An 88,085-nucleotide genomic window follows, 5' to 3' on the forward strand; every position below is an offset into this window, starting at 1 on the left:
TACAAAGTATTTTAAGGTGGCATAAATACCTGACGATAAAGAGCGAATACCCAGCGCTAAAATAAACATGCCAAATAGCATTAAAATCCAGCCTGCGGTGGTACTTTCTTTCACCGAGCTTGCAGCTATAACAAGTAAACTTACGCCTGCTACCGACTCAATAATACCTCTTAGCGCGGTTACTTTACCTTCCAACTTAAAGGGGTTTTTTAACCCAAGATCAATAGAACCATAATCAAATGCCATTGTATGCTCCTTGTAAACAGCACATTATTTAAGGGGGGTTACCAGTTTTGCAATAATACTTAATCATTTGCGGGCCCAAACCTAGTGTTAGCTATGTTTTTCCGGGCTCAAATAGACTAATTAATTAAGCGAGTTGGTATTATTATCCGTGTATATTTTGGCCAAAATGAGCATAGCTAAACGGTACCAAAAGGTGCAGTTTATATACTTAAGCAGGTAATTAAACTAAACGGATTTTTATATTATTGTTCAATTTTTGATTATATATCAATAACGTTGTTCAGTTTAAGGTTATTTTACAGTGATACATTTATTGATGGTGGTTTAAGTTGCTAGGAGCATAAATGAAATTAATCTACGTCGATGATAATTTACCCGGTATAACCCGTAAGCGTAAAAACAAAACGTGGCTGTACTTTGACCCAATAGGAAAGCAAATTACCGATCAAAAAGTGATTGATCGTTTAAATGCGTTAGCGTTTCCGCCCGCCTACAAAAATGCTTGGTTTTGCCCTGAAGAAAATGGCCATATTTTAGCAACCGGGATAGATAGTAAAGGCCGTAAACAATACCGTTACCATGAAGATTTTAGAGCTCAGCAAGAGGCGAAAAAATACCAAGCCTGTGGGGTGTTTGGCAATAAGCTGCCATTACTGCGCGCCCGTTTAGAAAACGATTTACAAGGGGATGAGCTCAGCGTAGAGCGCACATTAGCTGCGGTAGTTAGGCTTATGGACTTAGGTGCATTGCGGGTAGGTAACGAGCGAAATGTAAAGCAAAACAAAAGTTTTGGCGCCACAACCCTGCGCAATCGCCATGCTAAGCTTACGGGTAAAAATATACAGCTACGGTATCGGGCTAAATCGGGCAAAGAGCGCGAGGTAAACATAACCGACAGAGTGCTTAGCCATGTAATTAAAGACCTACAAGATTTACCCGGTCAGCATTTGTTTCAATATATAAGCGATGGAGAGCGCACAAACGTAGCCTCTAGTGAAATTAACCAGTATATTCAACAAATAATGGGTGAGGACTTTAGCGCTAAGCACTTTAGAACCTGGCGAGCCAGTGTTATTGCCTTTAAGCAGCTTGTAAAAGCAAAAGGCGCACTTAGTTTAAAAAGTATGCTCGAGAGCGTGTCTGAGCAGCTAGGTAACACGCCCGCTATTGCCCGTAAATCGTATGTTCACCCAGATTTAATTGCCTTGTGTAAAGAGGATGAACAAACCCAAACAGCGTGGCGAGAGTCGCTTTCTTTACCGCGAAAAACAAAATACTTGAGTCGTTATGAACGTGGCTTTTTAGCCTTTTTAAAAGACTAATTGCTATAGCAACTTTACACACTACAGCAACCAAATTACATAATTGCGTAGTTGAAGTATTTTTTAACCATCATGTGAAATCTTAAAAAGTTATTATTTTTCATGGTGTTGTGATTTTATTTTATTTTGGCACCTGCATTGCACCTTCAAATTACTGTTAAACAGTAAGTACAAAAGCATTTATCAATGATATTTAGCGAGGAGGTACAAAGTGAAGGGGTTATTTTCAAAGGCATTGTCTACAAAGGTAAAACACATTACGTTACAGGCTACGCTTGCAGGCTGCGTTAGCACCATGCTAACAGGGCAAGCGCTAGGCAGTGCAGATCTTGAAAGTGTGGCACTTGCCAACTCTTCATTAACCACTTACAACTCGCAACAACAATTGCAAAATGGCGATTATTATTTTGATCAAAATGCAGCACAGTTAATAGCGCGCACCGAAAAAGCAATTAACTGGTACACAGAAATAGTTAACAGTGGCGGGTTTACCCCTTTATACATTAATGAGTTGCTTGAACTTGGCAGCACCAGCAAGGCGGTGAGTCAGCTAGCACTGCGTTTATATCAAGAGCGTGACTTAACCAGCAATGTATGTGACAGCGCAATGTGCACATTTGATAAAAACATTGAGCAGGCTGTGCAACAGTTTCAGCGTCGCCACGGTTTAAAGGTTGATGGGCGAGTAGGCAAGCGCACCTTAGCTAAGCTTAATGTACCCGCTAAGAAAAAATTGGCTAAATTAAAGCTTAACTTTTACCGCATAACTAACTTCGCAGGCTCAAGTGATTCGCAGTATGTGTACGTAAACATACCTGAGTACACATTGCGTTATGTAAAAGCAGGCGAAGTAAAACTACAAAATAACGTTATTGTGGGTAAGCCGAGTTGGGAAACACCTGCCTTTAGTGACGAAATCGAAAGATTTGTAGTAAACCCTGAGTGGCGCATACCAACCTCTATTGCAACCAAAGAAATAGCACCAAAGGTGGCAAAAGATCCTCAGTACCTTGCTAAAAATAATATCGAAGTTAGAAAAAGCAGCTACCTAGATTCTAAAACAGTTAATCCCAGTAATATTGATTGGCAGTCTATTAAGCCCTATCAGTTTGATCACTTTTTAGTTAAGCGTGCAGGGGATGAAAACCCACTTGGCGAAGTGAAATATCTGTTTCCAAATCCTGAAGCCATTTATGTTCACGATACGCCAGCAAAGCAGCGTTTTAACCAAGCGCAGCGTGCGCTATCACATGGCTGTATAAGGGTTGAAGAGCCATTTTCATTGGCGCGTGAAATAATTAAGCACCAAGGTGAAGAGCGCACCCTTAAGCAAGTGGATAAAGCCAGAGATACCGATACCACTCAAACTTTTTATTTAAATGAGCCCTTACCTATTCATTTAGTGTATTGGACGGCGTGGGTTGATGAAGACATGCTCGTTAATTTTAGAGACGATATTTATCAACACGACGCAAAAGCATTAATTAAAAACGAAGATCAGTCAGTCATTGCTGCATTGATTAAATAGACTATGAGAGGATTTATGCCGTTTATACCGAGTATTTTAGGCTGCATATTAGCGCTTTGCGTAAGCGTAGGTAGTTATGCCGCCGAGCCCGTGAAAAAAGCACACCCAAGCGTTGATATTCAAAATAAAGCAAATTTTGAAGATGCAGAGTTTAGCCTAAAAATTAACGACATAGTAATGCCGTATTCGGTGTTTTCTGTATTTGTGATGCCTAATGAGGCAGTTGAATTTGAAGTGCTTTACGCACAATCAAAACGACCCGATTCATTTATTAATAACCATAGTAACGCCACCTTAACGGATACAAACCGCTGGCAGTGGCAGGCGCCTAAAAAGCCTGGCTTAACACGGGTAATTATTGAATCCCCCGACAAAAAGCAACGTATGACAATTAATGTGTTTGTTAAAGTACCTGCAGATGAAGTACAAGGTGGAAAGCTTAAATATTACCACATTGGCCATTACCCAACGCCCTCACAAATTAAAGATAGTAAGCATTACATAGTGCCCGATGGTTTTGTAAAGGTGACCCCAGAGAACGAAAATATAAAAATATCACCGCATTTTTCTCTTAAAGAATTTGTGAGTAAGCAACGAAGTAAGCACCCTAAATACTTATTTTTACAAAACAAGTTGTTACTTAAACTTGAAAAAATACGCAAAGAGCTGATTTTAGAAAACATACCGATTAAAAATATGGTGGTAATGAGCGGCTACCGCACCCCTTATTACAACAAAGCCATTGGTAACGTAAAGCTTAGCCGCCATGTGTTTGGCGATGCTGCCGATATATTTATAGATAACAACGGCGACTACCGTATGGATGATATAAACAACGACGGCAAGCACTCTATTGGCGATGCACAAGCTATGGCTGGTATAGTGGAGTCGCTCGCTAAGCGAGAGTCATTTAAAGGCTTACTTGGCGGTTTAGGTGTTTACGGGCCAAAATCGCATCGCGGTGCATTTATACATGTTGATACGCGTGGTTTTAAAGCGCGCTGGGTGAGTAAATAACCACATAGCTTTTTTGTGTTGGTAAAAAATGATGCGAGTAAAAAGCCAAACTCTTTTCCACGTTAAATTTGGCTAGTGTTGCTCTTAACTTAAAATATTGATCACTTACATGTGATCAATATTTTCTCGCTCTGCTATAAGTTTAATAACTCGCTTCTCTTTCATCATAGCACTACTTTCTTCAAGTAATACATCGCTAAAGGCTGGGTCAAATATTTTAGGCTTGTTGAAGTTGCGTAGCATAGAGACAACCCAAGTAGATGATGTATCACAATAATTTTCTTCTGAAGCTTTTATCTCCAAATTTTTTAAAAGTTTATAAACTTCAATTGCACGCTCCGGATACGTGTAATCATCAACTGCTATCCAAGCTTCACGCAACTCTTGAAGTGAATAATTTAAATAATTAATTTCCATAATATATTCCATTAAATATAGAGAAACTCAGTACGTTTTCAGTCACGTAAAAGAAGACGACTTTTATACCGCTTTTATAATATATTATTGCAGCATAAAAGTTTCGTACTCAAGCTCTTCAAATTGTTTTGATAGCCAATACAGACCAATTACAGATGTAATTATGGTCGAGAGCGCAAAACCGTAACCATAAAACTGTGGCCCTAATGCAATTGAGGTAATCGTAAATACGATATTGATAAACAAAAACAGCCCAGATAAAAATAATACGGTGGCACGCTTATCTAAGTAAAATAAAATATTTAAAATAGACAAAAATATAACCTGTACACCTACACCCACCACATCAATAAACAGTAATGTTTTATAGTTAGGGTCTATGCCTATAAAGGTCAGTATTTGCTCGCCCCACAGTAATAAGCACGCAACGGTTATACCTTGGATTTTAAATATATCGTAAAGGCCGCCTTGCGCTGTTTGCACCATTTTATCTTTTAGGTAAAAAATTTCTTCAAGCGATGAGCCACCTCTAATAGCGGTATAAAAACGGTCGTATTGTTCTACAAAGTCGGTTTCCATTCTGACTAAAAATACCGCCATTCCTGGAATAATGGTTAAATAGGCTAAAAATATAGGCAAGTCGTAAATAGGGCTTGCTCTTAATGTGCCTATAATTTGAATAGAGGTAGAGGGGGAGTACCAAAAAATAATTTTATCGGCCCACACGCCTATGTTGTAAAAAAGCCCACAAAAAAATAGGCTGTAATACACTTTTTTGTTGTTTAAAAAATCAAAACTAATGAGTTTACCGCCAGGGTAGCGACGAATAATCATAAACAAAAAGCTAAAAAAGAGCAGCGCTTCACCGGCAAAAAAAGCAAAAAACAACCCGTCTATTTGCCAGTCGCGCAGTAAAAATGCCAGTAACACCATAAAGCTGTAACCGCTTAACATGGTCACTAAAATAAGCCGGTACTCCTTCATTCCCGACAAAAATATAGCGCCAAGCCATTGGTTACATAAGCTTACAAACGCCCCTAATATTATTATTTTAGTCACAACAGGTAGCGGTAGTATTGGCCATACAGCTAAGCCAATCAGTAATGCGGCAAGGGTGGTAACTAGCTGCGCGCCAAGTAAATTAGGCAGCACCTGCTCGTCCTTTTTTTGAAAAAACAGATCGGCAACAAAACGCGTTAATAATAGCTGCAGACCGCCGGTCAATATAAGGGACGCTGCCATCATATACGTAATAAGCGTTAAAAACTGAATAATTAATACTTTTGGCAGCACGACACCTAGGCTTAAAATACCAATTAGCATGAGCGCAATGATAGAAAGCAGCCAAGGGCCTGAGCCTATTAATCCCGCATAACCGTATGCTTCAAAAACAGAGAGTAGGGTGTTTTTTTTGAGAATTTTACGTATCTCAAAACCTATTCCGGCCATGCGATTGTATCCTTGTAAAGTTTATCGTAGCGGGCAAACATATGGCTCTCGTCGTAGTATGTTTTAACACGGTTGAGGCCGTTTTGTTGGTACTGATACCATGTTTGCTCATTTTCCAATAGGGTGATTATTTGCTGTGCGGTTTCGCTGGGTGAGGCAATAGAAACTACTTCGCCAGCTTTACCAAGGGCCCTATCTTCCTCGCTTGCCCCTTCTATTATTTCTCGGCACGAGCCCACGTCACTTGCAAGTACAGGTACGCCTGCTGCCATTGCTTCAAGCAGCACTAATGGTTGAGCTTCAGAAATTGAAGTCAACGCAACAATACCTAGCTTTGGGAGTATTTCGACGATGTTTTTCATGCCGGTAAACGTAATGTTTTTGTCTAAATCTAGGCTGCTTACTAGTAGCTGGCACTCTTTGTAATACTGTGGGTCTTCCTCAAAAGGGCCTATGATCCAGCCTTCTATCTCTGGCAGCTCGGCTTGGACCTCTTTAATGGCACGAATAAAGGTTTTAATATCTTTAATTGGCACTACACGGCCAATTAACCCAACCACCATAGGGACCGATTTAGGTCTTGCGTTAAGGGCATCAACAAAGCGTTTTGTTTTTATACCATTAGGCACTACCGAGGCTTTACTTTCGCTGGCACCATCTTTAATTTGCCTTTGTCTATTCCCCTCATAAAGTGAGATGATTTTGTCGGCTTGGTTATAAGTAGTGCGGCCAATTTGCTCAAAAAAGCTGATCCACATTCGGCGAATAAAGCCCATTTCAGTATTTAGGTTTTTACCTAGGCTTTGTTCAGACTCTTTTATCCAGCTGGCCTGTATTAAATCTATTTTACGCTCTTTAGTATAAATACCGTGCTCGGTAAGCAAAAATGGCGTGTTGTGTATAACGCTTGCACCTGCGCCCAATATGCCAGCATAGCCTGTCGAAATAGAATGAATAAGTTTAACATCGGGGAGTGAACGGGCTATTTCGGCTATTTTAAACAGTGGTTTATACAAATTTCTGTACGACCAAAAAAAGTCGATAAATGACGATTCATCGCAATAGGTTAAATAATAGTTTGCCAGCACCTGCCACGACGACTCGCTGTATAAAAAATCGGCTTCGTTGATGCCGTCTTTTTTAGCTAAATTTTCAAAGGCAAACTTTACCAACTCCGTCGGTATTGGGTCTTTACAGTCACGGAAATACCCTTGCAATTGCTGCCAAAAATCAAACAGTTCTTTTTTATATTTAACGCCATGTTTCGCTTTTATTTTTGTACTGTGTTGCGTAACTAAATAATGCACATGCAGCTTAGTCACATTACTCGGTAGCGTGTACTGAATGTCGCCGTAGTGTTCGGGTGCGCCACCGACAAACACTAATTCAAAGTTATAGTGAGGCAGGCCTTCTATAATTTGGTGTACCCAACTCGATACGCCGCCCCGTACATAGGGGTAAGTGCCTTCAAGTAAGAGTAAAATATCGGCTTTTTTTTCACTCATGCCAATACTCCTGTAAATGGCGTAACTCAGAGCCTTTAGGCTGTAGTGCTAGCTCTTCAAGATAGCGCTGACAGTCTGTGTAATTGTGTAATCCAAAGGCGACTTCGGCTTTATAAGGTAGTACGTGGCGTCTGGCCATGCCTAATTGCGTGGCTAAATTTAAGCTTTGCTGCGCCTCATTTAATTTACCGAGCGCAAGTTGAATCCGCCCTAAAAACACATAGCTAGCTGGCTGCGGGTTAAACTTTATACTTGTTAAGGTTAGTGCTTCTGCTTTTTCTAGTACGTACTTTTTTAGTGCGCCTTGTGCTAAGCCTAAGTAACTCAGCTCCCAATAAAGCTCGGCTTGTTGGCGTTGCAGATTGCTTAATTTAGGTTGTTGCGTGGTATTGGCTATAGCGTGCTGGCATTGGCTTATTTTTTCGTTCAGTTTAGTTTCTTTGCTATCAAGAGTTGAATAGGCAAGTAAGCGAATATCATCTTCTAAGTCTTTTAATGCCAGTTTGAGTATAGGAATAGCTTGGGCATCGCTCATGTGCCGTGCAGCCATTACTGCACTTAGGCGTTTATTTGGCTCACTGGCGTGTTTTAAAATAGCTTTTAGTCCACCCATAGAGTAAATAGGCGTTGCTGAAACACTTCTTGCTTCAAAGGGCAGGGCAGGAACCTTGTGCTCTACAATATCAATGTCGTTGTTTTTAAGCGGTTTACTAAGGGCAAAAGTAATGGCAAATACCACCCCTAAAATACCAAATACAGGCAAGGTAAATAGCAGCAAAAATAACAGTGCCGAACCACTTTTTAAGGTGGTTTTGTATTTGTTAGGAATAAATGCAAGGCTTACAAAGGTAAAGCACAGGCTAGCAATGCCATGTAATAAAACAATCAACAGCCAGTTTGGCGCATCTAAAATATGCGCAAAAGCAAAGTATTCACATAAACAGCCAATAAAAGCGGCAACGATAATTTTAATCATGGGATGCAACTAACTTAGCGATGTGTTCGCTGCTTATAGGCAATGCCATTTGTTCTTCTATTTTAATTTGCAGTTGCTCAACGGTTTTACCAAAGTGCTCGATACACCAAGTATTAATACGCGATATAAAGCCACTTTTGTCCAGTTCACTTGCCATTGGCATAAGTAGTAATAGTGTGTGGTTTTGACTATCGTAAAGATAAATATCTAAACCTCTGCGAGCTTCACTTAAATACTCTAATAATTGGCGCGACTCTTCACTTGTTTGCATTGCTTTGAGTTTAAGCAGCTGCGAGGGAATATTATAGCGTTTAGCTTCTTTGTTCGCCCTGCGTAGCTGCCTTACAAAATAAGGGGTTTCTTGTGGGGTCATTACCGGGTTGGTAATTTCATGACGCAGCAAATCGCCAATGTTACCGGCCATAACAGCTAGCAAAGTAAGTGTGGTATTTTTAAGGGCAAAAAATTGAATGCTTTGTACTAAAATTACCCCGTAAATAGTGTTATTAATATCAACCAGTGGGATAGCAATGTGGTATTGGCTAAATTTATTTTTAACCTCTTTAACAGAGACCAGCTCGCGCTCTTCAAACATGGCTTTAATAAGGGGGTCTTCCCTATTTAGCTCGCCCATAGCACCTATGCTTGCTAATGGCTGCTCTATTATGGTGTGGTTTTCTACTTTATAAAGCGCTGCTTTTTCAAGTGAGCCATATTCAACAAATAAGTTTAAAATGCTATTTGCCGCACTGTCTAAGCGTCTTTGTGTTAGTTGCCCTATAACGGCCCGTACCGCTTGGAGCGATTCGCGCAGGCTAAGAGTATGACCTGCTAACATTTGCTCAATCCGGTCGTGGGATGAGTTTATTAAATGGTATTGGCGGGTAAAGGTTTCTAATCGGTTAGTTACATATTCAAGCTCAATACTTTGCTGTTGATTAGTGCGCTCCCATACATCTCTGAATTCGCCAGCAATCATAATTACAATTAAATAACCAATCATGGCGTTAATATTAAATTCGTTAGGTTGCGCTAATACTTCGCTTTTGCTTAACAGCAATTGCCCGGCTAATAAACATAATATGCTTATAAAGCCTTTTGAAAAACCATAGCGCAAAGCCACTAACAGCGGCCCAAGTACCGGCCACGAAAACCCATTTTCCGTCCAAAAGGGGTCTTCGGCGTTAAATATAACCGGCAGCACAATTGCAAGCGCGGTAAATACAATTACCTCAGCCCAAATTTGTAGCTCAGGGACCTCTCTTGGTCGAAAAAAATGTGTTTTCACTCACTAACCTCAATGTACGAAATTAAATCGGCGATGACATCTTGTGCTGTCGCGGCAATACTGTCGCGCCCCCAGCCACTTTTTGCGATAGTGCCCGTCCAAAGTGGGGTTGTTTGACCTTTGGCCGTTAAGCTAAGTGTAAGTGCGACTACCGGCTCGCCATCTAGGCCCGCTTTATAACGCCATTCTTCTATGCTACCTGATAACACATAGTCTGTTTGCTGTGTGCTTAACCACTGCATGGCGTTATCAAGACGGTATTGATCGTCAAGTGGCGGAAGGTCTTTAGTGTTACTGCGCGGTGCACGTAATAACGTAGGAAGCTTATTTTGCTGCCAAATACTTGCAAGTATATCTTCTGCACGTTCACCGGCTAAGGGGGTTTGCGCATGATTTACCAAAGGCATTAAAGCCACGGTAGTTGATGGACCTAGCTCTACATCATCAGCCACACGGCTGGTGGTACATGCACTGAGCACTAATACCAAACACGGTATGATTAAACGAAACATATTCTCTCCTAACATTAAAAATGTACGTAATAGCCTAATTGTAATTGTGTATCTGAGTTACCCACTTTATTACTACTTTGATAACCCAGCTGTAATTTAAATAAATCATCCCCTAGCACTGACCAGCCCGCACCACTTGATACTGAAATGTCGAGGGTGTCGTTTAACGTTTGATAACCCGTACTGATGTCGAATAACCACGAGGGGCTTTCGCCTAAATAAGGGGGAGCTAAGTTTGAGTTTGACGAAAGCGAAGTGCCCAGAGCAAAGCGCCTAAAAGGTTGTATATCAATAAGCAGCGGTCGCGCTCTTTGATCTATGCCTAAAGGGGCTAATGTGCGTTCAAAGTCTTGCCATTGAGCACTAAAATAAGTACTCCAAATAGGGCGGTCTTTTAAAATAGTGTATTGATAACGGGCGTTATATTCTTGCCCGCTGATAAGCGTTGAGCTATCACTGCGGCGCTTAAATGCCATGGCGGCTGCCGAGAACTGCACGTTTTGACGCCCATCAATAGCGTAATTTATATAAGCCGTGGTTTTATTTAATTTAGCAAAGCTAAGTAAGGTTTCTGATTGGCGGTTTTCAACGTTGTGCTCAAGTTTTACACCTACCTGCGTGCGCGAGTCCCACTGGTAACGCGCATCTAGGCTCAAGCTTTGGCGGCTCATTAAATTGCCCTGATGAGAGTCTACTTTTGCATTAAAGTACCAACGACCCCACGTCATTTTATCTTCTATGGCAAACAGTAAGCCGTTGTTATTTAAGTTTTGTTGATTGCTAATGCTAAGTTTCCATTGCCCTTTAGCATACGGAAAATAAACATTTACATCGTACTGGCTGGTATTTAAACCGGCCTCAGGGGATAGGTTAATCTCTAATGCTCTAAAGTAGCTGGTGCGGGCGTTACGTAATAAAGACGTTTCGGCTTGTGTTGGCTCTTGTGTTAACTCCTCATACCAACGCTGCATAGTTGCATAAGGCTGCCTTAAATAGAGTAAAGCACTTAGCTCATCTATTTTGCCTAACGTTTGCGTATTTACCAGTGCCTTTACTTTATTAAACTCGCCGTTGCTCATAGCCAAATGTAGCTTTTGCCATGGCTCAAGCTTTTGTGCTGCGCGTCTGGCTAACCACCAGTTGGCGGTTGCGTTGTTTATAGCCTCAGGCGCTATGTCATCTAAGCTGCTAAATTGGCGTAAGTGGGGTACGGCCATTGCGCCGGCCCATTGGATCATTAAACCTCGGTATGCGTATTTGTCTTTTGGTAAATGGTTTAATAAATAATGTTTAAGTTCGCTGGCATTAGCGTAGTAGCCTAACTGGTTCATAACATCGGCTAAATTTACTAAAGTGGTTAAATCTCGAGGGTTACTAATGGCTAATTGGCGCAGATAAAAATAAGCACTATTAAAGGCTTTTTGATGAATAGATAAACTCGCCAGTAATTGTGCCCACTCTCGGCTAGGTTCATTGCTTGAGTAGTTAGCTAAAATACGCTTAATCATAATGGTGTCGTGCATTTGCAATGCAAGCCAGCCTTGCGCTAGTACCACATCGGGATTGTATTCACTTAGTTTTGCTGCGCGGTTAAGTGTTGTGTATGCGTAATTTAAGTCACTTTGATTTTGGTACCAGTTTGATAATATTAGCCATGCAGGGTAAAGCGCTTTATTATAGCGTTGTTTTTCAAGAGCTTGATGAGCACGAGTGACGTGTTCTTCATCGCCAATTTGCGTGCTTAATAAAGTAATTTGGATTAACTGTCTATCAGTGAGTGCGGTTTGTTGCCATAGGTAATTTAATAACCCTTGTGGGTTGTCGGCAAATTTTAGCTGCTGATAATGCAGCATATCACCTACACTCAGTGGGCTAATGTTTTTTAATTGCTCTAAAGCGTACAGCTCTTCTTTTTTATCATTTACACGCAAAGCCATATCAACGCGGGCACCCCAAAACTCATCATCGTTACTACGTGCTTTTTGCTTTAAAATGGCCAAAGCGGTCGTAAAGTCATCGTTTAACCAATGCGCTCTTGCAAGCCAGAGTAAGTCTTCTTCGTTTTTTGGCCCTGCGTAGTGAGGCCACAAGGCTCTCAGCCCAGCTAAATTACCGGTATCGTGTAACACCTTGGCTTTCCAATATTGTGAAAGAGGTGTTTTTCCGTTTATTTGCTCATAGCGCTCAATATGATTAAGCTCTTGTTTTGCATTACCAATAAATTCGTTGGTTTGCATCCAATTTGCAAATCCGTTGCCTTTAAGCTGTCGGTTTTGCGCTTTATATTCGTAAATGTCGTTGGCATCTTGATATAAGTACAAGGCATTCGCATCATTAATGCTGTCGGTCAGCATAGCTACATCAACGGCTTTATGGGCCATTAACCATTTAAATTCTTTAAGCGCCTGTTTAGGCTTATTTTGCCAGCGCATAATTTTCCAATTTAAAAGCCTCAGGGCTTTATCATTGGGTGTTTTAAGTAATAACTTTGCGATTAATTGTTCAGCTGCGTTTGCATTGCCATTGGCTAAGTTTAAATGCATGGCTTTGGTTAAATATTCGCTGTTATTAGGCTGAGTTTTTAATAATTTTTCTACTGCTTTTAAGGCTTCTTTATTATCACCCGCTAAGCTTGCAAAATATAATGTACGCTCGGTATTAGCGGTATCACCGTATTTTTTCCACCATGTGTAAGCTTGTTTTGGATTGTTAGCACCCAGTGCGGTTTCAATGGCTTTTTGGGCTACATCGGCATTAATGTGGGTTTTATAAATAGCGAGCGCTTTGCCAGGCTCACCTGCGCCTAACCAAAAATCAGCGGCTAATAATGGCTGCGCGTGTTGCTCATAATATTGTGCTACGTTTGCATTGAGCCCCGTGGCTTTAGCTATATTTAATAACTGGCTATCCCAGTGTTTAAATGCCGCAAGTTTAAGTGTTAGTTCTTCAAAACGGTCATCTTTATTTGCGCCGCTATCAACCCACAATGCGTATAAAAGTTTTATTTCTAATTCAGTTTTTGTATCGCTTTTAGGGAGCTTTTCAAGCTCGTTAGTCGCTTGCGAATACTCATTTAAGCTCAGGTGAATGGCTATTTTTTTGGCGCGTAGTTTTTCATTATTAGGGTCGCTACTTAATGCTGCATTTAAGTAGGTTTTTTCAAAGGTATAATCTTGCGATAGCGAGTCATCTTCAAAAAATAAGGTGTGCGGAAACAGCGCGTAAAGTGAAAAGCAACTTACCGCTAATATAATTAAAATGGTTTTAACTGATACTAAGTGAGGGCGCTTTTTGTTATTCATTATTGAGCCCTTTTTGCGCAGTTTAAATAGCCATAAAATTCGCCAGCAGGTAATGAAAACTGCGTTGTATTGCCAAAAGTTTTTCCGCTAAAGCGCTTTCCCATATGCGAAATAAAATGACAACTGCGAGCATTTTTAAGCTCAATTTTAGCCTCAATCCACGCTTTAAAGCTCACAGGGCCGTTTACCTGCCAATTACTAAACGCGACATTAGCGGAGAGCAAATAAGGTTGGTTATCTGGCGTTGTATGATCAAAGTTAATTGTGGCTATTTCATCGCCCACGTGAATATAGTTTCCTTGCGCGGTTACCCCTAAAATACCGTGGCTGTTAGTCATATTGGGCACATCAAAAATAACAGGCAAGCGCAGCGTTTTTATATATTTAGAACTAAATAGCCATTCGCCGCGCGTATTTTTAGCAAGCGCAGAAAAATAAAAGTCTTTGGCAATGCGTGCATATTGACTTAAATGCACCGGGGTATTTTCTCTGGCTAATACGTAATCAATATTGTAATGCAGCGCATCAAGCCCTGCTGGCACTTCGCCAGAGTAAAAATGAAAGTAAATTGTGTAAGGCTTTAATCTGTATGGTTTCTCGGTTATTTCAAATGTTTCTACTAAGCGCTTAAAACCATAGTAAGGGCCGTGCCATAAATTGGTGTAAACATTTTCGTTTAAAATGGGGGCGTATATTTGATACAGCAAATCTCGCTCAGGACGGCCAATAGGTGATATATGCGACAAGCTTGGATTGTCGGCATTTACGTCGGTATTTCCTCCATTAACGTTAATTACACCGGCATCGCGCGCAAGTTCTAGGGCTTTTGGGCCTGGGGTTGCATCACCCGACCATAGCATCATCACGGTTTTTTTATTTTTTGGTGCGAGCCGCTCATTAATGTAATTTATTGAGCCGGTTATTTCTTTATTTAAATCGATGGCGTCATATCCCGGTACATCTAAATGAAACCCGTAGTCGGTGTCGTCTTTATTTATTTCTTTTCTACCTGATAAGGCTGTCCAAAAATAGGGATGGCTGTAAGTGTGTGATGCCACTTCGACATAAGGAAGCGCAAAAATTTCTTTGGCTATTTTTTCAAGCTTTGGGCTGTCAGCGCCATGCAATCCGTTAGGCTCAATATCGGCTTGGATAATTGAGGAAGTAAGTGGTAGCTTGTATTTTTTTATAACTTCATCGCGCACAACTTCTGCTGCGTAAGGTTTACCTGCAAAGTGCGCAATGCTCGTAAAGCCGTCGCCATCAATATGAAGGGTTAGCATACGCCGGCCGCTTAATGTAGTTGTATCTGGGGCTAGTATAGGCGCAAGCCCCATTGCCTTAGTTAACACAGCTTTGGGGTCTACAACCCAGTTACTGCCCTCCATAGGCAACGTATCTATAAGCCAAGGTGCAGCGATAAGTGCGCCGTACTTAGTTTTACTTCCTTGGGTTAGGGTGGTGCCATCTTCAGCGTGTATTGATATTAATGATTGCGCATTCTCTGCAAGTGTTAATAAATAGGGCTTTACAATAGCGGGCGCAGTGGTTAACTCACCTTTGAGCCAAGATGCCATAGCCGCGAGTTTATAAGGCCCATTTGAAGACAAATTAAAAGGCTCGACTCCTAAGCTTTCAAGTAACTTATTAGAAGGAGGGAGCTCGCCAAGTACCAATTGCGGTACCACGCCTAAGTTACTTTCGAGCCACTCAATAACCTGTGCATTATAAAATTGATCGCTCGTCGTCCAAGAGATAATGCCAGCATGGAGGCTGGTATCTACTTTAGGTAAAGGCGTGTTAGCCATGTCTATGTAATCAGGTATGTAGCCTAAATACTCAATCATTGTGGCAAGCTTTAGGTGAACCGTGGTGTATATAAGTGGCTTTACATTACTGTTGTATGGAATAAGTATGCGCCTAGGCACTGGCTGTATATTTGATGTCCCCCAAGTTTGAAGGTGCCCATCAGTAACCCAAGGAGCATAACCTTGGGCAATAATTTGCTTAGCCATTGCAAGGCGCTGCTGTGGTTTAGCGTAATCAATTACCTGTACGTTAAAGCCCAGTGATTGTGCTTTATGAAGCTTTTCATTTAACCAAGCTTGATCGTTCTCAGTGGTAAGTTTGTAGCTGTTATCTACTGGATTAAAGTGGCTAAATAGCCCCTCGGCAACTAAATCAGAGGCGTAATCGTTAAGCTGTGGCAGTAGCTCAAACCCTCTGTTTAAAATTAAATGTTTATTAAATGTACTCGACAAACCTTTAATTATATTCACAAGCCCCACTTGTTGAGCCGCTTTATCGTAATCGGGTTTTAATAATTGGTAGCTGTCGAGCGTATCTAAAAATAAACCGTTAAAGCCTCGTTGTTGTAATTCATGTGCTTGTTTTTGCAGGTGTTGTTGCCAATGCTCAGCGGTTAAATCAGCAATATGGCTATTCCAGTGTGGATTTTTTGCTACTGAGGATTCATTTTCAGTAAACGATTCTCCCACACTTAAATAAGCGAATACGCTAATGTTGCGCTCTTTAAGCCAATTAAGTTCGTGTTGAGTAATGCTTTGCGGCTGCACAACAACCCGTGAATAAAAGGTCATTTCGGCCAATGGCATGGGGGATGAGTAATAAAAGGCAATGCTCTTGTTAGCAGGTTGAGCGCACACGTTTAAACAAATCAACAACGTTAGATATAAGAAGTACTTCATTATTATTTTTAAAAACCACAGCCTAAGTTAACGTTGAACATTGTCCCGCTTTTTGTATAGGTATTTATTATTAGAATTGTGATGATTATATGTTAAATAAAAATGCCTGGCTACCTTAATGTGAGATGAATCGTGGTGGGATTGCTTGAGGGTTAACTAAGTAAAAGGTAATGAAAACGCCTTACTGCACAGTGTTTTCGATAAAAAATTGCGACTAATGTCGAGTGATAATGTATATCTAAAGCGCTGTAATCTAATTATAATGCGCCCACCTTGCCAGCCCTTGGCAACCCCCTGCGCTATTTATAAATTGATATAAATAGTGACATATTAAATGCTTACTTTATTGCGTTAATTACTGCAAAGCAGACAGTGATAACGTGCATACCCTATTTGTGGAGATTTAATGAGTAACTTAAGCTTGAGAAATAAACTTTTATTACTGGCTATTTTACCGTTGAGCTTGTTATTAATTAGCTTAATGGCCAGCTCGTACTATTTAGAATCGCAAAACCAGCAACAAAATTTTGAAACAATTAAATCTAAACTCATTAAAGACAAACACACGCTACTTGCCACTGAAGTGGAAATAGCAAGTAAGTTGGTACGCCATCAGTTGGATAACGGATCAACACAAAGTGTTAAAAATGTCCTTAGGGAGCTTACTTTTGGTGACGACGGTTACTTTTTTATTTACGACACACGTGGCGTTAGCGTGTTTCATGCCCTGTTAGGAAGTGCTATTGAAGGGCAAAATAAAATTGGGATGACAGACCCAAATGGTAAAAAAATAATTGTTGGATTATTAGAGCAAGCACGTAAAGGTGGCGGGGCATTTAATTACCATTTTCAAAAGCCAAATACCAACGGGTTAGTAGAGAAAATAGGGTATGCCGTAATGATACCAGGTACCGATTGGATGATTGGTACGGGTGCCTATATGGATGATATACAAACAGAGCTTGCAAATTATAAACAGACTATGCAATCACATACTCGCGAAAAAATAACCACCTTGTTATTAATTGCCTTATTTTGGGTTGTGGTTAGCGTAGTGGGCGCACTTTTAGCGTCTAACGCTATGGTTAAACCTATCCAAATAATGGGCCAAAGCTTAGATGATATTGCTAAAGGTGAAGGCGACTTAACAAAACGCCTAGCTATACATACACACGATGAAATAGGGCAGTTGGGCGAATCGTTTAATGTGTTTGTTAGCAAGCTGCAAAGCATTATAAGTAATGTGGCTGATGTTACTAATGATGTAAAAAATGCCTCAAGCGATATTAATTCGCAAACAAAACTGTTTGAAAATAAACTGCTCAATCATAACCACGAAACAGACCTAGTTGCCACAGCGATTACCGAAATGTCGGCCACCTCTCACGAAGTGGCTAAAAATACCACGCAAGTTGCTGAGTCTACTCATACGGCAACGCTAGAAGTGGCAAAAGCGCAAGAGTGCGTAGATATATCACTAAGTGAAGTTTCCAACCTTATGGGCGAGATTAACCTAGCTGCTGATCAGGTAAATTCTTTAAGTGAGCAATCTAAAAAAATAGACAGTGTACTTAGTGTAATAGGTGGCATTGCCGAGCAAACTAATTTGCTTGCACTTAACGCCGCTATAGAAGCCGCACGTGCGGGCGAGCAGGGTAGGGGTTTTGCCGTGGTGGCTGATGAAGTAAGAAGCTTAGCGAGTCGTACGCAACTTAGTACCCATGAAATTAGTGAAATGCTAAGTGAATTGCATAACTTAGTGGGCGCCGCGGTAAATGCCATGCAGGCGAGCCAAGCAAGTTGTAATCGCTCAGTTGAGTCATCGCGCGATATATCGCAAAGTTTAGGTGCTGTGACTACGTCGGTTACCACCATTAACGACATGAGTACGCAAATTGCAACCGCTGCAACAGAGCAAAGTTCAGTGACAGAAGAGATAAACCGTAATGTGTTTGCCATTCAAGAAATTGTTAATGAACTAACCCAAGCAAGTAAGGCCACCTCTGAGGTTAGCCAGCATTTAGCAGGGCGCGGTGAAAACCTAGGACAATTAATAGGGCAGTTTAAGGTTTAAAACGTCATTGCATAAACCACTACTAGCCGCAACTTATGTTGCGGCTTTTTATTTTAAATACAAAATGGTTTAGAGGCTGTTTACTTTTTGAGGTGAATTTTTAGCAAGGTACTTTTATTTGGTAAAGCTGTGCTTATATTTTAAGGTTGCTGCAAAGGCATAGGCGTATTAACGCCCAACATGTCAGACCCTAGGTAGAACAAATTTTTATTTTTGAAAGTTCGCTAACCCTAGGGAATTTTATTAATTATGTGTAGTCTATTACACGCATTTTGAATAAACAGAGTAACCCTTATATGCAACAAAGTATGCCTTCAGTACAAAACGCCGACCCCGAAACGCTCGTAGCAGAGCAAGACCTAGGCCGGTTGATATCGTTTTTACGTTCAAAAATTGCTACACACATTGATGCCCAACTCGATTGTATGGACTTAACCTCTGCGCAATATATTGTGGTAGTGCTATTAGCGCGTGGCTCAGTAAACACATTAGCCGGACTGAGCGAACATATGGTGTACGATAAAGGCGCGATGAGCCGTTTGTTAAAGCGTTTAGAAGAAAAAGACTTAATTGAAAAAACACAATGTGAGTTTGATAAGCGCTCTACACTTTTAAGTTTAAGTGATAAAGGCAAAGCGCTTTATCCGCAAATAATGCCCTTAGTAAATCAAGTGTACGAAAAAGCACTTAGCGGCTTTTCTGAAAATGAAAAACACAGCGTTATGGACTTACTAAACCGAGCAATAAACAACCTAGATACACCTTCATAAATCTCTAAAAAAGATTATCAACATTTTAGCGATACTGTTTCAATAAAAACTTAGCCTGCTAAGTACTAGATCTAATTGTGCGGCAAATCTAACTTTGCTAATATAGTTGCCTAGGCAATTAAAGTTATCATCTTGTTAGGTTTGTTATGATTGAAAATAAGTTGTTATCACAATTACAGCAGCAGTTTCCTGAACATGTATTTATGCAACAGTATTTAAGTGTTGTTCATAAAGGGCGTTTTGCGAACGCAATTGTATACAGGTACAAAGATGATACGTTTGACTTAATAGTAAAAGACTTTAGCCAAAGCCCGTGGTTTATTCGTAAAACCTTTGCCAAGCTTTCTGTAAATCAAGAATTTAAAGGATTGAGCCGCTTAGCACAGCTTGATGCAGTTGCTAATCGGTTTAGCCGTTTATCGCCGATAGCGGTGGCGTATGACTACATAGAAGGCACGCCGCTTAGAAGCTTAATACACCAGGGGGAGACGTTGCCTGTTGAATTTTTTATTGAGCTTGAACGCCAAGTTGCAAAAATGCACCGCCTAGGCATTGTGCATTTAGATTTACGTAATATGGGCAATATATTATGTGGTAGCGATGGCAAGCCTTATATCATTGATTTTCAGTCAACCATTAGCTTTTCACGCTTTTCGCGTTGGTTGCAACGTTTTATGCGCGGTTCTGACATGTCGGGCGTATATAAAGCGTGGGATAAGCTAAGTAGTACACCTTTGCCGCGTGCTAAGCAGCAGTATTTGCAGCGTTTTAACCATGTTCGTAAACGCTGGATATTTAAAGGCTACCCAATACAACGTGCATATGCATGGGGTGCTGCAATGGTCACGCAGTTTGTGGACTCTGACCTAATACGAAACTTAACCGATAGATTTTAATTCCCCTTTTTCATTGTGTGACTTTGCCCATAACAGCTTAGCGTTATGGGCTTTTTTTTGGTTAAAAATAAGGCCAATAATTTCTTTTTTAATTTTTAAAATAAACAGTAGTATCGCTGGTGTTTTTACCCCTACAATGCGCAAAAATAATGAGCGCAGTTTCAACCATCAAAGCTTAAAACGTCTTAATAAGTTTAGGTTTTTTCTGCAATTTTTTATTGTTCAAGTAAACTATAAGCAATGTGCATTTTTAAATTTAAGGTTTCAAGATGATTGAGTATCCAGGCGACCAACTACCGCAGCTAATAAACGATTTATTACAATGCGAAACACACACGCAAAAAAGTCAGCTTTTAGCCGATGCACAGCTTAATTTATCTACTGAGCACCTATCGCTACTTTTTGAAGCCATCCCAAAAGAACAGCGTCTAGAAATTTGGCAGCTATTAGATAAAGACACGCAGCATGAAATATTTGTCACCCTGAGCGATGACAGCTGCTTATGGTTACTACAAACCTTAGATGATAGCGAGGCATACGCGCTATTAGATGAAGTGAATGTTGAAGAATTACTTGAGCTTGAAGAGGTTATTCCTGAGCGCTTTGTTGATTATGCTAAAAAGCAACTCGATGAAGCACAAACGAAACAATACGATCTTGCTCAGCAGTATCCGCCTGAGCAATTAGGTCACTGGGTTGGTTTCGATTTTCTAAAAATAACTGAAAAAGCAACAATTGCAGGCGTTAAAAAATTACTGCACAAAGGTTTGCCGCAATACAGCGAAGTTGTGTATTTAGTTAGCCGCCAAGGCAGCCTAATAGGTGAACTTGCAGTAAATGATTTAATAAAAGCCGATGAAGGCGATAACCTATTGGCGCTGGCGAACTATGATTTTTCATCATTACATGCAGATGATGATTTATACGAAGCAGCAGAAGTGGTTATTCACAGTGAAAAAATGGCCATGCCGGTGGTTAATACTGACAACAAATTAGTCGGGCGTTTAACCATTAGCTCGGCATACGAACTACGCCAAGAAATTGCCGACGAAGCTGCGGCCAAAGCTGGTGGTTTACGCGAAGACGAAGACCTGTTTGCCAGTGTAAGAAAAAGTGCTAAAAACCGGGGAATTTGGCTGGGTATAAATTTAGCCACTGCGTTTTTAGCATCTTGGTTTATTGGCTTATTTGGCGCAACAATAGAGCAGGTTGTGGCACTGGCGGTACTTATGCCTGTGGTGGCCTCTATGGGCGGAATCGCCGGGAGTCAAACTTTAACGGTAATAGTGCGCGGTTTAGCGCTTGGCCAGGTAACCGACTCTAACCGCAATGCACTGTTAAAAAAGGAGCTACGGGTAGGGGCGGTGAACGGCTTAGTGTGGGCATTAGTGATTGGCGCGCTCACCTTTGTTTGGTTTAGCGACATAATGCTAAGCATTACAATTACCGTCGCTATATTGCTTAACTTAGTGGCTGCGTCGTTAGCTGGGGTTGTTATACCGTCTATTTTAGACAAAATGAAAATAGACCCTGCGCTTTCTGGCTCGGTAATATTAACCACGGTTACCGATATAGTTGGGTTTGTGACCTTTTTAGGGTTAGGCAGTTTATTACTGCTTTAAGCTAAAAAACAACAAAGCCGCATTAAGCGGCTTTGTTTTTTATTAAGAAAGGTCGCGTTCTTTAATAGTAACCACCCGCTGCGGAAAGGGTATTTCTATCTCAGCGCTATTAATGGCTTTATAAACGCCTGCGTTAATAGCAAGTTTGGTTTCTATTATTTTGGTTGTAGGCACCCAATAGCGATAACTAATGGTTACGCCGCTATCGGCAAAGCGCTCTATGCCTACTTGAAAAATAGGGTTTTGAGCCACCTGGTCATGAGCCTTTAATACTTCTTCAATAAGGCTAACAGCGGTATCAGCGCAGGCAGTATAGGCTATGTCTATTTCTCCTTTAACTAACGAGTAGCTAAACGAGTTGTGAATAATTTCACCCACTATGTGCTTGTTAGGAATAGTGATTTCTACTTTTTCTTCATCAATTAAAATGGTGTAACCCAGCTCAATTGTTTTTACTTGGCCGCTGACCCCTTTTACTTCAATGGTATCGCCTACCACAAAAGGGCGCGTGGCAATAATAGCAAGGCCAGCGCCATAGTTTGAAAGCATTCCTTGTAAGGCCAAACCCGCACCTAGAGAGGCAGCACCTATAGCCGCTACAAAGGGGGTAACACTAATGCCTATTTTGCCAAGCGCTATCACTACAACCATCACAATAAGCAATACTTTTACCACGTTACTGACAAAGCTGGTAAGCGTGATATCGATATTGTGACGAGCCATCAATTTAGCGACTAAATTTGAGAGTTTTTTAGCAACCCACAAGCCTAGTATAAGAATAAAAACGGCACCCACAATTTGCATGCTGTAGGTAACTAAATACTCAGTGAGCATGGTGTAGTATTTTTCAAATTGTTCTATTTCAGAACTGATCATAGTGGGCTCTTTATATTGCGTAATTATTTTTTGCTAACTATAGCAAAGTGTTGACTAAAAAAGGATATAGCACGGGGACTATTATGGCGGTTAATAATGCGCTTAAAGCCATCGCAACCGAGGAAAACGCGCCTATTTTTGGGTGCTCGTCCAGTGCTGCTGCGGTGCCTATAGCATGGCACGCAGTTCCCATTGCTATTCCTTGAGCTTGCTGGTTATTAACACCTATCCACTTAATGAGCATTAACCCAAAGAGTGCACCTAGTAAGCCAATAAATATAACTAATGCTGCGGCAAGAGAGCTAATCCCCCCTAAGGACTCAGTAACTATTAACGAAATAGGCGTAGTTACACTTAATGCAGCTACGGAGGCGCTTAAATTGGCGGGTACATCAAATAAAATACTTAAAATAAAAGCCACCACAGTGGCGTTAATAATGCCTAAGCTACACGTGCTTACTATTAACAGTAGATTTTTTCTGACATGTATAAACTGCTGATACAAAGGTAAGGCCAGTGCCACTATAGCAGGCTCTAATAGCCAACTAAGTAGTTGGCTATGCGTGGAAAAATCAGCATAAGGTAATTTTAAATTAACAAGTACTAAGGCAATAATCGCAATACTTAAAAACACCGGGTTGGTGAGCGACTTTACTATGCTGTGCTGCCAGTGTTTATTAAACGCTCTTAATAGTAAAAACAGCAAAATAATAGCGGGAGTTGTTAAGTACCATAGCGTAAGGTGCAGCTCAGTCATTGTTATTTTTACCTTTAACATAGCCAACAACACTGCTTACCAGTAAAAGCGTACTGGCAGGGACGAGCAAAATAACCAAAACCAAATAGGGCCAATGCAGCTTAATAAGTGCAATGTGCTCGATAAATCCTACCCCCGCGGGTATAAAAAATATTGGCATAATATTTAAAATAGGGGAGGCCGAGGGTTTAATACGGTGCTCTTTCACTACACCTAACAGTAATAAACTCAGTAAAATAACCATGCCAAGGAGCGGTGCAGGGAAGCTGCCACCAATTAAGTGCATTATTAATTTAGCACACCCTAAGCACAGTAAAATAATTGCACTGCTAAGCAAGTACTTCATGATAATGGCTCATTAATATAGAAAGAAATTAACGTTAGCAAATACACACTATTATTAAATGCTAATTTAGTCTTACCAGCGCTTTGAATTTGCATAGCTTATATCTGTTTTCCCTTTTGCTTTGGCAATTGCTTTTTTAGTATTAGGATTGAGTAACAAGCGAATTTGGCTAAACGTTTCTTTAGCTAAAATTTGTCGTTGGTTTGTTGTGTAGCTTTGCTGAGTAACGCGCTTTATCGCTGCCAGTGTATCGGGGGAGCGTTCACGTAATATATTTAACATGCGCTGCGTGGCCTGTTCGGTATTGTCTGTAAGCTCTGTGACTAACCCCAGCTCGTAGGCCGTGTGTGCACTAATAGGGTTGGCGTGGCTTGCCAGCCAAAGCGCTTGGTCGCGCTTTAATAAACCAGCAAGCACTACATTAGCGCCCATATCGGGGCATAGCCCCCAACGCGCTTCCATAATGGCCAGTTTTGCTTGGGTATCAACAATTCTGTAGTCGGCGCCCAATGCTATTTGTAGCCCACCCCCTAAACAATTTCCGTTTATTTGCGCAATCACAGGTACGCTTAACGATTGCCAGCCCAGTACCACTTTTTGCGCTAGGTTTTGATTGCCAGGTAGCCATTTTAGCAACAGCCGAACAATGTTTAATGGTGAGGCCATCACTGCAGCCACATCAAGCCCAGAGCAAAAATGCTCACCATCACCTTTTATCACTACGGCGCGAACACTTTTATCTTTTTTTATACGTTTAATAGTGCTGTTTAATTGCATGAACATATCAAAGCTAAGTGCATTTTGTTTTTCTGCGCGGCTTAAAATAACGTTAGCAATGCCTTGTTGTATTTCTAGTTTTATCATTGCGCTCTCCTATTATTATGTGTTTGAGCTTATGATGTACGCCTTACTAAGTAAAGTAACGGTTTGTTTTATAATAAAAAATAAATTGAATTATTTTTAACTTTTTTAGTCAAAGCACTTTGAATCTTATTTAAGCTTAACTGCGCATGAGCTGGTAACAAAAAAGTCATTATTTTTAGCTGTTTTTTCTCAAAACACAGATGAGTTTTGATATTATGTGCGCACTTAAAATGCATTGAGGTTTTACCCATGTCAGGCCCACGGTTATATAGCGAAGAAGAAGTTACCCATCAAGCGTACGATATTTTTTTAGAGCTGGCGCCAAATAATCTTAGCGAACAAGATGTTGAAGACTTTAACGAATACCGAGAAGAGCTTGGGTTTATTGAAGAGGGCGAGCCTGATGAGCAATGGCAAAACTTTGTAGCACTTGAAATAGAGCCGGAGTTATTTGTGCAAGTGCTAGTGGGGTTAGAGTTTGAAAACGAAGATGTGTTATTTGCAAAAATTTTAATTAGCCGTGATAAAGACGCGCCGTTTTGTCATATTTTGTGGAAAGAAACAGAGCACGCTGAGTAAGCAGTTTTGTTTGTATGTGCAAGAGAGTTTACCGTGCATAAGTATTTACTATTCGTGTTTTTAATAATGAGCAGCCGATGTTGGGCTGTTGATCCATTTGAAGACTTTCATGAATATGGACAACTCTCTGATGAAGAAATTCACGAGTTACATAAAGGCGAAATGCTTTATGGCGATACTGAATTTGGCTTGATTTTAAGTAAGGGTAATACTAACTCTACCAGCTTTAAGTTTAGAGGAAATTTATACCAAGACTTCGAAAATTGGCGTAACCAATTTAAATTAGACACCTTGTATAAACGAGATCAAAACGAAGATACAGGGCAAACCGATGTAACGGCAGACCGTATTTTTGTCTCTGCACAAGGTAACTACAAAGTGGGCGTTAAAAACTCTTCATTTTTTATTTACGGTGACTACGAAGAAGATAAATTTAGTGGCCTAGATTACAAAAGTACAGTGGCTACAGGCTATGGAGCCAGAGTTTATCAAGGTGTAAAAAATAAAGTAGATATTGATATTGGCCCAGGTTTATATCGCTCCGTCGCTGATGATGAGTCAGAGGTAAGCGAAGAAGATGAAAACAAAACCGGTTATTTAGTTCGTATTGCAATGCAGTGGGAGCGTTTGGTATCAAAGCGCACGCGCTTTAATCAAGATGTGAGTATTGAGCAGTCTTTGTCGGGGTTAAATTCGCGTTTGAAGTCAGAAACCGCTTTGATTAGCCAAGTCATAGGTGCGGTATCGTTAAAGTTTGCCTACATGTATCGTTATAATTCAAAACCTGAAGACGATAACCTTAAATACGACTCAGAATTAAGCGCCACGTTGGTGTATAGTTTTTAATAATAAAGAGAGCGTTATGTATCAGCATAAACAATATGCGGTGTTTATATTTTTTGTTTTAGCATGGATAGGCGGCTTTGTAGCCTTAGCCTGGAACTTAATGGGCGCCGATGTGCCATTAATGGTATTTGCCGGTGTATTGGTTTTAGTCGGCTTTTTGTTTCATGGTTTAACCGTAAAAGTTGACGAGCAAACAATTAGTTGGGCTTTTGGCCCTGGCGTTGCGGGGCAACGATTAGCACTAGCTGACATAGTAGAGGCTAAAGCGGTGCAAAACTCTTACCGCCATGGTATTGGTATTCGTATTACGCATGATGGGTGGGTGTATTCTGTATCAGGGTTTAGTGCGCTACAGTTAACCTTAAAAGACGGTACTAAGTACCGAGTGGGAACAAATGATCAGCAAGGCTTATTACGTGCGCTTGAGGGTAAAATAACACCCAGTGAAACTCCTTTAGAGGAACCGGCGCCAATAAAAACCGCGACCTACAACAATATGTTATAAAAAAAGCGCCTTAGGCGCTTTTTTTATAAACGGCGGTATGATTAGTGATCGTGACCACAACCGCCTTCACCGTGCACGTGGCCGTGCGCAAGCTCTTCTTCGGTTGCTTCGCGCACCTCTAAAATTTCTACATCAAAATTAAGGGTAATACCCGAAAGCGGGTGGTTGCCATCAACTATAACGTCTTCATCTTGAATCTCGATAATCATCACAGATTGATCACCATCATCAGTTGACGCTCTAAATTGCATACCCACTTCAATCTCCATGCCATCAAACATCGACTTAGGCACCGCTTGCATTAGGTTATCGTGACGTTCGCCGTAGCCTTCTTCAGGTTCTACTTTTACATTTAATGTATCACCGGCTTGCTTGCCTTGGAGTGCATTTTCAAGCCCTGGGATTAAGTAGCCTGTGCCAATAATAAAAACCAGTGGCTCGCCATCAAAAGAGTTATCAATGGTATTGCCATCGTTATCCAGTACTGAATAATGCATTTTTACTACTGTGTTTGGTGCAACGATCATAGTCATTCCTATTTATTCATCTTCAAGAGAGTAAGGTAGAGGCAGAATGCTTAGCTCTACCTGAGGGGTGTGCTTTGCACGAAGTACGTGTGTACTTGGTGTATCGTTTGGCAGCACAACAAGGCCAAATATGGTTTGGCTATTTTCGTTATAGCTTTGGGCAATTAGTTTACCAGCGCGGCGCCAGTTTTCGCCCACTTGGGTTTCAAGCTCAGGCTCTTCAAGTAGGCCATCGCTTTTACCTGTAACAATATACATAGCGCGTTTGTTTTTACCTAGGTACTTCATACGGGCAACCGTTTCTTGGCCGGTGTAACAGCCTTTTTTAAAACTAATGCCGTTAATCGCTTGAAGGTTTACCATTTGTGGTACGTATTCGCCAATGGCGTCACTATTTAATTGTGGCTCGCCCGCTTTTATAGCGGCTTCTTGCCATAGTGCGCAGTTATCTAATGTAGACACATCATCTGGCATACTAAATTGGCTATCAACCATTAGTAAAACGCGATTTGGCGCTAACTTAAGGGCTTTACCACTTGGGAAGTCACAGGCCGTTTGGTCATCAGAAAAACGAATATCAAGTTTTTCTAGTACTGGGGTTAAATCGTCACTGATCAACCCGATTAATCTGTTCGTAGAAACATCAATATCTACTTTGGCAAACACAGCGTATTTTTTTAGCTCACTGAGCGACTTCTCTACCTCAGGCTGTGAACCTGCTAAGTAGTAGCTATCTTGGTGAGAAAATAATTTAAATACACCCCACAACTTGCCTTTGGCGCTGCAGTGACCAGCCCATAAATAATTGCTGTTAGATAGTTTATTGAGATCTTGAGTGATTTGTCCGTGAAGATAAGACAATTTATCCGCACCGGTTAGGCTAATAAGTTGGTGAGATAACGGACATGCATAAACGCTCGACATAAAAACCTTCTGTGCAATACAAATGAGTAGACATAATAACGCAGTTATAACCTAGGGTACAGCAACGAAGGCGGGCAGTTTTTTATTATTTGAACACAGATTAATAGCTGCTAATTAGGCGGGTATTTGTTAAACTCGGGGCAATTAAGTATGAGGTTTAAAATGACTGAAATTCATAGTAAAGCACGTATACGCTGGGCTTGTCGCCGCGGCATGTTAGAGTTAGATGTTTTGTTTATGCCATTTGTAGAGCAGGCGTATGATTCGTTAAATGCACAGCAACAGGCTGTATTTCAGCGTTTGCTAACCCAAGAAGACCCTGATTTATTTGCATGGTTTATGGGCCATGAAGAGTGTAAAGATGCTGAGCTTAATACCATGGTATCGCTAATTTTAGACCGAGTTCGTGTATAGGTTTACGGTAGTAAATAATAAAGCAGAACAGCGGCCTGTGGTGCTGTTTTTCTGCTTATTAAGTGTGGTATTAGGGCTTTATTTAAGCTCTTTTTTTAGCATTGTTGTTTGTATAACTGTAAATGCAATTGCGCTTTGCTGGGTATGGCAAAAAATAGTGGCTATTCACCCTGAAAGTGGCGTTATTATTTTAGAGCCTAAGCAAATACGCTTTGAAAATGAAAATTTAAAAGTTCAGGGGCAAATAACCCCTAAAACAAAAATATTAAATACCAGTGTGTGGTTACACATTAAAGGTTTTAATAAACGCCAATGGCTTATTATTTCAGCTAATGGCGTAAATAAGCAAAGCTACGCACGTTTAAAGCGCGCAGCATTGATTGCCATTAATGGCGAGGTGGAATCAAAATAGTAGGTGTTGGGTTTTCATTTTGCTCAGGGTAGTCAATCGTATAGTGAAGGCCGCGGCTTTCTTTACGCTGCATTGCACTTCTAATTATCAGTTCGGCTACTTGCACTAAATTACGAAGCTCCAATAAGTTATTACTTACTCTAAAGTTTGCGTAATAATCATGTATTTCTTGTTGTAATAACTCAACACGGTGCAGTGCTCGCTCTAGGCGTTTAGTTGAGCGCACAATGCCTACATAATCCCACATAAATAACCGCAGTTCGTGCCAGTTATGGGTAATAACAATTTCTTCATCAGAATTACTTACTCGGCTTTCATCCCAGCTTGGCAGCGCAAGTGGTGCTGGCGCATGCTCAAGTTTACTTAAAATATCTTTAGCGGCAGCGTGAGCAAATACAATGCACTCTAATAATGAATTGCTCGCCATACGGTTAGCGCCGTGCAAACCTGTGTAGGCGACTTCGCCTACAGCGTATAAGTTATCTAAATCGGTTTTACCGTTAAAGTCGCTCATTACACCGCCACACGTATAATGCGCGGCAGGAACAACCGGGATGGCTTCTTTGGTTATATCAAGCCCTACACTTAAACACTTTGCGTAAATAGTAGGGAAGTGCTCAATGATAAAGTCTTTATCTTTGTGGCTAATATCTAGGTATACACAATTTGCACCTAAACGCTTCATTTCAAAGTCGATAGCACGGGCTACTATGTCGCGCGGTGCCAGCTCTTCTCTATCGTCAAAGTCTTTCATAAAGCGAGTGCCGTCGGGGCGCTTTAAATACGCTCCTTCACCGCGCATAGCTTCGGTAATTAAGAAGTTTTGTAGCTCTGGATGATAAAGGCTTGTGGGGTGAAACTGGTTAAATTCCATATTGGCTACCCTACAGCCTGCACGCCACGCCATGGCAATACCGTCACCGCTAGATACATCAGGGTTTGAAGTGTACAAATACACCTTGCTTGCCCCCCCTGTTGCGAGCGCTACAAATTTAGCGGAAATAGTTTCTACTTTTTTTGCTTTTTTATTCCACACGTACATGCCATGAATATGCGAGCCCGGCTTACCTAAGCTTTTATCGCTAATCAAATCGATGGCGTTGTATTGCTCGAGCAGGGTAATGTTTTTATGCGCTTTAACTTGGCTAATTAACGTGGTTTGTACGGCTTTACCAGTGGCATCGGCTGCATGTAAAATACGGCGATGGCTGTGTCCGCCTTCGCGGGTTAAATGAAAGCGCTCTTTTCCTTTGCTATCAAATTCCATATCAAAAGGAACGCCTTGCTCAATGAGCCATTGTAAACACTGATGCGCATTACTTGCAGTATAATGCACAGCTTCTCGGTCACATAAACCACCGCCGGCATCAAGGGTATCTTCAACATGTGATTCTATGCTGTCGTTTTTTTTATCAAATACTGCGGCAATCCCGCCTTGTGCATACAGTGTAGAGCCTTCGGTGAGGGCACCTTTACTGATCACAGTAACATTACAATAGTTAGCTAAAGACAATGCAAGAGATAAGCCCGCCGCGCCGCTACCGATAATAGCGACATCAGCAATATGATGTTTATTTTGGTTCATGTCAGAGGTACTTTGCGGTTACAATGCTCAAATTAGAGCAATATTTGTTTTTAATAATGTAGTTGTATCATATTTGTCATATTACTACGTAGTGATTTTAATGGCTTAGCGCCGTTATTTACGACTATTTTATAAAAAAATAATATTAAGCAGAACTTTTTATTCATAAAGAGGTCAGAGTATTTGTGAACAATGGCGACACTATGAATAACCAGCAAGAATCAAACAGAGGAGTACCGGCTCGAATGAGCGAGCAGGAATTAGATTTAGCGCTTGTAAAAAGGGTCCAGCAAGGAGATAAAAACGCCTTCAACCTATTAGTAAAGAAGTATCAGAACAAAATTGCAGGGTTAATTTCACGTTATGTGTCTAACCAAGGCGATATTGCAGATGTAGCACAAGAGGCATTTATTAAGGCCTACCGTGCACTTCCAAACTTTAGAGGTGATAGTGCCTTTTATACGTGGTTATACCGTATTGCCGTTAATTGTGCTAAAAATTATTTAGTAGCTCAGGGCCGTAAACCGCCAGCAAACGATATAGACGCTGAAGATGCCGAGTTTTATGACGGTGCGGATTCGATGCGTTCAAACGCATCGCCTGAAAACTTACTGTTAAGCGACGAAGTACGCGCTGTTATTTTTAATACGATTGATAGTTTGCCTGAAGACCTTAAAACCGCGATTACCCTAAGAGAAATCGAAGGGATGAGCTATGAAGAAATAGCCGTGGTAATGGATTGCCCTGTTGGGACAGTACGTTCGCGTATTTTTAGAGCCCGAGAAGCAATAGATAATAAATTAAACCCATTAATAGGCGAGTCTTAGTATGACAAAAGCACACGTTAACAAGTTGGATAGCGAAACGTTATCAGCATTACTTGACGGCGAACAACACCTTGCAGAGGGTAAAATTTCTGATCAGGATGTTGCTACGTTTGGTCGATATGCGCTAATTGGTGATGCGATGCGTGCTCAAAAAAATAACAACGACATACACATAGATATAAGCGATAACATCGCCTTAGCACTTGAAAGTGAGCCTGTGTATGCCGATTTCACCCAATCGACAGCAAACAAAACACCTGATACCGAGCACAGTGAAGCGCAGCAAGATAACAAAGTAGTGGCGTTTAATTGGCGCAAGCCGGTTGCACAACTTGCTATTGCTGCAAGCGTAGCTATGTTTGCCATTGTTGGCGTAAATACCTTGCCACAAGGTGCGGGTGAGCAAGAAAGCGAAATTCCGCTTTTACAAACTACCCCGTTAACAGGTATGGCGTCGCCGGTGAGTTACTCATCAGAACCTGCTCTTGAAAACGCTGAGCAGGGTTTACGCGAATTACAGCAACAACGCATTGGTGCGTTAGTTTTAGAGCATCAACGTCAAGCACGTGTTGCACACTCTTTGCAAACAGCGCAAAATAGTGACAAAGCGCAAGAGGAAAAAAACTAATTAAATGAAAGTAATCACTTTTGTTCTGTCGTTAGTATTAAGCTTTAATGTTTTTGCTAACGACACAAATCCCGCCAAAGATTTATTACTAAACATGGCGAACGCAGTGCATACCCGTAATTTTGACGCCTCTTTTGTGGTGGTAAAGGGTAAAGCCATGGAACCTTACCGTTGGGTGCATGCAAAGCAAGGTGAAACAGAGCTTGAGCATTTAAGTTTACTTAATGGCGCGGGCTTAGAAATGGTGAGAATTAACGACCAAGTAACCTACTTTGAACCGCAATCGCAGCCATATTCTATAAATACAGACTCCATTGCTGGGCCAATACCTGAAGTATTATTTAAAGATATTGAAGCGCTAAGCAGCCAATATGATTTTGTGCTAGGTGGTAAAGGCCGTATTGCAGGGCGAGCGGCGCAACTGGTGAGAATAGAATCAAAAGATGAATACAAATATAACTACTGGATTTGGCTTGATACAGAGTCATCGCTGTTATTAAAAGCCGCGTATGTTAACCACCAAGGTGAAGCATTAGAGCAGCTACAGTTAACCCATATTAGCGTAACAGAGCAACCAGCACCGATGATTTTAGAAGTGCTCAACCGTAATTTTCCAACGCCGTTACCAGGTAACGCACTGGAAGGTGAAAAAAGTAATGCCACAAACTGGCGCATTGGTTGGTTACCTAATGGCTTTAAATTACTAAAATCAGACCGCCATAAACTTGATTTAAACAACGAACTTACTGACTATTATTTATATTCTGACGGGTTTGTTGAAATTTCTGTTTTTGTACAGCGCCCCTTACCAGGTCGCCGCTTAAGCGGATCATTAACTTCTGGCGCAACGACAATTTATGTGCATAATGGCGGAAACTTTGATGTATCTGTTGTTGGTAATGTGCCAAGCCAAACCGCAAAGGCAATTGCTGAGTCAGTGACTCGCGCATTATAAACAATTCGTAAGGGTTGTTATGATTGAACAAACACTTACAGTGGTTGCCCTAGATGGCGCCACTGCCCACTTAGAAGCCCAGCAAAAAAAAGCCTGCGAAGGGTGTAATGGTCGCTGTGGCTCGCAAGTCTTTGCCAAACTCTTTGGTAGCGATAAAAAAACCTTTCCATATCAATTTGATACTCCTGTAGAAGTGGGCCAAAAAGTAACGCTCTCATTAGATGATTCGCATTTAGTCAAACATGCTTTTGCTGTATACATGCTGCCTTTATTTTTAGGATTAACGCTTGCATTTATTAGTGCCGAATTACTACTTTTAGCGCAGGGATGGCAAATATTATTCGCCGCTTTGGGCGGTGTAGGTGGTTACTTTTTAGCTAAAAGCAAAGTAAAAACACTCAGGCATGATGTAAAAGTGATAAAAATTCATCCAATTAGCCTTCCTTTAACGCAAATAGATGGTGATTAAGGCCAATTAAATGTAAAATTGCCGTTTTATACCAGAGTAACTTGGAAATACAGGGTAAAAAGGCAATCAAAAATTTGATTATCTAAAGCGCATTTAGCCATTTATATAGCACTTATACCCAATAAGTATTTTCAAGTCACTCAGGTGTTCGTACTTAGCCTATTAAAATAGAAGTTTAGAATCCAGTTTATGAAGCATATCCGTAATTTTTCGATCATCGCCCATATTGACCATGGTAAATCGACCCTTTCAGATCGTTTGATCCAGGTTTGTGGTGGCTTAACAGACCGCGAAATGCAAAAGCAAGTGTTAGATTCAATGGACATCGAGCGTGAGCGCGGTATTACCATTAAAGCTCAAAGTGTAACGCTTAACTACACTGCTAACGATGGCGAAACCTACCAACTTAACTTTATCGATACACCTGGGCACGTTGACTTTACTTATGAAGTTTCTCGCTCTTTAGCGGCATGTGAAGGTGCGCTTTTAGTTGTTGATGCCGGACAAGGTGTTGAAGCACAAACGCTGGCAAACTGTTATACCGCCATTGAAATGGATTTAGAAGTAATCCCTGTTTTAAATAAAATAGATTTACCGCAAGCCGATCCGCTTCGTGTAGCAGAAGAAATTGAAGACATTATTGGTATTGATGCCCTAGACGCTGTGCAATGTAGTGCTAAAACAGGTGTTGGTATTGCTGAAGTACTTGAAATGATTGTAAAGGATATCCCACCACCGGTAGGTGAAAAAGATCAACCTTTACAGGCGCTTATTATTGACTCGTGGTTTGACCCATACCAAGGTGTTGTATCACTAGTACGTATTAAGCACGGTGAACTACGTGCCGGCGACAAAATAAAAATAATGTCGAACGAGCAAGTACATACAGCTGATCACGTGGGTATTTTTACCCCTAAACAAACCAACACGGGTATTTTACGTACCGGCGAAGTAGGGTTTGTTATTGCCGGTATTAAAGAAATACACGGCGCCCCAGTGGGCGATACGATTACGCATCAAAAAAATGCGGCACCAGCGCGTTTACCAGGCTTTCAAAAAATTAAGCCGCAAGTATATGCAGGTATGTTCCCAATTGCCTCTGATGATTATGAATCGTTCCGCGATGCACTTAATAAACTAAGCTTAAATGATGCGTCGTTATTTTTTGAACCTGAAAATTCAACAGCACTGGGTTTTGGTTTCCGCTGTGGCTTTTTAGGTATGCTACACATGGAAATTATTCAAGAACGTTTAGAGCGTGAATACGATATTGATTTAATTACCACGGCACCTACTGTAATCTACGAAGTAGTAACCAAAGAAGGTACGAGTCAAATTGATAACCCGTCTGACTTACCGGCGGTTAATGATATTGTTGAAATACGCGAACCAGTAGTAGAGGCAAACATACTTGTACCGCAAGAGTTTTTAGGTAGCGTTATTACTCTGTGTGTAGAAAAGCGTGGTATGCAAACTAAAATGAGTTATCACGGCAAGCAAGTCGCTGTAACTTATGAGCTACCTATGGCTGAAGTGGTTATGGACTTTTTTGATAAATTAAAGTCAACCAGTCGTGGTTTTGCATCGCTTGATTACAACTTTAAGCACTTTCAAACATCAGACATGGTACGTGTTGATATACTTATCAATGGCGAACGTGTTGATGCGCTCGCTATAATTGTTCACCGCGACAGTGCACAATCACGCGGCCGCCAACTTGCTGATGCGTTAAAAGAGCTTATTCCGCGTCAAATGTTTGATATTGCGATTCAAGCTGCAATAGGACAACATGTTATTGCCCGTACTACGGTTAAGCAATTACGTAAAAATGTAATCGCTAAGTGTTACGGTGGTGACGTGAGCCGTAAGAAAAAGCTACTGCAAAAGCAAAAAGATGGTAAAAAACGAATGAAGCAATTGGGTAACGTAGAAGTACCGCAAGAAGCGTTTCTAGCTATTTTGAAAGTTGGTAAATAAAAACAAAGGATTATAGATGGCTGGTTATTTCTCAGTTTTATTGGTGTTATTAACGTTAGGCTCAGGTTTAATATGGTTAATTGACCACCTAATGTATGCGCCAAAAAGGCAAGAGCGTTTGGCGCTTGCCCAAACATCTGCCGGTGGCCAGCTTGATGAAGAAACAGCGGCGTTAATTGCACCTGAGCCGGCAATTACAGAAACTGCAAAATCGATTTTTCCGATGATTGCAGCTATTACTATTTTTAGGTCGTTTATTTTTGAGCCTTTTCAAATACCGTCAGGTTCAATGATGCCAACCCTGTTGGTAGGCGACTTTATTTTAGTACAAAAGTACTCGTACGGGATTAAAGACCCAGTATGGCGTAGCCAGCTTGTAGATGTAGGCGAGCCTGAACGCGGCGATATTGTTGTTTTTAAATACCCGTTAGATGAGCGAGTAGATTATATAAAACGTGCTATTGGTTTACCGGGCGATAAAATTGTTTATCGTGATAAGCGTTTATATATTCAACCTAATTGTAAAGAAGACGAGACCCAGCAGGGTGACCTACTTTGTAATGAGTTTAATAAAATTGATTTTAAATTAATTAACGATAATGAGTTTAAACAAGGCCAAATGTCGCTTGCCCGAGTAAATGAAGATTTAACGACACTCAAGCACGACATTTTAATCAACCCACGCGCACCTGAACGTAAAGGGCGTTACTATCAGCAACCAGGGACTCCTTCGGATGAATGGACTGTACCAGCTGATCATTATTTTATGATGGGTGATAACCGCGACAACAGCCAAGATAGTCGCTTTTGGGGCTTTGTACCAAAAGAAAACTTGGTGGGTAAAGCTGTCTTTATATGGATGAGTTTTGAATTTGAGAATGGCCCAGATGATGTTTTACCAGGATGGGTTCCAACTGGTGTTCGTTTTGAACGCCTAGGTAATATTCAGTAACAATGAAAAAAAATGTAACAGAATTATATAAACGAATTGGCTACGAATTTGCTGATCAAGGTTTACTTGAACAGGCAATGACGCACCGCAGTCATAAAGGTCAACACAACGAACGCTTAGAGTTTTTAGGCGATTCAATTTTGAGCTTTGTTATTGCCAATGCTTTGTACGACAAATTTCCAAAAGCGCGTGAAGGCGATTTAAGCCGTATGCGCTCTACGCTTGTGCGTGGCCAAACACTTGCTGAATTTGGGCTAGAGTTTGGTTTAGGTGACTACTTGCGCCTTGGGCCGGGTGAGTTAAAAAGCGGTGGTTTTCGTCGTGAATCAACATTAGCTGATGCTGTAGAAGCCATTATAGGGGCTGTGTTTTTAGACTCAAACATAGACCGCTGTGGCGAGCTGATTTTAGCGTGGTACGAATCTCGACTTGATGCTATTTCACCAGGGCTTAATCAAAAAGATCCTAAGACCTTGCTGCAAGAGTATCTACAAGCGCGTAAGTTATCTTTACCGGGCTACACCGTTGTTGATACCAAAGGTCAAGCGCACAATCAAACGTTCACGGTTGAATGTATAGTTGAAGGTATGGATAGCATTATTTCTGTTGGTAGCTCGCGCCGTAAAGCCGAACAAAAAGCTGCCGAAAAAGCATTGAAGATACTAAAAAATGAATCTTGATACCTTAATACAGCCTCATGAAGGTGATATTGATACGTTTTGTGGCATGGTTGCCATTGTTGGCCGCCCTAATGTAGGTAAATCAACATTGCTTAATGAAATCATAGAGCAAAAAGTAAGTATTACCTCGCGCAAGCCACAAACAACTCGCCACCGTATTATGGGTATTCATACAGAAGGGCAACACCAAGCTGTTTATATTGATACTCCGGGCTTACACGTTGAAGAAAAGCGGGCTATTAACCGCTTAATGAACCGTGCTGCATCGAGTTCAATTGGTGATGTAGAGCTTATTATTTTTGTTGTTGAGGGCACTCACTGGAATGCCGATGACGAAATGGTACTTAATAAAGTATCGCAAAGTGGTAAGCCTGTTTTACTTGTTATTAATAAAATAGACCAAGTAAAAGACCGCGATTTAGTATTACCGCATATGAAGATGCTTGGCGACAAATTTGATTTTGTGGGCATAATGCCGGTATCGGCAACGCAAGGTAAAAACGTTGATTTAATTAAAGCCGAAGTAACTAAACGCTTACCACCGTGCGAATTTTACTTTCCTGATGACTATGTAACCGACCGCTCAATGCGTTTTATGGCGGCAGAAGTTATTCGTGAAAAGCTAATGCGCTTTATGGGCGAAGAGCTGCCGTATTCTGTCACTGTAGAAATTGAGCAGTTTAAATGGCAAGAAAACGGTGTTTGGCATATCAACGGGTTAATTCTTGTTGAGCGTGAAACCCAAAAACGCATGGTAATAGGTAACAAAGGCGAAAAGCTTAAAGTGATTGGCCGTGAAGCCCGTAAAGACCTTGAAGAAATGCTCGATAACAAAGTGTTTTTAGAGCTTTGGGTTAAAGTTAAATCGGGTTGGGCAGATGATGAACGTGCCTTAAGAAGTTTAGGCTATGGCGAAGATTAACCAGCATTTAGCCAACTAATATGGATAGCGACTTCTACACAGCGTACCTATTACACCGGCGTCCTTATAGCGACTCCCAAGTAATGCTCGATATGCTGGTAGAAGGCGTAGGCCAGCTTAGAATGCTAGCCAGAGTGAGTGGTCGCCAGGCCACTAAACACAAAGCACAATTACAGCCTTTTCAGGCACTGCTTGTTCATTACAGTGGCAAGTACGATTTAAAATACATTAATAAATTTGAGCTACATGGTAATCCTTTATATTTAACAAAGGATAAGCTTTACTGTGGCTTTTATTTAAATGAGCTGACTAACCGCATTGTGCCGGTAAACGAGCCACTTGAACAAGTGTTTGAGCTCTACAAAACTCACCTAGAGAACTTAAATAGCGATGTCAATTTACAGTCGGTGCTGCGCTCATACGAATTTCAATTATTAGAGTTGTTGGGTTATGGCGTTGACTTTAGCTTTGATGCCAGTGGTGAGCCAATTGATGAAAGACAAACGTATAGTTACTTTCCTGAGTTGGGTTTTTTGATGCAACAAGATACGCGTTCAGGGTTTAGCGGCGCGCAGCTCAAAGCGATTGCTAATCATGATTTTAGCCAAAGCGATGTACTCTATATGGCAAAACAATTAAGCCGTTATTTACTAAAACCTTTACTGGGTAATAAACCATTAAAAAGCCGTGAATTATTTATGGCCTCTCAATAAACATATTTTACAGGTAACAAAATGAAAGACATTCTTTTAGGCGTAAACGTTGATCATATTGCAACGCTTCGCCAAGCGCGTGGTACATCATACCCAGACCCAGCACATGCGGCCAGTGTGGCAGAGCACGCCGGTGCAGATGGTATTACTATTCATTTGCGTGAAGACCGCCGCCATATTCAAGACCGCGATGTATACGTAATGGCTAAAACGATTCAAACGCGTATGAATCTTGAAACAGCGGTTACAGATGAAATGATTAACATTGCCCTAGAAGTAAAGCCTGAGTACGTATGTTTAGTACCTGAAAAACGTGAAGAGCTTACGACCGAAGGCGGCCTAGATGTGGCTGGTAATGTAGATAAAATTAAAGCGGCCACTAAAACACTAACTGATGCGGGTATTAAAGTGTCATTATTTATTGACGCCGATAAAGCACAGTTAGATGCAGCTAAAGCGTGTGGTGCACCGTATGTAGAAATTCATACCGGCGCGTATGCAGATGCTACTAATGATGAAGATTTACACAAAGAGCTTGAGCACATACGAGAGGGTGTAAAATACGCGGCGAGCTTAGGCTTAATTGTAAATGCAGGACATGGCCTTCATTATCATAACGTAAAACCAATTGCTGCAATGCCTGAAATTTATGAGCTTAACATTGGCCACGCTATTATTGCGCGCGCAGCTATTGATGGCCTTGAAAAAGCAGTACGCGACATGAAACGCCTCATGATTGAGGCAAGGTTATAATTTAACCCTATGGTGGCACCAGTTCATAGAAATACTTAATTAAGTAAAATGGTATCAAAACCTGTAAAAAGCGCATTGTCTGCGCTTTTTTATTACGTATTTTTTAGCGTTGATGCTCGGTAACACTTGCATCTGCCATGAGGTTTTCCAGCTCATCCTGTAGCTCAAATAGTTCAGGCTCAACGTTATCTAGCACGCAGTCACTTTTAAGTGAGGTTTCTATGGTTTCTGCCAGTGATTTAAGCTTAGGCACACCGGTATAACAGCACGCGCCATGGAATTTGTGAATAATACTTAATACCGTTTGGCAATCGTTTTGCTCAATAGCCTCGTTGAGCTGCGAGAGTGTCTCTGGCACACTTTGTAACAGCATATTGAGCATTTCCAGCGCCAGCTCACCTTTGCCCCCTGCACGTTGTAGCGCAAGCGACCAATCTAAGCAGTTACTTTCAAATGGAGCAGGGCTTTGTGACGTTACACTTTTAATTTTGTCGCGGCTTACGGGCGATTGCGGACTATGATCGCATATAATTTGGCTCAGCATGTCCTCATCAATAGGCTTAGTTAAATAGCCTTTAAAGCCATCTTTTAATAGCTGCTCTTTTTCACTGTGCAGTGCATGCGCGGTTACCGCAATAATAGGTGTGTCTTCGTTTAAAGAAGACTCCTTAATAAGTTTACACGCGGTAATGCCATCCATAATCGGCATTTGTATGTCCATAAAAATAACATCGTACTTATGGCTTTTACTTAAGCTGTAGGCTTGCGAGCCATTATAAGCGGTGTCTATAAATTCAACTTGCTCTTTTAACAAGGTGCAAATAAGTTTTAAGTTTGCATCGTTGTCATCTACCACCAGTACTTTTAATGGCAATAATGTTTGGTCGCTTGGCTCAATATTTAAGGTTGGATGATCAAGGCGATAAGGCGCAGCCAGTACTTCACATAATTTACGATGATTAAGCGGCTTACTTAAGCACGCATCGGCGCCGCTGCCAATAAACGCTTCGCGCATATTATGCGATACCGTATTGAGCATAAGGTATAAATAATCGCACGACTCGCGAACCATATTCACATAGCTCTTAAGTCGCTGCATATCATCTACCGATGCCATATCACCAATAATACAAATATCGTACTTAAGAACTTTATGTTTGATGGCGTCTAAAAACGCTGCTTCATTAAAACAGGCGGTTACAACCGCTTCCCACTCGTTTAATACAGAAAGCACTGAGTGGTGCGTATGCTCGTGTGGCTCTAGGTATAATATGCGTTTACCAATAAGTGATTTAGAAGGTAAGTCGTTACTAAAGGTATGATCAGGCAACCTAAACACACCATTAAAGGTAAAACAGGTGCCGCTTCCCGGGGCTGAATTTAGCGTTATTCGGCCATTCATAGCCTCTACAATATGTTTAGTAATAATGAGACCTAAACCAGTGCCGCCAAATTTTCGGGTGATGGATGAATCTGCTTGGCCAAATGCAGTAAATAACGCATCTTGCTTATCCATTGGAATACCCACACCGGTATCGGTTACTGATACTAAAATAGAGGCGCGGTCTTCATCTAATAAGCGGTAGCTTATATCAACTTTTATAGAGCCTTTTTCAGTAAACTTAATGGCATTACTTAACAAGTTAATGAGTACTTGTTTAAGGCGAGTGGGGTCACCGGTTAAATCATCAGGCACTTGTGGGTTGATATAAATAGATAGCTCAAGTTGTTTTTCATGCGCCGAGGGAGCTAATAATGTCATAACCTCGTTTACGCTATCGCGCAGTTGAAACTGGATTGATTCAAGCTCCATTGCGCCTGCTTCAAGTTTAGAAAAATCTAAAATGTCGCTAATAATTGTCAATAAACTATTGGCAGAAAGCTCTATGGTATCGAGGTAATCTTTTTGATGTTTATTTAAAGGTGTTTTATACAATTGGCGCGTAAAGCCAATAACCCCATTAAGTGGGGTGCGTAACTCGTGACTCATTTTAGCTAAAAAGTCAGACTTAACGCGGTTAGCATCTTGAGCCTCTTTTTTGGCCATGGTTAGCTGAATATTTGAGGTTTCGTATTGCTCTAGGGTTTCGCGGTAATCACTCGTGGCTTGATCAATATTTTTCTGCATTTCGTCTTTTTGCATAACCATAGTGTGGGCAATGGTATTAAGCCCTTCACGCAAAAGTTCAAATTCGCCCATCATGGTGTCGTTTAAACCCGTGTCTCTTTTACCTTCAACTAGTTTGTCGGTGGCAAGTACTAACTTATTAAGCGGGTTCATAAACATACGGCTAAGCTTAAGCGCTAAAATAGATGCCAATATTATTGAAAATAAAATAACAATGCCGCTAATTAAAACCGCTCGCTGCTGGCCTATAATCGCTTGGTCTTTATTAAGTTGTAAAATAACGGTGCCAAGCGGGGTTTGAAAATCATTAATATCCCATTTTGATACCGGCGCAGAGTGATTAAAAATAGGGGTGTAGAACGTGATTAACTCTTCTGATTTATTAATTTTTGTTGTGTGAAGATTTTCAATTTGTTCTTTTTGAGTTAGTTCATCAAACGAGCGATGATAGTTACTGGTCATAATAAGCTGATTGCTGGTATCAAAAATAGCAATCGATTTAATGGTTGGGGAGTGCTTATTGTGTGTGTAACTAATCAGACGGTTGAGCAGCTTTTTATTTTTTTCAAGTAAAGGCTGCTCTAAAGCAATTGCTAAAGGTTCAGATATTGAGCTGCCTTGTTGATATAAAATTTCATCAAGCTCAATGTAACGATTTATTGTAAAATAGCCGCCAAGTAACAAGCCAATGATCACTGTGGGGATCAAGGTTAAGGTTAAAACAGAATCACGTAAGCCTAATTTGGTCATAATGGAAGCGTTATTATCATTATTAGTATGGATCGAGTATATACGGTTCATCGGCTATTCTCAAAGCATCTGATTTGCTTATACGTAATACAAAATTTAAGGTAATGCCGCATGGCGCAAATTTTTAAAGCAAAGAAAAAACCACTTAAACAGCAAACACTCACACTTAATATTACGGCCATGGATCATCAAGGGCGGGGCGTTGCCAAACACAATAACAAAGTGTGCTTTGTAAGCGGCGCTTTAATGAATGAAAAAGTAACGGCAAGCCTAATTGAAGATAAAGCCAAGTACAGTAGTGCAAAGCTGGTTAAGGTTATTAATCCAAGCGATGCGCGCACGCAGCCTTTTTGTCAGCATTATAATCACTGTGGTGGTTGCCAGTTGCAGCACCTAGAAATAAATCAGCAAGTGGTTGAAAAGCAAAATGCAGTGACGCAACTGTTTCAAAAATTTGCCGAATTAAGCGACTTAAATTGGCAAGCGCCTCTTTTAAGTAAGCCCACTCATTACAGACGCAGTGCGCGTATTGCCGTAATGTATGATAAAGCCGCTAAAAAAATGCGAGTTGGGTATCGTGCGCCTAGCTCTAAAAATGTGATTAGTATTGAGCAATGTGATGTGCTTAGTAAGGCATTTACTAACGTATTTAGTATTTTTGAAACGCTTATTAATCAATATAAAGCGCTACACAGTATAAGTCATTTACAGTTGTGCCAAAGTGAGGCTGGGAACTTTATTGTTATTCGCCATACTAAAGCGATACCAGATGAAGCCAAAAGCTATATACAAGAAGCAGCAAACGCACAGCAGTGGTTAATTACTTGGCAAGACAACAGTGATGTTATAGAGCAGGCTCATTTGCCTACGCCGTATTATTTTTTAGAAAAGTTTAATTTAAAGTTTGAATTTGGCCTTGGTAATTTTATTCAAGTAAATGATGATGTTAACCAAGCTATGTTAGCTCAGTCAGTAAATTGGCTTAACTTGCAAGGAAACGAGCAAGTATTGGATTTATTTTGTGGTATTGGTAACTTTTCATTAGTGCTAGCCCAGCATGCTAAATCGGTTATTGGAGTAGAAGGGGTTGCATCGGCGGTTGCAATGGCGACGCAAAATGCGCAAACTAACTCTATCACTAATGCGCACTTTCATTGTTTTGATTTAACGCAAAAAATTGAAACAGCACAATGGTTTAATAAGGCGCTAGACGTATTAGTATTAGACCCTTCTCGCACAGGTGCTATGGCTGTTTTAGAGCAACTACCTTTAAAGCAGTTTAAAACCATTTTATACGTCTCTTGCGATCCTGTTACTTTAGCCCGTGACAGTGCAATTATTTCGCAAGCAGGCTTTGAAGTTACTAAAATTGGGCTAATGAATATGTTTCCACATACAGGACACATAGAAACAATGGCGTTATTTCAACGGAGGTAAAGCGTTTTATGGTCGCTACACGTCAATCACATCAGCAGGACGACACAGGTGACTTTGCTACTAGCCTAAAACAGTTAGCGTTATCGCAAGAGAAAATAACGCTACTAAACAAAGCGCAAGCATTGTGTGTTACATGTGATAACCAAGCACGGCAAAACACGGCCATAGAAATGGTCGAGATTTTAGCCGAGTTAAATTTAGATGCAGAATCTCTCGCAACCGCGTATCTCACGCATTACTACTTAAACGACTTAGTAGACCTTGAAACCGTAGAAGCACAACTTGGCAAAAATGTAGCCATGCTTTTAACTGGGGTTGCACAAATGGCTGCTATTAGTACTTTATCGCACCAAGGTAAAGGCACTATGCAGGTAGATAACATTCGTAAAATGTTACTTACCATGGTTGAAGATGTGCGCGCTGTGGTGATTAAACTTGCTGAGCAAGTGTGCCATTTACGCAATGTAAAAAATGGCGATGAAGAAGAGCGTGTTATTGCCGCTAAAGAAACCGCAGATATTTTTGCCCCGTTAGCAAACAGGTTAGGTATAGGCCAGCTTAAGTGGGAACTAGAAGATTTATCGTTTAGGTATTTACACCCCGACACCTATAAAAGCATTGCTAAACAACTTGATGACAAGCGCCTTGCCCGTGAAGCCTATATGGAAGACATGGTTGCGCAAGTAAAAGCTCGCTTAAGCGAAGCCGGTATTGAGGCGCAAGTGTATGGCCGCCCTAAGCACATTTACAGCATTTATAAAAAAATGCAGCAAAAAAACTACGAGTTTGATCAGCTGTTTGATATTAGAGCAATGCGGATTGTTGTAGAGCGCCTGCAAGATTGTTACGGCGCGCTAGGTATTGTGCACACTAATTGGCGCCACCTAAATAAAGAGTTTGACGACTACGTTGCTACACCCAAACAAAATGGCTATCAATCAATTCATACCGTGGTATTTGGCCCTGAAGGGAAAACCGTTGAAATACAAATACGCACCAGCGAAATGCACCAAGATGCAGAGCTAGGCGTAGCCGCGCACTGGATGTATAAAGAAGGCGCTTTACCTGGGCGTGGCTCAGGCTATGAGCAAAAAATTAGCTGGTTGCGCAAATTACTGCAATGGCAAGAAGAAGTGGTTGATGGGGGCGATTTAGCCGAAGAGCTTAAAAACCAAGTTGTAGAAGACCGCGTTTATATATTTACCCCAAGTGGCGATATTATCGATTTACCTGTTGGCGCTACACCGCTTGATTTTGCTTACTACATTCACTCAAATGTAGGGCACCGCTGTATAGGGGCTAAAGTATTTGGCAAAATAGTGCCGTTTACACATCAGCTATCAACGGGCGATCAGGTAGAAATTCTCACGCAAAAGCAGCCTAATCCAAGCCGCGATTGGCTAAATCCATCGCTTGGTTACATTAAATCGTCGCGTGCTAGGGCTAAAATCCATCATTGGTTTAAACAGCTCGACCGCGATAAAAACTTAAGCGCCGGTAAAGAGATTCTAGATAACGAACTGCAAAAGCTAGATTTAACCTACAAAGATTTAGACCCAGCTATTAAGCGCTTTAATTTTAAAGAACTAGATGACTTAATGGTTGCCATAGGTGCCGGCGATGTTCGCTTAAACCAAATGCTTAACTTTGTCAGTGATCGTACTGAAGAAGAACCCGTAATTCGTTTTAAAGCGCCAAGTAAAGTAACTGGCGATAAAAACGGCATTGTGGTGGATGGCGTGGGCAGCTTAATGAGCCACGTTGCTAAGTGTTGTCGCCCAGTACCTGGCGATAAAATAATTGGCTATATTACACAAGGCCGTGGCATTGGGGTACACCGCGAAGATTGCGATTCATTTAACAACTTAAAAGAGCAGCACCCAGAGCGTGTTATATCGGTTAGTTGGTCAGATGAAATAAACGGCTCTTATGCGCTAAGTATAAAAATAGAAGCAAGCGATCGCTCAGGTTTAATTCGCGATATTAGCTCTGTACTGGCTAACGAAAAAGTAAATGTGATCAACATGAACGTTAATACTGTTGGGGCTGATCAGTTAGCGGTATTTACTATGCAAATAGAAGTGCATGACCTATCGGGCACAAACCGGGTTTTGTCTAAACTGCATCAAATTGAAGGTGTTCACAGTGCCAAGCGAAACCAATAAAATGGCAAACAGTAACGCCCTTGAGCAACTACTCGATATTATGGCGTTGCTTCGCGATCCTAGCGACGGTTGCCCGTGGGATCGCAAGCAAAACTTTAAATCGATTGTTCCGCACACGCTAGAAGAAGCCTTTGAAGTGGCCGACTGCATAGAGTCGGGAAATTTAAACGAGCTTAAAAATGAGCTGGGTGATTTACTGTTTCAAATCGTTTTTTACGCACAACTTGCCAAAGAGCAGGACATGTTTGATTTTAACGACGTGGTTAGTGAGCTAAATAGTAAACTTACCCGCCGTCACCCTCATGTTTTTAACACCAAGCAAGCATTAACCGACGAGCAATTAGCAAAGCAATGGCAAGCAATTAAAGCACAAGAGCGTGCAGCAAAAGTACAGCCAAGCAAAGCCTCACTTTGGCAAGATATACCCACCAATATGCCAAGCCTAACTAAAGCTAAAAAAATTCAGCAGCGTGTTGCCGCACTTGGTTTTGATTGGCCAAGCTACCACGGGGCACTTGATAAAGTAAGTGAAGAAGTACTTGAAGTAAAAGAAGCGCTTGAGCACGACCCTTCATCCGATCATACAGCAGAAGAAATAGGCGACTTATTATTTGCCACAGTTAATGTGGCTCGCCATGTTAAACGCGACCCAGAGCAACTACTTAGACAAGCCAACGATAAGTTCTCGGCGCGCTTTGAAAAAGTGCAAGGTTATTTAATTGCAAAAGGTAAAAGTTTAGAGCGCGCAACGCTTGACGAAATGGAAGAAGCATGGGAAGCCATTAAAAAAGCGAAATAAGATTAGCTCAGTACAACCTAATGTTAATCAACGAACATTTTTTGTGCGCGTAAACGCTATTTTTAGCTGGATTGCTCAACGCTGTTTTGGTACAATTTCGCCCCGTCTTGATGATATACCCAGAGTCTCTTTCTCGGGTGTTATATTCCTTTTAATTCCTGATATTCTAGGGTTCGCATGAGTACAAAATTTATCTTCGTTACTGGCGGGGTTGTTTCTTCGTTGGGTAAAGGTATTGCAGCAGCGTCATTGGCAGCTATTTTAGAGGCCCGCGGTTTAGATGTTACCATTTTAAAGCTGGATCCTTACATAAACGTTGACCCAGGCACAATGAGCCCAATTCAACACGGTGAAGTATACGTTACAGAAGACGGCGCCGAAACGGATCTTGATTTAGGTCACTACGAGCGTTTTATTCGCACCAAAATGACCAGCCGCAACAACTTCACACAAGGGCGAGTGTACGAAGATGTACTACGTCGTGAGCGCCGTGGTGAATACTTAGGTGCAACCATTCAGGTTATTCCACACATCACAAATGACATTAAGCAACGTGTATACGACGGTGCTGAAGGTCATGATATTGCGATTGTAGAAATTGGTGGCACAGTAGGTGATATTGAATCACAACCATTTATTGAAGCAATTCGTCAGTTAGGTACAGAAATTGGCCGCGAACGTGCGCTATTTATTCACCTAACGCTAGTGCCATTCTTAGGCCCTGCAGGCGAAGTAAAAACTAAACCAACACAGCACTCGGTTAAAGAGTTACGCTCTGTAGGTATTCAGCCAGATATTCTTATTTGTCGCTCAGACCGTAAATTGCCTAACAACGAACGTGCAAAAATTGCATTGTTTACAAACGTTGAAGAAAAAGCGGTTATTTCGCTTCCTGACGTAGACAGCATTTACAAAATTCCTGCGCTATTAAAATCACAAGAGCTAGATAACTTTGTGTGTCGTCGTTTCCACCTTGACGCACCAGAAGCTGATTTAGTTGAATGGGAACAAGTACTTTATCAAGAGTCTAACCCGACTGGCGAAGTAACGATTGGTATGGTTGGTAAGTACATTGAACTACCAGATGCATATAAATCTGTTAACGAAGCACTAAAGCATGCAGGTCTTAAAAACCGTTTAACCATTAATATTGAATACGTTGACTCGCAAGACTTAGAAAGCAAAGGGGTAGAACTGCTTTCTCATCTAGACGCTATTTTAGTACCAGGTGGTTTTGGCGGCCGTGGTGTTGAAGGTAAAATTTTAGCGGCTAAGTATGCCCGTGAAAACAAAGTACCTTACCTAGGCATTTGTTTAGGTATGCAAGTAGCGCTTATTGAATACGCACGTAATGTTGCAGGTTTAACCGACGCTAACTCAACTGAGTTTAATATTCACTCAAAAGCGCCAGTAGTGGGCTTAATTACCGAGTGGTTAGATGCTGAAGGTAACATTGAAATACGTGATGAAAAATCTGATTTAGGTGGCACGATGCGTTTAGGCGCACAAAAATGTCACTTAACGCCGGGTTCTAAGGTGCACGAAGTGTACGGCAATACAGAAATTATTGAACGTCACCGTCACCGCTACGAAGTAAACAACAACTTTGTAGAGCAATTAGAGCAAGCAGGCTTAAGCTTTACCGGTTTATCAGAAGATAAAAAACTAGTAGAGATCATCGAAAACAAAGATCACCCATGGTTTATTGCCGCGCAATTCCACCCGGAATTTACGTCAACACCACGTGATGGTCACCCGTTATTTGAAGGGTTTGTAGCAGCCGCTCATACTCATCAAAAAACGTCTTCGTAATTAAAAAAAGCCGTGCATATTGCACGGCTTTTTTGTCTAAAGGGCTGACTAAAAGATATAAAACGTAGTAAAGTTAGCTGAACTCACCATTTTGGGAATATAGAGGAATCAAGATGTCAGAAATCGTAAAAGTAATTGGTCGCGAAATTATGGACTCGCGTGGTAACCCTACTGTTGAAGCTGATGTATATTTAGCTGATGGTTCTTGGGGCCGCGCTGCCGCTCCTTCAGGTGCATCAACAGGTACTCGCGAAGCACTAGAGCTACGTGATGGTGACAAAGCCCGTTACTTAGGTAAAGGCGTATTAAACGCAGTTGGTTTTATTAACAACGAAATTGCGGATGCGCTAAAAGGCCAAAATGCATTAGAGCAAAGTGCTGTAGATAAAGTAATGCTAGATTTAGATGGCACCGAAAATAAAGAAAAACTAGGTGCAAATGCTATCTTAGCGGTATCACTAGCGACTGCAAAAGCCGCTGCACAATTTAAAAAAGTTGAGCTTTACGAGCACATCGCAGACTTAAACGGTACACCAGGTGTTTACTCAATGCCGTTACCTATGATGAACATCATCAACGGTGGTGAGCACGCCGATAACTCTGTAGATATTCAAGAATTTATGATCCAACCTGTTGGCGCTGAAAACTTCCGCGAAGGCCTACGTATGGGCGCTGAAGTATTCCACAGCCTTGCTAAAGTATTAAAAGCAGATGGCCACTCTACAGCGGTAGGTGATGAAGGTGGTTTTGCACCAAACCTTGCATCAAACGAAGCGGCACTTGCTGCTATTAAAACAGCTGTAGCAAACGCAGGTTACGAGCTAGGTAAAGATATTACACTGGCTATGGACTGTGCAGCCTCTGAGTTTTACGACAAAGAAGCAAACATTTACGATCTGAAAGGTGAAGGCAAAAAGTTCACTTCAGAAGAGTTTAACTACTTCTTAAAAGATTTAACTGAGCAATACCCAATTGTATCTATTGAAGATGGCTTAGATGAGTCAGATTGGGATGGCTTTGCACACCAAACTAAATTAATGGGCGATAAAATCCAATTAGTAGGCGATGATTTATTCGTAACTAACACAAAGATTTTAAAACGCGGTATTGATAACGGTATTGCTAACTCAATCCTAATTAAATTTAACCAAATTGGTTCACTAACTGAAACGTTAGCAGCAATCAAAATGGCTAAAGATGCAGGCTTTACAGTTGTTATTTCGCACCGTTCTGGCGAAACAGAAGATGCAACTATTGCTGATTTAGCGGTAGGTACTGCTGCTGGTCAAATTAAAACAGGTTCATTGAGCCGTTCTGACCGTGTTGCTAAGTACAACCAACTTCTTCGCATTGAAGAAGCGCTAGGTTCTAAAGCACCTTACAACGGTCTTAAAGAAGTTAAAGGTCAGTAATTCTATTTTATATAGAATCTTATTTTTAATTTTAGATAATAAAATCCTCGCTAATGCGGGGATTTTTTATGCCTGATACTTTTTTAAAGAGATGAGAATGCTTTGTAGGCGTTAAGCTTGCTGACGCGCGCACGCAGTGCGAAAAGAGGGTACAAGAAAAGCGAAAACTCTTTATTTAAACCACAAATTGTTTTATTAAAAAGGTGAAATATCTTGTAGGCGTTAAGCTCGCTGACTCGCGCAAGTAATGCGAAACAGGGTTTGCTTAACTCATAATATTTTCTGCAAAGCTCAGAGCTGAAACTGCTGCTTTAAAATAGCCCCTGTAAAACTGGTTTTTAAATAAAAACCACGCGGTAAGGTTTTTATTGTTTGCCCATTTGGACCAATAGCATCGGTAACTACTTTGCTATTAGCGGCTTTAGGTCTAATTTGTATAGCATCCCCTAAATGGCCTGATATTTCATCAACGCGCCCAAGCGCTATTAACTCCATTTGTTCTTCCCAATCACGTTGTAGCAACGCATCTTGCTCAGGCGTAGGCTGCCATAAAAAACCACTGCCTATGGTTCTATCAAAAGGCGCAATATCGCGCTCACTCAATATAGGCAGCCATAAAACATGATTGAGTTTTTTACGCACAGCGCTTGTATGCCACGTCATGCCGGTTACGTTTATAAGGGGGGTAACCGACACAAAAGTGGTTTCTAAGGGTTTTCCTTTATACGAAATAGGCAGTGTTTTTAATTCAATGCCTAAATCTTCAAAGTCGGGGAGGGGTTTTGAGCCTGCAGTAGCGCCTAACACGTATTCAATAAGTTGCCCGGTCCAGCCTTTTTCGCGTAATAGGTCGTCAGGGGTTTTAAAGCTGTATTGAGAGGCTAATTGCCCTAATGTTAAACCAGCAATAGCGTTTACGCGTTGCATTAAGTCATTAATTGAATGGGGTTTTGTTGGTCGCATGCTACTCATTTACCTTGAATAATTAACAGCGCCATGATAGCAAAATCCCCGTAAGGTGGATATCTTTGCTTTTGGTTGTTTTTTATACGCACTGTGTTTGGCGTAATTTTGCTCACCCCAAAAAGTCACAGTTTAACTGTAAGTGACTGACTAGCTTTAATATTTTCAATTTATTCATTCAGCTTTAATTAAGTTAGTAAATTCTATATGGGATAAATACAACTATATAAACATGTTTATCCACAGAATCTGTGGAGAAAGCGAGTTTTTAGATCTGCTATTGTGGACTTGTTTGCAAAATAGCCTTGTTTATCAAAAGTTATACACAAGCTGTGAGTAAATAGCACTAAACATAATAATCAAGGCATAGCTTAGCTTTTTTTGCTAAAAGTTGCGTCAATTAAGGGTTATTTTATCCTTGTAATTACTCAGTGCTCATTTAAGGTTAAGTCGTTATGCACAGCGTAAATAGTAAACGTGCGATTAGGGCGTGATGACTTTGGGGATAATAGTGTTTGCCGAATTGCAGCTAATGTGGAACAATCATTAAAAATCGACTTACAAATGAGGCACTAAGGTGATTGATGCCGAAGGTTTTCGTGCCAATGTCGGAATTGTAATTTGCAATAATCAGGGGCAGGTTTTTTGGGCTAGACGTTACGGTCAACATTCTTGGCAATTTCCCCAAGGCGGTGTTGATGACGGAGAAACACCCGAACAAACCATGTACCGTGAATTACACGAAGAAGTAGGTTTGCGACCAGAAGATGTAGAAATAGTTGCAAGCTCAAAACATTGGTTACGCTATAAATTACCCAAGCGATTAATTCGCCGCGACTCTAGTCCGGTGTGTATTGGGCAAAAACAAAAATGGTTTTTATTAAAACTGCGTTGCAAAGATGAAGATGTAAACTTGCTTAAAACACATCATCCCGAGTTTGATGATTGGCGCTGGGTGAGTTATTGGTACCCAGTAAGGCAAGTGGTATCGTTTAAACGCGATGTATACAGACGGGTGATGAAAGAGTTTGCACCGTTTGCAATGCCTTTTAATAAAAGAGAGCATCATAAAGAACAGTGGCGACACAAAAGGTAGTAGCATAATTATAAAATAAGGAGCAGGTAATGCTGGCAACACTTAGAACTATTGCTGAGTCTGTTTCGCAACAAGCGAATTTAGACAGTGCCTTAGTGTGCTTTGTGAAAATGGTTAAAGAGGCCATGAAAACCCAGTGCTGCTCTATTTATTTTGCCGACTACAGCCAAGATAACTTTGTACTTATGGCAACTGAAGGCCTAAACCCCGATGCCGTAGGTAAGTTTAGAATTGGTTTTACCGAAGGGCTTGTAGGTTTAGTAGCCCAGCGTGAAGAGCCCATTAATATAGCTTTTGCAAAATCTCATCCGCGTTTTAAGCTCTCCCCCGAAGTAAACGAAGAAGGTTACAATGCCTTTTTGTCTGTGCCTGTGGTGCATCAAAAAAAGGTATTGGGCGTTATTGTTGTACAACAAAAAATGGCGCGGGTTTTTAGCCAAGACGAAGAGTCGTTTTTAATTACCCTTTCAGCTCAGCTAGCCTCACAACTTGCGCATGCTGAAATAAAAGAGCTTTTACGCCAAGACGAATCATCACACCAAACCTCAGTGCTCAAAGGGGTGTCGAGTGCGCCAGGTATTGGGATTGGCCAAGCCTTTGTGGTACTGCCCAAGCTTGATTTTAAATCTATAGAGCTAAAAAAAGATCCCGATAGCGCCGAGCAACGCCGTTTGTTTACACAAGCCGTTGCTGCCACACGCAAAGAATTTAATACCCTGTCTATGACCTTGAGTGACTCAATCCCGCGAGAAGCACTCGCGGTATTTGATGTATACCAACAATTACTTGATGCCAAAAGTTTAGGCCACAATGTTGAGGTACAGTTACAAGAGGGCTGGTGTGCAAAAAGCGCCTTAAAAATTGTTATTGAGCGGCTTATTTCGCAGTTTAATGCCATGCAAGACCCCTACATTAAAGAGCGCGCAGTTGATGTAAAAGACATTGGTTTAAGGGTATTACACCACCTAGTAAACACAGAACACGCAGTAAAAGATTACCCACCCAATACCATATTAATTGCGAATACCTTAACTCCCGCCATGCTGGCTGAAGTACCCAACGGGCATTTAGCGGGTGTAGTGAGTGTGAATGGCTCAGCTAATAGCCATGCCTCTATATTAACCCGAGCGATGGGAATACCGGCTATTTGGGGTATTGAAGATTTACCCCTATTGCAATTTGATGCCAAACCAATGATTTTAGATGCCTTTGCTGGGCGTTTATATATTTCTCCTTCGCAAGTGTTACTCGATGAATACGCACAGTTAAAGCACCAAGATAAACTACTCAATAACCGCTTTTTAGCAGAGCAAAGTGCGCAGTCGGTTACCTTAGATGGTGAGCAAATAAATTTAATGTTAAATGCAGGGCTTGAGCTTAATACCGAGCAAAGCAGTGCGCATATTTGCGATGGAGTAGGGCTTTATCGTACCGAAGCATGGTTTATGCAAAAGGGGCAATTTCCATCGCAAGCTGAGCAAGAAAACTGGTATAGGGAGGTGCTAAAAAGTTACCACCCAGCGCCAGTGGTGATGCGAACCCTAGATATTGGTGGCGACAAGGTTTTAGATTACTTTAATATTACCGAAGAAAATCCCTTTTTAGGGTGGCGCGGCATACGCATAAGCCTTGACCATCCAGAGCTATTTTTAGATCAGCTCAAAGCTATGTTAAAAGCAAATATGGGCTTAGGTAATTTAAAAATAATGCTGCCTATGATCAGCGGTACAGAAGAGGTAGACGAAGCGCTCGCGTTATTTGAACAAGCTTATTTTGAACTGGCAGAAAAACACCCAGAGCAAAACTTGGAGCGCCCAGAAGTGGGCATTATGCTTGAAGTACCCTCAAGTATATTTATGCTCGACGAGTGGGCTAAAAAAGTAGATTTTTGCTCAGTAGGCAGTAACGATTTAACGCAATACTTACTTGCTGTCGATAGAGCAAATGCGCGGGTGGCTCAGTTATTTAACCCATATCACCCCGGCGTGTTAAGGGTATTAAATAAAGTAGCGAATGAATGTAATAAACACTGTTTACCCTTTAGTTTATGTGGCGAGCTAGGCGGCGAGCCAGAGGGCGCTATTTTACTCATTGCCATGGGCTATAGGCATTTAAGTATGAACATGTCGTCGTTAATTAAAGTAAAGTGGATTTTAAGGCGTTTAAAAATTAACGATATGCAGCAATTACTCGCAGAGTGCTTAGTGCAATCGAACGCTAAACAGGTACTGCGCTTAACGCGCAATTTTATGATTGAACACCAATTAGGCGATCTTTTTTATACCGCCAAATAATGCAGCGCTTAAAGATGCTATTAACTTTATAATCCTTTAATATAGGCGCACGAAAAGGTATTTGAGAACACTATGTATGACTTAGCTTTACTCGTGGCCAGTTGTGCGCTACTTGGCTGTGTAGTTGGCTTTTTAGCTGGGCTATTAGGGATAGGCGGCGGTTTAATTATTGTGCCTGTTTTAAGTAGCTTATTACTGATGTTTGACGTTACTTCACCTGATCACGTATTAGTTATTTCTATTGCAACATCGCTTGCCTCTATTTTATTCACTTCTACTTCTTCAGTCTTGGCTCATCATAAAAATGATAATGTGCCATGGCAAATTGCACCGTGGGTTATGTCGGGTGTAGGCTTAGGCGCGTTAATAAGTGGCTTTGCCGCAAGTTTAATACCCGAACAAGCATTACGCAGCGTGTTTGCAATTAGTGTTGTGTTTATTGCAGGCAGAATGGTGTTGGCATCACGTAGTAAATCGCTTAAAGAAAAACCGCTACCAAAAGGGGTTATTTTAGGGAGCATTTCTGCCCTTATGGGCGCGCTTTCTGGTTTAATAGGTATTGGTGGCGGCGCACTTATTGCCCCTATGCTTAATTACTTTTCAGTTGATATGAAAAAAGCGATAGGCTGTGCATCAGCGAGCGGCATTGTTATCGCGCTATTTGGCTCTATTGGTTATATAAGCGCAGGCTGGCAGGTAACCGATTTAGCCCATGGGTTCGCAGGGTTTGTATACTTACCTGCATTATTTGGTATTGTAATAACATCGTGGTTTGTGGCGCCCTTAGGGGCTAAAGCAACTCATTATTTACCTGTTAATATAATAAAGAAAATTTTCGCGGTGTTGCTTGTGCTCATCGCACTTAAAATGGTTTTTAGCTAAAGGTTTATTTATGGCACTTGAGTTTCCTCAAATCGATCCAATAATTTTTTCTGTTGGACCGCTAAGCGTACGTTGGTACGGTTTAATGTATTTAATTGGTTTTGCATTTGCGATGTGGTTTGCTAATCGTCAAGCCGAAAAACCAAACTCTGGTTGGACTAAAGAGCAAGTTAGCGACTTGCTTTTTTACGGCATGCTAGGGGTTATTTTAGGCGGCAGAATTGGCTATGTATTGTTTTATCAGTTTAGTTACTTTTTAGAAAATCCATTGTATTTATTTAGAATTGACCAAGGCGGTATGTCGTTCCACGGCGGAACATTAGGGGTTATTACCGCTATTATACTATTTGCAAAAACTCGCAAAAAATCACTATTCGCAGTGGGAGATTTTGTGGTGCCGCTGGTTCCGGTAGGCTTATTAGCAGGGCGTATTGGTAACTTTATAAATGGCGAGTTATGGGGCCGCGTAAGCGATGTGCCATGGGCAATGGTATTTCCAACGGGTGGGCCGCTTGCGCGTCACCCATCGCAGTTATACGAAGCCTTTTTTGAAGGGCTAGTCCTGTTTTTAATTTTATTATGGTTTATCAAAAAGCCTCGCCCTGCAGGCAGTGTAGCCGGTGTATTTTTATTAGGGTACGGCGTATTTAGATTTTGTATTGAATATTTCCGCCAACCAGATGCGCAGCTTGGCCTATTTGCCGATTTTATCTCAATGGGCCAAATACTCTCGTTACCTATGATAATTGGTGGCCTAGGGCTATTAATTTGGGCGTACAAAAAACCGCAACCTGTAACCGCAGCAAAGGCATAGTAAGAACAGATCATGAAACAATATTTAAAATTATGTCAGCGCATCGTTGACGAAGGTGTATGGGTAGAAAACAAACGCACAGGCACGCGCTGCTTAACCGTTATTAATGCCGACTTAGAATACGATGTAGGTAATAATAAATTTCCTATGATCACCACTCGTAAAAGTTACTACAAAGCCGCTATAGCAGAGCTTTTAGGTTACTTACGAGGGTACGATAGCGCAGCGCAGTTTCGCGATATAGGCTGTAAAACGTGGGATGCAAACGCAAACGATAATAACGCATGGCTAAATAACCCTAACCGCAAAGGCGAGGACGATATGGGCCGCGTTTACGGCGTGCAAGGGCGTAATTGGCAGCGCCCAGATGGCTCAACGCTCGATCAGCTTGCTAAAGTAATAAATAACTTAAAAAACGGGATTGATGACAGAGGTGAAATAATTACCTTTTATAATCCTGGTGAGTTTGAGCTTGGTTGCTTGCGCCCATGTATGCACACGCATACGTTTTCGCTGCTTGGCGACACGCTGTATTTAACATCGTATCAACGCAGTTGCGATGTGCCGCTGGGCCTTAATTTTAATCAAATTCAGTGTTTTGTATTACTGGCATTGGTGGCGCAAATTACCGGCCATAAAGCAGGTAAGGCGTATCATAAAATTGCTAATGCGCATATTTACGAAAACCAGTTACCGTTAATGCGCGATGTACAGCTAACACGTGAGCCGTTTGACTCACCGCAATTAAATATTAACCCAAACATAAAATCACTAGAAGATATAGAAACATGGGTAACACGAGACGATTTTGAAGTAGTAGGCTATCAATGCCACGAACCAATCCAATATCCGTTTTCAGTATAATAAGATTAAGGAGAACAAGATGAAAGCAGTGATCCCAGTAGCAGGCCTTGGAACGCGTATGTTACCTGCCACAAAAGCTATTCCTAAAGAGATGCTCCCTGTGGTAGACCGCCCGCTTATTCAATATGTAGTAAATGAAGCGGTAGCAGCAGGCGTTAAAGAGATTGTACTTGTAACGCACTCAAGTAAAAACTCTATCGAAAACCATTTTGATACCAGTTTTGAGCTAGAAGCCACGCTTGAAAAACGTGTAAAGCGGCAATTACTTGCCGAAGTACAGGCAATTTGCCCTAAAGATGTGACCATTATTCACGTACGCCAAGGCGAAGCCAAAGGCTTAGGCCACGCAATTAACTGTGCAGCGCCAATTATTGGCAACGAACCCTTTGTCGTTATTTTGCCAGATGTAATTGTTGATGACGTAGAGAGCGACCTTAAAAAAGACAACCTAGCAGAGATGATCGCCCGTTTTGAAGAAACTAAGCACAGCCAAATTATGGTTGAGCCAGTACCAATGGACGAAGTAGACAAATTTGGTGTTGTTGATTTAGGTGACGTAGAGCTTCACCAAGGTGAAAGCTCGCCAATTATTAACATGGTAGAAAAACCGCCAGTAGATGAAGCACCTTCAAACCTATCTGTAGTAGGGCGTTATGTATTAAGCGAAAACATTTGGCCACTGCTTGCTAAAACGCCGCAAGGGGCTGGCAACGAAATTCAACTTACAGATGCAATTGCCATGCTAATGCAGCAAGAAAAAGTAGACGCGTACGCAATGAAAGGCCGCAGCCACGATTGTGGTAGTAAAATAGGCTACTTAAAAGCAACGATAGAGTTTGCTCTGCGCCGCGACGAGTTTGCAGATGATTTAAAAACATTTATTAAATCGTTAATTTAGGTTTTATTAAATTACCCACCAAGGCGCCTGTTTAGGCGCCTTTTTTAGTGCTAAATTATTAATACCAAAATAGGTAAGGCTTTACTTAATTTTAACGCCGCCAGTAATAAAGATGGTCTACGCTTAATTATGTTCTGAATTTGACTTGCGTTATATAGCAACATAACGTAATTTATATTGTAAAGTTTATGTTAATTGGCATCAAAGTTGTATTAAAAGCCAAACTCACGGAAGGGTCATGTTAATTTTATCTATGCAGGTAAATTAGCGTGCGGGAGCAAAAATCGCTCATTGTTTAAATTGCTAAGTTAAACGCTTTCTTGTGAGAATGTTTAACTGAAATGTAAGTGCACAGGCACTGCTTTCAGGATAACGGGTACATGCTTAAATTAAAAAAATACTATAAACACTTTTTTGTATGCCTTTTTACGCTTACGTTTGGCACGGCGTGCTCTATTACGCCTACCGCTAAACCTGCTGTTGATAATGAAATACCTAACACCACGCCCGATTACGTATCGATAACTGCACTAGAGCTTGCGCAATTAAAAGATGCCGCAATGCAATGGCAGCAAGCACGCGCCGGTATAGAGCGTATTTTAAAGCTTGAAAAAGAAATTACTTATCTGGTTAATCACATAGATATAATAAACTCTAAAGCTATTGCACAATCTAATGCAAGCCCTGCCTACAGCAGCCGTTACACTCGCACGCCTTCGCGTACAACCAGTAATAAGCCACGTCGTCAGCAAACTTACAAAGCCGCTAACAATAACCAAAAGCAAACTCTAAAGCTTAATACCCCTAAACATGTATTTGCATTACAAGTTGCCTCGGTTGATTCTAAGCAGGATGTAGTCAAAGCCTGGCAAGAACTAAATACCAAAGCAGCGCCACTATTTAGAGATAAAATATTAACCAACGTAGAAACCGCAAAAATAAATGATAAAACCTTTTATCGCTTAAAGCTTGGCTCTTATAAAAACCTTAAAAATGCCAAAGCCGACTGTGAAGTATTTAAAATGTATAAGCTCGACTGCATTGTAAGTAACTACACCGATAAGCCAATTAAACTTTAATAGTGATACCAACCCGCAATAATAAATAATCATTTTACGGGGCTAATCGTGTTGCGTTGTGCGTTAATAAATCTCGTTTAGAACAACTAAATAGCGAATTTTTTTGCCTAGCTATCAATACGTTTTACTATCCTCAAAATAGATTACTTAATTAAGCTAATTGGTATAAATGCGCAATAGGCCGTAGCACGCGTGACTTGCTTAGCGTTGATTGGCTGTTAAAATAGCGCTCACTCTTACCCAAATTAACAACATACTTATGCTGCACTACAAGGATTTTTTAGCCTCATTAGTTTTAGGCTTTGCATTAGCAAACAGTGCTCACGCACTAGCAACGGCCCAAAAGCAGGCGATGCTCATTAAAAAAGATGACTTAGCCGTACTCAAAGAGTCAGCGCAGCAGTGGCAACAAACCAAGCCTCAACTAGAAAGACTGTTAAAGCTAGAAAGTGAATTACAGCGCACAGTAGATAAATTAAAACAACTTAACGCGCAGCCAAAACCACAGCAAACTAACCACTTAGCTGTTGTGGATACAAATGCGCTGTTTGCTGTGCAAGTGGGGGCGTATAAAAATAAAGCGGTACTTGAAGCGGCTATAAAGCAATTTCAATCGGCCTCAAATAAGCTTGAAGTAAATACCGAGCAAGTACTGATTGACCAGCATACCTTTTATAGATTAAAGCTTGGTGCGTTTAAAACAAAAGAAGCAGCAAAGGATGCATGTAAGTCATTAATAAACAATAATACCTGCTTTGTAACCTACTACGTCAAAACGCCTCAAAGTTAATTAACCTGAACTCTGGTTAAGAGCCTTACTAGCATATTGAACTATCTTGATACTTAAATTTATTATCTCTAGCCAGAGATAGGTTTATTATCCAGAGTTTAGGTTAATTAGGCATAATAATTGCTTTATCCTCGGTATGTTTTAAAGAGGACGGCAACTATGCGCCTTTTACTGCCTTTAGTATTGTTAAATTTAACTGCTTGCAACTTGGTTCCGCCCCCAGAGCCGAGTGTGCCTACTGACGCGCCAAAAGCAGCAATGGCACCCTATACCGTTAACGAGTATGTAGCAAATCTAACCTCGCAGCTTAACCATGTAAATGGCGCTTTAAATGCCAATGCGCGCATTGGTGTGAGTAGCTTTTTTTATGCAGATGCTTTAGATACTAAGCTAGTAGCAGGGCAGGCCTCGGGTTTGAGCTTACAAATTCAAGAAAGCTTATTAACGCAATTTACCCAGCTTGGCTATCATACCGTTGAGTACCGCCTTGGCAATAACCTTATATTAGCGCAAAACGCAGACAGCATATTAAGCCGCGACTTAAGTAAATTACGCAATCGCCAAAATATTGACTTAGTCATCACTGGCACTGTAACGCGCCAACAGCATGCTTATATAGTTAATGCACGACTCGTTAATATTGAAAACAAGCAAGTACTGTCGGCAGGCAGCACAGAGATCCCTATAAATGTAATGTGGGGAAACGAAAAAATTCAGCAGCGTGACGGCTCTTTGTACCGCAGCGAATATTAATCAGGAGCACACCATGAGAAACCTATTAATTACCCTATGTTTGCCATTAGGCTTTGGCTGTTCGCAAATGTTAAATTCGCTACATTCAGAGCCGGAGCAAGTTGAGCAAGATAATGCAGCCCAGCTTGTTTCAGAGCAACGTGCGGTAAAAGCACCTGCACCAAATGAAGCGTTATTTCAGTCTAATTTAAACAAGCAAAGTAACTACACCAAAAGTGCCCCCGCAAAACGCAAAAATATAAACCATTATGTGCGCGGTATAATGCAAGACATGGTCGAAAACCTGCAATACGTAAACGACAAAACGCCACTTGCCGTTTCTAGCTTTGTATTTTTAGATGATGACTACAGCGATGGAAGCCTGTTAGGTAACCAAATAGCCGAAAGCTTTATGCACGAACTGCATAGTTTTGGAGTACCGGTTATCGATTTTAAAACCACCGATTATATGCGAGTAACCCCCGCAGGCGACTTTGTATTTAGCCGCGACTACCTAGAGCTAAACCAAGATCAAAACTTTAATTACGTATTAGCAGGAACACTTGTGAGCCACCAAGGCGGCGTACTGGTAAATGCACGAATAGTGGGCATTAAAAGTAAAGCGGTAGTGGGCAGTGCGCAAGGGTTTATTCCTCAATCAGTGGTGGATGCGCTAAACAGTAGCTATCGCACCGACGGAATTATGCTTAAACAAGCCAGCGAGTGAGGTTGACCATGTTTTACAAACTATCTGCTATAGCGGGGCTAACGGCAACGTTAGTATTAACTGGCTGTTCAATAACGCAAAATAATGAGCATAACGAAAGCATAAACACGCGCTCAGATTACACCGTGGTAACGCAAAGTAGCCAACCCACGCCTATGTATGCCAACCAATCTGTGCAGCAGCAAAGTGAGTACGACACAGCAAGGCAGTTTACACCGCTTAAACACCACAAAACGCTGGCAAACTATGTAGAGCAAATGGCGCTGGATTTAGTGGATACGCTTGAAGCCGAAGCGCCCGATAATAACAGCATCAACATAGCGGTTACCACCATTGTAGATTTAGACGCATCGCTTAATAAAAGTAATCAGTTGGGTAATCAATTAGCAGAGACGTTTATTCATCAGCTGCAAAAATTTGGCTACGGCGTGGTAGATTTTAAAACCATGGACAACATTGATGTATCAAACAGAGGCGACTTTGTGTTATCTCGCGATATAGATAAGCTAAGCGAAAGCAGCATGGCTAACTATGTATTAGCAGGTACGTTAATTTACCGCCCAAATGGCGTAGCAGTAAACACCCGCGTTATAAATGTTCACAGCAAACATATTGTAGCAAGCAGCCGCAAACTCATACCACTGTACGTGTTAAACAAAGAAGATATATATTTATCAAGCAATTAAGTTAATTTTAGCTTGATATGAAAAACAAGATGCCGTTATAATTTTTGTAAGCTGTAAGCTGTAAGCTGTAAGCTGTAAGCTGTAAGCTGTAAGCTGTAAGCTCGATGCGGCCTCTTAGTTAAATGGATATAACGGCCCCCTCCTAAGGGGCAGTTGCAGGTTCGATTCCTGCAGGGGCTACCAACCAAAAACCTAATGCAATATTAGTAACTCTTTTGTGCCTGCGTAGGTCGGATAAGCGAAGCGCCATCCCACACAGTAAAATACCTTACCAATTATTATCAATATTTTATGTTGCCGAGTGGCTGGGTAGTGCCACTTCCGGACGTTCGTAACGCCGCCATAAGCGTTGAGTAACAGTTAGATGTAATGGAGCGATGCGGAACGAGCTAACTGTTACGAATCCGACTTCATGGCGTTGTTAGCAATTTTAGTATGCTTTTCCTTGCGTAACATTCAGGTAAAACCTATAGATAAAAGGAATTTTATATACTTTTTCATTTTTAGCAGTTTTCAGCTCAAAAAATCCTACCTCGGAAAGTTTATTTGCTTTTGTGAGAGCCTTATCAGAGTTGACTCCCCAAACAGTGCATAGCGTTTCAACATTGTGCTCTGCTTTCTTATTTTCAAATGCAAGTATATCTTCCTTAAATTCAGGATGTTCTGCAAAAAGTGTTCTTAAAATCCGTGTTTTAGATACCTCATAAGCTGCATTTTTTATTGCGACTTTACTTATAATATTTGGCTCTTCCACAGTATTGTTTGCAATATCTTGTTCGTTTATTTCTTGCGATATCATTTCATTATAATAGTGAATCAATTCCCTAGGTGGTGTGCTATTTAAACCATCTCTAATTCTACTTAATACCCATTCGAAAGTTTCGGATTGCCTTTCTCCTACGTCAACCTGTTGCGGAAACATCTTATAATAAAAATCTTTTTGCTTATCATAGTCAGCTAATATTTCTTTACTATCTACATTATATTGTTTGAGCAAAAGAGTGTTTTGAAGGGCTCTACTTACGATCAAATTCAAAAGGTTTCTGCTATTCCATGATATAGTTATATCTCTATTAATATGGCTCGCTTCCCTAAAGCCCTCCTGAGTAATTCTATTCCAAATATCATCTCTCAAGAATATTTTAAGAAAAATTGACTCATACTCTTCAAGATCTCTATAAACTTTAAAAAGGGCTCTCAAAGCATTTTTTTCTAATTCAACAGTTTGGTCAAACGCCACATCTAATCGGTCACATAGAATCCACCCTACCTTCCCGATTTCACTAAGATATTCATTCAGTGTATCTAAGAGATCATCAACAGAGCTATATCCCTTAGTCTTTAATTCTTGATCAGGAGTATGAAATGTAATCTTTCCTGAAACACCTCCTTCTAACCCTAAACCTCCTTCAAGACCTTCAACCCTAGTTAGTTGCTTAGCAAAATTCTTTGCGCTAGCTAACAATCTCTTAATTGAGTTTTTTTCCTCAATCAACCCAGCTTCAACAAGCTTATCCGCGACTACCTTAGCTGCCCCTTCACAGATTTCATTTTCTATAAGCCAATTAACTATGAGCTGACAAAAATACACTTTCCAAAGTGTAATAAATTCATTTTCTTGAGTAGGAGGTTCACTGGACATATCAGAAAAAACTGTTTTACCTGTTGGCTTCTCTGCGGATATAAGAAAGATATTTCTTTCATACAAACTATCCTTTTTATTCAGTAACAAAGTATATAGGGCACTTTTTCCTGCACCTTTACTACCAAATATGACATCAACCTCACCTTTAAATAATTTCTTCCAAGGCTGTGTTTCAACGAAGTATGTAGATAGAGCATTTGCTTCATTCTCAGCAACTTGATTACCAAATGTTACTTCTTCCAAATTCATTTATATTCCTTATTTATCTGTATAACAGTGAATGCTAAAAATTAAATAGTGCGCACATCGCGTATATTTCTGCCGACTTAACGCTCACTTATCTACTTTATATAGTTTTAACAAATAACCTAAGGTATTACTATCACTAAGTTTTTTAAGACTTTTAAGAAAAGTTAAATAAAGCAATATGCGCGCGTCGCTCATTTGCATGAATATATGCGCAAAGAGCTGTTTAACTAATCAATTAGCGTCGATATTTAGCTAACCTCAATGACCGGTTTTCGCTCAAAGCCGCCCTTAAAAAACCTAAGATACCAATAACTACTGAGTTAAAACGTTAGCGAACAAGTAATTTTAATGCCTAAGTATTTTATAACTAAAAACAAAAAAGCGAGTAAATATAAATCTACTCGCTTTAAAATTTTGACAGCTTACAGCTTACAGCTTACAGCTTACAGCTTACAGCTTACAGCTTACAGCTTACAGCTTACAGCTTACAGCTCAACCATCACTCGTAATCGTATCTATCAGCTCACCAAGCACTGCTTCGGCTTTGCTGGTTTCTACTTGGCAGGTACCGGCGTTTAAGTGGCCGCCACCGCCGTATTTAAGGCATAACTCGCCCACATTGGTGTTTGAGCTTCGGTTGGTGATTGATTTACCTATGGCAAATACTACGTTTTGTTTTTTAAGGCCCCACATTTTGTGAATTGATATATTGCAGTCGGGGTACATGGCGTAAATAACAAAGCGGTTGGTGGCGTAAATAGTTTCTTCTTGAGTTAAATCTAGCACCACGAGGTTTTTATGCACGGTTGCGCATTGTGCTATTTGCTCTTTGGCCTTTTCGTTATGCTCGTTATAAAGCGCAACGCGTTCGGCTACGTCTTCCATTTTTAAAATATCTTCGATGCTTTGATCTTTACAGGCATCAATTAGCTTCATCATTAATTGGTAGTTTGAAATTTTAAACTCGCGGAAGCGGCCAAGGCCTGTGCGTGCATCCATGATAAAGTTCATTAATACCCAGTCTGTTGGGTTGAGTATTTCGTCTTTTGAGAACTGCGCAGCATCGCCTTTATCTACCGCTTCCATCATGTCTGTGCTGATGTTTGGAAATTTTTCTGCGCCGCCATAATAATCATAAACAACGCGTGCAGCAGAAGGGGCTTTAGGGTCAATTATGTGGTTTTTAATATCGCTTGCGTTACGTACGGTTTCGCTTAAGTGATGGTCAAATGCAATGTGACAGCCAGCAACGTAGGGTAGGTTAGTGGTAATGTCGTTTGCAGTTATGTCTATTTTGCCATCTTGCATGTCTTTTGGGTGTACAAATAAAATGTCATCAATTAGGTCTAAGTCTTTGAGCAGTACGGCACATACTAAGCCGTCGAAATCGCTGCGGGTGACTAGTCTAAATTTATTATTGGGCATAGCTTTTCCATCTTGTTGTGATTGAGTAATCAAATAAGTGTAACAGCTAAAATAATTTTTGAGAGGTTATAGCAATCGAATTAAAAATTTAGTCATTCAAACGTGCTAAATAAAGCGTAAACGGCGTTATAAATTTTTAAGTAGAACAAATGCCTATCGAAAATTATGCCTTTGTATGTACTCTGTTTATCTGTTGCTATCAATACCTCATAATTTAACACAATGGGTATTAGCGCTAAAAAAGCGCATAAAAAAGCCAAAACGACTGTTTTGGCTTTTTGTTAGCAAGTATGTATTTGTTTTATTACTGTATAAAAGTTAAGCGCCTGGTCCGCATTCCATACAGCTGTTAATAATATCTGGGCCAAATTTAAGTCTGGCATTTAAATCGCGAAGGGCCGTGCGTAAACCTTCTTCAATTACTGGGTGGTAAAATGGCATATCCAGCATTTCTGGTACGGTCATTTTGTTTTGCACAGCCCATGCTAATAAATGAGCAAGGTGTTCGGCTTGTGGGCCAATAAATTCTGCACCTAAAAATAAGCCTGTGCCTTGCTCTGCGTAAACGCGCATGTGGCCTTTATTTTTAAGCATTACTCGGCTGCGGCCTTGGTTTTCAAAGCTCACTTCGCCTACTTCAAAGCAACCACATTCACCTAGGCGGTCTGTAATTTGTTTATAGCTGTCGCCTACCATTGCTATTTGCGGGTCGCTAAACACTGCGGCAATTTTTGCGCGGCGAAGGCCAATGCGTACATCGGGGAAGCGCCCAGCATTTTGACCGGCAATGGTGCCTTGATCAGATGCTTCGTGTAGCAGGGGGATCATATTGCTGGCATCGCCCGCTATAAATATATTTGAGTTACCACATTGCATTGTGTGCGGGTCGGCGTGTGGCACACCGCGCTCATCAAGCTCTATGCCGGTATTCTCTATACCTAGCTTGTCTACATTGGGTACTCGGCCTGTGGCTGCAAGTACGTAGTCAAATTGCTCGGTGTGTTTAGCACCGTCTTTATCGGTGTAAGTAAGCTGAGCTTTATCGCCAACTTGCATCATGTCAGATACGTTTGAGTCGGTATCTACAAAAAATTCTTCAGCAAAAACAGTGTTTGCATAGTCTTTAATTACTGGGTCGGTAAGTGGGCCAATTGCGCCGCCAACACCAAATAATTTTACGTTTACGCCTAAGCGGCTAAGTGCTTGGCCAATTTCTAGGCCTATTACGCCTGGGCCAAATACAGCCACTGACTCTGGTAGGTCGTCCCAGTCAAATACATCGTCGTTTATAATCAGTTTGTCACCAAAGTTATTAAACACGCCTGGGTATGATGGGCGTGAACCGGTGGCAATTACAAAGCGTTTAGCAGTTATAATTATGTCATCGTCAATTTGCACGCGGTTGGCGTCTAAAAACTTGGCGTAGCCACGAATTTTATCTTCATCAGGAATGTCGTCTACGGCTTCTACTACGAATCCTGCAAAGCGGTCTCGTTCGCTTTTAACACGTGCCATAACTGCTTTGCCGTCTATTCTTGGCTTTGAGCTATGTACACCAAATGCAGGTGCCATTTCAATTGAATGCGCGGCTTCGGCTGCGGCAATAAGTAATTTACTTGGCATACAACCAACGCGTGCACAGGTAGTACCGTACGGGCCTGATTCAATCATTAAAACGTTAGGGGTGAATTGTTTTGCGTTACGGTATGCGCTTAAGCCTGCAGTACCTGCACCTATAACAACAACATCGGTTTGTAATTCTTTCATAGTGGTATCCTTTATTATTTTCAATCTGGGCGATGAGATTGATATAGAGGGGCGCGTACGCCCCTGCTATTTTTTTACTTAATTAAGCAAAGTATTTTTCTAAATCGTCTGAGCCGCCAATGTGTTGTCCACCAATAAATATTTGTGGAACAGTGTCACGGCCAGAAATTGCTTTAAGGCTTGTTAATGTAGCGCCTGCACCCATAACAACTTCTTCAAATGCGTAGCCTTTTTCTGTTAGTAGCTCTTTTGCTTTTTTACAGAAAGGGCAACCAGGCTTAGAAAATACGGTTACTGGCTCTGGCTTAGTTTGTTTTGGGTTGATGTAGTCAAGCATTGTGTCTGCATCAGAAACTTCAAACGGGTCGCCTGGTAAATCTGGTTCGATGAACATTTTGTCGATAACGCCATCTTTAACTAGCATAGAGTATCTCCAGCTGCGCTTGCCAAAGCCTAAATCGTTTTTATCTACTAACATGCCCATGCCGTCAGTAAATTCGCCGTTGCCATCAGGTAATAATGTGATGTTTTGCGCTTCTTGATGCTCTGCCCATGCGTTCATTACAAATGTATCGTTTACTGATACACATACAATTTCATCAACGCCATTTTGCTTAAGTACACCGGCTAACTCGTTGTAGCGTGGTAAGTGAGTTGATGAACAGGTTGGTGTAAATGCGCCCGGTAGTGAAAACACAACAACGGTTCTGCCTGTAAAAATTTCGTCTGTGGTTACTGATTTCCATTCGTCGTTTTGACGTGTTGCAAATGTAACGCTTGGGATTGTTTGACCTTCAATATTCTTTAACATAGTTTGTTCCTCTTGATTTGTTGGAGCCATTATGGCGAGAATTTAAATATAGTTCCAATCGTTTGTTTGTATTAAACTAATAGGTATAGCCTATCAGGTGGAGATGAATTTGAACTTAAAAGATTTAGAGTATGTAAAAGCAATAGCGCACCACAAGCATTTTCGCAAAGCGGCCGATGCCTGTTTTGTTAGCCAGCCTACATTAAGTGGGCAAGTAAAAAAGCTTGAGCAAGAGCTTAATGTTGTTTTATTTGACCGCTCAACTAAGCAAGTTACATTAACAGCGCAAGGTGAACGTTTGTTGACACAAATAAACGTTATTTTAGAGCAAACAGAAATCTTAAAAGAGCTGGCGGCTACTTCAAACGGGCCGCTACAAGGTAAGCTAAGAATTGGTATTATTCCTACTATTGCGCCGTACTTACTCAGCGCTTTACTGACCTCTATGAAAGCGGCGTTTAGCGAGAGCCACTTTTCGTTTATAGAAATGCAAACAGCGACTATGCTAGAGGCGCTTGATAACGGCGAGCTCGACTTTGCAATTTTGGCCGATGTTCCCGAGCTTAAAAACTACCATACGGTTAATGTGTACAAAGAAGACTTTATGGTTGCTGTTTCAACCGATAACCCGTTATCTAATCGTAAAAAAGTAGCGCTAAGCGATTTACAAAGTTGTAGCCTATTAATGTTAAGTGATGGCCATTGCTTTAAAGATCAAGCCCAAAAGTTTTGTTTTGCTGCGGGAGTGGATGTGTCGAACCAATATCAGGGCAATAGTTTAGAAACTTTATTGGCGCTGGTGGCGATAGATGACGGGGTGACATTTGTGCCCAAGCTTGCGTGTACACAGCGTGTAGGGATTGATTATTTAGCCATTTTTCCTAATCAGCAACGTAATGTGGTATTTGCTTGCAGAAAACACTACCCGCGTTTGGCGGGCGTTGAGCAATTAGCCCAGTGGTTGGCAGAGCACCCAAATTTAAAGCGGGCGCTTATTTAGCGTTCTTGGCTTGCAACTTCTACCACATCGTTTATTTGTACCCCAGGCAAAGGCTTATCGTTAAGGCTTACAGCAATGGCGCTTTGTTTATAAAGTTGCTCAACCACAATGGTGTTAAGCGTGGTGATGGTATGCGGCATAGTATTGCCTTGTGCATCGGTTAAGTAGTTATGGTGCGCAATGCTTAATAGCTGGCCTTTTTTAAGGCCATGATCTTTGCCTAGGTTTATCACCAATTTATTGTTTTCCATGTGCATTATTTTTCCTTTAGTAGGAAAACACGCCATGGCCGCTTGTATATCGTAACTGACCGTTTGATTTATATCGCTAATACTTTGCCCAAAAGGTGATTGCCAAAACCTATCGCTATTTACATCAACTATGGCTGTTTTTTCAAATGGCCATACAGCTTGGGTATGATAGCTGTTTTGCCATAATTGTTCGTACGTGGTGCCATCAAACAACATAAACTCAATAGCGTAGCTGCGCTGGTAGGTTTCGTCTTGCCAAAAGGCGTAGTCGTTGTTGAGTTTATCGCTTGGCGCTAAATTGGTTATTTGGCTTAATAAAACATATTGCGCGTTGCTTCTGGCTGAAAGCTCTTCTAGTTGTGCATTTGAGTAGTCGTGCTGCTGATTAAAGTAATTGTCTACATTAATTGCTTTATTGTAGTAAGCAACGGGCAGGGCGCTCATTTTTGTGCTTTGCAAAGCGCTAAATAACTTTTTACTAATGGTTTTATTTACGTCAAATATTTGACCCATTAAGGCATGTTCACGATGAACAAGCTGGCTTTGGGTTACAGCAACAAATTTATTAAAGCTACTTTGTGGGCATTGCTCTGTTTGGGCAAATACATCAAGCCTAAGCGTAATGGCAAATTGTTGATTTTGGCGTTGCTCGCTCACCAGCTCTATTTTTTGTATTTCGCCGTGGCTACTAATTTTTAGCTGATCTTGCGTTAGCACGCCATCTACCAAGGTTTGTACAGAGCTAACCCGGGCGCCAGAAAACACTAATGCTTGTGTAATTGCATCTTTAATTGCGGCCGATTTAGCACTGCTTATGTCGCCATTTTGTATTTGTGCATGGCCGGTAGATTCAAACCATTGTGCGTAAGTACTGGTAGAAAACGTTAATAATGCAGCGCTAGTAACACCTGCAAATAGTGATGATAAAAACGTGTTCATACTGGTACTCCACATAAAATTAGTTAATTACGCTTTAGCTAAGCAAGGACTGCACCAATATGAGGATTTTATAACAAATGGCATTAAACCTGCATTTATTTGCGCAATTAGTTTAAAGGGTGCAAATAAATGCGTGCAATTATATTACTTACTTTAGCAGGCCTTGGCCTTGCCGGTTGCAGCAACGTGTTTGATAAACATGTTGAGTACAAATATGTAGAGCCAAATAATTATCCCATACTTAAAGCGGTTGGTTATGCACCTATTAGCTTGCAGCAAGGGGCTAATAAATCACAAAAGCAATTAATGGCAATTAAGGCCTCTAAGCTTGAGGCGTACCGTGAACTGACTGAGCAAGTTTATGGGCAAAAAATTACAGCGGGCACGTCTGTAGCAGGTGCTATTGCTCAAAACGATTACATGGAAAGTAAAGTGCAGGGCATAATTAAAGGTGCGCAAATTATTAAAACTTACTCAGTTGACGATGTATACGTTACTGAGCTTGAGCTAAACATGAAGCGCGTGCATGACTTATACATAGGTGAAATTAAGCCGCGTGAAGTTAAAAAAGTGACCTACTACTAAGTAACTGGCCAGTACTTTAAATAGTAAAGCTACATTAAGCTGCTATTTTAGCGGTTGGTTTTAGCGTTAAGCGCGTGCGCGTGGAATATACTCGTATAGCAATACATAACTTTGCTACTTACGGGAGCGTTTTTCTGTAAATCTAGGGTTTGATAAATCAGCTTTAAATACAACGATGGTTCAATACGTTAGTTAATGTATTAAGCAATGTTGAAATGACCGAGTTAAAATTTAAATCTAGTAAAAAAACACATACAAAATATCTCATCCTTTTATATTGAGTGCTATGCTGTTGTTACGAATAATATTTGAACAAGTAGTGTAGCGTTTAGTATATGTTTTTAATTTTTCTTTTTTTGGGCTGTGAATGACACTTAGGCCCACTCTTTCCTCAAGTAAGCTATTTTTTTGGTGCAAAAGCAATTTGCGCTATTTACTGCTATTTTTTTTACTTTCAAGCGGCGTGTTTGCGAGCCGTTTAACTATTCAATTTAATACCTTTATAGAATTAATGGGGCAAAAGTATGGCCCTGCGCGAGTCACTGTGGCGCGTAATTGGCAAACTATGTTGGTGCGCACCCAAAATAAACCAGAACAACAACAAATTTTAATTGTTAACGACTTTTTTGCACGCAATCTTCGATACCAAACCGATATACAGCTTTGGAAGCAAAACGACTATTGGGCTACGCCATTAGAAACCCTTGGCCGTGGTTTAGGTGATTGTGAAGATTATGCCATTGCTAAATACATTAGCTTACGCGCCTTAGGCGTAAGCGACGACAAGCTTAGGCTTATATATGTAAAAGCTAAGCTTGCTGGTACAAACAAAACACAAGCACACATGGTATTAGGCTACTTTGCTACGCCTAATGCTCAGCCGCTTATTTTAGATAGTTTAATAACAAAAGTGTTACCTGCAGCAAAACGCGTTGATTTAAGCCCGGTATTTAGTTTTAACAGCCAAGGTTTATGGGCAAATAACTCGACTAAAAGTGTAGCCAGCCCGACAGCAAGGCTATCGCGTTGGCGTAAAATTTTGGAGCAGACATCACAAGAAGGGGTTATGTGGTAATGGCGTCATTTTCCTTATTTAAGTTTTTCAAAAAAAGAAAAATCACTCTTAGGCAAGAGCTGTGGATCACCTTGCTGGTGGTGATTTTTGTTGGCTTTATAAGTAGCGTGTTAATTAGTACTAACTCTGCTAGAGACTATTTTTCTACGCAGCTGTATTTAAAAAATGTTGATAATGCTAGCTCTTTGGCGCTGATGATTAGTCAGCTTGAAAAAGACCCTGTAGAGCTTGAGCTGTTAGTATCGGCCACTTTTGATACCGGCCACTACAAACGCATAGAACTGCAAGACCCAAATGGTGAAGTTATTGTAAAGCGCGTATTTACCGACACGTTAGAAAATACCGCACCAGCTTGGTTTAGAGCGGTATATGGGCTTAATGTACAGCCAGGTGTAGGGCAGGTTAACAACGGTTGGCAGCAATTTGGCACCTTATTTGTTGAAAGCCACAGCCAATATGCTGAGCAAGCATTGTGGGAAAGCGCCCTTAAACTGTTTTTTAGCTTTTTAGTGGTGGCCTTTTTTGCCTGTGCCATAAGTGCGTATTTATTACGTAGAATTTTAACGCCACTTGATGATGTGGTGTACCAAGCTAACGCCTTTGGCGATAAGCGCTTTATTAAATCAAAAGTACCAAAAACCTTTGAGTTTGCACGCCTTGTGCAGTCGATGAATTTATTATCGACACGGTTTAGTCGCATTATAAAAGAAGATAATAAACGCTTAGAGGAGTTGCGTTTTAAAGCCCAGCACGATGAGCTAACAGGGCTTGCCAATCGAGAGTATTTTAGTGCCACATTAGAGGCTCATTTACAAAAAGTGAAAGATCATGCCCATGGTGCTTTGTTTTTATTTAGGGTGGTTAATTTAGATAAAATAAGTGAATCGATTAGCCGTGTAGAAATGGTTAACTTTTTACGCCGTTTTTCTCAGGTGTTAACACAGTTTTTAGAGTCGAATCAGGCGCACTTTTCAGAAAACTATATTGCGCGTATATCACATACCGACTTTACCGTTTTGTTTAGCGATACTGATGATATTCAGGCGCTTAGCGAGCAAATAACCGCACTGCATAAATCGATTGTTGATGAATACAAAAATATTGATTTGGCCATTGTACACAGTTGTACCTACATAGAGAAAAACGACACTCGATTTGATTTATTACGCCGTGTAGATGGTTTATTAAAAACAGCAGGTAACAAACCTGGGGTGCAAGCAAAAGTCATTGATAATAAACAAAAGAGTGAAATTTTTGATGACTCAACTGGCTGGCAAAAGGCTATTGAGGATGCACTTGAGCAAAAAACTATACAGTTAAATTGTTTAGAGGTTATGGGTTTTAACGACACCTTGTTACAGCATCAGCTTAGTTTAAGTTTAGAATTTGGCGGCCAACATTATAAATCAAGTTACTACTATCAATGGGCTAATCGCTTAAACCTATTAGCGCGTTTGGATTGGAGTTTAATCAAGCAAATTGTTAAACAGTACGGTGAAGCGCCGCCAAATGAATTGATTGCTGTAGAGCTTTCGGCGCAAACATTAATGGATGATACCGCGCTTGCCTCGGTATTAACCTATGTATCTGCCTTTCCTGATTTGGCAAAAAATATATGTTTTGATATACGCGAAAATATTGTCGTAAACGAAAAGGATATATTTAAGGAATTTTGTGAGCAGGTGCGTTGTATGGGCGCTAAAGTGGCACTTAAACGTGTGGGGCCTGAATTTACTAAGATTAAGAACATTCAAGAATTTGGCTTAGAAATGCTTAAAATAGACAGCATTTACGCGCATAACATTAGTTACAGCCAAGACAATCAAACCTTCTTACGCGGTGTTTGCACATTAGCACATTCTATTGGTATTAAAGTGGTCGCGCAGGGCGTAACAAGCCAAGACGATATAGATACACTGGTTAATCTTGGCTTTGATGGAGTTATTAAAGAGTCTTAAAGCGACTCTTTAATTAAAGGGGAGTGGTTTAATAATGGCGGCGAATAGGTAAATGCAATTCAGTATTTAACCTATAAGCCGTTGTTTATTAATTTTAACTATAACTGGCGAAGGTTTTATTATTCCAGCTTAAGCTAGTTACCTTTAACTGCTAACATAAGTTGTATACGGTCGCGCACTTTTAACTTAGTGAAAATTGAGCTCATGTGCTCTTTAATTGTCCGCTCTGTAATATTAAGTGACTCAGCGGCTTGTTTATTGGTTGCCCCTGTTATAACTATATCAACAACTTGGCGTTCGCGTTTAGTTAAGCTTTGAATATCGCAGGCTTGGGTGTAATTTATTTGCTGCTGACTTAGTGCCCCAACAATATTAGATAGTAGCTGCCCAGGTAACCACAGGCCGCCTGAGCAAATAGTCTCAAGTACCTGTTGTAATATTACTTTAGATGCAAGTGCTTCTACATAGCCTCTTGCGCCCGCTTGCAGGGCTGCTCTAAGTTCCTCTATTTCTAGATTTGTGGTCATTACAATAACTGGCAAGCGTTTTTGGGCATATTTTTTTACCAGTTCAAGCCATCCCGAAGTGCCCGCCAGAACCCATATAATACTTGATGCATTAATTTGTTTTGGTTCTTTGGTGCATATTACACAACCTGCAAACGCACTTCGCCAGTGGCTCGATTCAAGTTCGGGTTGTGTAATAAATATACTTTGACGCATTAATTTACTCCAATAAATTCAGTTTAGCGTTCTGTCATTGCTTGCGATGTAGCTCTGAGTACGGGTTTAAGTAAATATTCCAAGACGGTTTTTTTACCAGTAATAATATCCACTTGTGTGGTCATTCCTGGAATTATAGTCAACTCTTCTGAAAAGTTATTTTTAGTGGTTTTTAATTGCACTAAATAAAAAGTATTTTCTCTGTCGTCGGTAATTGTATCTGCACTTATATGCAGTACCTCGGCTTCTAGTCCGCCGTATACCGCAAAATCATAGGCGCTAAATTTAATCATGGCGGGCTGCCCAGGGCGTAAAAAGGCAATATCTTTCGGCGGTATTTTTGCCTCAACAATAAGTTGATCGTCTAAAGGGACTATTTCTAAAACGTCACTGCCGGGTTGTAAAATGCCGCCAACGGTATTAACCAATAAACGTTGTACCGTGCCTTTAACTGGTGATTTGATCTCAGTTTGGGCCACTTTGTCGGCAAGCCCTGATTCGGTCTCTTTTATCGACTCTAAACGCAGCAATGCCTCCGAAAGCTCGTTGTTCCAGCGGTTGATCATCGCAAGTTCGACTTCTGTTACTTTGTTTTTAGCTTCGTTGATAGCCGATAAACTCCGGTTAATAACGGCTTTAGTGCGGTTTATTTCGCCGTTTAAATCAACTATTTCACGCTCTAACCTAATGATGTCTATATCAGATACAGCACCGGTTCTTAACAGTGGGCGTGTTACTTGCAGCTCACGATTACTTAGCCTTAGAGCGCTAGTGTGTTGTTGCAAAGCGGCTTTTGCTTCAATGTGATCTTGTCTGCGTTGCTCTAGCTGGCGTTTATGAATAGCCACTTGCTGCTCTAATTCTTGGCGATTACTTAAATATATTGAGCGCTCATGAGCGACCGCCTCGGGTACTTGCTTAACAAGCTCATCAGGAAAAACGAGATCTTCTTTTCTGGTAAGGGCTTGTAACCTTGCTACTTTTGCAGTGAGTGATTGCACTTTAGATTGGTTTTCTCTAAAGCTTGAAATAAACCGAGTAGGATCGATTTTTATTAATACGTCACCTTCCTCAACAATTTGCCCTTCTCGAATGTTTATTTTTTCTACCATACCGCCATCGTAAGATTGCACTAACTGTAATTTATTTGATGGGATAACGCGTCCTTCACCACGGGCAACCTCATCGAGTGACGCAAAGCCTGCCCAAATTGTAAGCAAAATAAATGCGATGCAAATGAGGTATAACAAAAAACGTGCGCTGGCAGGCTCTTGCTGCATTTTTTCCCATTGCGCATCGACCACCCAATCTTGTGATTCAGGAGGCGAAAGCCAGCCTTTAAATAAGCGATTAAAGATTGAAGGCTTACCTTTTTTACGTGCTTCTATTGCTTTACTTACCGATTCAAAAGAGCGCTGCTCTAGTGGCTTTTTATTGTCACTCATGATGCTTGCTCCACTGTTTGGTTATTCAGTGCGGCAATTACTTTTTGTTTAGGCCCATCGGCAACTATTTTTCCGTTATCGAGCACGATAATGCGATCAACCAACGAAAGTAAAGACGAGCGGTGAGTAACTACGATTAAGGTTTTGTCTTGGGTGGCGGTTTTTAAATTTTGAATAATTTTATTTTCACTATTGTGATCAAGCGATGAGGTAGGCTCATCTAACAGCATAATAGGGGGGTCGTTTATTAGTGCGCGCGCTATACCAATTGCTTGTTTTTGGCCGCCAGATAGCAGGCGACCTTGCTCACCAACTTGTAGGTCAAACCCATCGGGGTGAGAGTTGATTAACTCGAATAACTGACTTTTTTCGCATGCGCTAATTATTTGCTCATCTTTAGCATGCCATGCGCTAATAGTGAGGTTGTCTTTTAAACTACCAAAAAACAACGCTATATTTTGTGGTACGTACCCTATGTTATGACGAAGTTCTGCGGGGTCTATTTGTTGTATATTGTTGTTATCGACCATTACGGAGCCTGCGGTTGGGTCGTAAAGGCCTAAAATAAGTTTTTCGAGGGTGCTTTTACCCGAACCATTGCGCCCCAAAATAGCCACTTTTTCGCCCGCTTTTATTTTAAAGCTAATATTACTAAGCGCATCGGCCGCGTCGTCTTCATACTTAAAGCATACGTCTTTAAATTCTATTTCGCCGTTTAATACGGGGTGGCTTAACCAATGTTTATTTGGCGGGCGCTCAACGTCTTTCTCCATTATTTCGTTAAGCGATTGCATAGCAATAGCAGCATGATGATATTGCGCAAGTACGGCGGCGCATTGCCCAAGCGGCCCCATTGCACGTGATGAAAGTAAGTAAGCAGCTATTAATCCCCCTTGCGTGAGCTCGCCTTCAATAACTAAATGAACACCGATGATCATAATGATCACGCCAACACATTGTTGTATCCACGCTGCGCTATTAGAGATTGAGCTTGAGATTAAGCGACTTTGCGCATTAACCTGAGCAATATAAATAGTTGATTTTTCCCATGTTGATTGGGTTTTGCATTCGCTGTGAAAACTTTTTACATCTTCAATGTTGGTTAAGCTTTCTACAAGTATGGAGTTGCGCATTGAGCTTGCTTTCATGGTTTGCTCTGACAGCGCTTCAAGTTTTCTGTGGGCTGCTATGCCATAACTTAAAAGTATTAGGGCACCTGCGATAATGGGTAGGCTTAGCGGTACACCTATTATTGCAATAACAATTAGGTATATAGCAACAAAGGGTAAATCAACCAGCGCAACCAAGGTTATTGAACTAAAAAAGTTACGTACGGCTTCAAACGATTGTATGTTACTCGCAAATGACCCCGCTGATGAGGGTCTATTTTTAAGCTTCATACCAAGTACGCGCTCCATAATAACCGCAGACACTTTTACATCTATACGACTTGCCGCAAGCTCTACAAAGTAGCTGCGTACTAAGCGCAGTACAAAGTCGGCGGTCAGCGCTATTAAAATACCGATGGCTAAAACCCAGAGGGTTTCTGTTGCATGGTTAGGAACTACGCGGTCATATACATTCATTACAAATAAAGGCATGGCAACAGACAAAACGCCTAATGCAATGGCGGAGATTATGACGTCTTTGTACAGTGCGCGGCATTCTTTTATTACGCCCCAAAACCAGCCGTCTTTAGAGAGCTTTTCAAGCACCGGGGAGCGCTCATCAAACATAAACTCTGGATGAGCATAAATAATTAAACCTGTTGATTTTTCAATTAACTGTTCTAGGTCTTCTTCTACAACAGACTCGGTTAGCTCGGGGTAAGTAACTTGCGCTGTTTGTTTTTGGTTATCAATAGCGGTTACCACGCACGCTTGGTTATTATTTAAAATAATAATGGCGGGTAATAAAGCAGTATTAATTTGATTAAGAGGCTTATTTACAACTTTTGATTTAAAGCCCACACGTTTTGCAGCACGTGCAAATCCTGAAGGCGTTAAGTTTCCATCTGTTAGTGGGAGGCCATTTAATAAGGCCTCCCTTGAAAAATCTTTATCATGAAAGCGGCACAATACTGCAAGGCAATCTACCAGTGCGCCGCCATGATCAAGTACATCATTTAATTCCATATACCATCCAATGTTATGTAAAACATTTTAAATTTATTTGTTTTAAGCACCTCTTAACTATCGGTAATAACCGCCTCAATACGGCGGTTTGCCGCATTAGCACGTACCGAAATTTCATTAACGCGTGGCTGATCAATACCATAACCAAATGATTGAACACGATTAGGCGCTATACCAAATTGCTCAATAAGTAATTGTGCTACGGCAAAGGCGCGTTGCTCTGAAAGTTTACGGTTGTATTTTCTATCGCCATCTAATGAGGCGTGACCTTGGATCTCTACCTTTTTGTCAGGGTTATTTTTTAAAAACTCCGCGAGCTTTTCTACCTCTTGCAAGTACTCTGAGCGCACTTGGCTTGAGTCGGCTGAAAAGGGAATACCTATTTCAACTGAGTCGGTCGCTTGGTCATACAAAGTACACCCAGATAGGTCTACATTTGTTCCCGCTGGGGTGCTTGGGCAGGTGTCTTGCTCGTTAGGTACGCCGTCGTTATCGTCATCTGCAAAACTCGATGCGCTAGGAGTTTCTGGTGGCATTTCTAAATACCTAGGCATTGCTGTAACGCTCATGTAGGCGTTATCTTGCTTGGCTTTTTTTTGTAAAAAAGCTTTGCGCTTAAAGGTGGCAGCTACATCGTAACTTGGGCATATATTTTGTGCGTTATGCACGATTGGGTCATCTGTTAACTCTGTTAATGTTGGGTACTTGTCAGACATAACATTTAGAGCTGGCAATAGTTTACCCATTTCGTTAAGCATAGTTAAAATGGCTGTTTGTCTATCGTATTGAGCAACAATGTACGAGCGGTTAGATTGAAATGCTTCGTTTTCAGCGTCAAGTACATCAAGCAAGGTGCGTTGGCCAATATCAAATTGGTCTCGGTAGGCTATTTTTACTCTGTTTGACGAGTTTTTATAGCTTTCAAGCGTGGGTAGCTTTTGCTCTATATTGTTCACATTATGATAGGCAATTTGTAGGCTTTGACGAATATCAACACAAGCTTGATCGCGTTGATACTTGGCAATATTTACATCTTGGTATGCTTGTTCAAGGTTGGCGCTATCTAGGCCCCCGTTGTACAGGTTATAGGTTATGTCTATACCTACCCGTGCTTCGGTTCTTGTTTCGTTTAAACCTAGCTCGTCTCTGTCTTGTGTGCCGTAACGGGCAGATAAGTCTACGTTTGGATGAAACGCAGCCTTTTGTGCCTGAGCATTGGCTTCTTGCGCCTCTATATTATAAAGCGATGCGTAAAAAGCAGGGCTGTTTTTATAGGCTATATCAAGCGCTTGGTTAATAGAAATGGGCACGTTTTGCTCATCTAATTTGGCTTGTTTTATATCATTAACGGGTAGCTCGCCAACAACTCTTAAATAACGCGCGGTTACATCGTGCAGGTTAGCGTACTCGGTTAGCACATTAGATTGCGCTAGCGATAAGCGCCCGCTAATTTGCTCTAGATCTGCTGCTCGGGCAACACCGGCTCCTACACTTTGTTCAATTTGTTGGTATACAGACTCGTGTTCTTGCAGGTTTTCTTCAGCGAGTGTCACAAGTTCTTTAAATTTTTGCACATCTAAAAATGCAATAGATGCATCTAATGCAGTTTGCTCTGTTTGTGAGAGTAATTCAAAATACCGAATGAGCTGAATACGCTCAAACCTTTCAACGGTGTTAGATGTTCTGAACCCGTCGTAAAGCATTTGAGTAACACTAAGCTCTGCAGTGTTGCGGTTGTATTCGTCTTCTATACCGTAGTTTCGGCGCTCATAACCTGCGCTGGCAGATACATCAACGCTAGGTAAGTAGCCTGAGCGGGCTGCATCTACGCCATAAATTGAGGATTTAAATGTATGCCATGCTTGTTGTACCTCTGGATTATTTTCAATTGCTTTACTGGTGACGTATGTAAGCGGTGCCACAGAGCTGTCATCGGCTTTTACCACGTTAGTTGCGCCAAGCGCACTTAGCGTTAAACCTATAAGCAGCTTTCCTTTTTGCTTTAGTAAAGTATTTTTTGTAATCATTTCTTCCTCTTAGGGTTACTTGGGCTATCAATACCTACCCTATGGTTTAGTCAATAAATTCATTTTTCGCAAATAATCGTTTTGGCTAGCATAAAATTTATTATCTACCACTTTTTTATTTTTAATGTTTTTTTTAAAAACTGTACTTGAGTACAGTATCTAATGCGTTTTGCTGTTCTACATTTTAATTAATAGTTTTAATTCTTATGTTTGAGGTAAGTAAAATGGAATCTAATCAATTATTAGTAATAGACTTAAAAGGGTCTGCTGGTGTTGTTTTAGAAGATGGCACAATTAAGCCACTTGAAGTGGGCGATACTATTACTGTGGGCGATTTAGTGGTTACCGCCGATAATTCATCGCTAACAATTGATGTGCAAGGAGAAACACTGTCGATTCCTGCTAATCAAAACGTAAAGATCACCCCTGATTTATTAGCACAAGAAACCCGCGATAGCAGCGAAACCACAGTGTTTGACGAAAGCCTAGATGCGGCCATTGCAAGCTTAGAACAAACTGATAATAACGATGGCCAAACGGCGGCTAATTCTGATGTTACTGACTTTTTAGATGCCTTAGAGGGCGATGGTGATATTTTAGATAATTTAGAAGCAACGGCCGCAGGTGGTGCTGGTGGTGCGGGATCTGGTGGAGGAAGCTCATTTGTTCAGCTTACACGTATTGCGGAGGGGGTTAACCCTAATAGCGTTGCATTTGATTCAAGCTTTGATCCTGATTCTACAGAAGCGCTAAATATTCGCGACACCTCTGATGGGGTAGTTCCTGATGATGGCACTGCATCTATATCATTAAATGAAGTAGGTTTAACTAATTCATCTCAGCCAACAATTAGTGGTACAAGTGAAAACTTAGTGGGTGAAACAGTAAATATTACTGTGACAGATGAAAATGGTAACTCTCAAGTAGTAAGCGCGGTTATTGGCCCAGATGGCACGTTTGAAATTACATTGCCTAACCCGATAGCCGATGGCCCCGTGAGCGTAGTTGTAGAAGCCACCGACCCAGATGGTAATGCGTTTAACGATGCTATTTCTATTGAAATAGATACCACAGCGCCAGTAATTAATATTGACCCTGTTGCAGACTCTGCATCTCAAACAGTAACGGTTACGGGTTCGGTAGCGGGTTTGAATACTGGCGACAACGTCTCTGTAACTCTTACCGATAGCACAGGCACACAACAAACAATTGTTACACAAGTTGATGCACAAGGTAATTGGAGTATTACCACTACATCGCCTTTAGCAGAAGGGGAGTTTAATGTTAACGCAGTAGCAGTTGATGCCGCTGGTAACCAAGCAATTGACCAAGCTGTTGCGAGTATTGATTTAACCGCTCCAGAAATTACAGTTACAGTAGCGGGTGAAACAAATAATGCTACGCCGCCATTAAGTGGTACTACAACCGGTGTGCCACAAGGTACTGAAGTAACAATCACAGTAACCGACAGTGCAGGCGAAGTGCAGCTTTTAACTGCCATTACCGGTGAAGATGGTAGTTGGGCTGTTGATGTAGGTGTGGCACTACCAGAAGGTGATTTTACTGTTGATGCGCAGGTGAGTGATAGCGTAGGCAACCAAGCACTTGCAAGTGATGCTGGAGTTATTGACTTAACGGCGCCAATTGTAGAAATTAATGCGATTGCCGATACGCAAGATACAACCCCAATTATTACTGGCTCTGCGCAAGATGTGCCAGCAGGCTCGGTAATTACCGTGGTTATTACCGATATTAATGGGCAAGTTCAAACGCTGTTAACGCAAACAGATGATGATGGCAGCTGGTCTGTAAGTGTTTCTACACCTTTAGCACAAGGTGAGTTTGAAGTTAATGCAACTGTGACCGACACTGCAGGTAATGAAGCACAAGCTGTAGAGCAAGGGTTAGTTGATTTAACTAGCCCTGAGATAACGGTTACGGCCATTGCAGACACTAATGACACTACGCCTACTTTTGTTGGCCGTGTTGAAGGCGCACCAGAGGGCTCTGTAATTACTGTTTTAGTAACCGATAGCGACGGTAATATACAAACCTTAACAACGACACTTGAGGCTGATGGCACGTGGAGTGTTGAATCGCCCAACGCTATTCCTGGCGGAGAGTTTAGTGTTACCGCGACAGTGAGTGACCCGGCGGGTAACGAAGCATCCGCGCAAACAAGTGGTGAAGTTACATTTGCCCCTATTTCTATTCAAATTGACTCTATTGCAGATACAAACGATACCACGCCACTTTTAAGTGGTAATACCGGTAACGTGCCTGCTGGTACCACTATAACTCTAACGATTACCGCAAGTGATGGCAGTACTTTTAATCTTTTAGCGGTCACGCAAGAAGATGGTTCTTGGAGCGCTCAAGTTACAGAGCCTCTGCCTGAAGGGGATTTTACCGTAGTTGCAGCCGTTATAGACGATGCGGGTAATGAGGCACAAGCAAGTACGGTCGGTAATGTAGATTTAACCGTAAGTATTAATTTTATTATTGATACTAATGATACCACTCCAACAATTAGTGGTACTACGCAAGATGTTGACGCAGGTGCGGTTGTTACTGTTACCTTTACAGGCAGCGATGGCGCAACAGAAACTGTGCAAGTAACCACAAATGCTGATGGTTCGTGGTCAATCGAAGCAACCGATGAGTTGGTTGAGGGTCAATTTACGGTGGTTGCAACAGTAACCGATGCTGCTGGCAATACTGCCTCTGCTACTGAAGTAGGGGAAATAGATTTAACTGATCCTGCGATTACTATTAACCCAATTACAGATACAAACGATACAACACCGAGTGTGACAGGTAGCGTAGTAGATGTACCCCAAGGTACTGAGGTTACCTTATTAATAACCGATAGTGACGGTAATCAACAAACTATTACAGCGGTTACTAATGCCGATGGAAGCTATAGCGCCGATATACTTAATGAGCTTAGCGAAGGTGACTTTACAGTTACTGCAAGTGTAAGTGACGAAGCAGGTAATAGCAGTACAGCGACGGTTACTGGCACCATAGATTTAACCGCACCTAGCGTAACTATAGATAATATTGGTGATACAAACGATACAACGCCTACTATAAGCGGCTCTACTCAAGGTTTAGCTGCAGGTAGTGTGGTTACAGTGATTGTGACTGATAATGCTGGCGCTGAGCAGCAATTTGTCACTGCTATAAATGGTGATGGCACATGGAGTATAGATGTCCCACAAGCATTAGCTGAGGGTGAGTTTAGTGTGGTGGCAAATGTAAGTGATAGTGCTGGTAATAGCGCGCAAGACTCACAAACTGGCACTATAGATTTAACCGCTCCAACTATTAGTGTAAATGACTTTACTGACTCTAACGATTCAACACCTGTATTTAGTGGTACCACAACTGATGTAGAGCCAGGTAGCTTGATCACTGTATTAGTAACAGACTCTAATGGTGATTCGCAAACCTTAACGGCAGTTGTTGCAGAAGATGGTTCTTGGCAAGTAGGTGCAACGACTGCAATTGCTGAGGGGGAGTTTACAATAACGGCCACAGCCACTGATGCAGCTGGAAATGAAGCCTCAGCCACAACTACAGGCGTTATAGATACTGCAGCGCCCACACTAACAATTGATCCGGTGGGTGATACAAACGACACCACACCGACTATTTCAGGGTCTGCCACGGGTGAGCCTGAGGGCACAGTTGTTACGATCACCGTGACGGATGAAGCGGGTAATCTGCAAACCATTACTACCGAAGTGCAAGCCGATGGCACCTTTAGTGTGGATGTACCGAATGAGCTGAGTGAAGGTGAATTTACCGTTGAGGTATCGGTAACCGATAACGCAGGTAATGAAACTACAGCAACGACCACAGGTGAGGTTGACACTGCAGCGCCCACACTAACAATTGATCCCGTGGGTGATACAAACGACACCACACCCACTATTTCAGGGTCTGCCACGGGCGAGCCAGAGGGCACAGTTGTTACGATTACTGTGACTGATGAAGCGGGTAACCCACAAATCATTACTACCGAAGTGCAAGCCGATGGCACCTTTAGTGTGGATGTACCGAATGAGCTAAGTGAAGGTGAATTTACCGTTGAGGTATCGGTAACCGATAACGCAGGTAATGAAACTACAGCAACGACCACAGGTGAGGTTGATACCGCAGCGCCTACAGTAATAATAGATCCCGTGGGTGATACAAACGACACCACACCCACTATTTCAGGGTCTGCAACGGGTGAGCCAGAGGGCACAGTTGTTACGATTACTGTGACTGATGAAGCGGGTAACCTACAAACTATTACCACTGAAGTGCAAGCCGATGGCACCTTTAGTGTAGATGTACCGAGTGAGCTAAGTGAAGGTGAATTTACCGTTGAGGTATCGGTAACCGATAACGCAGGTAATGAAACTACAGCCACTACCACAGGCGAAGTTGATACCGCAGCGCCCACAGTGTTAATTGACCCGCTGGGTGATACAAACGACACCACACCCACTATTTCAGGGTCTGCAACGGGTGAGCCTGAGGGCACAGTTGTTACGATTACTGTGACGGATGAAGCGGGTAACCCACAAACTATTACTACCGAAGTGCAAGCCGATGGTACCTTTAGTGTAGATGTACCAAATGAGCTGAGTGAAGGTGAATTCACCGTTGAGGTATCGGTAACCGATAACGCAGGTAATGAAACCACTGCAACCACAACCGGCGAAGTGGACACGGCTGCGCCATCAGTGATAATCGACCCAGTTGGCGATACTAACGATACCACACCCACTATTTCAGGATCTGCCACTGGCGAGCCAGAGGGCACAGTTGTAACGATCACCGTGACGGATGAAGCGGGTAACCCTCAAACAATTACTACCGAAGTGCAAGCCGATGGCACCTTTAGTGTGGATGTACCGAATGAGCTAAGTGAAGGTGAATTTACCGTTGAGGTATCGGTAACCGATAACGCAGGTAATGAAACCACAGCAACAACCACAGGTGAGGTTGATACAACAGCGCCGGTTGTGACCATAAATGCGCTAGGTGATACAAGTGATACTACACCAACTCTATCAGGTACGGTAAGCGGGGAACCTTCAGGCTCAACTGTTACTTTAACTGTAACGGACGCTAATGGTGCAGTGCAAACAATCACTGCACAAGTCATTGCAGATGGAAGTTGGACAGTAGAAGTACCCGTAGCTTTAGCTGAAGGTAGCTATACTGTTGATGCTACTATTAGCGATAACGCTGGCAATGAAGATACTGCAAGCGCCTCTGGTACTATTGATACAAGTGCGTTAACTATCACTATTGATGTGATTGGTGAAACCAACGATCAAACCCCACAAATAAGCGGTGATACATTTAATGCAGAAGTAGGTTCGTCTGTTGAAGTTCAGATCACAGACTCTACAGGTGCGACTATCACCTTAACTACGGTTGTTGATGCAAACGGACAGTGGAGTGTTACTCCGCCAGCCGATTTACCTGAGGGAAGTGTATCAATCAGTGCAACAGTGACTGATTTAGGCGGTGGTTCAGCCATAGCAGAACTTGATGCCGTAATTGATATTACGCCGCCAACCATACAAATTAACGATCTAGAAACCAGTAATGATACAACACCAATTATTGCTGGTAATACTACAGGCGTTGTTTCTGGCACTGTAATAAGCTTGACTGTTACAGATTCGCAAGGAGTTGTTCGCTCGTTTAATACGACAACAGATGCACAAGGGAATTGGAGTGTAGAGCTTTCTCAAGAGTTGGCTTCAGGGGATTACACTGTACAGGCAGCGGTTTCTGATGCTGCAGGCAATAGTGCTTTAGATACAGCAACCGGTAATATTGATACTGCGGGGCCAAGTTTAACCGTTGATTTTGATGCTGTAACCAATGATACAACACCGACTATTTCAGGCACGAGTGATGCCGATGTAGGTACAACGATTACTGTAGTGATCACTGATGAAAACGGTGTTGAACAAACACTAACAACCACAGTAGATGCCAATGGAAGTTGGGAAGTAACCCCTCAAACAGACTTGAATGAAGGTGATAACACCATCGAAGTGAGCGTGTCTGATGAAGCAGGAAACACAACAACAGTAACCGATACAATTACTTTAGATACACAAGCACCCACATTAACCATGCAAACCGTGGGTGATGTAAATGACTTAACCCCTACACTGCAAGGCACCAGTAACGAAATTGGCGGCACGGTAACACTCACCGTGACCGACAGTGACGGCGTTGTGCAAACCATTACCACCACCGTTGGCACGGATGGGCATTGGGATATTGAAGTGCCCAGTGCGCTGGCACAAGGCGACTTTACTGTAACGGCCAGTATTACTGACGCCGCAGGCAATGAAAGTACCGCCAACAGCAGTGGCAATGTAGATACCATTACCCCAGTTGTAACTGTGGATGCACTGGGACTTGGTAACGACAGTACTCCACTTATTAGTGGTACTTCAACTGAGCCAGAAGGCACAGTTGTAAACATTGTAATCACCGACAGTAATGGCGATGAAACACCGCTCACCGCCACCGTTGATGTCAACGGCAATTGGCAAGCAATCAGCCCAGAATTACCTGATGGCAGCTACAGTGTACAAGCCAGCATTACGGATGCGGCGGGCAATACAGGCGGCGCTACGCAATCGGGCAGCATAGATAGCCTTGCACCGACTCTGACACTCGATACTGTGGGTGCCACCAACGACAGCACGCCAACCATTAGTGGTACCACGAATGCACCAGCCGGCACGGTAATTAGCATCAGCGTTAGCGATGGCATTACCACCGAAACCTTTACAGCCACAGTCCAAGCGGGTGGCAGCTGGTCAGCTGATGTACCAAATGCATTGGTTGATGGTGAGTTGACCATTGAAGCCAGCGTGAGCGACAACGCCGGTAACACCACCACAGTTAGTGAAACAGCCACGCTGAACACCACCGCGCCAAGCATTAGCATTAATGCCTTGGTTGATACCAACGACACCACGCCAACCATTAATGGTACAAGCGATGCAGCAGATGGCACCACCATTAGCTTAACGTTTGAAGATAGCGCGGGTAATATTACGACTGTTGATACCACCGTCACCGGTGGCGTATGGAGCGTTGATGCACCAACTGAATTAGCGGAAGGCGAATACACAGTGACCGCCGAGGTAGACGATGGTCTGGGTAATATCGGCAGCGCCACAGAAACCGGTATTATTGACACCACTATGCCAGCGATTGAAGTGAATGAGCTAGTTGTTACCAATGATACAACCCCAACGATCACCGGCACCGCGAATGCACCGCAAGGCAGCACCGTAACGGTTGAAATCACCGATAGTAATAATGTGACCCATACGGTTACAACGACCCTAGGAGCTAATGGCACGTGGAGTGTGGCTGCCTCACAAGCCCTTGCTGAAGGTAACTTTACTGTAAGTGCAAGCGTAAGCGATGCAGCGGGTAACACAGCTACCGCCACAGGTGCAGGGGAGGTTGATACCATTGCGCCAACGCTTGATTTAACCAGCCCAGGTTCAAGTAACGATGTCACACCAACCCTAAGCGGCACCAGTGATGCACTAGAAGGCACCGTGATCACCTTTACGGTTATCGATGATTTAGGAGCCCAGCAAACCTTTACCACCACCGTGGATGCGAGCGGTAACTTCTCAGTGGAAGTACCGACGGCACTTGCAGAAGGACCGTACAGTATTGAGGCCAGCATTAGCGATGATGCAGGTAACAGCACTGATATTTCTGGCAGCGGTAACATCGATACCACCGCGCCAAGTGTGAGTGTGGATGCACCAGCGCTCACCAACGACAGCACACCAACAGTTACGGGCACCAGTGATGCACCAAACAGCACCGTTACGATAACCTTTACCGATGCAGCCAATGCCGTACAAACTATTGATGTACAAACCGATGCGAATGGTAATTGGAGTGCCACCCCAGCGACTGATTTAGCTGAAGGCAACTACAGTGTTAGCGCCAGCATTACCGATGCAGCGGGTAACACGGGCACAGGGACAGACAGCGGTGAAGTGGATGTAACTCCACCGGCTCTTGCCTTTACGCCAACCTTCGAGCTTGGTTTATTGGTTACCCTAAGTGGTACGTCTGACCTGCCAGCAGGCAGTGAAATCACCATCACCGAGCAACTTATTGGCGGGGGTGTGGGTGTAACTTACACCACCACAACCGATGCCAACGGTAATTGGTCTTTGGTGGGGCTTGATGTATCACTACTGGATGTAGGCTCTGTGATTGCCACAGCCACAGATGCAGCAGGGAACACACGCACAATCAGCTCAGATGACTTTGATAACACACCACCTACGCTCACAGTTGAGGTGGATGCACAAAGCAATAGCAACACGCCAGTTATTAGCGGTACAAGTGACGCAGGCGAAGGGGCACAAGTAACGATTGTAGTGACCGACAGTGACGGTAACCCACAAACCATTACCGCCCTTGTTGATGCCAACGGCGAGTGGAGCGCCACCCCAGCGACACCACTCAGTGAAGGTGAAAGCACGATTGAAGTGAGCGTACGCGATA

The 88,085-nt window shown here is 41.6% G+C and carries 70 protein-coding genes and 1 tRNA gene (1 of these 71 running past the window's edge); 44 read left to right on the plus strand and 27 right to left on the minus strand.

What is annotated here, in order from left to right; translation table 11 throughout:
• A protein-coding gene (locus tag NQT65_RS11205; protein WP_256845374.1) for a hypothetical protein crosses the window boundary here: on the minus strand, positions 1–246 show its start. It extends 1,641 nt beyond the left edge of the window; the window shows 246 of its 1,887 coding nt (coding positions 1–246); it begins with the start codon at positions 244–246; its stop codon lies off the left edge, out of view.
• A 344-nt stretch (positions 247–590) separates the two neighbouring features.
• On the opposite strand from NQT65_RS11205, the gene NQT65_RS11210 reads away from it, so the two are divergent.
• From NQT65_RS11210 to NQT65_RS11220, 3 genes are all read left to right on the plus strand, one after another.
• Positions 591–1,568, plus strand: a complete 978-nt coding sequence (locus NQT65_RS11210) for a DNA topoisomerase IB (RefSeq protein WP_256851207.1) — start codon at positions 591–593, stop codon at positions 1,566–1,568.
• Between the two features lie 211 nt (positions 1,569–1,779).
• Entirely contained in the window at positions 1,780–3,096 is a 1,317-nt protein-coding gene (locus NQT65_RS11215; RefSeq protein WP_256851208.1) for a L,D-transpeptidase family protein, read from the plus strand.
• A 15-nt stretch (positions 3,097–3,111) separates the two neighbouring features.
• Positions 3,112–4,113: a D-Ala-D-Ala carboxypeptidase family metallohydrolase gene (locus tag NQT65_RS11220; protein WP_256851209.1), complete on the plus strand. Its 1,002-nt coding sequence runs from the start codon at positions 3,112–3,114 to the stop codon at positions 4,111–4,113.
• A 105-nt stretch (positions 4,114–4,218) separates the two neighbouring features.
• Here the strand turns inward: NQT65_RS11220 and NQT65_RS11225 are convergent, their stop codons facing one another.
• The 8 genes from NQT65_RS11225 to NQT65_RS11260 all read right to left on the minus strand — a co-directional run bounded on the left by NQT65_RS11225 (position 4,219) and on the right by NQT65_RS11260 (position 16,270).
• Complete coding sequence (locus tag NQT65_RS11225) at positions 4,219–4,530, minus strand: hypothetical protein (RefSeq protein WP_029774557.1); 312 nt, start codon at positions 4,528–4,530, stop codon at positions 4,219–4,221.
• An 84-nt stretch (positions 4,531–4,614) separates the two neighbouring features.
• Positions 4,615–5,979 (minus strand): exopolysaccharide Pel transporter PelG, encoded by a 1,365-nt coding sequence (pelG, locus tag NQT65_RS11230; RefSeq protein WP_256851210.1) that lies wholly within the window; start codon positions 5,977–5,979, stop codon positions 4,615–4,617.
• The gene (pelF, locus tag NQT65_RS11235; protein WP_138684448.1) at positions 5,967–7,484 is read right to left on the minus strand and encodes a GT4 family glycosyltransferase PelF; all 1,518 of its coding nucleotides are present in this window, start codon (positions 7,482–7,484) and stop codon (positions 5,967–5,969) included. The genes pelG and pelF overlap by 13 nt, the downstream gene beginning before the upstream one ends.
• Entirely contained in the window at positions 7,477–8,460 is a 984-nt protein-coding gene (locus tag NQT65_RS11240; RefSeq protein ID WP_256845370.1) for a tetratricopeptide repeat protein, read from the minus strand. Before NQT65_RS11240 ends, pelF begins: the two co-directional genes overlap by 8 nt.
• Positions 8,453–9,748 carry a PelD GGDEF domain-containing protein gene (locus tag NQT65_RS20250; protein ID WP_126007942.1) on the minus strand — a complete coding sequence of 432 codons (1,296 nt, stop codon included), beginning with the start codon at positions 9,746–9,748 and terminating at the stop codon, positions 8,453–8,455. The genes NQT65_RS11240 and NQT65_RS20250 overlap by 8 nt, the downstream gene beginning before the upstream one ends.
• Entirely contained in the window at positions 9,745–10,260 is a 516-nt protein-coding gene (locus NQT65_RS11250) for a hypothetical protein (protein WP_055252862.1), read from the minus strand. Before NQT65_RS11250 ends, NQT65_RS20250 begins: the two co-directional genes overlap by 4 nt.
• A 14-nt stretch (positions 10,261–10,274) precedes the next feature.
• A complete protein-coding gene (locus NQT65_RS11255) occupies positions 10,275–13,562 on the minus strand; it encodes a tetratricopeptide repeat protein (protein WP_256851211.1) in 3,288 nt (1,095 codons plus the stop codon).
• On the minus strand, positions 13,562–16,270 hold the full coding sequence (locus NQT65_RS11260; RefSeq protein ID WP_256851212.1) for a bifunctional glycoside hydrolase/polysaccharide deacetylase family protein: 2,709 nt from the start codon (positions 16,268–16,270) through the stop codon (positions 13,562–13,564). Before NQT65_RS11260 ends, NQT65_RS11255 begins: the two co-directional genes overlap by 1 nt.
• Before the next feature lie 406 nt (positions 16,271–16,676).
• Between NQT65_RS11260 and NQT65_RS11265 the strand changes: the two genes are divergently transcribed.
• The 4 genes from NQT65_RS11265 to NQT65_RS11280 all read left to right on the plus strand — a co-directional run bounded on the left by NQT65_RS11265 (position 16,677) and on the right by NQT65_RS11280 (position 21,632).
• On the plus strand, positions 16,677–18,344 hold the full coding sequence (locus NQT65_RS11265; RefSeq protein ID WP_029774564.1) for a methyl-accepting chemotaxis protein: 1,668 nt from the start codon (positions 16,677–16,679) through the stop codon (positions 18,342–18,344).
• 296 nt (positions 18,345–18,640) lie between these two features.
• Positions 18,641–19,114 carry a MarR family winged helix-turn-helix transcriptional regulator gene (locus NQT65_RS11270; RefSeq protein ID WP_256845365.1) on the plus strand — a complete coding sequence of 158 codons (474 nt, stop codon included), beginning with the start codon at positions 18,641–18,643 and terminating at the stop codon, positions 19,112–19,114.
• Positions 19,115–19,260: 146 nt separating this feature from the next.
• Entirely contained in the window at positions 19,261–20,010 is a 750-nt protein-coding gene (locus NQT65_RS11275) for a serine/threonine-protein kinase (RefSeq protein WP_004586207.1), read from the plus strand.
• Between the two features lie 269 nt (positions 20,011–20,279).
• On the plus strand, positions 20,280–21,632 hold the full coding sequence (locus NQT65_RS11280; protein WP_256845363.1) for a magnesium transporter: 1,353 nt from the start codon (positions 20,280–20,282) through the stop codon (positions 21,630–21,632).
• A 42-nt stretch (positions 21,633–21,674) separates the two neighbouring features.
• On the opposite strand, the gene NQT65_RS11285 is transcribed toward NQT65_RS11280, so the two are convergent.
• The 4 genes from NQT65_RS11285 to NQT65_RS11300 form a co-directional block, all read right to left on the minus strand.
• Positions 21,675–22,508 (minus strand): mechanosensitive ion channel family protein, encoded by an 834-nt coding sequence (locus NQT65_RS11285; protein ID WP_256851213.1) that lies wholly within the window; start codon positions 22,506–22,508, stop codon positions 21,675–21,677.
• A 37-nt stretch (positions 22,509–22,545) separates the two neighbouring features.
• Positions 22,546–23,265 carry an LrgB family protein gene (locus NQT65_RS11290; RefSeq protein ID WP_121637848.1) on the minus strand — a complete coding sequence of 240 codons (720 nt, stop codon included), beginning with the start codon at positions 23,263–23,265 and terminating at the stop codon, positions 22,546–22,548.
• Complete coding sequence (locus tag NQT65_RS11295; protein WP_256851214.1) at positions 23,258–23,611, minus strand: CidA/LrgA family protein; 354 nt, start codon at positions 23,609–23,611, stop codon at positions 23,258–23,260. The genes NQT65_RS11290 and NQT65_RS11295 overlap by 8 nt, the downstream gene beginning before the upstream one ends.
• A 72-nt stretch (positions 23,612–23,683) precedes the next feature.
• The gene (locus tag NQT65_RS11300; protein WP_054982702.1) at positions 23,684–24,475 is read right to left on the minus strand and encodes a crotonase/enoyl-CoA hydratase family protein; all 792 of its coding nucleotides are present in this window, start codon (positions 24,473–24,475) and stop codon (positions 23,684–23,686) included.
• Positions 24,476–24,724: 249 nt separating this feature from the next.
• On the opposite strand from NQT65_RS11300, the gene NQT65_RS11305 reads away from it, so the two are divergent.
• The 3 genes from NQT65_RS11305 (at position 24,725) to NQT65_RS11315 (ending at position 26,405) form a co-directional block, all read left to right on the plus strand.
• Positions 24,725–25,054, plus strand: coding sequence for an HI1450 family dsDNA-mimic protein (locus NQT65_RS11305; RefSeq protein WP_029771932.1), 330 nt, complete (start codon positions 24,725–24,727; stop codon positions 25,052–25,054).
• A 66-nt stretch (positions 25,055–25,120) separates the two neighbouring features.
• A complete protein-coding gene (locus tag NQT65_RS11310) occupies positions 25,121–25,900 on the plus strand; it encodes a DUF481 domain-containing protein (RefSeq protein ID WP_276537847.1) in 780 nt (259 codons plus the stop codon).
• 16 nt (positions 25,901–25,916) lie between these two features.
• A complete protein-coding gene (locus NQT65_RS11315; RefSeq protein ID WP_004586216.1) occupies positions 25,917–26,405 on the plus strand; it encodes a hypothetical protein in 489 nt (162 codons plus the stop codon).
• Positions 26,406–26,446: 41 nt separating this feature from the next.
• On the opposite strand, the gene NQT65_RS11320 is transcribed toward NQT65_RS11315, so the two are convergent.
• The gene (locus NQT65_RS11320; protein ID WP_004586217.1) at positions 26,447–26,932 is read right to left on the minus strand and encodes an FKBP-type peptidyl-prolyl cis-trans isomerase; all 486 of its coding nucleotides are present in this window, start codon (positions 26,930–26,932) and stop codon (positions 26,447–26,449) included.
• 12 nt (positions 26,933–26,944) lie between these two features.
• Positions 26,945–27,856: a CAF17-like 4Fe-4S cluster assembly/insertion protein YgfZ gene (gene ygfZ, locus NQT65_RS11325; protein WP_256851215.1), complete on the minus strand. Its 912-nt coding sequence runs from the start codon at positions 27,854–27,856 to the stop codon at positions 26,945–26,947.
• A 162-nt stretch (positions 27,857–28,018) separates the two neighbouring features.
• Here ygfZ and NQT65_RS11330 point away from each other — a divergent pair, with 162 nt between their 5' ends.
• Together NQT65_RS11330 and NQT65_RS11335 are read left to right on the plus strand one after the other, a co-directional pair.
• A complete protein-coding gene (locus tag NQT65_RS11330; RefSeq protein ID WP_004586219.1) occupies positions 28,019–28,270 on the plus strand; it encodes an FAD assembly factor SdhE in 252 nt (83 codons plus the stop codon).
• The gene (locus tag NQT65_RS11335; protein WP_138684439.1) at positions 28,263–28,682 is read left to right on the plus strand and encodes a hypothetical protein; all 420 of its coding nucleotides are present in this window, start codon (positions 28,263–28,265) and stop codon (positions 28,680–28,682) included. The genes NQT65_RS11330 and NQT65_RS11335 overlap by 8 nt, the downstream gene beginning before the upstream one ends.
• Here the strand turns inward: NQT65_RS11335 and nadB are convergent.
• A complete protein-coding gene (gene nadB / locus NQT65_RS11340; RefSeq protein WP_024033085.1) occupies positions 28,657–30,267 on the minus strand; it encodes an L-aspartate oxidase in 1,611 nt (536 codons plus the stop codon). The genes NQT65_RS11335 and nadB overlap by 26 nt on opposite strands.
• Positions 30,268–30,512: 245 nt before the next feature.
• Here nadB and rpoE point away from each other — a divergent pair, with 245 nt between their 5' ends.
• The 10 genes from rpoE (at position 30,513) to pdxJ (ending at position 39,143) form a co-directional block, all read left to right on the plus strand.
• Positions 30,513–31,094 carry an RNA polymerase sigma factor RpoE gene (gene rpoE, locus NQT65_RS11345; protein WP_004586222.1) on the plus strand — a complete coding sequence of 194 codons (582 nt, stop codon included), beginning with the start codon at positions 30,513–30,515 and terminating at the stop codon, positions 31,092–31,094.
• A gap of 1 nt (position 31,095) precedes the next feature.
• A complete protein-coding gene (locus NQT65_RS11350; RefSeq protein WP_055015366.1) occupies positions 31,096–31,722 on the plus strand; it encodes a sigma-E factor negative regulatory protein in 627 nt (208 codons plus the stop codon).
• Between the two features lie 4 nt (positions 31,723–31,726).
• Complete coding sequence (locus NQT65_RS11355; RefSeq protein ID WP_054982697.1) at positions 31,727–32,677, plus strand: MucB/RseB C-terminal domain-containing protein; 951 nt, start codon at positions 31,727–31,729, stop codon at positions 32,675–32,677.
• Positions 32,678–32,696: 19 nt separating this feature from the next.
• Positions 32,697–33,146, plus strand: coding sequence for a SoxR reducing system RseC family protein (locus tag NQT65_RS11360; protein WP_126007926.1), 450 nt, complete (start codon positions 32,697–32,699; stop codon positions 33,144–33,146).
• Between the two features lie 189 nt (positions 33,147–33,335).
• Positions 33,336–35,123, plus strand: coding sequence for a translation elongation factor 4 (lepA, locus tag NQT65_RS11365; RefSeq protein WP_004586226.1), 1,788 nt, complete (start codon positions 33,336–33,338; stop codon positions 35,121–35,123).
• Positions 35,124–35,139: 16 nt separating this feature from the next.
• Entirely contained in the window at positions 35,140–36,075 is a 936-nt protein-coding gene (gene lepB / locus NQT65_RS11370; RefSeq protein ID WP_256851216.1) for a signal peptidase I, read from the plus strand.
• 2 nt (positions 36,076–36,077) lie between these two features.
• Positions 36,078–36,755: a ribonuclease III gene (gene rnc, locus NQT65_RS11375; RefSeq protein WP_004586228.1), complete on the plus strand. Its 678-nt coding sequence runs from the start codon at positions 36,078–36,080 to the stop codon at positions 36,753–36,755.
• On the plus strand, positions 36,745–37,677 hold the full coding sequence (gene era, locus NQT65_RS11380; protein WP_004586229.1) for a GTPase Era: 933 nt from the start codon (positions 36,745–36,747) through the stop codon (positions 37,675–37,677). The genes rnc and era overlap by 11 nt, the downstream gene beginning before the upstream one ends.
• A 20-nt stretch (positions 37,678–37,697) precedes the next feature.
• Complete coding sequence (gene recO / locus NQT65_RS11385; RefSeq protein ID WP_126007919.1) at positions 37,698–38,390, plus strand: DNA repair protein RecO; 693 nt, start codon at positions 37,698–37,700, stop codon at positions 38,388–38,390.
• Positions 38,391–38,411: 21 nt separating this feature from the next.
• Complete coding sequence (pdxJ, locus tag NQT65_RS11390; RefSeq protein ID WP_004586231.1) at positions 38,412–39,143, plus strand: pyridoxine 5'-phosphate synthase; 732 nt, start codon at positions 38,412–38,414, stop codon at positions 39,141–39,143.
• A gap of 103 nt (positions 39,144–39,246) precedes the next feature.
• On the opposite strand, the gene barA is transcribed toward pdxJ, so the two are convergent.
• Positions 39,247–42,021, minus strand: coding sequence for a two-component sensor histidine kinase BarA (barA, locus tag NQT65_RS11395; protein WP_256851217.1), 2,775 nt, complete (start codon positions 42,019–42,021; stop codon positions 39,247–39,249).
• A 111-nt stretch (positions 42,022–42,132) separates the two neighbouring features.
• Between barA and rlmD the strand changes: the two genes are divergently transcribed.
• The 5 genes from rlmD to eno all read left to right on the plus strand — a co-directional run bounded on the left by rlmD (position 42,133) and on the right by eno (position 49,646).
• Positions 42,133–43,458, plus strand: a complete 1,326-nt coding sequence (gene rlmD / locus NQT65_RS11400) for a 23S rRNA (uracil(1939)-C(5))-methyltransferase RlmD (protein ID WP_256851218.1) — start codon at positions 42,133–42,135, stop codon at positions 43,456–43,458.
• An 8-nt stretch (positions 43,459–43,466) separates the two neighbouring features.
• Complete coding sequence (relA, locus tag NQT65_RS11405; RefSeq protein ID WP_024033076.1) at positions 43,467–45,623, plus strand: GTP diphosphokinase; 2,157 nt, start codon at positions 43,467–43,469, stop codon at positions 45,621–45,623.
• A gap of 1 nt (position 45,624) precedes the next feature.
• Positions 45,625–46,422 (plus strand): nucleoside triphosphate pyrophosphohydrolase, encoded by a 798-nt coding sequence (gene mazG / locus NQT65_RS11410; RefSeq protein WP_248452076.1) that lies wholly within the window; start codon positions 45,625–45,627, stop codon positions 46,420–46,422.
• A gap of 177 nt (positions 46,423–46,599) precedes the next feature.
• The gene (locus tag NQT65_RS11415) at positions 46,600–48,234 is read left to right on the plus strand and encodes a CTP synthase (RefSeq protein WP_004586236.1); all 1,635 of its coding nucleotides are present in this window, start codon (positions 46,600–46,602) and stop codon (positions 48,232–48,234) included.
• A gap of 113 nt (positions 48,235–48,347) precedes the next feature.
• Positions 48,348–49,646 (plus strand): phosphopyruvate hydratase, encoded by a 1,299-nt coding sequence (eno, locus tag NQT65_RS11420; RefSeq protein ID WP_029771921.1) that lies wholly within the window; start codon positions 48,348–48,350, stop codon positions 49,644–49,646.
• Positions 49,647–49,937: 291 nt separating this feature from the next.
• Here eno and mutH read toward each other — a convergent pair whose 3' ends face one another.
• Entirely contained in the window at positions 49,938–50,609 is a 672-nt protein-coding gene (gene mutH, locus NQT65_RS11425; RefSeq protein ID WP_004586238.1) for a DNA mismatch repair endonuclease MutH, read from the minus strand.
• 577 nt (positions 50,610–51,186) lie between these two features.
• On the opposite strand from mutH, the gene rppH reads away from it, so the two are divergent.
• The 12 genes from rppH (at position 51,187) to NQT65_RS11485 (ending at position 61,654) form a co-directional block, all read left to right on the plus strand.
• Positions 51,187–51,705 carry an RNA pyrophosphohydrolase gene (gene rppH, locus NQT65_RS11430; RefSeq protein ID WP_004586239.1) on the plus strand — a complete coding sequence of 173 codons (519 nt, stop codon included), beginning with the start codon at positions 51,187–51,189 and terminating at the stop codon, positions 51,703–51,705.
• Between the two features lie 29 nt (positions 51,706–51,734).
• Entirely contained in the window at positions 51,735–53,999 is a 2,265-nt protein-coding gene (ptsP, locus tag NQT65_RS11435) for a phosphoenolpyruvate--protein phosphotransferase (RefSeq protein WP_126007911.1), read from the plus strand.
• A 72-nt stretch (positions 54,000–54,071) separates the two neighbouring features.
• The gene (locus tag NQT65_RS11440; RefSeq protein WP_096041290.1) at positions 54,072–54,881 is read left to right on the plus strand and encodes a sulfite exporter TauE/SafE family protein; all 810 of its coding nucleotides are present in this window, start codon (positions 54,072–54,074) and stop codon (positions 54,879–54,881) included.
• Positions 54,882–54,891: 10 nt separating this feature from the next.
• On the plus strand, positions 54,892–55,695 hold the full coding sequence (gene lgt / locus NQT65_RS11445; RefSeq protein WP_004586242.1) for a prolipoprotein diacylglyceryl transferase: 804 nt from the start codon (positions 54,892–54,894) through the stop codon (positions 55,693–55,695).
• A gap of 12 nt (positions 55,696–55,707) precedes the next feature.
• Positions 55,708–56,559 (plus strand): thymidylate synthase, encoded by an 852-nt coding sequence (locus tag NQT65_RS11450; RefSeq protein WP_004586243.1) that lies wholly within the window; start codon positions 55,708–55,710, stop codon positions 56,557–56,559.
• A 19-nt stretch (positions 56,560–56,578) separates the two neighbouring features.
• On the plus strand, positions 56,579–57,457 hold the full coding sequence (gene galU, locus NQT65_RS11455) for a UTP--glucose-1-phosphate uridylyltransferase GalU (RefSeq protein ID WP_004586244.1): 879 nt from the start codon (positions 56,579–56,581) through the stop codon (positions 57,455–57,457).
• Positions 57,458–57,837: 380 nt separating this feature from the next.
• Entirely contained in the window at positions 57,838–58,536 is a 699-nt protein-coding gene (locus tag NQT65_RS11460) for an SPOR domain-containing protein (protein WP_256851219.1), read from the plus strand.
• A 259-nt stretch (positions 58,537–58,795) separates the two neighbouring features.
• Positions 58,796–59,326: an SPOR domain-containing protein gene (locus NQT65_RS11465; RefSeq protein WP_138684428.1), complete on the plus strand. Its 531-nt coding sequence runs from the start codon at positions 58,796–58,798 to the stop codon at positions 59,324–59,326.
• Positions 59,327–59,485: 159 nt separating this feature from the next.
• Positions 59,486–60,079 carry a FlgO family outer membrane protein gene (locus NQT65_RS11470; protein ID WP_004586247.1) on the plus strand — a complete coding sequence of 198 codons (594 nt, stop codon included), beginning with the start codon at positions 59,486–59,488 and terminating at the stop codon, positions 60,077–60,079.
• A gap of 13 nt (positions 60,080–60,092) precedes the next feature.
• Positions 60,093–60,785, plus strand: coding sequence for a FlgO family outer membrane protein (locus NQT65_RS11475; RefSeq protein ID WP_004586248.1), 693 nt, complete (start codon positions 60,093–60,095; stop codon positions 60,783–60,785).
• Between the two features lie 8 nt (positions 60,786–60,793).
• A complete protein-coding gene (locus tag NQT65_RS11480) occupies positions 60,794–61,471 on the plus strand; it encodes a FlgO family outer membrane protein (RefSeq protein WP_256851220.1) in 678 nt (225 codons plus the stop codon).
• A gap of 108 nt (positions 61,472–61,579) precedes the next feature.
• A tRNA-Arg gene (locus tag NQT65_RS11485) sits at positions 61,580–61,654 on the plus strand.
• A 247-nt stretch (positions 61,655–61,901) separates the two neighbouring features.
• Here the strand turns inward: NQT65_RS11485 and NQT65_RS11490 are convergent.
• The 4 genes from NQT65_RS11490 to NQT65_RS11505 form a co-directional block, all read right to left on the minus strand.
• Positions 61,902–63,365, minus strand: a complete 1,464-nt coding sequence (locus NQT65_RS11490) for a P-loop ATPase, Sll1717 family (RefSeq protein WP_256851221.1) — start codon at positions 63,363–63,365, stop codon at positions 61,902–61,904.
• 492 nt (positions 63,366–63,857) lie between these two features.
• Positions 63,858–64,790, minus strand: a complete 933-nt coding sequence (locus NQT65_RS11495; RefSeq protein WP_256851222.1) for a DHH family phosphoesterase — start codon at positions 64,788–64,790, stop codon at positions 63,858–63,860.
• Positions 64,791–65,108: 318 nt separating this feature from the next.
• On the minus strand, positions 65,109–66,557 hold the full coding sequence (locus NQT65_RS11500) for a dihydrolipoyl dehydrogenase (protein ID WP_256851223.1): 1,449 nt from the start codon (positions 66,555–66,557) through the stop codon (positions 65,109–65,111).
• Between the two features lie 82 nt (positions 66,558–66,639).
• Positions 66,640–67,368, minus strand: coding sequence for a glutathione peroxidase (locus tag NQT65_RS11505; RefSeq protein ID WP_004589654.1), 729 nt, complete (start codon positions 67,366–67,368; stop codon positions 66,640–66,642).
• A gap of 109 nt (positions 67,369–67,477) precedes the next feature.
• On the opposite strand from NQT65_RS11505, the gene NQT65_RS11510 reads away from it, so the two are divergent.
• A complete protein-coding gene (locus NQT65_RS11510) occupies positions 67,478–68,368 on the plus strand; it encodes a LysR substrate-binding domain-containing protein (protein WP_029774511.1) in 891 nt (296 codons plus the stop codon).
• Here NQT65_RS11510 and NQT65_RS11515 read toward each other — a convergent pair.
• Positions 68,365–69,558, minus strand: a complete 1,194-nt coding sequence (locus NQT65_RS11515; protein WP_256851224.1) for a flagellar assembly protein FlgT — start codon at positions 69,556–69,558, stop codon at positions 68,365–68,367. The genes NQT65_RS11510 and NQT65_RS11515 overlap by 4 nt on opposite strands.
• Positions 69,559–69,687: 129 nt before the next feature.
• On the opposite strand from NQT65_RS11515, the gene NQT65_RS11520 reads away from it, so the two are divergent.
• The 3 genes from NQT65_RS11520 to NQT65_RS11530 all read left to right on the plus strand — a co-directional run bounded on the left by NQT65_RS11520 (position 69,688) and on the right by NQT65_RS11530 (position 73,176).
• A complete protein-coding gene (locus tag NQT65_RS11520) occupies positions 69,688–70,143 on the plus strand; it encodes an LPP20 family lipoprotein (protein ID WP_004589651.1) in 456 nt (151 codons plus the stop codon).
• 367 nt (positions 70,144–70,510) lie between these two features.
• Positions 70,511–71,218, plus strand: coding sequence for a transglutaminase-like cysteine peptidase (locus NQT65_RS11525; protein WP_126007890.1), 708 nt, complete (start codon positions 70,511–70,513; stop codon positions 71,216–71,218).
• Positions 71,218–73,176 (plus strand): bifunctional diguanylate cyclase/phosphodiesterase, encoded by a 1,959-nt coding sequence (locus tag NQT65_RS11530; protein WP_126007888.1) that lies wholly within the window; start codon positions 71,218–71,220, stop codon positions 73,174–73,176. Before NQT65_RS11525 ends, NQT65_RS11530 begins: the two co-directional genes overlap by 1 nt.
• Positions 73,177–73,310: 134 nt before the next feature.
• Here NQT65_RS11530 and NQT65_RS11535 read toward each other — a convergent pair whose 3' ends face one another.
• The 4 genes from NQT65_RS11535 to NQT65_RS11550 are packed head-to-tail and all read right to left on the minus strand — an operon-like array spanning position 73,311 to position 79,505.
• On the minus strand, positions 73,311–73,898 hold the full coding sequence (locus NQT65_RS11535; protein ID WP_024033058.1) for a LuxR C-terminal-related transcriptional regulator: 588 nt from the start codon (positions 73,896–73,898) through the stop codon (positions 73,311–73,313).
• Between the two features lie 23 nt (positions 73,899–73,921).
• Positions 73,922–75,343, minus strand: a complete 1,422-nt coding sequence (locus NQT65_RS11540; protein ID WP_256851225.1) for an HlyD family type I secretion periplasmic adaptor subunit — start codon at positions 75,341–75,343, stop codon at positions 73,922–73,924.
• The gene (locus NQT65_RS11545; protein ID WP_024033056.1) at positions 75,340–77,478 is read right to left on the minus strand and encodes a type I secretion system permease/ATPase; all 2,139 of its coding nucleotides are present in this window, start codon (positions 77,476–77,478) and stop codon (positions 75,340–75,342) included. Before NQT65_RS11545 ends, NQT65_RS11540 begins: the two co-directional genes overlap by 4 nt.
• A 53-nt stretch (positions 77,479–77,531) precedes the next feature.
• Complete coding sequence (locus NQT65_RS11550) at positions 77,532–79,505, minus strand: TolC family outer membrane protein (RefSeq protein WP_096739239.1); 1,974 nt, start codon at positions 79,503–79,505, stop codon at positions 77,532–77,534.
• Positions 79,506–79,729: 224 nt separating this feature from the next.
• Here NQT65_RS11550 and NQT65_RS11555 point away from each other — a divergent pair.
• On the plus strand, positions 79,730–88,085 hold an 8,356-nt coding region (locus tag NQT65_RS11555; RefSeq protein ID WP_256851226.1), incomplete at its 3' end, for an Ig-like domain-containing protein.

The sequence above is a fragment of the Pseudoalteromonas agarivorans genome (assembly GCF_024518735.1).
Lineage (GTDB): Bacteria > Pseudomonadota > Gammaproteobacteria > Enterobacterales > Alteromonadaceae > Pseudoalteromonas > Pseudoalteromonas atlantica.

Excerpts from the sequence above, each read along its gene's own strand:
- NQT65_RS11210 (WP_256851207.1), top strand. The coding sequence starts at position 591 with ATGAAATTAATCTACGTCGATGATAATTTACCCGGTATAACCCGTAAG.
- NQT65_RS11220 (WP_256851209.1), top strand. The coding sequence starts at position 3,112 with ATGCCGTTTATACCGAGTATTTTAGGCTGCATATTAGCGCTTTGCGTA.
- NQT65_RS11225 (WP_029774557.1), bottom strand. The coding sequence starts at position 4,530 with ATGGAAATTAATTATTTAAATTATTCACTTCAAGAGTTGCGTGAAGCT.
- pelG (WP_256851210.1), bottom strand. The coding sequence starts at position 5,979 with ATGGCCGGAATAGGTTTTGAGATACGTAAAATTCTCAAAAAAAACACC.
- pelF (WP_138684448.1), bottom strand. The coding sequence starts at position 7,484 with ATGAGTGAAAAAAAAGCCGATATTTTACTCTTACTTGAAGGCACTTAC.
- NQT65_RS11240 (WP_256845370.1), bottom strand. The coding sequence starts at position 8,460 with ATGATTAAAATTATCGTTGCCGCTTTTATTGGCTGTTTATGTGAATAC.
- NQT65_RS11250 (WP_055252862.1), bottom strand. The coding sequence starts at position 10,260 with ATGTTTCGTTTAATCATACCGTGTTTGGTATTAGTGCTCAGTGCATGT.
- NQT65_RS11255 (WP_256851211.1), bottom strand. The coding sequence starts at position 13,562 with ATGAATAACAAAAAGCGCCCTCACTTAGTATCAGTTAAAACCATTTTA.
- NQT65_RS11260 (WP_256851212.1), bottom strand. The coding sequence starts at position 16,270 with ATGAAGTACTTCTTATATCTAACGTTGTTGATTTGTTTAAACGTGTGC.
- NQT65_RS11265 (WP_029774564.1), top strand. The coding sequence starts at position 16,677 with ATGAGTAACTTAAGCTTGAGAAATAAACTTTTATTACTGGCTATTTTA.
- NQT65_RS11270 (WP_256845365.1), top strand. The coding sequence starts at position 18,641 with ATGCAACAAAGTATGCCTTCAGTACAAAACGCCGACCCCGAAACGCTC.
- NQT65_RS11275 (WP_004586207.1), top strand. The coding sequence starts at position 19,261 with ATGATTGAAAATAAGTTGTTATCACAATTACAGCAGCAGTTTCCTGAA.
- NQT65_RS11280 (WP_256845363.1), top strand. The coding sequence starts at position 20,280 with ATGATTGAGTATCCAGGCGACCAACTACCGCAGCTAATAAACGATTTA.
- NQT65_RS11285 (WP_256851213.1), bottom strand. The coding sequence starts at position 22,508 with ATGATCAGTTCTGAAATAGAACAATTTGAAAAATACTACACCATGCTC.
- NQT65_RS11290 (WP_121637848.1), bottom strand. The coding sequence starts at position 23,265 with ATGACTGAGCTGCACCTTACGCTATGGTACTTAACAACTCCCGCTATT.
- NQT65_RS11295 (WP_256851214.1), bottom strand. The coding sequence starts at position 23,611 with ATGAAGTACTTGCTTAGCAGTGCAATTATTTTACTGTGCTTAGGGTGT.
- NQT65_RS11300 (WP_054982702.1), bottom strand. The coding sequence starts at position 24,475 with ATGATAAAACTAGAAATACAACAAGGCATTGCTAACGTTATTTTAAGC.
- NQT65_RS11305 (WP_029771932.1), top strand. The coding sequence starts at position 24,725 with ATGTCAGGCCCACGGTTATATAGCGAAGAAGAAGTTACCCATCAAGCG.
- NQT65_RS11310 (WP_276537847.1), top strand. The coding sequence starts at position 25,121 with ATGAGCAGCCGATGTTGGGCTGTTGATCCATTTGAAGACTTTCATGAA.
- NQT65_RS11315 (WP_004586216.1), top strand. The coding sequence starts at position 25,917 with ATGTATCAGCATAAACAATATGCGGTGTTTATATTTTTTGTTTTAGCA.
- NQT65_RS11320 (WP_004586217.1), bottom strand. The coding sequence starts at position 26,932 with ATGATCGTTGCACCAAACACAGTAGTAAAAATGCATTATTCAGTACTG.
- ygfZ (WP_256851215.1), bottom strand. The coding sequence starts at position 27,856 with ATGTCGAGCGTTTATGCATGTCCGTTATCTCACCAACTTATTAGCCTA.
- NQT65_RS11330 (WP_004586219.1), top strand. The coding sequence starts at position 28,019 with ATGACTGAAATTCATAGTAAAGCACGTATACGCTGGGCTTGTCGCCGC.
- nadB (WP_024033085.1), bottom strand. The coding sequence starts at position 30,267 with ATGAACCAAAATAAACATCATATTGCTGATGTCGCTATTATCGGTAGC.
- rpoE (WP_004586222.1), top strand. The coding sequence starts at position 30,513 with ATGAGCGAGCAGGAATTAGATTTAGCGCTTGTAAAAAGGGTCCAGCAA.
- NQT65_RS11350 (WP_055015366.1), top strand. The coding sequence starts at position 31,096 with ATGACAAAAGCACACGTTAACAAGTTGGATAGCGAAACGTTATCAGCA.
- NQT65_RS11355 (WP_054982697.1), top strand. The coding sequence starts at position 31,727 with ATGAAAGTAATCACTTTTGTTCTGTCGTTAGTATTAAGCTTTAATGTT.
- NQT65_RS11360 (WP_126007926.1), top strand. The coding sequence starts at position 32,697 with ATGATTGAACAAACACTTACAGTGGTTGCCCTAGATGGCGCCACTGCC.
- lepA (WP_004586226.1), top strand. The coding sequence starts at position 33,336 with ATGAAGCATATCCGTAATTTTTCGATCATCGCCCATATTGACCATGGT.
- lepB (WP_256851216.1), top strand. The coding sequence starts at position 35,140 with ATGGCTGGTTATTTCTCAGTTTTATTGGTGTTATTAACGTTAGGCTCA.
- rnc (WP_004586228.1), top strand. The coding sequence starts at position 36,078 with ATGAAAAAAAATGTAACAGAATTATATAAACGAATTGGCTACGAATTT.
- era (WP_004586229.1), top strand. The coding sequence starts at position 36,745 with ATGAATCTTGATACCTTAATACAGCCTCATGAAGGTGATATTGATACG.
- recO (WP_126007919.1), top strand. The coding sequence starts at position 37,698 with ATGGATAGCGACTTCTACACAGCGTACCTATTACACCGGCGTCCTTAT.
- pdxJ (WP_004586231.1), top strand. The coding sequence starts at position 38,412 with ATGAAAGACATTCTTTTAGGCGTAAACGTTGATCATATTGCAACGCTT.
- barA (WP_256851217.1), bottom strand. The coding sequence starts at position 42,021 with ATGACCAAATTAGGCTTACGTGATTCTGTTTTAACCTTAACCTTGATC.
- rlmD (WP_256851218.1), top strand. The coding sequence starts at position 42,133 with ATGGCGCAAATTTTTAAAGCAAAGAAAAAACCACTTAAACAGCAAACA.
- relA (WP_024033076.1), top strand. The coding sequence starts at position 43,467 with ATGGTCGCTACACGTCAATCACATCAGCAGGACGACACAGGTGACTTT.
- mazG (WP_248452076.1), top strand. The coding sequence starts at position 45,625 with ATGGCAAACAGTAACGCCCTTGAGCAACTACTCGATATTATGGCGTTG.
- NQT65_RS11415 (WP_004586236.1), top strand. The coding sequence starts at position 46,600 with ATGAGTACAAAATTTATCTTCGTTACTGGCGGGGTTGTTTCTTCGTTG.
- eno (WP_029771921.1), top strand. The coding sequence starts at position 48,348 with ATGTCAGAAATCGTAAAAGTAATTGGTCGCGAAATTATGGACTCGCGT.
- mutH (WP_004586238.1), bottom strand. The coding sequence starts at position 50,609 with ATGCGACCAACAAAACCCCATTCAATTAATGACTTAATGCAACGCGTA.
- ptsP (WP_126007911.1), top strand. The coding sequence starts at position 51,735 with ATGCTGGCAACACTTAGAACTATTGCTGAGTCTGTTTCGCAACAAGCG.
- NQT65_RS11440 (WP_096041290.1), top strand. The coding sequence starts at position 54,072 with ATGTATGACTTAGCTTTACTCGTGGCCAGTTGTGCGCTACTTGGCTGT.
- lgt (WP_004586242.1), top strand. The coding sequence starts at position 54,892 with ATGGCACTTGAGTTTCCTCAAATCGATCCAATAATTTTTTCTGTTGGA.
- NQT65_RS11450 (WP_004586243.1), top strand. The coding sequence starts at position 55,708 with ATGAAACAATATTTAAAATTATGTCAGCGCATCGTTGACGAAGGTGTA.
- galU (WP_004586244.1), top strand. The coding sequence starts at position 56,579 with ATGAAAGCAGTGATCCCAGTAGCAGGCCTTGGAACGCGTATGTTACCT.
- NQT65_RS11460 (WP_256851219.1), top strand. The coding sequence starts at position 57,838 with ATGCTTAAATTAAAAAAATACTATAAACACTTTTTTGTATGCCTTTTT.
- NQT65_RS11465 (WP_138684428.1), top strand. The coding sequence starts at position 58,796 with ATGCTGCACTACAAGGATTTTTTAGCCTCATTAGTTTTAGGCTTTGCA.
- NQT65_RS11470 (WP_004586247.1), top strand. The coding sequence starts at position 59,486 with ATGCGCCTTTTACTGCCTTTAGTATTGTTAAATTTAACTGCTTGCAAC.
- NQT65_RS11475 (WP_004586248.1), top strand. The coding sequence starts at position 60,093 with ATGAGAAACCTATTAATTACCCTATGTTTGCCATTAGGCTTTGGCTGT.
- NQT65_RS11480 (WP_256851220.1), top strand. The coding sequence starts at position 60,794 with ATGTTTTACAAACTATCTGCTATAGCGGGGCTAACGGCAACGTTAGTA.
- NQT65_RS11490 (WP_256851221.1), bottom strand. The coding sequence starts at position 63,365 with ATGAATTTGGAAGAAGTAACATTTGGTAATCAAGTTGCTGAGAATGAA.
- NQT65_RS11495 (WP_256851222.1), bottom strand. The coding sequence starts at position 64,790 with ATGCCCAATAATAAATTTAGACTAGTCACCCGCAGCGATTTCGACGGC.
- NQT65_RS11500 (WP_256851223.1), bottom strand. The coding sequence starts at position 66,557 with ATGAAAGAATTACAAACCGATGTTGTTGTTATAGGTGCAGGTACTGCA.
- NQT65_RS11505 (WP_004589654.1), bottom strand. The coding sequence starts at position 67,368 with ATGTTAAAGAATATTGAAGGTCAAACAATCCCAAGCGTTACATTTGCA.
- NQT65_RS11515 (WP_256851224.1), bottom strand. The coding sequence starts at position 69,558 with ATGAACACGTTTTTATCATCACTATTTGCAGGTGTTACTAGCGCTGCA.
- NQT65_RS11520 (WP_004589651.1), top strand. The coding sequence starts at position 69,688 with ATGCGTGCAATTATATTACTTACTTTAGCAGGCCTTGGCCTTGCCGGT.
- NQT65_RS11525 (WP_126007890.1), top strand. The coding sequence starts at position 70,511 with ATGACACTTAGGCCCACTCTTTCCTCAAGTAAGCTATTTTTTTGGTGC.
- NQT65_RS11530 (WP_126007888.1), top strand. The coding sequence starts at position 71,218 with ATGGCGTCATTTTCCTTATTTAAGTTTTTCAAAAAAAGAAAAATCACT.
- NQT65_RS11535 (WP_024033058.1), bottom strand. The coding sequence starts at position 73,898 with ATGCGTCAAAGTATATTTATTACACAACCCGAACTTGAATCGAGCCAC.
- NQT65_RS11540 (WP_256851225.1), bottom strand. The coding sequence starts at position 75,343 with ATGAGTGACAATAAAAAGCCACTAGAGCAGCGCTCTTTTGAATCGGTA.
- NQT65_RS11545 (WP_024033056.1), bottom strand. The coding sequence starts at position 77,478 with ATGGAATTAAATGATGTACTTGATCATGGCGGCGCACTGGTAGATTGC.
- NQT65_RS11550 (WP_096739239.1), bottom strand. The coding sequence starts at position 79,505 with ATGATTACAAAAAATACTTTACTAAAGCAAAAAGGAAAGCTGCTTATA.